The following is a 113,338-nucleotide window of genomic DNA, read 5'->3' as shown; positions in this document are numbered from 1 at the left end:
GATGCTGCCTTCTGAATTTACTGCAGGAGTGCTGACATGCGTATCTTTGTTACCGGAGCAAACGGCTTTATTGGTTCACGCGTGGTGGCGGACCTGCTTGCCAACGGGCATCAGGTTACAGGCCTGGTCCGTTCAGACGCCAGCGCCCAGGCATTGGAGGCCAAAGGTGCAACCGCCCAACGCGGGACCCTGGAACACCCGCAAGGCTGGGTGAACGCTCTCGAACGGTGCGATGGCGTGATTCACACCGCCTTCGATCATGATTTCAACCATTTCGTCGCCAACTGCGAAAAGGATCGCCGGGTGATCAGTGCCATGGGCGCGGTCCTGCAAGGCAGCCCGCGCCCTTTGATCATCACCTCCGGGACCGGCATGGGCCACCACGGCGGTGATGACCTGGCGCGGGAAGCGATCTTCAATCCAGCGCACCCCAACCCCCGTGTGGCCTCGGAACTGGAAGGTAATCGCCAGCTGGAGGCCGGCATCGATGTGCGCGTAGTGCGCCTGCCCCAGGTTCACGACACCGTACGCCAGGGGCTGATCACCTATTTGATTGCACTGGCCCGGGAAAAAGGCGTGGCGGCTTACCTCAACGAGGGTGCGAATTGCTTCTCGGCGGCCCATATCAAGGATGTCGCGCAGTTGTATGTGAGGGTGCTGGAGCACGGTGAGCGCGGCGCGCGCTATCACGCCGTTGCGGAGGAAGGCGTCAGTTCACGCCGCATTGCCGAGGTGGTGGCTCAAGGCCTTGGCATTTCCACAGCCTCGATCAAGCCCGAAGAATCGGCGGCCCACTTCGGCTGGTTTGCCCTGTTTGCCGGTGTGGACATGCGCGCCAGCAGCGAATGGACGCGCCATCAGTTGAACTGGCAACCCAACGGGCCGAGTTTGCTGGATGACTTGCGCACGATGGATTACTCGAGCGGGGGGCCACAGGGGTGATATAACAACGCTCCGCCACCGGGCGCCCAGGGCGCCCGAATCCAGGAGAACGTTGATGACCCCGCACGAACTCGCCGATTTCTACCGAGGCTATATCGACTGCCTGAACCGGCAGGCCTGGGATAACCTCGGCCTCTACGTCCACCCTGACGTGACCTACAACGCCGAATCCGTCGGGCTCGCGGGTTATCGGGCCATGCTCGAACGCGACTTCCGTGAAATCCCCGACCTGGTGTTTCGCATCCAGTTGCTGGTTGCCGACCCGCCCACCGTGGCCAGCCGTTTGAATTTCCGGGTCAGCCCGCGCGGTGAGTTTTTCGGCCTGCCGATCAACGGCAAGACCGTTACCTTTGATGAAAACGTATTCTACGAACTCGTCGACGGAAAATTCGCCCACGTCTGGTCAGTGATCGACAAGGCGGCGATCGAACAACAGCTTTAGCGCAGGGAGCCGCTTGTGGAGAATCCGCTTTTCACGTTTACCACCCAACCCTACCCGCCCCGCCAACGCTTCGAAGTGTGGCGCGAGGAAGTGAACGCGATCTTCGACATCACCATCAGCGAGCCGGAATCATCGGCGTTCAATTACCGTTTGGCCACCGGCTACCTGGGTTCGCTGTTGATGGGCAGCGGCGCCTGGGACGGTGCAGGCGAGCCAGTGCCCTATCGGGTCAAGCGTTCCACCCAGATGATTCGCCGCGACAGCCTGGACCACTATTACCTGTGCCTCGGCCTCTCCCACAGCATCAATGGCTCGGCAGGCCGCAGGGCGCTTGCCGCCGGCAATTCGCAGATTTACATCCTCGATCTCGCCCGTGAACTCGATTGCCTGATCACCGCCGGCGACACCGTGATCCTGACCATTCCCCGTGATCTGCTGGCGCCCAGCCTGAGCTACAAAGACGTGCATGGTCATGTGCTGCAAGGTGGCTTGAGCGAGTTGCTGGCCGACCATATGCGCGCATTGCAACATCGGTTGCCGAAGCTGACCCCGGACGAAATCCCCCACGCCCAACAGGCGACGCTGGCAATGGTGTCGGCGGCCCTGGCGCCGTCGGTGGCCAACCTGCAAAGCGCCGCGCCGGAGATCGACCACACGCTGTTCAACCGCGCGCGACAGTTGATCGAGCAGCATGTGCGCAACCCGGAGTTATCGCCGGTGTTCCTGTGCAAACACCTGGGCATTTCACGGGCGCAGCTCTATCGACTGTTCAGCCACGAGGCGGGCGTGTCGGCGTATATCCAGCAGCGGCGATTGAACCGCGCACGAATCATCATCCAGAGTGACCAGGGCGCGCGGCATCGCGTGTCGGGGCTGGCGTTTCAGTTCGGGTTCAAGAGCGATGCGCACTTCAGTCGCACGTTCAAGCAGGCGTTTGGCTACTCGCCACGGGAGGCTCGCGAGGTGAGCACCACCCACTTGCCGGGGCGTGTGAGTCGGCATACCGGCTTTTCGTTGCGTAATATTTTGGGGCAAATGAAACCGGTGTGAGACACCCGGGCAAGGAATTGAGACGCTGGGGCAGGAAGATTTTTTCTGCGTTTTTTTCGCCGTTTTATGATGGATGTCAGTTTTTGAGCCCTGACTAAACGGAGAAAATCATGGCCCGTCGTACCCTGACCGCAACCCTCGCCACCGCCCTTTTACTCACCGGTTGCGCCAATGGCGTCAACGGCCTGAGCAGTTTGAACAACCTGTCATTGCCGGGCATTCAAGGTAAGCCCGGGCCGGACATTTCGCTGTTCGACACCACCTATGTGCGCACCCACATCATTTCCGGCAAGACCACGTCGCAACAGCTCAAGGCAATGTACGGCGAGCCGCAGGACCAGACGATTTCGTCCGACGGCATCGAAACCTGGAGCTATACGCCCTCCACCACGCAGAACGCCTCCATGCGCCACCTGTTGGGTTTGGTGTCCAACCGTATTCCCGGCAACACCTACGATAACGCGATCGATACCCGGCGCACCGCCATCGACAACATTGCGCCGCAACAACAGAACCGGCACTTGAATATCCACCTCAACAATGGCGTGGTCAGGGATTACACCATCCTGTAAAGGCACCGCCCGGCAGCTGCGCCGGGCTTACTCCGGCACTCATCTAGACTTCACGTACCCCAACCCCGTGGAGACCCGAGATGACCAGCAAAAACACCCTGTGCCTCTGGTACAACGGCACCGCCCTGGACGCCGCCAACTTCTACGCCGAGACCTTTCCCGACAGCGCCGTAAAGGCCGTTCACCATGCGCCGGGCGACTTTCCTGCCGGCAAGCAGGGCGACGTGCTGACGGTTGAATTTACCGTGCTGGGTATTCCCTGTGTGGGACTGAACGGCGGCCCCGCGTTCACACACTCCGAGGCATTTTCCTTTCAGGTGGCAACCGACGATCAGGCCGAAACCGACCGCTACTGGAACGCGATCATCGACAACGGCGGCCAGGCCAGTGTCTGCGGCTGGTGCAAGGACCGCTGGGGGCTGTCCTGGCAGATCAGTCCGCGGGTATTGACCGACGCCGTGACCCACCCCGACCCGGCGATTGCCAAGCGTGCATTCGACGCCATGATGACCATGGGCAAAATCGACATCGCCGCCATCGAAGCCGCCGTGGCCGGGCGCTGAACGCTGGATTGACGCGGGCAGCCGGCTTGCCTGCGAAGACGCCGGCACGGCCAACAAAAATGCCGCCTGCCCCACCGCCTTCGCAGCCTCGCTAAAGCTCGACAGCTCCCAGAGGGCACCGCGTCCATCCATTGAAATGCGGTCAAATGTGGGAGCTGGCTTGCCTGCGATAGCGCCGGTACTGCCAACAAACATGCCGCCTGCCTCACCACCATCGCAGCCTCATGAATGCTCCCCCGGCTCCCACACAATCCCGTGTTCTGTCATCCTTGCCGCCCCGAGTTTTTGAACGCGAGCTGTCAGCCCATGAACCAAGGCGTCAAACTTGAACCGCGCACTGTCCCGGCCCCGCACTCGATCAGCCCCGAGGCCCAGGCCACGTTGAACCGCCTGGTCAACATCGAGGGCGTGCCTTACAACGCAGTGCACGCCATGCCCGCCAGCGAGGACCACGACGGCTGGCGTCGCCTGCAAGCGGCTGTCGACCAAAATTATGCCCAGGCCAACGCCGGGCAAGCGGCCCTGCTGCGCGCCAGCCTGCAGACCCTCAATGTGGAGGGCGCCACCGTGCACGTGGCCACGCCGCCGGAAGGCTCGGACTTTGCCTACATCGACCTGCACGGCGGCGCGCTGGTGTTTGGCGGCGGCGAAAACTGCCGGATTGCCGCCGGCAAACAGGCCGACCTGCACGACGCAATTACCTACGGCGTGGATTACCGCATGCCACCCGACCACCCTTACCCCGCCGCCCTGGATGACTGCCTGGCCGTCTACCGCCATCTACTCAAACATCACGCTCCGCAAAAAATAGCCATCGGCGGGCGTTCGGCAGGCGGCAACCTGGCCGCCGCAATGCTCCTGCGCGCCCGCGACGAAGGCTTGCCGCTGCCGGCAGCGCTGGTGCTGTTGTCGCCGGAAATTGACCTCACCGAATCAGGCGACAGCTTCCACGTCAATCGCACCGTTGATGTGGTGCTGCCCAACCCTTTGATGAGCGTCAACTTGCTGTATGCGGCGGGCGCGGACTTGTCCCATCCCTACCTGTCGCCATTGTTCGGCGATCTGGCGGGCTTCCCGCCGACCTTCCTGCAAAGCGGCACGCGGGATCTGTTTCTCTCCAACACCGTGCGCATGCACCGCGCCTTGCGCCAGGCAAAAGTGCCGGCGCAATTGCATGTATTCGAAGCCATGCCCCACGGCGGCTTCATGGGCGCACCGGAAGACGCCGAGCTGCTCGCCGAAGTGGCGGACTTTGTACGCGAGCACCTGAAACGGGGTTGACACATTAAGTCACATCCCCTGAAGATGGAGCCCTTCTTCAGGGTGTGACAACTCATGTCTTCCACGTCGCTCGCTCAACTTTCCGTCTTTGGCTTGATTGCCAAGGCGCAAGGCTGCGCAGCGCACGCCCTCAAATCGAAGAAACAGTCGCTCATGTGACCGGGGCGCGCTGTCCCGTCAGATGAGCTGACAGGACATTGAGCGCGAAGGCCCCCTCTCCCTTGCACAATTCCCTCTGCCCTTCTGACGGTGACTCAATCGGTCAACCATCAGGAGAAAGTGCATGTCCGCGTTTCAAGGTATCTGGGTTCCCGTGGTCACACCGTTTCACGACGGTGCCATCGACTTTATCGGCCTGCGCCGACTGGTCAGCCACCTGCTGGAAAAGCACGTGGCCGGGATCATGGTCTGCACCACCACCGGCGAAGCCGCCGCATTGAGCCGTCACGAACAGCTCGCCGTACTCGATGCCGTGCTGCAATTGGTGCCTGCACACCGCGTGGTGATGGGGCTGTCGGGCAACAACCAGATTGAGCTGCTGCAGTTCCAGCGTGAAATCCTCAAGCGCCCGGTAGCGGGTCTCCTGGTACCGGCACCGAGTTACATCCGCCCCTCCCAGGCCGGGCTTGAAGCGTTCTTTTGCAGCGTGGCCGACGCGTCCAGCGTGCCGATCATTCTGTATGACATTCCCTACCGCACTGGCGTGACGTTCGAACAGACCACGTTGCTGAATATTGTCGCCCATGAGCGAATCCAGGCGATCAAGGACTGCGGCGGCAACCTCGCCACGACCCTGGCGCTGATCGCCAGCGGCCAGGTGGACGTGCTGTGTGGCGAAGACATTCAGATCTTCAACGCGCTGTGCCTGGGCGCCACGGGTGCCATTGCTGCGTCGGCACACGTGCACACCGAACAGTTTGTGGCGCTGTACCAGCAAGTCAGGGACAACCAGTTGGCCGACGCCAGGGCCACGTTTTTTCAACTGCTGCCGCTGATTCATGCCATGTTCATGGAGCCCAACCCGGCGCCGGTGAAAGCCGCACTGGCGTTGGACGGCTTGATCGGCAGCGAACTTCGCGCGCCGATGCAGGCTGCCGGCGCCCGGGTCACCGCGCATTTGCACACGCTGCTGGGCCAGCGCGCATAAGCACCCATGCTCCAAAAAAAGACATCCAACGGACCGCCCGGTTGCGACCGGCGCGATCCCGGCCTATGTTCCAAGCCATGCTTTGCATTTTTGCTGTCCCCCCGCACTACGCCCATCCCGTAATCAGGTGACGACATGCCCACGCTTTCCCGCCCCGCCGTCCTCGAGCTGATCGGCAATACGCCGCTGGTTCGGGTCAGCCGTTTTGATACCGGCCCATGCACGCTGTTTCTCAAACTTGAATCGCAAAACCCCGGTGGTTCCATCAAGGACCGCATTGGCCTGGCGATGATCGACGCCGCCGAACGCGACGGTCGCCTGAGCCCCGGCGGCACCATTATCGAAGCCACCGCCGGTAATACCGGCCTGGGCCTGGCGCTGGTGGGCCGGGCCAAGGGTTACCGGGTGGTGCTGGTGGTGCCCGACAAGATGTCCACGGAAAAGGTACTGCACCTCAAGGCCATGGGTGCTGAAGTGCACATCACGCGCTCCGATGTAGGCAAAGGCCACCCCGAGTATTACCAGGACGTGGCCGCGCGCCTGGCCAAAGACATTCCCGGCTCGTTCTTCGCCGACCAGTTCAACAACCCGGCCAACCCCCTGGCCCATGAAACCAGTACCGCACCGGAAATCTGGGCGCAAACCCAGCATGATGTGGACGCGATTGTGGTGGGCGTCGGCTCGGCTGGCACGCTGACAGGCCTGACCCGCTTTTTCAAACGTGTGCAGCCTGAGCTGGACATGGTGCTGGCCGATCCAGTCGGTTCGGTCATGGCTGAATACAGCCGCAGTGGCAAGCTGGAAACGCCCGGCTCCTGGGCCGTGGAGGGCATCGGCGAGGATTTCATCCCGTCCATTGCCGACCTCTCCAGCGTGCGCCACGCCTATTCCATCAGCGATGAGGAAAGCTTCGACCACGCCCGTCAGTTGCTGAAAGCCGAGGGCATTCTCGGCGGTTCCTCCACCGGCACCCTGCTCGCCGCCGCCTTGCGTTATTGCCGCGAACAGACCGAGCCCAAACGCGTGGTCACGTTTGTGTGCGACACCGGCACGCGCTACCTGTCCAAGGTTTACAACGACCAGTGGATGAACGACGCCGGCCTGCTGCAATACAAACACTACGGCGACCTGCGCGACCTCATCGCGCGCCGCTTCGAAGACGGCCGCGTGATCAGCGTAAGCCCTGACGACACGCTGCTCACCGCTTTCCAGCGCATGCGCCTGGCGGACGTTTCGCAATTGCCGGTGCTGGTGGACGGCAAGGATCTGGTCGGAGTGATCGACGAATCCGACATCCTGCTGGGCCTGCATCAAGATGCCACGCACTTTTCCATGACCGTGGCCGGCGCCATGACCAAAACCCTTAAAACCCTGGCCCCCGGCGCCAGCCTGGCCGAACTGCAGGCGGAACTGGATCGCGGCCTGGTCGCCATCATTGCCGACGCCTCGGGCTTCCATGGCCTGATCACCCGCGTCGACCTGCTCAACCACCTACGGAGATCCCTTGCATGAGTCAGTCCGATAAAAGCGCGTTTGCCACCCGTGTGATCCACGCCGGGCAATCACCCGACCCGACCACGGGCGCGCTGATGCCGCCGATCTACGCCAACTCCACCTACCTGCAAGACAGCCCCGGCGTGCATAAGGGCTTTGATTATGGACGCTCCCATAACCCCACGCGTTTTGCCCTGGAGCGCTGCGTGGCTGACCTGGAAGGCGGCAGCGCGGCGTTTGCCTTTGCCTCCGGGTTGGCGGCTATTGCTACGGTGCTGGAACTGCTGGACGCCGGTTCGCACATTGTTTCGGGCAACGACCTGTACGGCGGCAGCTTCCGCCTGTTCGACAAGGTGCGCCAGCGCAGCGCCGGGCACAGCTTCAGTTATGTCGATTTGAGCGACTTGCAGGCCTTCGAAGCCTCGTTGCAGGACAACACGCGCATGGTCTGGGTCGAAACCCCGAGCAACCCGCTGCTGAGCCTGACCGACCTCGGCGCGATTGCGCGCCTGTGCCGCGACCGCGGCATCATCTGCGTGGCCGACAACACCTTCGCCAGCCCGTGGATCCAGCGCCCGCTGGAGCTGGGTTTCGACATCGTGGTGCACTCCACCACCAAATACCTCAATGGCCACTCCGACGTGATCGGCGGCATCGCTATCGTCGGCGACAACCCGGACCTCGCCGAGCGTTTGGGCTTCCTGCAAAACTCGGTGGGTGCGATTGCCGGGCCGTTCGACGCCTTCCTGACCCTGCGCGGCGTCAAAACCCTGGCCTTGCGCATGGAGCGTCATTGCAGCAACGCGCTGGAACTGGCGACCTGGCTGGAAAAACAGCCGCAAGTCGCGCGCGTGCACTACCCCGGCCTGGAATCCCACCCACAGCACGCCCTGGCGAAAAAGCAGATGCGCGGCTTTGGCGGGATGATTTCGGTGGACCTGAACACTGACCTGGCGGGCGCCACACGCTTCCTCGAAAACGTGAAGATCTTCGCCCTGGCGGAAAGCCTGGGCGGCGTGGAAAGCCTGATCGAACACCCGGCGATCATGACCCACGCGAGCATTCCGGCGGCAACCCGTGCTCAATTGGGCATTGGCGACGGGCTGGTGCGGTTGTCGGTGGGCGTTGAAGACGTGGAAGACCTGAGGGCAGACCTGGCGCAGGCATTGGCAGTCATCTAAGGCCGTATCCGGTCAAACTGTGGGAGCTGGCTTGCCTGCGATAGCGGTCTGTCAGTCAACAGAAGTGCAAGCTGACTTGCCGCCATCGCAGGCAAGCCAGCTCCCACAGGTATTGCGTCAGGCTGAGGTGATGTTGGCCCGTGCGCTGTGCAGCTTTTTGTAGCTGTCGATCAAGCGCAAGTGCCGGTCCAGGCCTTCGAGCTTCATGCTGGTCGGGGTCAGGCCATGGAAACGTACGCTGCCGTCGACCGAACCGATCACGGCGTCCATCCGCTCATTGCCGAACATACGGCGGAAGTTGGCCTCGTAGTCGTCCAGTTCCAAGTCGTCGTCCAGTTCCATCTCCAGCACCGCATTCATCGCCTGATAAAACAGGCCACGGTCGGCGGTGTTGTCGTTGTATTGCAGGAACATCTCCACGCATTCCTTGGCCTCTTCATATTGCTTCAAGGCCAGGAAAATCAGCAGCTTCAACTCCAGAATGGTCAACTGGCCCCACGCCGTGTTGTCGTCGAACTCGATGCCGATCAGGGTGGTGATGTCGGTGTAGTCGTCCAGTTCGCTCTCGATCAGGCGCTCAAGCAAGCCGTGCAGCGCTTCGTCGTCGAGGCTGTGCAGGTTGAGGATATCGGCACGGAAGAACAGCGCCTTGTTGGTGTTGTCCCAGATCAGGTCGTCCACCGGGTAGATTTCCGAGTAGTCGGGCACCAGGATGCGGCACGCCTTGGCGCCCAGGTGTTCGTACACGGCCATGTAGGATTCTTTACCCATTCCTTCAAGAATGCCGAACAGCGTCGCGGCCTCCTGAACGTTGGAGTCTGCACCCTCGCCCGAGAAATCCCACTCCACAAACTCATAATCCGACTGCGCACTGAAGAAGCGCCAGGACACCACGCCGCTGGAGTCGATGAAGTGCTCGACGAAGTTGTTCGGCTCGGTCACCGCCTGGCCTTCGAAGGTCGGCTGCGGAAGGTCGTTCAAGCCCTCGAAACTGCGGCCTTGCAGCAACTCGGTGAGGCTGCGCTCCAGCGCCACTTCCAGGCTCGGGTGTGCACCAAACGAGGCGAACACACCGCCGGTCCGCGGGTTCATCAGGGTCACGCACATCACCGGGAACTCGCCGCCCAGCGACGCATCCTTGACCAGTACCGGGAAACCCTGGGCTTCAAGGCCCTGGATGCCGGCCAGAATGCTCGGGTATTTGGCCAGCACGTGCGCCGGTACGTCCGGCAAGGCGAACTCGCCTTCGATGATTTCGCGTTTCACCGCACGCTCGAAAATCTCCGACAGGCACTGCACCTGGGCTTCGGCCAGGGTATTGCCCGCGCTCATGCCGTTGCTGAGGTAAAGATTTTCGATCAGGTTGGACGGGAAATACACCACCTCGCCGTCCGACTGGCGCACAAACGGCAGCGAAACAATGCCGCGTGCTTCATTGCCCGAGTTGGTGTCGTACAGGTGCGACCCGCGCAGCTCGCCCTCGCGGTCGTAGATTTTGCGGCAATAGGCGTCGAGGATTTCACTCGGCAGCTCATCGTCAGGGCCCGGCTGGAACCAGCGCTCGTCCGGGTAATGCACGAACGGCGCGTTGGCCAGTTCTTCGCCCCAGAACTGGTCGTTGTAGAAGAAGTTGCAGTTGAGGCGCTCGATAAACTCGCCGAGCGCCGAAGCCAACGCGCCTTCCTTGGTTGCGCCCTTGCCATTGGTGAAACACATCGGCGAATGGGCGTCGCGGATATGCAGCGACCACACGTTGGGCACGATATTGCGCCACGACGCGATCTCGATTTTCATGCCCAACCCGGCCAGGATCCCGGACATGTTGGCAATGGTCTGCTCCAGTGGCAGGTCCTTACCGGCAATGTAGGTGCCCGCCTGCGAACCGGCACTCGGCATCAGCAGGGCCTGGGCATCCGCGTCGAGGTTTTCGACTTCTTCAATGACGAATTCGGGGCCGGCCTGCACCACTTTTTTCACGGTGCAACGGTCGATGGAGCGCAGGATACCCTGGCGGTCCTTGTCGGAAATATCGGCAGGCAGCTCGACCTGGATCTTGAAGATCTGGTTGTAGCGGTTTTCCGGGTCGACGATGTTGTTCTGCGACAGGCGAATATTGTCGGTGGGGATATTGCGGGTGTCGCAGTACAGCTTTACGAAGTACGCCGCGCACAACGCCGATGAAGCCAGGAAGTAATCGAACGGCCCCGGCGCCGAACCGTCGCCCTTGTAGCGAATCGGCTGGTCGGCGATCACCGTGAAATCGTCGAACTTGGCTTCAAGTCGAAGGTTGTCGAGAAAGTTGACCTTAATTTCCATGCGGGCACACCAGAATAACGAGCTAAACAAATTGGCCGCCATTATGAAGATTTTCGCCGGGAAGTCTCAGGCTTTTCCGACCTGGCTGCCGATCGGTGTTAACTTTTACCCACCTTTACTTGCAGGCATCGGCCCATGTCCATCACCGACAACCTCCTCGCGTTTACCTTTGCCGCCACTCTGCTGACCCTGACGCCTGGGCTCGACACTGCGCTGGTGCTGCGCACCGCCACGGTGGAAGGCAAACGCCAGGCGCTGCAGGCGACCCTGGGCATCAACGCCGGCTGCCTGGTGTGGGGCGCTGCCGTGGCCTTTGGCCTGGGCGCATTGATCGCGGTGTCGGAGCTTGCGTACAACGCCTTGAAATACTGTGGCGCCGCTTACCTGGCCTGGCTCGGCCTGAACATGCTGCTGCGTCCGCGCCGCTCGTTGGCCGCAGCAGACGCCGAGGCCAAGCCCAGCAACAACTGGTTCCTCAAGGGCATGCTGGGCAACGTACTGAACCCCAAGGTGGGGATTTTCTACGTGTCGTTCCTGCCGCAGTTCATCCCCCACGGCCAATCACTGATCGCCTGGACCTTTGGCCTGGTCAGCATTCACGTGGTGCTGGGGCTGGTGTGGTCGCTGGTGTTGATCGGCGCCACGCAGCCTTTGTCCGGCTTCCTGCGCCGCGAAAATGTCGTCCAGTGGATGGACCGCACCACGGGCCTGATCTTCGTGTTGTTCGCCGCGCGGCTGGCATTCAGCAAGCGCTGAGCGCAGGCCGCCTGGCCAACAGCGCCCAGGCCACCCCGACAGAACACGCGACGGCGACGGCGCCCGCCAAATACACCGACGCCACACCCGCAGCACCGGCCAGCGCGCCCGCCAGCGGGCTGCTGATGCCCAGGGCGATATCCAGAAACGCCACATACGCGCCCATCGCCAGCCCGCGTGTTTGCGGCGGTGCGCGTTTGATCGCTTCCACGCCAAACCCCGGAAACGCCAGCGAGTAACCGAAACCGGTCAACGCCGCCCCCGCATAGGCCATCAACGGCGTGCCCGCGCCCCAGATCAGCAACTGCCCCGCCGCTTCAATCAGCACACAGACCAGCGCCACCCCGGCACCGCCGAGCTTGTCCGGCAGGTGACCGAAAAAGATCCGTGCCCCGATAAACGCCACGCCAAACGCCGTAAACGCGAACGACGCATTGCCCCAATCCTTGCTCGCGAACAACAGCGCGATAAACGCCGTGATTACCCCGAACCCGATGCTCGAAAACGCCAGCCCCAGGCCCGGCAGCCACACCGCGCCGAGCACCGTGTAAAACGAGGTGCGCCGCTGGCTGGTAGGCGCAACGCCCTTGGCCCCCGCCACCATCCCCAGGGCGAGCAATGGCAACAGCATCGTGCCGACAGCGATGCCGCTGAACCCCCATAGCTGGTTGATCGCCACGCCCAACGGCGCGCCCAGCGCAAACGCGGCGTAGATCGCAATGCCGATCCAGGCCATGACCTTGCCGGCATTCTGCGGCCCGACCCGGCCCATGCCCCAGCCCATGGAACCGGTGATGATCAGGCTCTCACCCAGGGCCAGCACCACACGCCCGGCAAGCAGGATCCAGACTGACACCCCCGGGGAGTCAACAAACCCCAAGGAAGCCAGGTACAGCAAGCCGGAGCTGGCGGCCACCAGCAGGCCCGTCAACAAGGCGCGTTTGGGCCCGCGCATATCGGCAAAGTTGCCGGCCCAGGCCCGCGACAGCAACGCCGCCGCGAACTGCGCGCCCACCACCACGCCCACCACCAGCGTGCTCATGCCCAGCGTGTGGTTCAGGTGCAGCGGCAGCACGGGCAATTGCATGCCGATAATCAGGAAAGCGACGAACACCGCCAGGGTGATCGGCAGCAGTTTGAGCAGGACGTTGCCACTGTGTTGTGTCATGAAGGTGATCCTGAAAATTTGATTCAGCCGAGGCGAATGGACAATTCGATGTCATCGGCAAAAGGCACCGACAAGTAGCCGTTCTGCGGCGAGCGCACATGTTCCAGGTATTCCGGACAGTAATTGGTGTTGTCGGCCACCACCAGGGCGCCGGGGCGCAGATGCTTTTCCACCAGGTTCAATACGTCGCCGTACAACGCCTTGGCGCCGTCGAGCAACAGCAAGTCAACGGATTCCGGCAGGCCTGACGCCAGAGACACCAGCGCGTCGCCTTCGCGGATTTCGATCAGGTCACTCACGCCGCCTTCGATGAAGTGTTCACGCGCCAGGGCGATTTTCGCGGGCTCGAACTCGCTGCCAATCACCACGCCACCGCCGTTGTCACGCAAGGCCGCAGCGAGGAACAACGTAGACAAGCCAAACGAGGTGCCGAACTCGACAATCGCCCGGGCCCTGGTGCTGCGCGCCAGCATGTAGAGCAGGTTGCCGGTGTCGCGGGAGACGGGCAGCCACAGGTCCTTGAGCAGTGTGTACAGCTCGATGTATTCGGTTTTGCTGTGCATCAGGCGGTCACGTTCTTCGCGCGAGACCGCGCCGAGGCTGTCGCTGGTGGCGACACCGGCTTTGGCGTAGAGGCGTTCGATCAGCGCGGCAAGTGGAGCAGTCGTCAGGGTGGTCATGATTGATTTCCGTAGGGTCTGGACTAAGATGCGACTAATTCGTCGCATTAAAAGTATGCGAGTGATTCGTCGCATTCGCTATTCGCGTTCCCCCCACGCGCTGGAGCCGCCCATGACACACCGCCAGACCACGCGTATTTCCTCACGCAAACAACCGCAACAGGCCCGCTCCACCGAGTTGGTGGCGGCCATATTGGAGGCGGCTATTCAGGTTTTGGCCAAGGAAGGCGCCACCCGTTTCACCACTGCGAGGGTCGCCGAGAAAGCTGGTGTGAGTGTGGGGTCGGTGTATCAGTACTTCCCCAACAAGGCGGCGATTCTGTTTCGCTTGCAGAGTAATGAGTGGCAACAAACCACGCAGATGCTGCGCAAGATCCTGGAAGAACAGCAGGTCGCGCCATTGACGCGTTTGCGCACACTGGTGCACGCCTTCATTCACTCGGAGTGCGAAGAAGCGCTGATGCGCGGCGCGCTGGATGACGCAGCGCCGCTGTATCGCAATGCGCCCGAAGCCCTGCAAGTGCGGGAGGCAGGGCGTCAGATATTTCGCGACTTCATGCTGCAATTGCTCCCCCACGCGTCCGACGCCACCCGCCATCTGGCCCACGATTTGATCCAGTCGACCCTCAGTTGCGCGGGCAAGGATTTTTCCAGCACACCGCGCAGCGTGCAGGAAGTTAGTGTTTACGCCGACGGCATGGCGGACATGTTTGGCGCCTATATCAATGTGCTCAATCAGCCCTCGATTGTTTAACGGCGCGATAACTTCAGGTTCAAAAAAGTCGATTGAACGCACCTGTTAGCGATGGGAGCATCCCTTCTCATGATTTCGCTCTTGCGCTCGATCCGTCGCCACCTGCTGCCTTCCTTCCCGAAGGCGCAGGCGCATCCCTGCGAAAACCCGCTGTTCAATATTATCCTGGCCTTCTGGGCGCTGTGGCACTGCCGCCATGCGCGCCCGCCCGATACAGCCTTCTGATCACGTCGAACCGCCCTCCCCGGCATTCATTTTCAGAAGGATTACCTCATGACCGTAGCCCTACGTACTGCCGAGCGCAGCGCTTCCTATTACACCGCGAGCCTTAACGACCCGACCCAATATCCGACCTTGCAAGGCCAGGTCAGTGTGGATGTGGTGATCATCGGCGGCGGTTTCACTGGCGTGGCCAGCGCCGTGGAGCTGGCCGAACGCGGGCTCAAAGTGGCCATCGTCGAGACTCACCGTATCGGCTGGGGCGCCAGCGGGCGCAACGGCGGGCAAGTCACCGGCAGCCTGTCCGGCGATGAAGCCATGCGCCAACAGATGCGCAAACGCCTGGGCGATGAGGTGGACGATTTCATCTGGCACCTGCGCTGGCGCGGCCACGACATCATCCAGCAGCGCGTCAACAAGTACGCGATTGACTGCGATCTCAAGCAGGGTCACTTGCATGCCGCCATGAAGCCCTCGCACCTTACCGAATTACGCGCCTTTCACGACGAAGCGCAACGGCGCGGCATGGGCGACCAGGTCAGCCTGCTTGATGAAGCCGGCGTGCGTCAGCACCTGGACAGCGAGCTGTACCTTGGCGCGCTGAAAAATACGCGCAACCTGCACCTGCACCCGCTCAACCTGTGCCTGGGCGAAGCGCGTGCAGCGCATAGCCTGGGCGCGTTGATTTTCGAGAATTCCGAGGTGCTGGAAATCATCCACGGCGATCGCCCGGCCGTGGTCACCGCCGCAGGCCGTATCGACGCGCGCCAGGTCATGCTGGCGGGCGACGTGTACCACAAGCTCGAGCCCAAACAGCTCAAAGGCAAGATCTTCCCGGCCATGGGCGGCATCGTCACCACAGAACCGCTGGGCGAACTGGCTCGCAAGATCAACCCGCAGGATTTGGCGGTGTACGACTGCCGCTTCGTGCTCGACTACTACCGCCTGACCGGCGACGGCCGCCTGCTGTTCGGCGGCGGCGCCAACTATTCCGGGCGCGACTCGCGGGACATCGCCGCCGAACTGCGCCCGTGCATCGAGCGCACCTTCCCGGCGCTCAAAGGCGTGGGCATCGCGTTCCAGTGGAGCTGCGCGATGGGCATCGTAATCAACCGTGTGCCGCAACTGGGCAAGCTGTCGGACAACGTCTGGTATTGCCAAGGCTACTCCGGGCATGGCATCGCCACCAGCCACATCATGGGCGAGATCATGGCTGAAGCGCTGACCGGCACCCTCGGCAAGTTCGACACCTTTGCGGGCTGCAAACACATCAAGGTGCCGCTGGGCGACGTGTTCGGCAACCCGATGCTCGCGGCGGGCATGTGGTACTACCAGATGCTCGAAAAACTGCGCTGAGATAGAGTGCATCACCCCATCGAAGGAACGAGCCATGACGCCGCCGGACACAAACGCAACGCTGCTGATCATCGACATGCAGGAAGGCATGAACCAGCCCGCACTCGGGCGCCGGAACAACCCGAATGCCGAGTTGCAGATACAGGCTTTGCTGAGCGCATGGCGCCAGTCCGGACGCCCTGTCGTGCATGTGCGGCATATTTCGCGCACCCCCGGCTCGGTGTTCTGGCCAGGCCAGCCGGGGTGCGAATTTCAGCAGGCTCTGGTGCCACTCAAGCATGAACATGTGGTTGAGAAAAACGTTCCGGATGCGTTCATTGCCAGCGGCCTTGAACGCTGGTTGCACGCGCGCGCGATCAAGCAATTGGTGATCGCCGGCGTCATCACCAATAACTCCGTCGAAGCCACCGCGCGCTCGGCCGGCAACCTGGGTTTTGATGTGATCGTCGCCGCCGACGCCTGCTACACCTTTGATCAAACCGATCTTTGCGGTCGGCTCTGGCCTGCAGAGGACGTGCATGCGCTGTCCCTGAGCAACCTGGCAATGGACTATGCCAGGGTGCTTGAGACTGCCGAAATACTCGGTTAGGCATCAATTTCACTGCGACTGTTTCATCGGCTGAAACAGTCTCTTGATCCCCCTGATTCTTCTCTGCCGCCGCGCCAAATCAGATGATTCCCTCGCTTTCAAACCTCACTGATCTGGATGAAACCCCATGAAATTCTCCCTGAGCACCCTCGCCCTTTGCACGGCCTTGATGGTTGGCGCGACACCGGTTTTTGCCGCGTCAACCGCCCCCGTCGCCACGGCGACATCGAACGAAACCAGCTTCCACACGGTAAACGTGGACGGCATCAACCTGTTCTACCGCGAAGCCGGGCCCAAAGATGCACCGGTCATTCTGTTGTTGCATGGCTTTCCAACGTCGTCGCACATGTTCCGCAACCTCATCCCGCAACTTGCCGACCGTTATCACGTGATCGCCCCCGACTACCCAGGCTATGGCCAGAGCGACATGCCGCCCGTGGGCCAGTTCGCCTACACCTTCGATCACGTGGCGCAATTGATGAATGGTCTTACCGAAAAACTGGGTCTGGCCCATTACACGATGTACGTGCAGGACTATGGCGCACCGGTAGGCTTTCGCCTGGCCCATGACCACCCTGAACGCATCAATGCCATCGTCGTTCAGAACGGCAACGCTTATGAGGAAGGCATCAAGGGCAAATTCTGGGACCCGCTCAAAGCTTTCTGGCGCGACAAGAGCGAAGCCAACGCGGCCAAACTGCGCCCCTTCCTGGAACTGGCGGGCACGCGCTGGCACTACACCGAGGGCGTGCGCGACATGGCGCACCTGAGCCCGGATGCCTGGACGCTGGACCAGGCCTATCTGGATCGCCCCGGCAACAAGGACATTCAGATCGAGATGTTCTACAGCTACGGCTCCAACGTGAAGCTCTACCCCCAATGGCAGGCGTATTTCCGTCAATACCAGCCACCGATGCTGATTGTGTGGGGCAAGAACGACAAGTCGTTTGATGTGGAGGGTGCGCTGGCCTACAAGCGCGACTTGCCGAACGCCGAGCTGCATCTGCTGGACACCGGGCACTTTGCGCTGGAAGAGGATGGCACGCAGATTGCGCAGCTGATGCGCGCGTTTCTGGCGCGTCACTAAACGCATCAAACCTGTGGCAGGCACTGCCGTTGTGGCGAGCCCGCTCGCCACAGGAACTTTGAATCACAAGCCCTCAAGGAACCGCGCAATGTCCTGGCGAAGGTCGCCATGGGCTTGCTCCGAATAAGCCACCGCGGTTTTCCAATCGTAAAACCAGGCCGGCATTTTGCGTTTGTCGTCCGGTTCCGAGGCGTATCGAGGGAAAATATGACAGTGCAGCTCCGGCTCGGAATTGCCCAGAATCTCATAGTTCATGCGCAGCGCGCCGGTAGCTTGCAGCACAGCATCCCCAAGCCGGGCCATGTCGAGCAAATACGCGGCCCGCGCCTGTGTGTCCAGATCATTGAGGCTGGCCACTACCGGGTCGGGCAGCAACAGGCAATAACCCGGCAAAAATTGCACATCGCCCATCACCGCCCAACCCGAGGCCATGCGGCAGATGACTTTATCGTTGGCGCCATTGCGGGCCAGTTCTACGCGTTCCGTGATCAGGGGCATGCTTGTCCTTAAACGTAAAGTTCAACTCAGTCGTTTTTTCCGATATTCATCCGGCGTCTCCCCGGTGAGCTTGCGAAACATACTGATAAACGCGGATGAACTGCCATAGCCCAGATCCAGCGCCACCGCCTCCACCGACGTTCCGGCCCTGAGCCGCGCCAGCGAAGTGGTCACCTTCAGCCGCTGTTTCCACTGCGCCAATGACATGCCCAAATCCCGCTGACAGCGCCGCAGCAACGTGCGCTCGGTGGCGTTAACCAAGCGTGCCCACTCAGCCAGCGAGCGTCCATCCGCCGGGTTCTGTTCCAGCGCAGCCAGGATCGGCGCCAGGACTGGATCGGTGGAGCCCGGCAGGTAACTGCCCACCCGCGAGGCGCGATTCAAGCGATCAAGCAAAACGGTTAACAGACGGGTTTCTTCCTCGGTCTGCACCGGGCCGGGTGGCGATGCGTGCAGTTCCTCCAGCAGCTCGCGGATCAACGGCGTGATGGTCAGCGCACACGGTTCAAGGGGCAAGCGCTCGCATAACGCCGGGGCGATATAGAGCGAACAGTGGCAGGCCTCCTGATGATTCATCGCGTTGTGCTCCACCTGCGGCGGCAGCCACACGCCGTACTGCGGTGGCGCGATGAAATGCACACCGTCGAGCTTGAGCTCCATCACGCCGCTGAACGAATACACAAACTCGCCCCACGGATGGTGATGGGTCGGGTATGCGGCGGATGCAGGCATGCGCGCGGCACGAAAGTAAATCGGTGCGGGCAGTTCGTCGGTAAAGGGCGCAAGGATCACATGTTCAGCGGGTTTGTTCATGGTGGTGCTGCTTCGGGTCGATGTATTGACCTTAACTCAACTGTCGATCACCCGGCACAAATTTGCCAGCGACACAAAAACCGCTGTGGGAGCTGGCTTGCCTGCGAAAGCGGTGGCACTGCCAACAGAGATTTCGCCAGTGCCACCGCTATCGCAGCCTCGCTGGAGCTCGGTTTCGAAGGGTGCCGTCCTATTAACGGCCCAACAAGCCTGCCAGCACCTCCTTGAACGTCACCCGCCCGGCGCGCGGCACGCCTTCAAAACAAATCCAGCCTTCGTTAAATCCGTCCAGCATTTGCATGCGCGGGTGCGGGTTGTGCATACCCTGGGAGTGAAACAACCCTTCCCAGGTATCCCGTGGCACCACCTGCATACGCACCGGGTGGCCCAGCAGTTCGGTGAAGGCCTGGGCGATGCTGTCGGGAGTCACGGTTTCGGTGGCCTGCAATTCCACAACGCGTTTACCCTGCCAGGTTTCGCGCAGCAATTCGGCAGCGGTGCGGCCCACGTCGAGGGTGGCGATCATCGGAACCGGTTTATCCAGGGGTTGCAGAAAGCTTGGAATGACTCCGCTTTTGGCCGCCTCGATGTCCCACTGATGGTTTTCCATAAACCACGCCGGGCGCAGGAAGGTGATGGGCAGGTCCAACTGGTGCAGGCTCTGCTCCAGCAATTGCAACTGGTTCAGCAAGTTCGGCTGGCTCGCCTGGGCGCCGATGGTGGAGATGCACACCACTTTGCCCGGCCGAGTCATGGCCAGCGCCTGATGAATATTGGCGATGATTTCGCGGGTTTGCGGGAAGCCTTCGACCGGGTCGAAGTTGGGCGGCAGCAGAATGAACACGCCTTGGCTGTTTTTGAACGCAGCGGCCAGCGATTGCAGGTCAGTGGCGTCCGCCACTGCCACTTCGCACCCTTGCGCAGCCCAGGCGGCGCCTTTTTGGGTATCACGCACCACCACGCGCACCTGTTCATTGGCCGCCAGCAACGTGTTGGCAACAGCGGCGCCGACTTGCCCGGTAACGCCCATGATCGTGTACATCGTCAAACTCCTGTGTGTTGGCAACCGGATGTCGCCGTGGAGAAATTATTGCGTTGCCGGGCATGGCCGAGCGATAGCGTGGTTAGCATTACGTTGGTGACGAAAAATCATCAATCGGGGCTTTGAGCACCTAAACCTCCTCTCAAACCAAATATTAGTGCCCCGCAGTCATCATCGCACTGACTGCCGCGATGCCTGAAATCGGCCTCGCACTGGGTATCCTCGCCGCGTCTTTAAGCCGTTGTGCGAGGTGCGTTTCATGTCGTCGTCTACCCGTTCCCTGTCGATGCCACTCACGCTGTTGCTGGCATTTGCCTGTGCGCTGATCACGGCGGGCAGCTACTTCGCCCAGCCGTTGGGTGGTGTGATCGCCCAATCCTTCGGTTTGCCTGCCTGGGCCACCGGCCTGCCGGTGACGCTGAGCCAGATCGGTTATTGCCTGGGCTTGTTGCTGGTCGCGCCACTCGGCGACCGCCTGGAAAACCGCCGCCTGTTGACGGCCACGCTGGCCGTAGCCGCGGTCGCCCTCACGGGTGCCGGCGTGGCACCGAATTCAGCCGTTTTTCTGCTGGCGTGCCTGTGCATCGGCGGCGCGGCGATTGCGGTGCAGGCGATTGTGGTGCTCGCCGCGTCGATGGTGTCGGCGGACCGGCGCGGGACCACCGTGGGCCGAATCACCGCAGGCCTGTTGCTGGGGATTCTGTTGGCGTGGCCGGTGGCCAACCTGGTGAATCAGGTGGCGGGTTGGCGCGCGCTGTTCGTGGTTGATGGCGTATTGATCGCCAGCCTGGCACTGGTACTGCGCGGCGTGTTGCCACCGTGCCAACCACCGCAGGGGCCCGGTTATCGGGCGTTGATCGCATCGTTGTGGCCGCTGTGGCGCACGCACCCTGAACTGCGTCGGCGCGCGCTGTGCCAGGCGTTGCTGTTCGGAGTGTTCAGCCTGTTCTGGGTCAGTGTTCCGCAGGTGCTGCAACAGCGCCATGGCCTGGGCGGCACGGCGTTGGCACTGTTCGGGCTGGTGGGCGTAGGCGGTGCCCTCGCCGCGCCATTGGCCGGCTGGCTGGCCGACCGCGGTGCGGCACGACCCACTGCGTTGGCGGGCAGCCTGGCCGTGGCCGCCAGTGGAATCGGCTGGGCGCTGCTGGACAGCGTGGGCATGCTGATGGCCTGCGCGTTTTGCATCAGCGCGGGCGTACAGGCCTGCCATGTCATCTCCCAGCGCCGAGTGATGGCGCTGGACAGCCTGGCGGCCAATCGTTTGAACAGCCTGTATATCGCCACGTTTTTTATCGGCGGTGCCCTGGGTTCTGCCAGCGCTGCGCCATTGCTGTTGAGCGCGAGCTACTGGCCGGGGCTGGTCAGTGCCGGGGCCGCCCTGCTCGCTTCAATCCGGCTTGCCCGTTAACCAGCCAAGCCGCGCCGCCTGGCCTTCCAGGCTGTGCCACAGCGCACGAACCTTATCGGTCATGTTTTCAGTGCTGATCGGCGACAGCGGCACCGGTGTCTTGAACAACTTCACGTAAATGATTTCGCTGACGTGGGTGACGGCGCCACCCGCGTTCAACTCGCGGTCCGAATACGGCACGATGCCCACCGGTTCATAGTCGGCGCGTTCGATCAAACGCTGCGCCGCCCTGGACTTGAGCGTGACGATATTCCACACCATGGCAAACCCCATATGCACCGCCAGGGCGTCCATGATGTAGAGCATGAAACCGCTGGCGCCGGTGCCGCGGTGCGCCGGGTCGCAGGCGCCCACACGGTTGTAGAGCACGTTGTTGTCAGGGTTCTTTTCCAGGGCGACGGCGGCCACCATCTCACCGGCATGGCGGGCGATGAAGACGATGACGTCACGGTCATCCTCGCCGGCCAGGCACACCCGGGTGGCGTAGAAGTGCTCATCACAGAAGTAGCGCGCCGACCCCACGGTAATGTCGGGGTACCAGCGGCGAAAATGGGCGCACACCTGAGCGATGTCCTCGCGGGCCAGGCGTTCCCACTGGTAAATCGGCGGTGTGAGGGTGTCGGGGGGCAGTTGGCTCAGCTCGGGCCAGGGCTTCATCAGGATTCCTCGTCAGCTGCCGTCCCTGGCCGTTTATGCGTCGGTTTACGGGGTTACCAGGGCAGCGTTGCGCCGAGCCGGTCGGTAAAGGTCAGGCCCGGTTTGCCGGCGTGGCTTTCCACGGTTTGCACCACCAGCGGGATGCTTTCGCTGATCTCGAGCAACGCATTGGGCCCGCCCATTTGCGTGCGCACCCAGCCGGGCGCGACCAGCAAGTAAGCCAGCGAGCCTTCCTGGTGACGCGCGTAAAACGCCTTCATCAACATGTTCAGCGCCGCCTTGCTGGCGCTGTACAACTCCCACACGCCACGGTTGGCGGCAACACTGCCCAGTTCGGAAGACATCACCGCGACCACGCCGTCAGGCTCCACATTGGCGTGCAACAGCTCCAGCGCGCGCATCGGGCTCAGGGCGTTGGTGAGCAGCATGTCGACAAAGTCCTGCTCGTCGACCTGCAAGGTATTGAGCTCATTGGCTTTGCAGATGCCGGCATTGATAAACAGTGTGTTCAAGCGCGTCGCCGCCAGCCGCGCCTGCAGGGCGCGCACCGAGGCGAGGTCGGTGATGTCGACCCGTTCAAGGGTCAGGCGCTCGGGGTAACAAACTTTGAGGTTTTCCAGCTGCGGACACTCACCGCGAGCAGTGGCGATCACACGGTAGCCGCGCGCGCAATACTCCTCGGCCAGGGCCAGGCCAAGGCCGCGGGACGCACCGATGATCAGACAGGTTTTGTGGGGCATGACAGAGGTTCCTTGACTCAGGTTAAACAGACCGGCAGTGAAGCACTGCGCTTCGGCAAGCTTCAATGCCATGGCGGTCACGGGACCTGTGACGCCGCGTCATGGAATAAATGACCATTCGCCGCTATCGCTTGTCGTTTTGGCACTACATCCCGCATTTGGGCCGCCCTCACACTGACGCCATTCAGTCAGAGGAGCCCAACTGTGAACACCCGCCAGCCCATCGATAAACTCGCCGCCCTGCTGATGATCGTGATCAGCGCCATTTGGGGCCTGCAACAGGTCGCGATCAAAGTGACCGCCGGGGACATTGCGCCCGTGCTGCAAATCGCCGTGCGCTCGGGGGTCGCCGCCGCGTTGGTCGGTGCCCTGTTGATGCTGCGCCGTTACCGCGTGCAATGCCGCCTGGACACCTGGCGCGGCGGCGTGATCGTCGGGCTGTTGTTTGGCGTGGAGTACATCGCGGTGTCGGTGGGCTTGAGCTACACCTCGGCGGCGCACATGGTGATTTTCCTGTACACCGCACCGATATTCGCCGCCATTGGCTTGCACCTGCGCTTTGCCAGCGAGCGCCTGAGCGGCGTGCAATGGCTGGGCATCGGCATTGCGTTTATCGGCATTGCCGTGGCGTTCTACGCACCCGCTGCGCCGGGCGAAGGCCTGATCACCCCGCAACGGATCGGCGATGCGCTGGGCGTGGTGGGTGCCATCGCCTGGGGCGCGACCACCTTGAGCATTCGCTGCTCGAAACTGGCTCAGGCGCCCGCGCCGCTCACGCTGTTTTACCAATTGGCCGGCGCCTGCGTAATCCTCGCCGGCGTGGCGGTGGTGACCGGGCAAACCGCCTTGCACCTCTCGGGCATCGCCGTTGCGAGCCTCGCGTTCCAGACGCTGGTGTTTTCGTTTCTCAGCCTGCTGGTGTGGTTCTGGTTGCTCGGGCGCTACCTGGCCTCTCGGCTGGGTGTGCTGTCATTCCTCACGCCGCTGTTTGGCGTGGTGTTCGGTGTGTGGCTGCTGGACGAACCGCTGGACACCTCTTTCGTGCTGGGATCGCTGTTAGTGCTCGTCGGCATTGTGGTGGTCAGCGGGCACGACCTGCTGCGCTCGCACGAGGCCGCCGTGAGGCAGCCGACGTGACGGGAGGAAGGATTTGAGGCGCCGAACGTCTCAACCGCAATGGCTGTGAAAGTCAGCGATCTGCTGCCACATGGCGACTGGGTTGGAATACATCGGGAAGTGCCCGCACTCGGCGATCGGTGCCAGACGCACGCCCCGGGCCTGGATATGCGCCAGGTAGGACAGCGTGGCGTTTTGCTCGCCATACATGAACATCTTCGGGAGAGGCAGGCCGAGGAATTTGCCCATCAGGTCGCCGTGGTCGGACAGCTCGACCATCGACTGGAAAATCCCGCGTACCGCCCCGGCCCGCACCTTGTGGCGCAGGCTCGCCGAATACAGCGCGCTGGCGTAGGCCGGCGCATGTCGGGTGCGCTCGATAAAGGCACTGAAAAACGCTTCGGGATCGTTCGCCGGAAAGTCGACAATCTGCCGGCTGAGAAAACAGTCCTCAGGGGCAATATTGCCTTCGATATCGGTAAAGCTCAGCACCCGGCCGGGGAAACGGTGGGCCAGCATCAGGGCCGTCAAACCGCCCATGGAATGGCCGACCAGATGGAAGCGCTGGAGATCGAAATGCTCCAGCACCTGCAGTGCGGTTTCCAGCAGGAAAGGGATGCCGATTTTCGACAGGTCGGCGCACTGGCTTTCGCCGCAACCGGGCGCGTCATAAGCGACGAAGGGGTGCCCGTCGAATGCCGGGTGCAGGACGATATCGGCGTAGTCCTCCTTGGTCGAGCCAAAGCCGTGCAGGAACACGATGGGCGCACGCTCGCCCTGGCGATGCAGGGCGGCGATGTTCAGCGCAACGCCTTCTACCGTCAGCGGCAAAACGGTGTGGACAAACGACATGGTGGGGCTCCTTGAACGGTCAGGCTGCCAATCTCAAGGGTTTTTGGCCAGGTGTAAATAACGGAAACCGGAACGCATTCATACGCCAATCGTATGAGCCTGGAATTGCGCCACCAGCTCGGTCACCAAGGGGTTCGGGCGCTCGCTGTTCCACGCCACGGCAGCGGTCACCACATTCAGTTTTTGCGTCAGCGGGCGCAGCACCACGTTGTCCGGCGCGAGCTTTTTCAGCGACGCCGGCACCAGCGCGATGCCCTGGCCACAGCTGACAAACGCGATCTGTGACGCCACCGAACGCACTTCGTGCAACACCCGCGGCGAAAACCCGCTGGCGCGGCACGTGGCAATCAGGTTATCGAAATACACCGGGCTGACCTTGCGCGAAAACATCACCAGCGGCTCGCTGGCCAGGCTTGCCAGGCTGACACGGCTGCGCGCCGCCAGCAGATGGGTGCTCGGCAAGGCCACCATCAGGCGGTCTTCCTGCAGCGGCAGCGACTGAATCGCCGGGCCGAGGTCGCCGTCGAGCCGGGCGAAAGCCAGGTCGATATCCCCTGCTTCCAGCGCGGGCACCGCCTCGACGCTGTCGATTTCCCGCACCGATACTGTCAAGTGCGGGTATTGCTGCTTGAGGTGGTCGATCAGGCCGGGCAACACGTCAAACATTGCCGTGGAAATCGCGCCGATGGTCAACATGCCCGACTGCCCCGCCACCGCCTCCTCCACCGCCAGCTCAAGGCGCTCCAACTGCTCGGCGAACTTGCGCACCGCCGGCAGGATCGCCGCGCCCACCGGCGTCAACTTGGCGCCACGCCGGGAACGGTCGAACAGCGTGACCTTGAGCGCCTGCTCGAGCACCTGGATCTGCTCGCTCAAAGGCGGTTGTGACATGCCCAGGCGCTTGGCGGCGCGGCCAAAGTTTTGCTCTTCGGCCACAGCGAGGAACAGCCACAAGTGGCGAATCAGTCGGAAGTTAATCATGGGCGGTCCATAGGCTGGGCGTATGTATCGAGAGGTTTGGCGCCAATATACCTATGTATTTATGCCTCAGGAACCGATGGCTTCTGTGGCAAGCGCGCTCGCCATACAAACGTTCAGCCGTGCAGTTGCTTCGCGGCGGTTAGCAAACCCTGGAATTTACGATAGCGACTCTCAAGCACCGTTTTGTGCGAGGCATCCGGGAAGTACCGTGCCTTGACCGGCATGCCCTCGCGCAACAACCCTTCCCCTTGCCCGATCGCCAGAAACCCCAGCTTCGCCGCGCCGATACACGCACTCAACTCGCTGCCGTGCAGCGTGAAAACCTCCCGTTGCAGGATGTTCGCCAGCAATTGCGCCCAATATTCGCTACGTGCGCCGCCACCCACCAGTGCGCAAGCCCCCACGCTGGCGCCTGCCGATTGCACGGCATGCAGTGCGTCGAGCAAACCAAAGCCCACGCCTTCCATCACCGCGTAACCGAGCATCGCCGGTGTGCAATCGTGGCCCAGGTTCATAAAGCCGCCGCGCAGCAAAGGGTCGTTGTGAGGCGTGCGCTCTCCGGCGAGGTACGGCAGGAACAGCGGCGTATCCAACGGCACAGGCTGTGCAATTGGCAATTGCGCCTGTACGTGGTCCAGCAAGGTTTGTTCATCGGCGGTGCCGGTCAGGCGAGTGACCCAGCGCAGGCAACTGGCACCGGCGAGCATGGCGCCCATGGTGTACCAGCGGTCCGGCAGCGCATGGCAGAAACTGTGGACCGCACTGGCCGGGTTGCCGGCGGCGTGATCGGTAATCGCGACAACGGCTGCACTGGTGCCGAGGGTGATGAAACCGTCTCCTGCGTTAATTGCGCCGATACCGACGGCGGCGACCGGGTTGTCGCCACCACCACCGGCAATCACCACGCCTTCAGGCAAGCCCAGCCCGCGCGCGGTGACAAAGCCGGCGGCCGCGCCACCTTCCACCAGCCTCGGCATGTGCGCAGGTGTCAGCCCCGTGGCGCGCAGCATCGGCGCAAACCATTCCCGGCGTGCCACCTCCAGCCACAACGTGCCGGCAGCGTCCGACATCTCGCTGATGCGCTCGCCACTCAGGCGCAGGCGCAGGTAATCCTTGGGCGACAGCACGCAATCAATCGCGTTGAACACGTCGGGCTCATGCCGTTGCAGCCATAGCAGTTTCGGCGCCGTAAGCCCGGCCATGGGCAGGCTGCCGGTCGCCTCGGCAAAGCCCGCGCCGAGCTGTTCAGCCTCGGCCACGGCACGCGAGTCGTCCCACAAAATCGCCGGGTACAGCACGCGGTTGTCATGCCCGAGCAACACCGCACCGTGCATCTGGCCGGACAAGCCGATGCACGCCACGTGTTGAAAGGCTTCGTGTTCGCGCAACACACTCAGCGCCTGCAAACAGGCTTGCCACCAGTCTTGCGGCGCCTGCTCGGACCAGCCGCTGTGACGGCGCGTGACGCTCAGGCGCACGCCCGTGCGGGCCAGCACGGCGCCGTCGGCATCCATCAAAATCGCCTTGAGTTCGGAAGTGCCCAGATCAATACCCAGGGAAACAGGACGGCTCATACGCAGGTCATTCCAGTCAGATACAGCCACATGAATTACGCACCTGCAGGCACGGCGCCAGGCGCACGCTTTGGGTGGGTGCGGCGGGTGCTGCCATGCGCTGCAACAGCAATTGCACCGCGCGGGCGCCGAGTTCCTTGACCGGCTGCGCGATCAGGGTCAGGCGCGGCACGAAAAAATCCGCCCAGTCAAAATCATCAAAACCGACCAGGGCCATCTGCCCCGGCACCTCGATACGCGCGTTGCGCAGCGCGTGCATGGCGCCCAGCGTCATCAGGTTATTGCCGGCCATGATCGCCGTCGGCGGCACTGCCAGGGCCAACAGCTGCGCCGTTGCAACCCGCGCCGGTTCGCTGTTGGAACCACCGTTGACCAGCAATTGTGCGTCGAAGGCCAAGCCCGCCGCCTGCAAGGCGGCGCGATAACCCGCCACGCGCTCATCCGTAGTCCCCAGCCCCGGGCGCCCGGCGATAAAGCCGATACGCCGGTGCCCATGCTCAATCAAATGCGTCACCAGTGCTTGAGTCGATTGGGTGTTCTCCACCCCGACCTGATCAAACCGCTCGCTCATCATGCGGTCCACCAGCACCGTCGGCATCTCGTTGGCCTGCAAATACTCCAGGGCCTGGGAACCGGTGGACGGTGCCAGCAGAATCCCGTCGACCCGCCGGTGATGCAACGCCGTGACCACCCGCAGCTCCTGCTCCGGGTCATCGTGGGTGTCGACGAACAGCATCATGTAGCCGTGCTTGGCACACTCGGTTTCAATCGCGTGCACCGTCTCGCTGAAGTAGTGGTTGGACAGCGCCGAAATCGCCACGCCAATCGTGCTGGTGCTGGAGCGGGCCAGCGAACGCGCCAGGGTGTTGGGGATGTAACCCAATGCCTGAATCGCTTGCTGCACCGCCTGCACCGTGGCCGGGCTGACCTTGCGCGTGCCGTTCAACACATGGGACACGGTCGACGTCGACACCCCTGCCCTGCTTGCCACGTCATCCATGGTGACCACAGCGGCGCTCTCCTTTTTTCAGTGAATCAATGTTTGCTCGACCAGCCGCTGTACGTGCCCACATTGTCACGGGTGATCAGTTTTGGCGTGAGCAGGGTAACCGCTTCGGCCGGGGCCTTGTCATTGAGAATGTCATTGCCCACATTGACCGCGGTTTGTGCCATGGCCCACGGGTCCTGGCTGGCGGACGCCTGGATTTGCGACTCGGTTTTCAGCGCGTTCTCGATGTCCGGCGCGCCGTCCACTGAGGTGATGATGATCCCGCTGCGCTTAAGCTGTTTGGCCGCCAGATCGCTGCCGATGGCTTGCGGGTCGTTGATCGCGAACAGGCCGTCGATTTTCGGGAAGCGCGTGAGGTAGCCCTGCATCACGTTCAAGCCGCCTTCACGCGAGCCCTTGCCGTCCTGGTCGTCAGACAGCACCTTGATATCCGGCGCAGCAGCCAGCGCGGCCTTGCAGCCTTTGACGCGGTCGGTCACGGCGGTCACCTGCGGGCCGTTCTGGATGATCACGTTGCCTTTGCCCGAGAGCTTGTCCACCAGGAACTGGCACGCCAGCTTGCCGGCTTCGACGTTGTCGGTTTGCACCGTGGCGTTCACGCCTTTGGCGTCCACATCCACTGCCACCACCACGATGCCAGCATCACGGGCTTTTTTGATCGCCGAGGCCATGGCCGAGGGATCAACCGCGTTGAGCAGGATCAGGTCGACCTTGGAGGAGATGAAGTTGTCGATCTGCGAAAACTGCTTGCTCAGGTCATAGTCCGCCGACACTGACGTCACCTTGACGTTGGGGTTCAGCTCTTTGGCGCGCGCCGCAGCGCCGTCGGCCAGGGTGACGAAATACGGGTTGCCCAGCGACCCCATGCTGATACCGAGGGCTTTGAGTTCACGGGCTTCGACGGCTTGAGACATCAGGGCAGCCAGGGCAATAACGGGAAACAGGCGTTTGAGGTTCATGCGGATCTCTCTTGTGATTGTTGTTGTGAGTGAATTCAGGTGCGGGCGCCGGACTGGCGATAGCGATCCAGCGCCACCGCGCCGATGATCACGATGCCCTTGATGATGTACTGCCAGATGTCCGACACCCCCAGCAGCACCAGGCCGTTGGTGAGGACCGCGATAATCAGTGCGCCGATCAGCGTGCCGCCGATGGTGCCGACGCCGCCGGTAAAACTGGTGCCGCCGAGGATCACCGCTGCAATCGCATCCAGCTCGTAGGATTGCCCCAGCTGCAGACCGTTGGCGGCGAACAGGCGTGACGCGCTCATCACCGCGCCCAAGCCGGCGAGTGCGCCGGACATGGCGTAGACAAACAGCAGCACCTTCCACACCTTGATCCCCGACAGCCGCGCCGCTTCCGGGTTGCCGCCCACCGAGTAGATCTGCACGCCCATCACGGTACGGCGCAGGATGAACCACGACAGCACCACCACCGCCACGGCGATGATCACCAGCCATGGCACGCCGAGTACCGAATCGTTGCCGATAAACGCAAACGGCAGGTCCGGGTTGAACACCGTTTTGTCATCCGCCAGTAACCGCGCCAGGCCACGCATGGCCGTAAGCGCGCCGAGGGTGACGATAAACGGCGGCAGGCGCATAAAGGCGATCAGCCCACCATTGACCAACCCCAGCAACAGCCCGAAACCGATACCGGCCGCAATCCCGAGCATGCCGAACTGCGGCGACAGCGAAACCTGCAACGCCACCACCGCCGACGCCGCCAGGATCGCGCCGACTGACAGGTCTATGCCCGCCGTGAGAATCACGAAGGTCATGCCCGCCGCCAGCACCACATTGACCGAAGCCTGCTGGGTGATGATCGACAGGTTCTGTACCGTCAGAAAATTCTCGCTGGCCAGGGCAAAGCCCACCAGCAGCAACACCAGCACCGGCAGCATGCCGACCGTGCGCATCAGTTCGCGAGCGCGTTCCGCCTTGCTCGTTGTTGCAACATTCAACTCAGCCATTGGCAGCCACCTGATCGCCACCGGTGGCGAGGTCAATAATGCGTTCCTGGGAGATGGCGTGGCCGGAAGCCCCGCCGACTTCGGCCACCAACTGGCCTTCGCGCATAATCAGCACGCGGTCGCAGGTGCCGATGATTTCCGGCAGCTCGCTGGAGATCACCACAATGCCGACACCGGCCAGCGCCAGTTGGTTGATGATGCGGTAAATCTCGGATTTGGAGCCGATGTCCACGCCCCGCGTGGGTTCATCGAGGATCAGCACGTGGGGCTTGACCTCCAGCAGCCGCGCCAGCAGCACTTTCTGCTGATTCCCCCCCGACAACGCGCCCACGTTGACCTTGCCCGACGCTACGCGAATCGACAGCGATTTGATCGCGTCCCTTGAGCGTTGGGCCGCGTGGCCACGGTCGAGCACGCCACCCGCGTGGGCATCGGGCACACAGGCGCAGACATTGATGTTGTCGGCCACGCTCATGTCGAGGAACAGGCCCTGGGCCTTGCGGTCTTCGGTGAGGTACACCACGCCGGCGCGAATCGCGTCCGCCGGGGTGCGCAGTTGGGTGACGGTTTTGCCGACCACTTCCAGGGTGCCGGAGGTGCGCGGGTCGGCCGCAAAAATCAGGCGCGCCAGCTCCGTGCGCCCTGCCCCGACCAGCCCGGCTATGCCCAGCACTTCACCGGCGTGCAGGTCGAAGCTGCACTGGCGCACGCGCTTGCCATCAGCCATGTCACGCACACGCATTACCACGTTTCCGGGGTTATACGCCGCGTGTTCCTTTTTGTAGAAGCCGGAAAGGTCGCGGCCCACCATCATTTTCACCAGCACTTCGGCCGACAGTGCCTCGCGGGTCAGCTCACCGATGTATTGGCCGTCGCGCAGCACCGAAACCCGGTCCGACAGTTCGTAGATTTCCGCCATGCGGTGGCTGATATAGATGATCGCCAGGCCCTGGCTGCGCAGCTGTTTGATCAACGCAAACAGGCGGTCGGTCTCGCGTGATGACAGCGGCGTGGTCGGCTCGTCCATCACCAGAATCCTGGCGTGGGCATGCAGGGCGCGGGCGATTTCCACCAGCTGGCGTTCGGCGATCGACAGGCTGCTGACCGGCGTCGAGGGCTTGAATTCGGCGCCCAGGCGCTGCAGCACTTCCACGCAGCCGGCTTGCATGCCTTTGCGGTCGATGGTCCAGCCGCGCCGCAGTTCGCGGCCCAGGTAGATATTCTCGGCCACGCTGAGGTTCGGGCACAGGCTCAGTTCCTGATAGATCACGGCGATGCCGAGGGCTTTGGCGGTGGCGGGGTCGAAGGTGGCGACGGGCTGGCCGCCGATGCGGATCTCACCGCCGGGGTCGGCCTGGTAGGCACCGGAAAGGATTTTCATGAGGGTGGATTTGCCGGCGCCGTTCTCCCCCATCAAGGCGTGAATTTCGCCGGGGTAAACCTTCAGGCCGACATTCTTGAGCACGCGCAAACCATTGAAGGTTTTGCTGATGCCCTGCATCTCAAGCAAGGGTTCAAGGCTCATGGATGAGCTCCTGGATTTATTATTTTTGTAATCGAGTGTTGCCGACTCTATGCCAGAAGCATTTTGCTGCGCAAGCGCTTGCGTACGCCGTTTATCGATTGATTAAACGTTTCATCAAGCGCAAAAGACCGGAACCCGTCAATGCGCCGGGCTAATGAAATGAATTTTATAAGTCTGCGGAATAAAACGACGCTCCGGCCCGTTCTGCCTGCATTCACTGGAAGAAATCAGGATGCGTCATGACTTCACCTGCAAGCGTCGTCGTTTACATCTGGTATCCCCATGGGGCGAATATCGGCCATGCAGCGATGTACATCGGCGACCCCGTGATCGGCAAAATGATCGAAGTGCGCTATGACCGGTATCGCAACGACGGCGAACGTGATCGCGACCGTGCCTTTATCGAGCAATACAACACGGCCTACGTGAGCTGGTGGCCCGAAGGCCGCGCGGCCAAGACCGGCAAGCAGTTGCAGGAGCGCAACCTGTTTCTGGAGTCGGACATCAGTGCCGAAGGCGGCAAGCCACATGTGGTTTACACGATCTCGGGGCTGAACATGCAGGCGATGCAGGCCGAGTGGTACAGCATCCGCAGCAAGCCCAACGCCAATTACCAGATGCTGCGCAAGAGCTGCTCAACCATCGTGCTGCGCGTGCTCAAGGCAGGCGGCGCGTTGGAGGAACTGCCGGCGATCAAGCGCGCATGGTTTTCCAACAACCTGTACGTCACCCCGAAAAACATCGCCCAGATTTGTAACGAACTGCGCGACCGAGGCCTGGCCACCAAAGCCAAAAGCGCGAATTGCCCGGAAAAAGGCGCGTTCATGTTTGGCCTTCGATAAGAGGCGCACGGCACTATCAACCCATCAAGGCTGCGAGATGGCCTCGCGCAGGCACTCGATCAAGCCGTAGTGTGTGTCGCTCAGGCGTTGCGTGCCGCTGATCAACGCCAACTCCGAAGGCGGCACCGGCGGCAGTTCCGTGCAAATGCGGTGGCTGGCCAACACGGCGCTTTTGGGCAGGATGCTGACGCCCAACCCCGATGCAACCGCCGCCTGAATGCCGGTCAGGCTGTGGCTGCCAAACGCCACGCGCCAACTGCGCCGAGCCTTGTCCAGCGTGCGAATGGCGCGCTGACGGTAGATGCAGCCTTGGGGAAATAACGCCAGCGGCAATGTTTCAACACTGAGGTCCTGGGTTGCGCCACACACCCACACCAATGGCTCCGGCCAGCTCGCGTGGCATTCGCCGCTGCCCGCTTCACGCTTGACCAGCGCAATGTCAATCTCACCGCTTTCCAATTGCCGCCGCAGCTCGGTGCTCATGCCGCTGACGGTTTCCAGCCGGGCTTCGGGCCTTGAACGCACGAAGCCGGATAGCACCGAGGCCATGCGCGTGGCGTCGAAATCCTCCGGCACCCCGAGGCGCACCGGAACCAGGCTGGCTTCGCTGTTCAAGGCGTCCCGGGCCTCGCGGGACAGGTTCAGCAAGCGGCGCGCGTATTGGGTCAACAGCTCACCGTGTTCGGTGGCGCTGACCTGCTGGCCCGAGCGGTCACGCACCAGCAACACCTGGCCCACGTTTTCTTCAAGCTTGCGAATCTGCTGGCTCACCGTGGATTGGGTGCGATGTACGCGCTCGGCAGCGCGGGTGAAACTGCCTTCATCCACCACACAGACCAGGGTTTGCAGCAGCTCAAGATCAAACATGGCGACGGCCTTCATATCGATTATTCAACTGTGCCGAAGAGATTAATTTAATTTCCAACTGACTGTCACCTTTCCTATGCTGCGAGCGTCGCGGTTTTTAAATCAAGAGGAACACCCATGTCGCTTGAACACACCCCTCGCCCGCAATGGCTGACATTTGATTGCTATGGCACGTTGATCCAGTGGGATGAAGGCCTGGGCGCTGCGGTCGATCGCATCCTGGCGCAAAAGGGCGAACACCGGGTGAGCCGCGAAACGCTGATCAGCGTCTACGACCACCACGAACATGCCCTTGAACAAACGCCGCCACACCGCAGCTTTCGCACCCTGGCGGGTTTGGGCCTGCAACTGGCATTACAAGCATTGGGTTTGCCCGCCAACGAGCATGACAGCGCGGTTCTGACCGACAGCATCAGTGCCATGCCGCCGTTTCCCGAGGTGGTGGAAACGCTGAAACAGTTAAAGGGTTTGGGTTACAAACTGTGCATCGTCTCCAACACGGACGATGACGTGATTGCCGGCAATGTCGCGCAGTTGGGCGGCTATATCGACCGCGTGATCACCGCGCAGCAGGCCGGTGCCTATAAACCCGACCGGCGTTTGTTTGACTACGCCCATGAACAGTTGGGCGTGAGCCTGGATCAGGTGGTGCATATTTGCGCCAGCCCGCACCTGGACCACGCCGCCGCGCGGGACATGGGCTTTCGCTGTGTATGGATCGACCGCGGTACCGGGCGCCAATTGCTGCCGGACTACACGCCGGATGCGATTTTGCCGACGCTGGAGGGTGTGCCGGGGTTGTTCAAGTCACAGGGTTGGTAAGTCTTACACAGTAAAATGTGGGAGCGGGCTTGCCCGCGATTGCGGTGAACCCGTCAATACATCAGTGGCAGATATTCCGTCATCGCGGGCAAGCCCGCTCCCACCTTTTTAGTCCGCGTCGGGCCGTTATTGCGCGTTGGCCTTGGCCGCATCGTTGATGATCGCCACCACCCGTGCCGGGTTGGACACCATCACCACATGGGACGCGCCTTTGATATCCACGGTTTCCTTCGAACCCGCCCGCTCGGCCATGAATTTAAGCGCCGCCTCGGGAATATTTTTGTCCGCTGAGCCGTATATGAAGTAGGACGGTACGGTTTTCCACGCCGGGTCGCCTGAGGCTTCCTTCAATGCGGCTTCAGTAATCGGGCGTTGCCCGGCAGCCATCAGTTGCGCGTCCTTGGCGGGCACGTCGGCGGCGAACTGGCTGTTGAACTTGTCTTGCTGGATATACAGGTCGGTCACGCCCTCTTTGGAGACCACAGGCTTGTCCAGGGTCGGGCCCAGGGTGCCGCCCGGGTAACGGCCGGAGAGTTCAAAGGCGGTTTCACCTTTTTCCGGGGCGAATGCGGCGACGTACACCAGCGCCTTCACCTGTTTATTGCCATGCACGGCGTTGGTGATCACCGAGCCCCCGTAGGAATGCCCCACCAGAATCACCGGACCTTGAGTGTGTTCAACGATGTCGGCGACGTAGTCCGAATCGGTCTTCACACTGCGCAGCGGGTTGGCCACGGCAATCACCGGGTAGCCTTCAGCCTTGAGGCCGGCGATCACACCGTTCCAGCTGGAGGCATCGGCGAACGCGCCGTGTACCAGTACCACGGTGGCTTTCTGCGGGGCGGCGCTGGCGGAGGTCACCGCGCCGAAGGCCAGTGCACCGGTGATCAGGGCGGCCGCAATGCGAGAGAATTTAAAGGTTTTCATCAACGATTACTCCATCAGGGTGGGCGTCCAGGGCGTTGAACGTGAGGCCATGATGCCGCAGCGAATTTTACAAATGGAGGCTAATAGTCGAGGATATGGCGCAGATCGTCTAAACAGCGTGAATTCAATCAGCAGGTGATTCATGGATCGTTTGTCCACATTGCTCGTGCACTTCGGCATCACCGCCGATACCTTCCACAGCGGGCCGTTGCTCGGAGCCCTCGACACCCGCGACCTGCAGCAACGCGGGCGGGTGTACCTGCTCAAGCAAGGCAAGGCCAGCCTGGAGATGCCGGACGGCGTGCTGCCGATTCCCGAGCCGAGCCTGATTCTGGTGCCGCGCCCCTTGCCCCACCGGCTTATCGCTGGCAAAGCCGATGGAGCCCAGGTGGTCGCGGCGTCGCTGTGTTTCGACGGCGGCCTGGACAACCCGCTGTCGGTGGCGCTCACCGACTCCATCGTCATGCCGCTCAAGCAGGTGCCAATGATCGCCGGCACGTTGGAGTGGCTGTTCAGCGAAGCCTTTGCCGAGCATTGCGGTCGCGAGGCGGTGATGAACCGGTTGTTTGAGCTGATCGTGATCCAGTTTTTGCGCCACATGATGGCCTATCACAGCATGACCACCGGCATGATGTCGGGGCTGGCCGACCTGCGCCTGGCCCGTGCCATGACGCTGGTGCATAACCAGCCGCGGCGGCCGTGGACCGTGCAGGAGATGGCCGTGGAATCGAACATGTCCCGCGCCAGTTTTGCCGCGCACTTTCACAAGGTAGTCGGCCAGACGCCCGCCGACTACGTGCTCAGCTGGCGCGTAAGCCTGGCGCAAAAGCGCCTGCGTGAAGGGCGGCCTATCGCCTTGATTGCCGATGAAGTGGGCTACGAAAGCCCCTCGGCGCTGGCCCGCGCGTTCCGGCGCAAGATCGGCACCAGCCCGCGCGAGTGGCTGCAGTTGCAGGCGCCGCTACGGGTCCAGCACACCGCCGCTGTAGCTGTCGGATAGCCGCGTGCCGGTGAATTTGGCCACCACGGAGCCCTGGGCGACCAGGCGTTCACGGTGGCCGGTGACCAGGCGCCCGTTTTGGGCGGCGTGCAGAAGGACCTCGGAGGACGGGTCGCCGGGGCGCGCGATGATTCTGGCAAAGCGCTGGCCTTCTTCGACGTAATCCCCCAGGCCTTTGTCGAATACCAGCACGCCGGCACAGGGCGCAAAAATCGTCTCCATGCAGCCCATGTCCACCACGTCGCCCTGCCATTCGCCGATCGCGGCCACTTCATCGATCACACCATTGACGCACAGCCACGCCCACAGGCCATCGGCGTCTTGTTGGGCGAGTGCGTCGCTGACGTCGGCCTGCCCGCGCAGTTCAACCGTTGCGGCTAGCCGTGGCGCGCCGTGGTTGATGAGGGTTTCTTCGAAGGAGCCGTCGCCGCCGTCGTCCCACACAATCACCACGTCCACCTGCAGTGCCGCCGCCAGGGCCAACCCCTGTTCAGGCCAGAAACTGCGGTGAATGTAGAGGTACGGCAAGGCTTCATCGTCGGTGTGCAGGTCCAGCACCAGGTCGGCGTCGGCGGCCAGTTGCACCAGGCTTTTTTGCCAGTGCGCGAGGTTGCTGGCCGGGCGCTGCAGGGCCAGAGACTGGTCGAACGCGCGGTTGAAGTTCTGCCCCGTGGCTTCATGGAAACGCCCGAGCAGCTTGCCCTGGCGGAACTGGCCGATGCCGAACGGGTTGGCTTGCGGCACCACGGTGACTCTGCCGCGCAACACGCCCTGAGCCTCGCAGGCCTGCAGGCGCGGCAGCAGGTGATGCAGCACCAGCATGCCGGCGATTTCGTCGGCGTGCACGCCGGCTTGCAGGTGCACCGAAGGCCCGCTGCCGTCGCCCTCAAAGCGCCACGCGCCGATGTGCAGCGCGTTGCCGGCGTCGCCGATCACCTGCCACGAAAGGTCTTTTGCCATGCCTTGCCCTCCTCTGTCGCGTTTAAAGTGTAGAGATTGAACACATGTTCAACTAACCTTGGTGCTCCGGTTTTCCAGCAAAGGCATTCCCGTGAGCATCGACCCTCCCAAATTGCGCCGCGCCGACCCCGATGAGCGCCGCGACCTGCTGATTGCCGCCACCCTCACCTGCCTGGCGCGCGACGGGCATGCGGGGATTTCCGTGCGGCGCATCGCTGCTGAAGCCGGCGTGTCGGTGGGCTTGCTCAACCACCACTTCGGCACCATCGACGCCTTGATCGCGGAGACCTATCACAAACTGGCCAACGAGCTCACCACGGCGCTGTGGGAGCACGTCGAACAGGTGGACGGTGCCGCCGAGCGCCTGGATGCCTTTCTCAGCGCCTCGTTTTCGCCACGGGTCATGGACCCCGACCTGCTCGGCGTGTGGGTGGTGTTCTGGAGCCTGATCCGCCATTCGCCCCACGTGAACCAGTCCCATGAAAACAGTTACCACGCTTATCTGGGGCTGATTCGGCAACTGCTCGACGACCTGGCCCGCAGCGAAAACCTGGTGATTCATGACAGCCACCTCGCGGCCATCGGTTTATCGGCGATGCTCGACGGGCTCTGGCTCGAGGGGTGCCTCAACCCCGGCACCTTCAGCCCCGCCAACGGGCTGCACATCTGCCGCTGCTGGGTACAGGGGTTGCGTCACGGAGCATTCGGCGCCGACCACGTCCTGTGATTCGGGATGGCGGGCGCTGAGCATCGCCAGCGTGCCGCTGACCGCGATCAGCACCGCGCCGATGATCAATGAACCGTCCATCAGCGTGCCCCAGACCACACTCGACAGGATGAACGCCCAGATCAACCCGGTGTATTCGAACGGCGCCAGCAAGGTCGCCGTGGCGCGGCGGAAACTGGCGAACAGCAGAAACTGGCCGATACCCCCTACCAGCCCCGCCGCGAGCATGCCCAGCCATGCCGGTGTCGGCGCCGGGGTGTGGGTCCAGGGCAAGGTCAGCGCCATGCAGATCACGAACACTACGTTGGTGATCAACATCTGCTCCAGCACCGAGGTGGCCGGGTCAACCTGGCGCAGCTGGATATAGGTGAACGCCCAGCACAGCGCGGCGGCCAGGGTCAGGGCGATAGGCAACGGGTCAAGCATGTGGCTTGGGCGGCAGGCGATCACCACGCCGACAAAGCCGATGATCAGCGACACCCACTGGCCACGGCTGGCGCGCTCCTTGAGGATCAGCGCCGCGAGCAGGGTCACCATGATCGGCGCGGAGAAATACAGGGTGGTCATTTCCGCCAGGGTCAGGTCCTTGGCGGCGGTGTAATACAGCAGCCACGCGAGCAACGACAGCAGCCCGCGAACGATCAGCAGCTTGCGGCTGAGCGACGTCCAGGCGCGGCGCAACAAGCCCATGCGCCCGGCGACCATACAGGCGCCGACCACCACCAGGCTGCGCCAGAACAGAATGGTAAACACCGAATAATCGGCCACCAGCCATTTGATCACGGCGTCCTGCAGCGCCAGGAACAGATAGGCCAGTGAGCACAAGCCAATGCCTTGCAGCGCGCGGTCCTGCTTCATCCGGCGGACCTGCGCAGCGGCGTGCCGCGTCGTTCGGCGATGGCGTAGACGCCTTCGATCAGGAAAGTCAGGCACAGGTACACGCCGGCTACCAACAGCAACGGCTGGTAAATCTGCAAGGTTTGCGCGCGCACCACGTTGGCGGCGCCGAGCAGGTCGACCACGGCAATGGTCGAGGCCAGCGCGGTGGACTTGAGCAGCATCACGGTTTCACCGGCAAGCGTGGGCAGCAACAGGCGCATGGCCCGTGGCAAACGCACCCGCAGCAGCGCCTGGCGCTGGGTCATGCCGAAGGCCGAAGCGGCTTCCATTTCGCCTTTGGGCACGGCGAGCAAGCCGCCACGAATCACCTCCCCCACATACGCGCCCACCGACAGCACCAGCGCAAACACGATGTACCAGTACCCGTCGCGCAGATAGGGCCAGAGGAAACTGCCGCGAATCATCGGGAACTGGGCAAACAGGCTGCCCAGGCCGTAGTAGAAAATGTAGATCTGGATCAACAGCGGCGTGCCGCGCAATACGCTGGTATATGCCAGGGCGCCGCGGGCCAGCCATTTGCGCCGCGACAGGCGCGCCAACGCCACCAGCACCGCCAGGGCAAAGCCCAGCACCGCCGAAATCACCAGCAGCGACAAGGTGGTCTGCAACCCCTTGGCGATCAGCCCGGCGTAGTCACTTATCCAATCAGGCATGGGGCCCTCACTCGACAACCGGCATCCAGCGACGAATACGTCGCTCCAGGCGCCCGGACAGGTAGTTGGAAGCCAGCGTCACCAGGTAATACAAGGCGGCGGCCGTGAGGTAGAACAGCAGGTATTGCCGGGTCGAACCCGCCGCCTGCTTGGCGGTGTACAGCAGTTCGTTGGTGCCGACCACGCTGATCAGCGCGCTGTCCTTGATCAGGTTGATCCACAGGTTGGCCATGCCCGCCAGCGCGTAGGGCGCCATGATCGGCAACGTCACGCGACGGAAAAGGCCAAACCCGCTCAGGCCAAACGCCCGTGCCGCTTCAATCTGACCGTGGGGAATGGCCAGGATCGCCGCGCGGAAGATTTCCGACGCATAGGCGCCCTGCACCAGCCCCAACACCAGAATCGCCACCAGCGGCCCGCTGATATTGACCTGCTCGAACCCCAGCCACAGCATCAGCGCATTGAGGCCCATGGAGCCTGCGTAATACAGCAGCAGAATCAGCAGCAGTTCCGGCACCGCGCGAAATACCGTGGTGTAGCCGCGCATCAACAGCGCAATCGGGCGTGGCGCACTGAGCTTGGCGCACGCCACCACCAGGCCGATCAGCAAGCCCACCGCGAAAGAACCGGCGGAGATCTGCAGGGTCATCCATAACCCTTTGAGCAGCGCGTTGCCCCACCCTTGTTCGCCGAAGCTCAAGAGGTCCAGCATTATTCGCTCTTCTGGGCGATTTGCTGATAAGGGCTGTCACAGGTCTTGCTGACAAACGCCGGGGTATCGCCGCGTTTGCAAGGGCTGACCGACAGGCCGAAGTAATGCTGGGACAGGTCGTCGTAGTCCTTGCTCACCAGCAGTTCGCCGATGGCCTTGTCCAGCCGGGCCTTGAGCGCGGTGTCTTCCTTGCGCAAGCCGGCGCCGACGCCACGGCCGATGATCGGGTCGTAGGGCACGCTGGCGATGTGCGCCAAGCCGCTGGCTTCGGGGGTTTTGACCATCATGGCGATGGCGGTGTCGTCGGCCATCATGTAGTCGATGCGACCGGCGATCAGGTCGGCGTTGGCCGATTCCTGGGTGTCGTAGTACTTAAGGTCGGCGATGTTTTCGTAGTATTTCTTCAGGTAATTGGCGCTGACGGTGGAGATTTGCACGCCGATCAACTTGCCTTTGAGGCCTTCAGGGGAAATCTCCACCGTTGCGCCCTTGGGCCCGGCCACGCCGAGCAGCGAATCGTAGTAGGCGCGGCTGAAGGCGATCTGTTTTTCACGCTCGTCGGTGACCGACATAGAGGAGAAAATCACGTCGATTTTCTTGGCCAGCAACGACGGGATAATGCCGTCCCACGCCACCTCCTTGATCTGGCACTCGGCTTTCATGCCTTCACAGAGTTTATGGATGAGGTCCACTTCAAAGCCGGACCACTGGCCGTTGCCACCTTTTACCGTAAACGGCGGGTAAGGTTCGGCCGCCACCGCAAACACGATGGGCTTTTCTGCGGCCTGCGCAATACCTGCGGCCAACATCAACACTGCACTGCTCAACCACGTTGCCATGCTTCTGGATTTCATGATTTGCCCCGTCTTTTTATGGAGTTAGCGAGTTTGATGCGCGTTGACGAACTGTCGGCAACGTTCACTGCGTGGGTCGATAAACACCGAGTCCGGCGAGCCGCTTTCCTCGATCATGCCTTGGTGCAAAAACGCCACTTTGGACGACACGTCCCGCGCGAAAGCCATTTCATGGGTCACCAGAATCATGGTGCGGCCTTCCTCGGCCAGCGAGCGGATCACCCGCAGTACTTCGCCCACCAGCTCAGGGTCGAGTGCCGAGGTGGGTTCGTCGAACAGCATGACTTTGGGACGCATGGCCAGCGCACGGGCAATTGCCACGCGCTGTTGCTGGCCACCGGACAGGAACGCCGGGTATTCGTTGCGCTTGGCCGCAAGGCCCACGCGGTCGAGCAAGGCTTCGGCACGTTCGATGGCTTCGGCTCGGCTTTCACGCAAAACCTGGGTGGGGGCTTCGATGAGGTTTTCCAGCACCGTGCGGTGCGGCCACAGGTTGAAGTTCTGGAACACCATGCCCAGGGTCGAGCGGATGCGCACCAGTTGCCTGGCATCGGCCACCAGCGGTGCGCCGGGGCGGCCGTAGTTGAGCTTGATGCTTTCGCCGTCCACATGAATGCTGCCCTGGTCGGGCACTTCGAGCATGTTGATGCAGCGCAGCAAGGTGCTTTTGCCCGAGCCGCTGGCGCCGATCAGGGAAATGACGTCGCCCTCGTGGGCGGTCAGGGAAATGCCCTTGAGTACTTCAATATTGCCGAAGCGCTTGTGCAGGTTGATGACCTCGATCATCTTCCGGGCTTCGACCGGTTGCAGCGTTTCAACGGTGGCCGCTGCGGCGACGCGGGGCTCACCGGCCAGCTTGGCGACGAAGGCCGCGATGCGCCGGCAGGCTTCGGCCAGGCGCTCTTCGCCAAGGGTGAAGGACAGCCGCACAAACCCCTGGGCCGGTTCGCCGAATGCGGCGGCGTCCAGCACCGAAACTCCGGCTTCGCGGAACAATCGCCAGGCGAAGTCCAGCGAGCCCAGCCCGGTGCCACGCACGTCCACCAGCACGAACATGCCAGCCTGCGGTGCCTGCACCTTGATGCCGGCGCAGGCGCCGAGGCCTGCCACCACCAGGTCACGGCGGCGGCGGTAGATCTCGCGCATGCCCACGGTCACCTCGTCATGGGCCAGCACCGCTGCCGTGGCGGCTTCCATCACAAAGCCGGGCAAGCCGTAGAGCATGCTCAACACCAGCGTTTCGGCGTGCACGATCATTGGCGGCGCGGCGACGATCCAGCCGATCCGCCAGCCCGTCATGGCGTGGGACTTTGAAAGGCTGCCGATCACAATGCAACGTTCGGCCATGCCCGGCAGCGCGGCCAGGCTGTGATATTCACCGTCGAACACCAGGCTTTCGTACACCTCATCCACCACCACCCACAGGTTATGGGCGATGGCCAGGTCGGCAATGGCTTGCAGTTCCTGCGGGTTGAGCACCACGCCGGTGGGGTTGTTCGGGTTGGAAAAAAAGATCGCTCGAGTGCGCGGCGTGATTGCAGCGGCGAGCAGGTGCGCATCCAGGCGAAAGCCCGATTCCGGCGAGCACGGTACGCGCACCAGTGTTGCGCCGCTGGCTTTGAGCGTGGCTTCGTAGGTGACGTACATCGGGTCGAGCACCAGCACTTCATCGCCGGCTTGCAGCAGGCACAGCGAACTGATGAACAACGCGTTTTGCGCACCGGGCACGATGATCACGTTTTCAGGTACGAGCGGGCGGCCCAGGGTTTTGCTGTAGCGTGCCGCGACGGCATCCCGCAGGGATGGGCGACCGGGTATTTCGGTGTAGTGGGTGTCACCGTCGCGCAAGGCGCTGACGGCGGCGTCGGTGATGAACGATGGTGTGGCGAAATCGGGATCGCCGACGCTGAGGATGATAATGTCTTCGCCCTGGCTGGCGGCCTGGAACGCGGCGTGGTGGATGTCCCAGGCGGCGACGCCCTGCCCTGCAATTCGTTCGACGAAGGGGGAAAACCGCATGCCAGAGCCTCTCGTTCAAGAAGAAAAAGCGCGAACCCGCTTGCGGACAAACGGGTGGATGCGGTCAACATAGTTCAAACTGAACAGTCGTTCAATGGCTAACTTTATGAGGGTGTCGTTTATGGCCCAAACAGGTCGTGAATGACATTCGGCTACCGCAAATGGTGTGTGGGAGCCAGCCCTGTTGTGTGGGAGCTGGCTTGCCTGCGATGCAGGCACCGCGGGGTATCAGTCACACGGCGGTGATCCTATCGCAGGCAAGCCAGCTCCCACAGTTGATCTCGGTTTCACATTGGAATCAGCGGGACTTCAAGCCGATCGTGCCCGCCGCCTGGTCATACAGCACGGCATTATCAAAATACGTCAGCAACCCCGCATTGATGCCGTGAAAGTTATGCTCGCCCTGGGCCGTGATGTAGCGCACGTAACGCCCGCCACCATTGTCGACCTTGAAGTGCTGCCCCAACTGGCTGCCGTCGGCCATCGCCAGGCTGTAATGCGCCGGGGTGCCTACCGGCCAGTTGGGCTGCAAGGCGTCGGCGTAGATATGAAAACCCGCCGCGCCGGTGTCCAGGATGCTGTTGCCGCAGACCTGCTGGTGAGTATCCAGACGTTGCAGGCAACCTTGCACGCCGTGGTCTTTCCAGTACGCGCCGGTATCCCCGGGTTTGGTCGCAAAGCGTTGCAGGCTGATGTTGCGAAAGCCCTGCGTCTCGGCCGCCGCGGGGTTGATGACCAACTGCCCGGTGCTCTGCCCTGGCCGTGGCAGTATCACCAGCCAACGCCCGCCCATGGCGACCAGCGGGTTGGGCGCATCGTTGCGCAACATGCCGACACCGACGATGGCCTTGAAACCCTCCCCGCGCTCAGGCTGGCCGCCCATCAGGAAGTCCTTCGGGCCGACTCTTGATGCCGGGCATTTGGGCCGGGCGTCACTGCAACTGATGCTGTCCACCAGCTGCAGGGGCACCTGCGCCGTCGCATTGCCCAGGCTTACGGTCGCCAGGGCCAGCTTGCCATTGAGGCGCACCCCGCTGCCGTATTGCACGGCTGCGGGGGTGTTTTGCGCAACCGCGTCGCCGGGTTTCAGCACGCCGGGCAAGACGCGCAAGCCTACGGAGCCGGTGTCGAACTGGGTTTCCACAGAAGTGCTGCCAATCTTCAAGGTGACGCTGTAGCGCAGGTCACCATTGGCCATGGTGGCGCTGTGGATCGGGACGACTTCGCGGGCAGCCGCCTGGGCAACACCGGCGAACAGGAACAGGGAGGCCAACACAGTCAAGCGCATGGAGAGAGTCCGGATCAGGTTGAGGGAGGCTTACAACTGATTCATCAGGTCGCAGCGATAGTCTTGCAATTCTCCGGCAGAGCCGAGGTTCATGCCGGTCAGCGACAGGTGGGTGGTCAGCAATACCAGGCTGCCGTCGGCGCGGGGTGTCATCAACAGACTGTAATAACTCATGACGTCGGCTTGAGCGTCGACGTATTCACGCAGCAGCTCCAGAGGGTCAAGTGTATCGGCGTCCGCTGCCGAGAGCGTGCGGGCTTCATAGACATGCCCGTTGAAGCGCATCGGCAACTCGCGCCACTGCTCATCAAGGGTATTGGCTTGGCTGAGGGTTTTGAACACGTCCGGGCGCAGGCAGGCGATGTGCACGTGCAGTTGGTTCTCGGAGCGGCCATAACGGGAGTTGATCGCCACCGAAATGAACTGATCCGGGATGGGCTTCTTCAAACCTTCGGACAGAATGCCGCGATGCCGCCACGCCTGGGCGAAATAATGCGGCAGCAGGTGCCGGCCCAGCGCCGGGTCTTCGATGCCGCTGACCTGGTCCACGGGAATCAGCAGGTCGTGCAGGGGGCCGTGCTGGTCCTTGAACAGGGTAAAGCCGCGGTCCATATCCACGGAAAGGCAGGGGCCGGGGTTTTGCCGTTCCTGCTGGGACGGCACGCATTGCCGGCTGACGATATGCCACAGGGCGTCCGGGTTACCTCGCCACTTCCAGGCCCCGGCAAACAACACGCCACAGAGCAAAACACCAGCAATTGTGAATACGGCACCGCGTTTCATGCAAAAACCTCAACATACGGGAATGTCAGTTATTTTTATGGCTGACATCCCTGTCGTTAGGGTTAACGTTTTGCGGGGGCCATAAATTCCGGCCCGATCGGATCTTTTATGGTGCTGGCCAAAATACGGTCGATATGTGACAGGTCATCAGCCGTCAGGTGCCAGCCAAAGGCCTCTTCATAACCTTTGAGTTGTTCCGGCCGACGCGCGCCCCACAGTGCAATGGTCGGCCCCTGGTCGAGCACCCAGCGCAGGGCCAGGGCCAGCACCGATTTGCCGTGACACTCGCGGGCGTACATATCCAGCGAGGCGACGGCCGCCAGGTATTGCTCAAACCGTGGTGCCCGGAACTTGGGGTCGAGCCTGCGCACGTCGTCACCGGCAAAGCTGGTGGCCGAATGCATACTGCCGGCCAGCAGCCCACGGCACAGCGGGCCGTAAGCCAGCACCACCAGGGAATGCTGGCGGGCGTACGGCAGGATGTCGCTGTCGATGGCGCGCTCGAACAGGTTGTACGGCGGTTGCACCGTGGCCAATGCGGTGTGGGCGCTGAACTCGTCCATTTGCGTGGTGGAGTAATTGCTCACGCCCACGGCGAGGATCTTGCCCTCACGGCGCAGGCGCTCCAATGTGTCGGCGGTTTCTTCCTGGGCCACCAGCGGGTCGGGCCAGTGCACCTGGTAGAGGTCGATGTAGTCGGTGTCCAGGCGCACCAGCGAATCCTCGACCTCCTTGCGAATGCGCTGGGCCGTGGCATTGCGCCGTGTGGTGCCGTCATCCCATTGCAGCCCCGCCTTGGTCGCAATCACGGCGCTGTGGCGCACGCCGCGCAAGGCTTTGCCGATCAGCTCTTCGGAAAGGCCCAAGCCATACACCGGCGCGGTGTCGATCAGGTTAATGCCACAGTTCAGCGCGTGGCGAATGGTGCGGATCGACTGCTCGTTATCCGCGCCACCCCACAAATGCCCGCCCATGGACCATGTACCGAGGGCAACCCGCGAAACGGCTTTCTGGATGCCGGCAATCCGGATTGTCTCGATACTCATAAAAAAAACCCTCTGCCCACAACATTGCTTAGAAAAGCAATTACTCTAGGTCATCTGAAGTTGAATAGGGCTCAACGCCCCATGCAACCGAACCCCTACAAAAGAGGCTTGATATGGCGGCGTTCAATCGTTCCGAATTGGCAGATTTGAATGTATTCATGGCGATCATCCGGCGCCGCAGCTTTCGCCACGCGGCCCACGAGCTGGGCGTCACCACTTCGGCGTTGAGCCACACCATGCGCAACCTGGAAACGCGCCTGGGCGTCAAACTGCTCTATCGCACCAGCCGCGCCGTGGAGCCTACCGACGCCGGCACCCTGCTGGCGGAAAAACTCACCCAGGGCTTCGCCACCATCCAGGACGGGCTCGACACCCTGGAGTTGTATCGCGAAGCGCCCATTGGCCGCCTGCGCCTGAATGTGCCGCGGGATGCGGCGGTGTTGCTGTTGGCGCCGATCCTCGGCGAGTTCACCCAGGCCTATCCGCAACTGCGCCTGGACCTGATCGTCGAAGACCGCATGATCGACATCATCGCCGAGGGCTACGACGCGGGCATCCGCTATGGCGCCACCGTGCCGCAGGATATGGTCGCGGTGCCGCTCACCGCCGAGTTGCGCTGGATCATGGTGGCCTCCCCCGCCTACCTCGCGCGCCGGGGCATGCCGCAGGAACCGAGGGATTTGCTGCAGCACGCCGGTATTCGCATGTACCTGGGCGATAAAACCACTTACAAGTGGGAGCTGGGCAACGGCGCACGCCAGCAACGCATCGACGTGCCGGGCAACTTCAGCGCCGCCGACACTGAAACCGTGGTCAATGCCGCTTTGCAGGGGGTGGGGATTGGTTATTGCCTTTCCAACCGCGTGGAACGGGAACTCAAGGAGGGTCGCCTGGTAGAAGTCATGCCGGACTGGGCGTGCCTCGGCGAACCACTGTGCATGTATTACCCGAGCCGTCGCCAGTCCCAACCGGGGTTGCGTCAGTTGATGGACATGATCCGCATGAAAACCATCGGCTTGCAGACGATGGAATCACATTGAACCTGCGCGCGGCGGCCGTCCTCCAACCTGCATAGACCCTGGCCGCGGTGCACGCACGATGACCTTTATTCTGTGGATGGCCGTGCTCGGCGCCGTGTTGCTGACCCTCGCCCTCACCTCGTCCTATCTGCGCTGGATGCCGGTGACCACCTCGGCGGTGTGCCTGCTGCTCGGCGTGGTCATCGGCCCGCTCGGGGTGGATTTGCTGCACCTGGACATGCAGGGCTCCGCACGCTGGATGGAGCACCTGACGGAAGTCGCCGTGTTGTTTTCGCTGTTCGTCAGCGGCCTGAAACTGCGCCTGCCACTGCGCCATCGCACCTGGCGGATTGCATTCGGCATGGCCGGGCCGGTGATGCTGGTGACCATCCTCGGCACCTGCCTGGCATTGCATTACCTGTTTGAACTGTCCTGGGGCGTGTCATTGCTGGTGGGGGCGATTCTTGCGCCAACCGACCCGGTGCTGGCCGGCCTGGTACAGGTCAACAACGCCCAGGACTATGACGCGCTGCGCTTTGGCCTGTCGGGTGAGGCAGGCCTCAACGACGGCACGGCCTTTCCCTTTGTGATCTTTGCGCTGCTGTTCATGCAGCACGGCGGCTTCGACGGTGACTGGTTTGGCGGCTGGGTGCTGGCCAACCTGCTGTGGGCAGTGCCCGCCGGGTTACTGATCGGTTACTGGATGGGCCGAGGCATTGGCCGCGTGACCTTGTGGATGCGCATCACCAATGCCGACAGCACCTTGTCACCCAATGATTACCTGACACTGGCGCTGATCGCCCTCGCCTACGTGGTGGCCGAAGCCGTGGGTGGTTATGGTTTTCTCTCGGTATTCGCGGCAGGCCTGGGCTTGCGCCAGGCAGAATTCAAATCCACCGGCAATGCTGAGACGCCCTCCGAACACCTGGCGCTGCCCGTGGTGGGCCACCTTGAAGTCGAGCCGGAAAACGCCTTGCAAGGCGACACCACACAGCTTGCGGACACGCAGATTGCCGCCGGGGTAATGATGGGTGACATGCTCGCCTTCGGCAGCCTGGTGGAACGATCAATGGAAGTGTTTCTGGTGACCGTGCTCGGCATTGTGCTGGTCAGTCATTGGGACTGGCGCGCCCTGGCGGTGGCAGCCTTGCTGTTCTGCGTGATCCGCCCGGCCAGCGTGTTCGCCATGCCTTGGGGCACCTTGATCAACCGCCGACAACGCGGCTTGATGGGGTGGTTCGGCATCCGCGGCATCGGCAGCATTTACTACCTGTTCTACGCCTTGAACCATGGCTTGATCGGCACCCACGGCGCGGTGGTCGTCAACCTCACACTGTCGGTGATCGCCTTGAGCATCGTCGTTCACGGCCTCAGCACCCAGCCGATGCTGGCGTGGTATGAACGACGAGCCAAGGCGCCGGGTCAGTCCTGAAGCTCGGTATTGCCCACATCCGCCGCTTCATCCAGATCATTGAGCGGCACTTCTGCGTCATCCATCAACGAGCCGGGGTCTTCATTGCCGGGGTCGTTGAGTTCTTCTTCAAGCTCTTCTTCCAGTTCTTCTGACATGACCGTCTCCTCTAACCACCTTGAGTGTCGATATCCGCATCGGTTTCAGGCTTGGGCTCGCGCTCGGGCTTGAAGTCTGGACTGTAGTCGTTTTCCCTGGCCTTTGGGTCAGCGGCGGGCTTCGGATCTTTTGGCGCATCCGCACCGGTCGCGGGTGCCGGCTCGCCGCCATCAATGGCCGGGTCGTTACGGCCGCTGACTTGGGGGTCGTTGTCTGTGCTCATGGTTCACCTCTTGGCAGTGTGTGAAAGCGCGTCTGCGTAACGTTAAGGTCCCGCCCGGGGCCATGAAGTTCAACTCTCTTAAGAGACCGGGTTGTCGACCTGAATGTAAAACGCATAGGCCCCCAGCAGTACCCAGAACACCATGAACAGCCACGGCGCCCGCATGGAAAACAGCAGCGACTTGCGGTAACCCTTGTGGGACGACTCGGTTTCGCAGAACAGCGGCGAATCGTCATAGGCCAGGCCCATCACCGGTTCACTGCGCAGCAGCTCGCTCTGTTTGTAGTGCCAGTGGTCGATGATTTCATAGGCCGCCCGAATGCCCGGCCAGGCATTCAGGGAGCTGAGAATGCCCAAAGACGCGAGGAACACCGGCACGATCAGGGTAAAAAACTTGCCCCATTCCGGGTTGAGGTTGCCCATGCCTGACACGAAGGCGATCACCAGAAACGACTGCGCGGTCAGGTAGGCGTCGGTGCGGTTGGCCAGGATGGTGGTCTCGTACTGAATTTCGCGGCGATAAAAATCCAGCCGATCCTTGGGTGAGCCGAAGATCTTCGCATTGTGCTCACTGTGATCGGTCAGCGCCGCTTCGGGCGTATCGGGTGAAATGATTCTGGGCACGGCGGTGCTCCACACGGGTTCGAATTCCGTTAGAAGAACCGGGCCTGAGTGAAGTTCAAGTTTGTTCATGCACCAACTTGGAACACGGCGCGCACTCGTGGCGAGCGAGCTTGCCAGGGCCAGCCGGCTTTTGTGGCGAGCGGGCTTGCCCCGCGTTGGGTTGCGCAGCGGCCCCAAAAAAGCGGGAGCGCTGCGCCCTCCAACGCGGGGCAAGCCCGCTCGCCACAGGGAATTGCGCCGCTGCACGCATTTCGGCACAAGCATTGCTTTATCCATTCATCTGCCCGCAAACAGGAGCATTCGTTACCCCCCGACCCAGAGCCGACCCCATAAGAAAGTAAGGACCAGGCCCATTGGCACTCAGCGCCACGGGCTCATAAAAAATTGCGTTTTTTTAAGCGGCAGTGCCACCCAAGCAAGCTGCCAACCAGGCAATGCAGGCACTGACAAGGTACTGGAATGGCTCGATCTTTCTTTGATGAGATGAATGACGCAGACGGCGCATGCCGTGCGCATTATCAGGATTTCTCCCGCTGGCTGGCCAACACGCCGCCGGAACTGCTGGCCCAACGGCGCCGCGAAGCCGATTTGCTGTTCCACCGCGCCGGGATCACCTTCACCCTCTATGGCGACGAACAGGACACCGAGCGCCTGATTCCCTTTGACATCATCCCGCGCAGCATCCCCGCCAGTGAGTGGGCCGTGATCGAGCGCGGCTGCATCCAGCGCGTGAACGCACTGAACATGTTTCTCGCCGATATCTACCACGACCAGCGCATCATCAAGGCCGGGATCATCCCCGCCGACCAGGTACTGGGCAACGAGGGTTACCAGAAGGCGATGGTCGGCCTGGACCTGCACCGCGACATCTACTCGCATATCTCGGGTGTGGACCTGGTGCGCGATGGCGACGGTACCTATTACGTGCTTGAAGACAACCTGCGCACCCCCAGCGGCGTGAGCTACATGCTCGAAGACCGCAAAATGATGATGCGCCTGTTCCCGGAAGTGTTCGCCAAACAGCGCATCGCCCCGGTGGACCACTACCCCAACCTGCTGCTCAAAACCCTGAAAAGCGCCAGCCGCCTCGATAACCCGAATGTGGTGGTGCTGACCCCGGGCCGCTTCAACAGCGCGTTCTTTGAACACGCGTTTCTGGCCCGGGAAATGGGCGTGGAGCTGGTTGAAGGTGCTGACCTGTTCGTGCACGACCTCAAGGTGTTCATGCGCACCACCGACGGCCCCAAGCCGGTGGACGTGATTTACCGGCGCATCGACGACGCCTTCCTCGACCCCAAAGCCTTCAACCCCGACTCCATGCTCGGCGTGCCTGGCCTGGTTGCCGCGTACTGCGCCGGCAATGTGGTACTGGCCAATGCCATCGGCACCGGCGTGGCGGATGACAAATCCATCTACCCTTACGTACCGGAAATGATCCGTTTCTACCTGGATGAAGAACCGGTGCTGCAGAACGTACCGACCTTCCAGTGCCGCAAGCCCGATGAGCTGTCCCACGTACTGGCCCACCTGCCGGAACTGGTGGTCAAGGAGACCCAGGGTTCCGGCGGCTACGGCATGCTGGTCGGCCCGGCCTCCACGGCGGCAGAGATCGAGGACTTCCGCCAGCGCATCAAGGCGCGACCACACGCCTACATTGCCCAGCCCACGTTGAGCCTGTCCACCTGCCCCACTTTTGTCGAAAACGGCATCGCGCCACGGCATATCGACCTGCGGCCCTTTGTGCTGTCCGGCAAGGAAACCCGCCTGGTCCCCGGCGGCCTGACCCGTGTGGCGCTGAAGGAAGGCTCGTTGATCGTCAACTCGTCGCAAGGCGGCGGAACCAAGGACACCTGGGTGGTGGAGGGCTGAGTATGTTGAGTAGAACCGCCGCAGATCTGTACTGGATGTCCCGTTACCTTGAGCGCGCCGAGAACCTGGCGCGCATGCTCGAAGTCAGTTACTCGCTGTCGTTGATGCCCCAGGCCGGGCGCAGTGACGGGCTGGACGAACTGGCCATGTCGTTGCTCAGCAGCGGCACCCTCGACAGCTACCTCGAACGCCACAAACAGCTGGACGCCGAACGCATGCTGCACTTCTTCGCCCTCGACGAAGAAAACCCCGCCAGCATCTACAACTGCCTGCGCGCCGCCCGCGGCAACGCCCACGCGGTACGCGGGCGCATCACCGCCGACATGTGGGAAAACCTCAACGCCACCTGGCTGGAAATGCGCAGCATCGCCGCCGGCGGCCTGGCGCGCCATGGCATCAGCCACTTCTGTGACTGGGTCAAGCAGCGTTCGCACCTGTTCCGGGGCGCGACCTCGGGCACCATCATGCGCAATGACGCGTACCGCTTCATTCGCCTGGGCACCTTTGTCGAGCGCGCGGACAACACCCTGCGCCTGCTGGATGCGCGTTACGAGATGTTTGGTGAAGAATCGGAAGAAGTCAGCGACCTGTCGGCACGGGGTTACTACCAATGGAGTGCCTTGCTGCGTGCGCTGTCGTCATTCGAGGCCTACACCGAGCTCTACCCGAATGCGCTGAATGCCCGCTCGGTCTCCGAATTACTGCTGTTGCGCAGTGACGTGCCGCGCTCCCTGCATGCCTGCATCGAGGAGTTGAGCCACATTCTCGCGGACTTGCCTGGCAGTTATGGCCGCACGGCGCAGCGCCTGGCTGCCGAGTTCGAAGCGCGCCTGCGCTACACGGGCATCGATGAAATCCTTGAAGACGGCCTGCACAGCCGCCTCACGGACTTTATCGACACCGTGCGCGAACTGGCACGGGCGATTCACAGCTCGTACCTGGAAGTGGTGTGAGTGCAGTGCAGTCACTTATCTGTCATTTCGGGTGATTGACCCGTGTTCTGTGCCGCTCTTATGTTGGGCAGGTGAAAGGCCTTCCCCTCATAAGAACAGGTACAGAGCATGTCCGAACTGACCCTCGCCCCCGCCGCCGCCCACACCCTGAAACGCTGGCACGCCATGCTGGCCGCCCGCGACCTCAAGGCCTTGCCAGAACTACTGGCCCCGGATGCCGTCTTCCGCTCGCCCATGGCTCACACGCCCTACCCCGGTGCGCCTGTGGTGTCGATGATCCTCAACACCGTAATCAACGTGTTCGAAGACTTTGCCTACCACCGCGAACTGGCCAGTGCCGACGGGCTTGACGTGGTCCTGGAATTCAGTGCGCGGGTGGGTGAAAAGCAACTCAAGGGCATTGACATGATCCGCTTCAATGAACAGGGGCAGATCATTGAGTTTGAAGTGATGGTTCGCCCCTTGAGCGGGTTGCAGGCTTTGGGCGAAGAAATGGGCCGACGCCTGGCGCCCTACTTGGCCAAAGCCAAATCCCAAGCCTAGTGAAGGACAAAATGTGGGAGCTGGCTTGCCGATCGTTCCCACGCTCCGCGTGGGAACGCATGGTGTGACGCTCTGCGTCACCTGGCGCAGGAGCTTGACTGCCCGCCGAGTTCGGGACGCGGAGCGTCCAAGGCGGCATTCCCACGCGGAGCGTGGGAACGATCAAACTGACAGAAAGCTATCGCAGGTAAGCCAGCTCCCACATTTGGTTTGGGGTGGTTACTGGTTTTTTACCAGCACAGGCTCTGCGCGGTATTGGTCGGGGAACAGTTGTTTCAGTTGCGCCACTTTCGGCAAATCATTGATCACGATGTACGGATAAGACGGATTCTCGGTCAAAAAGTCCTGGTGATAAGACTCTGCCGGGTAGAACGTCTTGCCCACCTCAACCTTGGTAACAATCGGCTTGTCGAACGCCTTGGCGGCATCCAGCTGGGCGATATAGGCCTGGGCGATTTTTTGCTGCTCGGCGTTCTGCGCAAAAATTTCCGAACGGTACTGGGTGCCGCTGTCCGGGCCCTGGCGGTTCAGCTCGGTGGGGTTGTGGGCCACGGAGAAGTAGATCTGCAAGAGCTTGCCGTAGCTGACTTTGCCCGGGTCGTAGGTCACCGACACCGACTCGGCGTGGCCCGTGTCGCCTTCGCTGACGGACTCGTATTGCGCAGTGCCCGCCGCACCGCCGTCATAGCCGGACACCGCGTTTTTCACCCCTTGAACGTGCTGAAAAACGCCCTGTACGCCCCAGAAGCAGCCGCCGGCAAAGACCGCAGTTTGCAGGTTGCCGGACTCGGCAGGCAGGTCGAGCGCCGGCGGCGCGATCATCACCGCGTCTTCAGCACCCCCGAAGGAGAATGCCGAGCTTTGGCCGACGAAGGCAGCGAAAGCGAGCACCGGTACATACTTGAGTAGTTTCATCACGATCACTCCAGAACACGGTCAACTGTGGGAGCTGGCTTGCCTGCTCCTACAGTGATTGGGTTTTCAATTCAGCCGAAGGTAAAGGCATACGCCGACACGTTCGGGTCCAGAAATTCGATGCTGAAGGTACGGTCCTGCACCGCGCCGCTCTGACGCACCAACTGGTACAAACGCTGCTCGGTCACGGCACCGCTGCCATCCGGCGCCACGTCAGTGCCGTGGGCATCGCCGGGGGCCTGGCCGTCAATCGTCACTTTGAACCGCACCGGCTTGCCGTCCGCACCTGGCCCAAGCACCAGGTGCAGGTCACGGGCGTGAAAGCGGTAGACGATGCGCCCGCCTGTCTGGTCGAGGGTGGCCTGCTGGCCGCCGACGTTCCATGAGCCTTCCAGGGTCCAGTTGTTCAGAGCCAGCTTGCCGGCGGCCGGGTAATTCACCACCTTGTCGGTGGCCAGGGTGCCGGTGGTGACGAAGTTCTCGGCGCGCTGAAAGCCCAGGTAGGTTTCCGGCGATTGCACTTCGTTCATGTCCGGCGCCTGTTGCACGCCCTTGGCATCGGCTTCGATCAAGCCGCCTGCGACGTTTTTCGCACCGGCTTCACGCAGTAATTGCTGGATCACCCGCTCCGACTCGGCGTAGTCGCCCTCGCCAAAGTGGTGATAACGGATCTGGCCCTTGGCGTCGGCAAAGTAATGCGCCGGCCAGTACTGGTTGTTGAAGGCGCGCCAGATTTTGTAGTTGTTGTCGATGGCCACCGGGTAGTTGATACCCAGATCCTTCATGGCCTTGGTGACGTTATTCACGTCGCGCTCAAAGGCGAACTCCGGAGCGTGCACGCCAATCACCACCAGACCCTGGTCGTGGTACTTCTCGGCCCAGGCCTTGACGTAAGGCAAGGTGCGCAGGCAGTTGATGCAGGAGTAGGTCCAGAAATCCACCAGTACCACTTTGCCCTTCAGGCCTTCGGCGGTCAGCGGCGGGCTGTTGAGCCATTGCACCGCGCCGTCCAGTGGCGGCAGCGCGCCTTCGATCGGCAGCGAGTTGCCGTGGTCGGCAGCCGCCATCATCGCGCCACCGGCCATCATCGCGCCGCTTTTCTGCTCGGGCTTGGCGCTTAGTTTGTCTACCAGGCTTTGCTCCAGGCCACCGGTGGAAGCCGTCGACAAACGCGACAGCACGCCGGTGTCCAGGCCCAACGCGATGGCCGCGACGCCGGCCAGCATCAGTGCACCCAGACCGCGACGCAGCCATTCGCCGGCGCCGAGGGATTTCTTCATGAAGCCGAAAACTTTACCGCCGACCAGCAATGCCAGCGCCAGGGATGTCGCAGCACCGGCGGCGTAGGCCAGCAACAGCAAGGTAGTGCCGATACTGGCGCCCTGCAGCGCGGCACCGGTGAGTACCAAACCGAGAATCGGCCCGGCGCACGGCGCCCACAGCAAACCGGTGGCCACGCCGATCAGGAATGAAGCGCCCGGACGGGGTTTGGCATCGGCCCCGGCGGCTTCCGACAGGCGACTGCCGGCCGCCACCAGCGGCCGCGTCAGGCGTTCCGACAGTTGCGGCAGCAACAGCGTGAGTCCGAACAGGGCAACGCACAGCAACGCGAGCCAACGCCCGTACTGATTGACTTGCACCACCCAACCGCCGCCCACCGCCGCCAGCGAGGCCACCAGGGCGAATGTCACCGCCATCCCCGCTAACAGCGGCAAGCCACTGCGCATAAACGGCTGCCCGGTGCGAGCGAAGACAAAAGGCAGAACAGGCAGGATGCACGGGCTGACAATTGTCAGCACGCCGCCCAGATACGCGAGAACCAAGAGCCACATGGGATCGTCCCTTATACGAATGGATAAACATCGGCTTAAGCCGCCGTGAACGTCATGGCCGTGCCATTCATGCAATAGCGCAAACCGGTGGGTGCCGGGCCGTCATCAAACACGTGCCCTTGGTGGCCGCCACAGCGGCGGCAGTGAATTTCCTTGCGCACCACGCCATACGAGGTGTCGGTGCGGCTGGCCACGGCGTTGTCCAGCGGCTGCCAAAAACTCGGCCAGCCGGTATGGCTGTCGAACTTGGTGGCCGAGGAAAACAGCGGCAAGGCGCAACCGGCACAGGCGAAGGTGCCGGTGCGGTGTTCGTCATTGTGCTTATTGCTGTATGGGCGCTCGGTGCCCTCCTCGCGCAGCACGTCGAATTGCTCGGCGGTCAGCAGGCTGCGCCACTCGGCCTCGGTGTGGTTGACCTCAAACGTCTCCGCGGCCTCGGCCTCGGTGATCATGTTGATTTGCTTCAACAGGCCACCGGCCAAAACGGCGACACCCAGGCCACCACCGGCCAGCAGCATTTGTCGACGTGAGTACATATGTTTCTCCTCAACCCAAAATTGAATGGCTGGCATAGACCTGCGGCAAGCGAGCTCTGTGTGGCGAGCGAGCTTGCTCGCGCTGGAGTGCGCAGCGCTCCCGCTTTTTTTTGGGGCCGCTTCGCAGCCCAGCGCGAGCAAGATCGCTCGCCACAAAAGCCCGCTCGCCGCAACCAGTGCGTCAGCGATGGGCTAATCCTGCACGCCGGGCGGTCGCGAAATCCTCACGCAGAGTTAAACAATTCGTGATAACTACACTGTTGCAAAAGCCGCACAATGCGCGGACTACAAGCAAAGGTTTTCTGCATGGAACAGCCCAAACGTGTCCTGGTGGTCGAGGACGATGCGCATATCGCCGACCTGATCTGCCTGCACCTGCGTGATGAACAGTTTGAGGTGGTGCACAGCGCCGACGGCAATGAAGGCCTGCGCCTGCTGGAGCAAGGCGGTTGGGACGCCCTGATTCTTGACCTGATGCTGCCCGGCGTCGACGGCCTGGAAATCTGTCGCCGCGCCCGGGCCATGACGCGCTACACGCCGATCATCATCACCAGCGCGCGCTCCAGCGAGCTGCACCGCATTCTCGGCCTGGAACTGGGTGCCGACGACTACCTAGCCAAACCGTTCTCGATGCCGGAGCTGGTGGCACGGGTCAAGGCACTGCTGCGCCGGGTCGATGCCATGGCACGGAATCTGAAAATGGACGCCGGCAGCCTTGAACTCGGCCACTTGTTCATCAACCCGCTGACCCGTGAAGCCACCTTGCAAGGCCAGCGCCTGGACCTCACGCCCCGCGAATTCGATTTGCTGTACTTCTTCGCGCGCCAGCCCGGCAAGGTGTTTTCGCGCATGGACCTGCTCAATGCCGTGTGGGGCTACAGCCACGAAGGTTATGAACACACGGTCAACACCCACATCAACCGCCTGCGCGCCAAGGTTGAGGCCGACCCGGCCAACCCGGCGCGCATCCTCACGGTGTGGGGCCGTGGCTACAAGTTTGCCGAGAGCCCGCCATGAAACTGACCCTGACCCAGCGCCTGTCGGTGGTGTTCGCCGTGTTGCTGGTGATCTGCAGCGGCACCTCGGCCTGGCTGCAAGTGCGCTCCAACCGCATGCACGAGCTTGAAGTGGTGCAAGGCCTGTCACGGGATTTGGCCGCGCACATTGCCCGCGACACTCAATTGATGGACGCCGACGGCCTCAAGCCCGATGCAGTGCGCAACCTGTTCGGCCAGTTGATGCTGGTCAACCCGAGTGTTGAGGTGTATCTGCTCGACATCAACGGTCGCGTGGTGGGCAATGCAGCGCCCAGCGGGCATTTGTTGCGTGATCAGGTAGACCTGGCGCCGGTACGGCGCTTCTTGAGCGGCGCCATGCTGCCGATCCTCGGCGACGACCCGCGCAGCGTCGACGGGCGCAAGGTGTTCAGCGCCGCACCGCTCAAGGCCAACGGCCAGCAAACCGGCTTTTTATACGTCGTGCTGCTGGGCGAAGCCCACGATGTGTACGACGCCAAGGACGCCACCGGCATGGCGCTGAAGATCGCGCTGTGGTCCATCGGCCTGGTGGCGTTGCTGTGCCTGCTGGCCGGTTTGATCGCCTTTGCCTGGATCACCCGTCCCCTGCGCCAATTGACCGACAAGGTCGGCCGGTTCGACATCAACGGCGCGCCAAAGCCTGCACAAACCCACACACCGGAGCTGGACAGCAGCGACGAAATCGCCGTGCTCGACCACGCGTTCGTGCAGATGGAAAACCGCTTGGGCGAACAATGGCGGGCCATCACCCATCAGGACCAGGAACGCCGGGAAATGGTCGCGAATATCTCCCACGACTTGCGCACGCCACTGGCCTCGCTGCATGGCTACCTGGAAACCCTGTCCCTCAAGGACGCCAGCCTGAGCCCCGACGAGCGCCGCCGTTACCTGGGCATTGCGCTGGACCAGAGCCGCAAGGTCGGGGGGTTGGCTCAGTCATTGCTGGAGCTGGTGCGCCTAGAACACGGTTTTGTACAACCGGTGATCGAAGGCTTTTCGCTGCCGGACCTGGTGCAAGACATCTTCCAGAAATTCGAACTGACCGCCGAAGCACGCGGCATCACCCTCACCGCCACTCTGCCGCCGCAAGTGCCGACCGTGCTGGCGGACCTGGGCCTGATCGAACGGGTGCTGACCAACCTGCTGGATAACGCCTTGCGCCATACGCCGGTCAACGGCGAGGTCGAAGTGATGCTGTCACCCGCGGCCAACTCGGTCAACGTTACCGTCAGCGACAGCGGCCCCGGCATCGACGCCGAACTGCGCGAAGGCCTGTTCCTGCGCGCCTTCACCATTGGCGGCGCACGCCGCGACGGTGGCCTGGGCCTGCGCATCGTGCACCGAATTCTGCAATTGCACGGGCGCAGCATCCAGTTGGTGGACCGCCCCGGCCATGGCGCAACCTTTACCTTTTCCCTAGAAACCCGAGCATCAGCGCGTTGACCTGCCGGCCTTGCTCGTTCTGGATCCAGTGACCGCAGTTGGCCAACACATGCTGCTCCAACTGCGGCACTGAATCGGGCATGCGCTTGAGGGTGTGAGCCTCGAACACGCCAACCGGGTCGCGGTCGCCAATCAGGAACAGTGTGGGCTGCAGCACTTGCCGGCCCGACAGGAACTCGGTGCGCTGCCAGTTGCGTTCGAAGTTGCGATACCAGTTCAACGGGCCACGAAAGCCGTTTTCGGTGAAAGTCTGCACATACACATTTAGATCTTGTTGACTGCACCAGCCCGGCAAGGTCGTTGGCGTGGCAACGCCCTCCAGCAAGGTGGCACTGGGTGGTTTCTGTTGCAGAAATACGTCCTGGTCTTGCATGAACAGCCGCAGCGTGCGTTCGATATCGGCATTCAATTCCTGCTCGGCCACCCCGGGTTCCTGGAAATACAGGATGTAATTGAAACGCTCGGCGTACAGCTCGCGCATGATCTCGATCACCGGCCGGCGGGCGCGCCCGGCGAAGGGCACCGACATTGTGATCAATCGTGTAACCCGCTCGGGTTCCAGCAACGCCAAATGCCAGGCCACCACCGCGCCCCAGTCATGGCCGACCATCACCACCTGCGTGTGCCCGAACACATCCATGGCCTGCTGGATGTCGGCGCACAGGGTCAGCAGGTCGTAATCGGCCACCTCTGCGGGTGAACCGGATCGGCCGTAGCCACGCATTTCGGGGGCGAACACGCGATACCCTTCGGCAGCCAGTGCAGGAATCTGCTCACGCCAGGAATGCCAGCACTCCGGAAAACCGTGCAACAGCCAGATGGGCTGGCCGTGTTCGGGACCGGCGATATGGACGCATAACTCGATACCGTTGACGGCGATTTTCTGCTCGGTCAGGGAACTCATGGGCATGGCCTTGCTGAGGGTTTCGCCCAGCGTGCAGGATTGCGCAGGTGGCGGCCAGCATCATTGATGGCCGGAATGACTCAGGTCAGCGCCCACCAGCGGGGCAATAACTGCCGCACCCGCGCCTCGCCAAAGCGGTCATCAATCAGCATCACCACGCCTTCGTCCTGCTGGCTGCGGATCACTCGGCCCGCGGCCTGCACCACTTTCTGAAGGCCGGGGTACAGGTAGGTGTAGTCGTAGCCGGAGCCGAAGATGGCCGCCATGCGCGCCTTCATTTGTTCATTGACCGGGTTCAGTTGCGGCAAACCCAGAGTGGCAATGAACGCTCCGATCAGACGCGCGCCAGGCAGGTCGATACCCTCGCCAAATGCCCCGCCCAGCACGGCAAAGCCGATGCCCTGGCTGTGCAGGGTGAACTGATCGAGAAAGGCCTGGCGCTGCGCCTCGGCCATGCCGCGCGATTGCAGCCACAGTGCCACGTGCGGATGCCGCTGGGCCATCAACTGCGCTACCTGTTGCAGGTAATCGAAGCTGCTGAAAAACGCCAGGTAGTTACCCGGCCGCTGCGCAAACTGGTGGGCGATGAGCTCGACAATAGGTTCCAGCGAGGCCTGGCGGTATACATAACGCGTGGAAATCTCGTCGACGATACGCACCTGCAACTGCTCGGCTTTGAACGGCGATTCCACATCCACCCACGCGGTGTCCGCCGGCAAGCCCAGCAGGTCGGCGTAATAGTGGCGCGGGCTGAGGGTGGCGGAAAACAGCACGCTGCTGCGCGCCGCCGTCAATCTGGGACGGATGAATTCGGCGGGCACCACGTTGCGCAGGCACAGGGTTGAGGCGCTGCGCTTGCCGCCAAGCTCACGCTTGCTGATATCGAAAATGAAGTGCTCGTCGAACAGCTCCGCCACCTTGGCAAATTGCAGGGCGTCGAAATAGAAGGCTTGCAGGTCACCGCTCAAGGCTTCGGGGTGGTCGTTGAAGTAGTCGCCCATGGCGCTGGCACACAGGCTCAGGGCCTGCAGCAGTTTCTCGGGTTTGCCGGCATAGGCCTGATACGGCGCGACCTGTTCTTTGTGCAGCGCATTCCATTCGCGGTTCAGCCGTTGCAGGGGTTTTTTCAGCGGCTCGGGCGCCGTGTCGCGCAGGGTCTTGAGGCTGTACTGGTCAAGGCTTGCGCTGTACATCGAGCGGGCGCGCTCGACCAGGTTATGCGCCTCGTCCACCAGCACGGCGGCGCGCCACTGATTGAGCTGGGCGAGGCCGAACAGCATGGCGCCAAAGTCGAAATAGTAGTTGTAGTCAGCGACCACCAGGTCGCTCCAGCGCGCCATTTCCTGGCTCAGGTAATACGGGCACACGTCATGGGCCAGCGCCACGTCGCGCAGGTTGCGCTGGTCGAGCAGGTGCACGCTGGACGCCGCCGTGCGCGCGGCAGGCAGGCGGTCATAAAAGCCCTTGGCCAAGGGGCAGGAGTCACCATGGCAGGCTTTGTCCAGGTGTTCGCAGGCTTTGTCCCGCGCCACCAGTTCAAGCACGCGCAGGGGCAGACCGGGGGTGCTGTCGAACAGCACCTGGGCGGCGTCGAGCGCGAGTTTTCGGCCGGGGGTTTTGGCGGTCAGGAAAAACACCTTGTCCAGTTGCTGGGGCGCCAGGGCCTTGAGCATCGGGAAAATCGTGCCGACGGTCTTGCCGATGCCGGTCGGCGCCTGCGCCATCAGGCAGCGCCCGGTGCTGACGGCCTTGTACACCGTTTCGGCCAACGCGCGCTGGCCGGCACGAAACGCGGCATGGGGAAATGCCAGGCTTTGCGCGGCGCTGTTGCGCGCGTCGCGATGCTGCATTTCCTGTTCGGCCCAGCCAAGGAACAGCGCGCATTGACGCTCGAAAAACAGCGCCAGGTCGGCGGCCTGAAAACGCTGGTTCAACAGGGTTTCACCTTCGCCGACGATATCGAAGTACACCAGCGCCAGGTCGATTTCATCCAGGCCCAGCTTCTGGCACATCAGCCAGCCATACACCTTGACCTGCGCCCAGTGCAATTGCCGGTGGTTGGCCGGTTGGGCGTCGAGATCGCCGCGATAGGTTTTCACTTCCTCCAGACGGTTGCTGTCCGGGTCGTAGCCGTCCGCCCTGCCCCGCACCTTGAGTTGGCGGTATTCGCCTTCCAGCGCCACTTCATGTTGGTAATGCGCGCTGCGCCGCGAGGCGACAGTGCGGTGGCCGACAATGCCTTCCTGGGCGCTGGGCGACGGCGTAAAGCGCAGGTCCAGGTCACCGACCTTGGCGGTGAACTCGCACAGCGCCCGCACGGCCACGCTGTAGCTCAAGCGGTTTGCGCCCAGCGCACGTAGCAGACGGTGACCGGCATCTGGTACTCGCCGCAGAACTCCAGCCAGCGCAACTGGTTGTCTTGCAGGCGGTCACCGGGGCCCTTGACCTCAATCATGCGGTAGGTTTTTTGCGCGGGCCAGAACTGGATCAGGTCGGGCATGCCGGCGCGGTTGGCGCGAATGTCCAGCAGCAACCGCTCAAACCAGTACCGCAGATGCTCGGCGGGCAAGCATTCCAGCGCTTGTTCCAGCAGTTCCTCACTGAGCAAATTCCAGAATACGAAGGGCGACTGAATGCCCCATTTGTCTGTGTAGCGTTGGCGGATGGTGAGCTTGTAGCGCTCGTCCTGCAGTTGCTCAAAGCAGGCGGCGAACAAGGCGGCGCGGCGAAGGTGAAAGTCTTCGCTGTGCAGGTCCACCGGCCCGCGCTGGAACGGGTGGAAAAAAGAGCCCGGCAGCGGCGCGAAAATCGCTTCCCAGCACAGCAGGCCGAACAGCGAGTTGATCAGGCCGTTCTCCACGTAATGCACCGGCGCGTCGGGCTCGCTCAGGTGGGCTTGCACAAGGTATTCCACCGACATCAACGGCTCGGGAATCGCCAGCGCCAGATCCAGGCGCGAGACCGGCCGGGGCTTGGGTTTCGGCAGCGCCGGCTGCCCCAGTTTGCGGCGCAGGCGTGGCATGACGCGCAGCAGGTGCTGGGCCTCGGCGGCACTTTCCGGTGCCTGTTGCGCGGCGCACGCCAGGGCCATGGCCTGGGTGTAGTCTTCCTGGCGCTCCAGCACACGAATCAGCCGCGAGCGCGCGCCGGGGTAGGCGCACTGGCGGTAAATCTGCTCGGCCAGCCTCAACTCGGCACTGCGCTCGCAGTATTGCCCGAGCTGAAACAGCAACTTGGCGCGACGTTTTTCCAGCCAGGGGTTATCGGTGTGCAATGTGGCGATCTGCGCCAGCACGTCTTCCAGTGCCTTGCCTGCTTCGAACGCCAATTGGCACTGGTGCAGAAACAGATAACCCAGCACGTCATCACGGTGCCGCAGGCCTCGGGACTCGGCGCAGAACTCGACTTTCTCGTAGGTGTAGATGCCAAGGTCCGCCAGCACGAATTCCGACCAGTCCTGGTGCAGGTTGCCGAAGAACATCAGGCGCAGGCGATCACACAATTCCATGACGGTGAGGCTGTAGAGCACATCACTGAGGGTCGGGCACCATTGCGCAAAGCTGCGGCTGTCGCTGAACTGCACGGCCAGCGGCGCCAGCCAGTCAGCTTTCTTACCCCTGGGCTGGTCAATCCAGGGGTTGAAGGCTTCGAGGATTTCGCCCTTTTGCAACAGTGCGAACAATTCCTCAAACGCCAACAGCCCCTGATCATCCACCCACCCCTGCTCTATCAGCGCCCGCGCAGCCGTGTGGGTACAGCCGATTTCGAGATAATTGAGCTTGCTCGCGCGAAAATGCGCGCCCTTGCGCATGACCATGCGCACCAAAAGTGCCTGGGAGGCCTGGGGCAACCTGTCAAATTGCTGAATAAACTGCAATTCGTCCGGGTCGAGCAAATCGGCATAACGCTGACCCAGCCACAGCAGGACCTGGCGGAAGTTATGCAGGTAATACAGGGGGTCGTCGAGGGGGTTGGCCATGTCGCGCAAGGTTCAAATACTGTTTATGCATACAGAGTGCCGCTGCGAACGTCTTGTTGCAATCGGTAATAGATAAATGGCGCACGCAACTTTCCGTATAAAAGTGATCAGATAAGGGTGTCGATCGCGTAACATTTGCTGCCCGCAGCCCATTGCGCGGGACTTTCCAGGGTAAAAGGTAAGGGTTATGAACATGAAGAATTTGGGTCTGCCGCTGGTTGCACTCACTTTTCTGGTTTTGGCCGGTTGCTCCACGCAAACGGTGGTGACGTTGCAAAACGGCACACAGTATTTGACCAAGGACTCGCCGAAGACCAAAACAGTGGACGGGTTCTACGAATTCACCGACATCGCCGGCAAGCACATACGTGTCAAGGCCGATGACGTGGCGACGGTACGCAGCGAAAAATGAGCATAAAAAAAGCCCCGCAAATGCGGGGCTTTTTCTTGGCGGCTCAGTAACGGTAATAAGGGTGGTAGTAATACGGGCGATAGTAAGGATGGTAATAGTAGGAATGGTAGTACGGCCGGTAGCAGCACGGCGCCGGATAGGCCGGGTACACCGCACACCCGCCGAGCCCCAGCAGCACCAGGGCACACAGCAACCATCGAATTCGGGACATGCTCGGCTCCTCACACATGACACGCGAAACATTTCGCAGGTAGTCATTGAACGTTTGAGCCCCTGCAATCCGTCGTTGTGTTCAGTGAAGAATTGTTCACCGAAGGATTCGCCCCGCTGCGCCGTTTAACCCGTAAGCCGCCTTCATTTTCGAGGGCGCAGAACGGAGGTACAACGGCCATGGCACGCATGCTCCGAGCACTACGCGCGCTTTTTCTGATTCCCCTGACCCTGACGGCCCTGGCAAGTGCGCCGGCATTCGCCGACACCCTCATCATTCGCCAGCCGCCACGGGTGGTCGTGGTGCAAGCCCCGCCGCCACCGGTGTATTACGGGCATTGGGGCTATGCGCCACGACCTTACTACTATCCGCATCATTATTACGGCTACGGGTATGGCTACCCGCGGCCCTATTGGCACCGCGGCTGGTAAGGGCCGCGCGTGGCGTCAGCTGATGGAGACACCGTCGGCCCACAGCCCGCCATGGCCGACGCCCACCAGCGTCACCGAGTCGGCGCCAAAGGTGAGCACCGTATCGGCGCCGACCACCTTCACGTGGTCACGCAGGTCGGTGCTTCCCGCCACGTCCTTGAACACCAGTTTGTCGCTGGTCTGGTAGCCAATCACGCGGTCATTGCCGAAGTGGCCACTGAACAGAAAGGTGTTATGCCCACTGTTGTCGCGGATGGTGTCGTTGCCCTTGCCACCTTCGATAAAGTCCGGGCCCTTGCCGCCCTGGATCAGGTCGTTACCGTTGCTGCCGATGATGAACGTATTGCCCTTGTGGGGCTCGGCATTGCGGTTCAGGTCCTGCACCCAGGTGTTGGCACGCGCCGGGTCGGACAGGTTGGCAACGATCACCGTGGAGTCGCGGGTCATCTGGTCATAGAAGCCGGATTCGAGGATGCGCGTCATGCCGTCGCCATAGCCGGTGGGCAGGTGCGACACCCAGGTCGGCAGGTTGACGATGGAAAACGGCAGCACGTTCCACAGCGACGAGGCGTAGTGGTCGTTGAAACTGACGATATTGTCGGTGGTCGATTCGTGGGGTTTGTCGTGCACGCCCAGGGACGACAGGTTGAAGGATGAACCGTCCAGCGCTCGGAATACCGGGTCGTTCTCGTAGCCGATATTGATCACTTTGTCGCCGCTGCTCTGGGTGGGCGAGGCATAGGCCACATAGTTGGCGTCCTTGTAGAACCCGGCCCATTTCTGGGTGCTCAGGTCCGCCATGCTGTTGACCGCCAGCCCGCCCAGGCTGTGGCCGCTGACCACCACATCCTTGCCGGTGAGGCCGTGGGCGCCGGCATAGTCGGCGACGTTTTTGAGCAAACCGCCAAAGGCTTCACCGGCGTAATTTTTTGCATAGTCCTTGGGCCCAAGCGCGGCGAGCAAATCACTGATGATGTCGCCGATGGAGTCGCTGATCAGGGTTTCCCGCGGCCCCGAGGTACCGCGAAAGCCGATGCCGATTTCGAGCAGTTTGCCTGCACCGTCGTATTTGCCGAGCACCTCGACCTGCGCCGTGGTGTAGCCGGCCTTTTCACCGAAAAACGTACCTCGCGCGTCCACCTTGCCGCTGTAGCCCAAAGCGCTCGCGCTGATCGGCGTCCACCCGGCTTTTTGCACGGCCTCAAGCGCGGCTTTTTCCGAGTCGGGGTTCCAGGGAATGCCGGGGATGACCCCTTGTGAGTCCTTGCTGCCCAGCAGCGCACTCACCAGCGTGGCCGGCAAGCCAAGCCCCAGGCCGTTGTGCTGGTAGCCCACGGCAAAGCCGTTATCCAGGTTGTGGTAGGAATACAGCGTGATCGCCATGGCATCGGCGAACAATGCTTTGGAGCCCTCGGTGCCGAGGTTTTTATAGTCAAAGATACCCATGGTAGTGCCTCTCTGTTGTTGGATTTGTAGAGAAAGCGGAAATACTCATTAGCCTGTTTAAACGCCGAGCTTGTGTGGGAGCTCCCACACAAGCCAGCTCCCACACAACCCTTGTCCCATTCAGGGGTTGCGTGAATTTTTAGAACGCCCAGTCGAGGCTCAACCCCACCCCATGCACCTTGTCCTTGCCGGCCAGCAGGCCGTTGTAGTCAAAGTTCACCCGTGCATCCCTGGTCAACGCCAGGCTGACCCGCGCGCCCACCAACGCCGCATCGCGCACCATCGGCGCACTTTCCACGGTGAATGAAGGGCCGCCCGAGGCAAACGCCAGATGCCGTTCGGAATCGGTGCTGCTCAGGTTGTGTTGCCAGCCCAGGGTGCCGGACACCTCGAGTTGCTGATGGTCATTCACATTGAAGGTTTTCAGGGCGCGCACGCCCAGGGTGCTCAGCACCACGTCACGGGTGTCGTCGTGGCCCTTGAGCGCGGCCGCATCGCCCTTCTCGGTGAAACCGTCGGTGTCCAGGTGCACGTAAGCCAGGTTCGCGAACGGTTCCAGGGCCAGCGGTTGCAGGTTGACGCGGTACGCGGCTTCGCCGAACACCTGGGTACTGGTGGCGTCCGCTTTGACTGTCTGCTTGCCGGCCACATCGCCGTATTGCAGGTCACGCTTGACGTCCGCGCGGTGCCAGCTGTAAGTGGCGCCGCCACTCAGGCGCAGTGCGCCGATTTCATGCCCGGCGTATGCGCCGAAGTGGTAGCTGTCCACCGAGGCGCGGCTGTGGGTGTCGCTGCCCATGTTCAGCGACGTGTCACTGTAGCCGGCGACCAGGCCGATACGCGTTGACTCGTCGAGCGCACCGTCCACACCGAGCAGCATGCCGCCGATGGCCGTGGTGTAGCCCGCCGTGTCACTGCGGCTATCGGTCTTGCCCCACGCGCCCAGCGCCTTGACCCACACGTTGCCACGGCTGTCGATCGTCTCGCTGGTGGCGCCCATCTCGCCATGGCGCAAGCGTTCACCCACGGCTTCTCGTACGTAGCGGCTGTCGTTGACCAGTGCGGTTTGCAGCGCTGGGTAGATTTCGCCGGACAGTTGACGGAACGCGCCCTGGGCCGAGGCCGCCGTAGGCGCCAGTAACAGGCTTTCATACACGGCATTGCCGGCGCCCAGTTGCTCGGCCGCCGCCGCCACCGCCCGCTGGTTTGGCGTGGTGGCCACACTGGCGAAGCTGTTGGTGCGCACCACGTCCAGTTGCACGCCGGTCGGGGCGTAGTTCAGGGTGCCGCCGACAAACAGGTAGTTGGGCACCACGGCACCAAAACTGCCGGTAATGCCGCCCGCCGCTTGCAGGATGTTGTACTGGCGACCGATCAGGCTTTGGGCCTGGGCGTTGGTCAGCAGCGTCGGGCTGTTTTCCAGGGCCAGGGTCACGGTGCCGCCATTGAGCGTGGCGGTACCACCGGCGACGATGCGGTCGCTGCTGGTTTGCGACAGTTCCACCGCGTAAGTGGAGCCGGCATCAAAGGTGACGTTGCCGGCCACATTCAGCGTGCCGATGGAATTGCCCGGTGCCACGGTACCGCCGCTTTTGGCGGTCAGCGAGCCGATACGCCCCGAGCCGCCGACCACACCGCTCTGGCTGACCGTCACGTCGGAGGTGACCGAGCCATTGATCGCCAGCAGGCCTTGATTGACCAGCGTCGGGCCGCTGTAGGTGTTGGCGCCGGTCAGCACCAGCGTGCCGATTCCCTGCTTGGTCAGGCCGCCATGCCCGGAAATGTCGTTGCTCCACACATCGCGGCCGCAATGGATGTCGTCGCACAGGCGCTGGGTGGGTTTACCGGCGTCCACCACGGCGCCCACGCCCGGCAAATCCGCCACGAACTGCCCGCTGCCATAGGCGCCGTCGATGCGAAATTCAGCCGGGATATCTTCAGCGGTGATGAACATCCCCGGGCCATTGACGGCCTTGCCCAGGTTGATCATGCCCCAGCCGTACAGCGAGTCGATGCCCGGCGCGCCGAGGTCAGTGGCGGTGGTTTTGAGCAGCGTGGAGATCTGGTCGCCGCTCATGTAAGGAAAGCGTTCCATCAGCACCGCCGCCGCGCCAGCCACGTGGGGCGCGGCCATGGATGTGCCGTTTTTGTTGGCCCAGTCGGTGGTGAGGTTGCTCAGGTCGGTGCCGTTGATGATCGAACTGAAGATCCTGGTACCCGGTGCCGACACGCAGAAGCTCGCCGCATAGCCGCAGCGCGACGAGAAGGTGCTGATCACATACGGATCAGGGCTCGCCGTGTTGGGGTTTTGCTGCAAGGCGGCGACCGACAGCCAGTTCGGCGCGATCTCCGGCACAAAGTACGCCAGGCCCGACATCGCGTCCGGGTTGTTGCGGTTGTAGTCGTTGCCCGCCGCAAAAATCGTCAGTACGCCGCTGCGCGCAGCATCGATTGCGCCTTGATAGGCGCCACCGGCGAGGGTGCCCAATATCGGCCGAATATGGTTGAACTGCGCCTGGGCCTCATTGACCGTGAAGTTGGGGAATGCCGGATCGCGGCCGCCCTTGGCGTACTGGTCGCCGATGCCTATGCCCCAGCTGTTGTTGATGATGCGCGCGCCGCTGGCAACCAGCCCGTCCCAACCGGCTTTGTACACCGCGCCGTCGTTGCCGAGAATGATCCCGTCTTCCGGCCCCGGGTCGCCGTTTTCCGCCGTGATGATTTGCGAATTGAACGCCACGCCATGCATCGGCCCACCGTCGCGGTTACCCGCGGCAATGCCGCCGACGTGGGTACCGTGGTTGCCCAGCTTGCCATTGGAGTCTTTGGACGGCGTGCCGTCATAGCGGAATGCATCGCCCGCCTTCACCGGAATGTAGGGGTCGGTGTATTGACGAATGCCCTCGGTGACCACTGTCACCACCTTGTTCGGGCTGGCAAATTCCGGGTGCTGGGCGTACACCGGCTGGTCGAAGATACCCAGTTTGACGCCCTTGCCGGTGTAGCCGGCGGCATAGGCGGCGTCAGCCTGGATGGCGCCCAGGCCCCAGTCGGCCTTGAACTCGTTGCTGCGCCAACTGGCGGCATCGCCCAGCTTGCCGGTTTCCACATAGGGTGCGGCCTGGGCGGTTCCCAGGCTTGCCAGGCAACACAGCAGCGCGCCGTATGGCACGCAGCTCAAGGCCTTGAGCGGGTAGCCCGGGCCTGTGTGAATGGCGGTAAATAACCCTGACTTGCGTTTTTTCACGGTGACCTTCCTTAGTTTTCTTATTGCACTTATTTGAAAATCATCTCCACCCAACACCGCCGAGCCCGTGTGGGAGCTGGCTTGCCTGCGATAGCGGTGTACCAGCCAGCACCTTCACCACTGACCGACCGCTATCGCAGGCAAGCCAGCTCCCACACTTTTTTGATCGGTAGTGTTGTTTAGAACTGCCAGTTCAGGCTCAGCCCCACGCCCTGGGTTTTCTCGCGGCCACCCAACTGGCCGTTGTAATCAAGGTTGACCCGCGTGGCCGGGCTCAGCGCCAGGCTGGCTTGCACGCCCACCAGCGCCGCATCACGCAGCAATGGCGTGCTGCGCACCGCGAAGGACGGGCCGCCCGCGACAAACCCCAACTGTTCTTCGGATTCCACGGCAGTCAGGCTGTGCTGCCAGCCCAACGAACCGGACAGCTCCAGTTGCTGGTGATCATTCAACGCCAGGGTTTTCAGGGCACGCAGGCCAAGGGTGCTGAGCACCGCGTCACGCCGGTCGCTGCCACGCTGCAGTGCAGCGGCATCGCCTTTTTCATGGAAGGAATCACTGTCCAGGTGCACGTAGGCCAAATTGGCGAATGGCTCCAGCGTCAAAGGCTGCAGGCGGATACGGTACGCCGCCTCGGTGAATACCTGGGCGGTGCGTGCATCCAGCTTGGTTTTTTGCTTGCCGCTGACGTCGCCGTATTGCAGGTCACGTTTCACATCGCCGCGATGCCAGCTGTAGGCGCCGCCGACGCTCACGCGCCAGTCGCCCAGCTCACGCCCGGCATAGGCGCCGAAGTGATAGCTGTCGATGGACGCCGACGAATGCGTGCCACTGCCCAGGTTCAGCGAGCTGTCGCTGTAACCGGCCACCACACCCACGCGGGTCTGCTCGTCCAGCGCACCGTCCACACCGGCCAGCAGGCCGCCGATGGACGTGGTGGAACCGGCGGTTTCGCTGCGGCTGTCGGCCTTGCCCCAGGCACCCAGGGCCTTGAGCCACAGATTGCTTTCACCGGTCACCGGCACATGGCGCAGGCGTTCGCCCACGGCGTCGCGCAGTTGCAGGCTGTCATTGATCAGCATCGCACCGATTGCCGGGTAGATTTCGCCGGACAGCTGTTGAAAGCCTTGTCGCGCGGCCGCTGCCGACTGCGATTGCAGCACGCTTTCATACACCGGGTTGCCTGCGCCGAGCTGCTCGGCGACGGCCGCCACATTGCGCTGGTTGCGATTGGCGGCAACGCTGGCGAAGCTTGCATCGTTGCGCCCTACTGCCAGTTGCACGCCATTGGCGGCGTAATCGAGGGTGCCGCCGAGGAACAAGTAACCTGGCAGCACTTGCCCGAACTGCCCCTGCACGCCACCCGCCGCCTGGAGAATGGAGTACTGACGGCCAATCAGGCTTTGCGCCTGGCTCTGGCTGAGAGAGGTGGGGCTGTTTTCCAGCGCCAGGGTCACAGTGCCGCCACCGAGAATGGCCTTGCCGCCCGCGACAATGCGGTCGCTGCTGGTGGGCGTCAGCTCCACCGCGTAGGTGGAGCCCGCGCCCAGGTTCACGTCGCCCGCCACCTGCAAGGTGCCGACGGAATTGCCTGGCGCTACGGTGCCGCCGCTGTTCACCGACAACGCGCCGATGCGCCCGGAGCCGCCGAGGGTGCCGCTGTTGTTAACGGTTACCGTCGAGGTCAGGGAGCCATTCACCGCCAGCAAGCCACCGTTGACGGTGGTGGCGCCGCGATAGGTGCTGTCACCGCTGAGCACCAGGCTGCCGGCACCGGACTTGATCAGGCTGCCCTCATACACCCGGCTTGCAGCGGCGGCGTCACGTGCGCTGCCGATGGCGTAATCGGTCTTGTCCTGTTGGCTGGCATTGGCCGCCACGCCGTTTTGCCAGCCCTTGTCGATCAGGGTTTGCTGCCAGGCGGCGTGTTCGGCACGGTCTTCACTCTGGCGCTGAATCAATGCCTGGTCCGTGATGCCATTGCTCCAGACATCGCCCTGCCCGGCCGCCAGGCTCACATTCATCGCACCGAGCAATTGCCCCGGCCCGTGCATTGCGCGGCCCAGGTCCGGCACGCCCCAGCCCACGACGGTGTTGGGCGCCTGGGTGATCGAGCCGTCGAGTTGGGTCGCGGTGGTCAACAGCACCTGCAACGCCTGCTCGTTGGTCATATATGGGTAGCGTTCCATCACCAGCGCCAGTGCGCCGGTGGCATGGGGCGCCGACATCGAAGTGCCGGATTTCACGCCGTAGCCGCCACCGGGCACCGTGCTGTTGATCAGCGCACCCGGCGTGGAGATACACCAGTATTTGGCGATGCCGCACTTGTTGTATTTCTGGTTATTGGTTTTATCCAGCCCCGACACCGCGAGCCAGTGGCCCTCCAGCTCCGGCTGAAAGTACGGCAAGGCCGAGCGCACGCTGGCGTTGGCGTAGCCGCTGTTGCCGGCGCTGAACACGTTGATCACGCCCGCCTTGGCCACGTCTGCCGCCGCGTCGAGCCAGGTGCCCTGGTTGTAGTGCTGGGCGTAGGCGGCGTGCAGGCCGGCAAGGGTCTGGTAACTGACATCCGGCGGCTGGCTGCCCCAGCTGTTGTTGATGGCGCGCACGCCGGAATCCACCAGCGCGGTGTACACCGCTTTGAAGTATTTCGGGTCGGGTGTGGGGCCGAACAGGAAGCTGTCGTTGGCGTTGGTATTGCCCACGTAGAGTTGCGCGTTGTAGGCCACGCCGTGCATGCCCACACCGTCACGGGCGGCGCCCATGGTGCCGGTGACGTGGGTGCCGTGGGAGTCGTTGTTGGGGTTGAGCGCGCCGGTGGTGCTGAACGGGCTGCCATCCACATAAGTGCCGGTGGCCGTGACGGCGTGATAGCGGTCTTTGGAGGCCTCCGGGTGAGCCGGATCAAAGCCCGAGTCCAGTGCGCCGATTTTCACGCCGTTGCCGGTGATGCCGGCGGCATAGGCTTCATCAGCTTTCATGCGCCCCAGGCCCCAGTCACTCTGGAATTCGGCGGTTCGCCAACTGGCGGGGTTACCCGGTTGGCCGGTCTCGGTGTAAGCCGCCTGTGCCGCAACGGACAACAGCAGCAACGAGCCTGCGGTAAAGGGTTTGAAGCGGGATGAGTCGGTGATCATTTAAACCATCCTTATTGTTTTTATGGGTGCTCATTTCACCGGGCCAAAGGCCTCGTCCACCTTGGCCAGGTCGGTGTCGCGCAAGTTGCCCGCGTAGTAGTGCAATTTGGTCCAGGCCATCAAATAGTCGTAACGCGCCTGGGCCAGGTCGCGACGGGTGCTGTACAGCTGCTGCTCGGCATTCAGCGCATCGAGGTTGACCCGCTCACCGCCGAGAATGCTTTGTTTGGTCGACACCACCAGCGCTTCAGCGGAGGTCAGGGCCTTCTGATAAGCACGCAACTTGCTCACGCCCGACAGGCAGGCACTGAACTGGCGGCGCAACTCGATCAGGGTTTCGCGGGTCTTGCCTTCCAGCTCGTACTCGGCCTGCTCCATGGCACGGCTGGCCTGGCGGGTGGACGCTGAAACGCCGCCACCGGCATACAGCGGCAAACTGACTTCGATGCCGATGGTGTTGGTGTCGTAGCGCTGGTTGTAGGTGTTGCCGCTGTCCGACTCCTGTTTGCGCGACGTGGCATAAGCGGTGACTTTCGGCAGGTGCCCGGAGCGATTGCGCTCCACCTCGTAACGCGCCACTTCCACGGCCTGGCGCTGAGAGGCCAGCGTCGGGTTGTTGCTGACCGCCAGTTCATGCCAGGTGTCGTAGTTGGCGGGCGTCAGCGCGAACGCCGCAAAGTTCTGGTTCAGCGGCGCCAGGTCATGGATGTTGACGCTCTGCACGCCAATCAACGCGCCCAGCTCGCGCAGCGATGCATCCTGCTCGTCCAGCGCCTGGATCTCTTCGGCGGTGGCCAGTTCATAACGCGACTCGGCTTCCAGAATGTCGGTGCGCGTGCCTTCCCCTTGCTGGAACAGGTGCTGGTTTTGCTGGAATTGCTGCTCGTAAGCCTTTTTCTTGGCGCGGGCGATGTCGATCTGGTCCTGGGCGAACAGCGCCTGGGTGTAGTAGCTCAGCACCCGCACCAGCAAGGCCTGGCTCTTGTCGCGAAAACTTTCATCGGCAAACAGTGACTGGGCGACGCCCTTGCGGTAGTTGGCATAGGCTTCGTAGTCAAACAACGGCTGTTGCAGGCTGAAGGTCGAGCCGTAGCTGTTGTAGTTGCGGTCGTCGCGGTAGGTGCCGCCGCGCCCGTCGGGCAAGTGCGCCTCGGAGTTGTTGCGGCCCTTGTTGTAGTTGTAGGACAGCTTGGGCAACAGACCGGCGCGGCCGATGGTGCGGTTTTCCAGGCCGGCGTCGCGCTCCTTGATGGCGCCCAGAAACACCGGATCGTTGCGTAAAGCCTGCTCGTACACGTCAAACGGGCCCATTGCCGCCTGGGCCCCGCCACACACCACCATCAAAGCAATGAACACTGACTTCATGCTCATTCCTCAGTCAACGCGGAGCCGGCGCGGTCGAGCAGCGGCTTGAACAGGTAATTGAGCAACGAGCGTTCACCGGTGCGCACGAACATTTCGGCGGGCATGCCCGGCTTGATCACCAGGCCGTGGAGTTTGGCCAGCGCGTCTTCGCTGACGCTGGTGCGCAGCACGTAATACGGCTGGCCGGTCTTTTCGTCGAGCATCTGGTCGGCGGAAATCAGGCTGACTTCCCCCGGCACGCGCGGGGTGCGGCTCTGGTTGAACGCAGTGAACAGAATGTCCACCGGCAAGTGCGTGCCGACCTTGTCCACCAAATGCACCGGCAAGTGCCCTTCCACCTCCAGGCGCGTGCCCTGGGGCACGATTTCCAGCAGGGTTTCACCGGCACGCACCACGGCGCCCTCGGTGTGCACGCCGAGGTTGACCGCAATGCCGTCAGCCGGAGCGTTGATTTCACTGTGCTGCAGGTCGAACCCGGCTGAGGTGAGTTGTTGTTCCAGGGTCAGGCTGCGCAACTGCGCGTCGGCCAGTTGGCTGCGCACTTCCTTTTGATATTCCTCGCTGTGCTGCTGCAGCTTCAGCCGCGATTCGAGGATGCCCTGCTCCACACGGCCACTTTCGCCTGCGTTCTGTGCCAGGTCCTGTTGCACCTGGGACAGTTGGCGCTGGTAGTCGAGCAAGCGGTTACGCGGGATATAGCCGTTGTCGGCCAGGGGTTGCAGGTTGGCCAACTGATCGCGCAGGGATTGGGCCTGAGCGGTCAGGTCGGTGCGCGCGCGGCGCATGCCGCCCAGTTGCGAAGTGGCCCCTTCGATATTGGCGCGAATCCCGGCCTGCTCTCGGGCAAACGCTTCGCGGCGGCTGCTGAACAGCTGGCGCTGGCCTTCGAGCACCAGTGCCAAAGCCGGATCAGGGTTGGCGCTCAGATCTGCGGGAAAGGTCACCGCCGCTTGATTGTCACGCTCACTCTGCCAACGCGCCACGCTGGCCCAGGCCATGCGGTACTGGGCTTGCAGGGATTGCACGTCGGCCTGGTTCCGGGTCTGGTCGAGACGGAACAGCGGCTGGCCTTGTTTCACCCACTCACCCTCCTTCACCAGAATCCGGCTGACCACGCCGGGGCTGAGGGTTTGCACCGCCTTGCGCTTGCCCGACACCACCACCGTGCCCTGCACCGGGATGCCTTGATCCAGCGGGGCCAGACTGGCCCAGAGGAAGAAGCCGCCGGCGCCGACGACCGTCAGCAGCCAGCCCATTTTCACGAAAAAACCGGCGTCACGTTCTTTAACACGAGGTTCAACAGTAAGGCTGCTCATGCGCCTGGGTTCCTTCCGGCTTGGTACTGACGACTGAAACTCACCCCGGCTTTTTCCTTGGGTGCCTCCTGCTGGCCCGACAAGGCGCGCAGCACTTCCTGGCTCGGGCCAAACGCCTGCAGACGCCCTTCGTTAAGCACCGCCAACTTGTCGGCCTGGGCCAGCGCCGAGGAACGGTGGGTGACCAGCACCACACTGCTGCCCTGGGCTTTCATCTGCACGATCGCGCTGGCCAGGGCGGCTTCGCCGACGGTGTCGAGGTTGGAATTGGGTTCATCCAGCACAATCAGACGCGGTGCACCGTAGAGGGCGCGAGCCAGCGCGACGCGCTGTTTCTGGCCCCCGGACAGGCCGCCGCCGTTGTCCCCCAGCACCGTGTCGTAGCCTTGGGGCAGGCGCAGGATCAGCTCATGCACACCCGCCTGCTGTGCCGCCTGCACCACCAGCGCCGGATCGGCGTCGCGAAAACGCGCGATGTTGTCGGCGATGCTGCCGCTGAACAGTTCGATGTCTTGCGGCAGGTAGCCGATGTGGGGGCCGAGGTCGTCTCGGTCCCAGCGATGGATGTCGGCGCCGTCCAGCCGAACGGTGCCGGCCAGGGTGGGCCAAACACCCACCAATACGCGGGCCAGGGTGGATTTGCCGGAGCCGGAGGCACCCAGCACGCCGAGTACTTCGCCTGCGCCAAGATGGAAACTGACCTGATGCAGCGTCGCCATCCGCCGCCCCGGCGGGCCCGCGCTGACTTGCTCGAAGCTCACCTGGCCGTGGGGCGCCGGCAACGCCATCTGCTCGGCCTCAGGCGGGAACTCACGCAGCAACTCGTCGAGGCGCTGATAGGCCAGCTTGGCCGAACTCCACTGCTTCCACACCGCGATCAACTGGTCGATGGGGCTGAGCACGCGGCCCATCAGGATGGAACCGGCGATCATCATCCCGGCGGTCATCTCGCCCTTGATCACCAGCAAGGCGCCCAGGCCCAGCACCAATGATTGCAGGCACAGGCGCAGGCTTTTGCTCAGTGAGGTGATCACCGAGCCGGTGTCACTGGCCTTGTTCTGCAAGCCCAGAAATTGCGAATGCACGGCAAACCAGCGTTTGCGCAGCGCGCCGAGCATGCCCATGGCCTGAATGGTTTCGGCATTGTGCAAATGGCTGGTGGCCAGCTGGGTCGACTGCTGGGAAAACCCGCTCGCCTCGCCCAACGGCTTTTTGGTCATGTATTCGTTGAGGCACGCCAGCGCGATCAGCAGCACCGCACCCGCCGTCGCGAGCACGCCCAGCCACACGTTGAACAGGAAAATCACGAACAGGTAGACGGGAAACCACGGCGCATCGAAAAACGCGAACAACGCCGGCCCGGTGAGGAATTGGCGAATATGGGTCAGGTCGCCCAGGGATTGACCGGCGTGGCCCTGCCCGCTTTTCAAGTTGCGTTCGAAGGCGGCCTTGTATACGCGCAAGTTGAAGCGTCGCTCCAACTGGCTGCCGATACGGATCACGATAAAACTGCGTACCACTTCCAGCGTGCCGATAAACGCGAAGAACCCCACGACCATCAGCGTCAACATCACCAGAGTCGTTTCATTCTGGGAGGACAGCACGCGGTCATACACTTGCAGCATGTAAATCGACGGCACCAGCATCAACACGTTAATCAAGGCGGTAAAACAACCGACGCTGATCAAAATACTCTTGTATTCACCCAACGCCCTGAATAAGGGCGCCACCGCATGGGACTTCGCCATAGTGTTAGATCTTCCCTGGAGCGAATAATGCGCAATAGTTGCCCTGCCCCCTGAATCGGGGACGGCCAACTAATCAATCAAGCTATATGTATATAACTTTTTATTAGTTAGTTCGTTGCAGTGTCACGTCTGCACCTGAGGGTGTGCGCCCGGTGTATTCGCCTTCCTTTTGGCGATTCAAATGGGTAATGCCGGTGCCTTCGGCATTCATCAGCCAGATGCCATCCGGGGTGGGCGACCAGCTCAGGGGTTTGTCGCCCAGCCATTGTTCGGCGCACGCCACATCACCGGCCAAGGCATTGGCCTGTTCCAGCAGGTCCAGCGCACAGACCTGATCCTGTTGCTTCAATTCCCAGTGCCCGGCCAGTTGGGCGGTGCTGGGTAGTACGAGACTGCTCGCCATTGCTTGGGCTCCTGCCGACACGAACAACACCTGCGAGACACAGGCGATCAAATGAGAAAAACGCGGCATTTCAGGCTCCGTCCTGGAACGCGGCGCCGGAGCGCCGCGCGTTTTACATCAGGCCACGATGTCGCTGGCGACGGCCTGGCCCACGGTGGTGACGAGGAAATCCGCCACGCCATGACCCGAGAAGTCGACAGCCAGAGTGCCCAGGTTGGTACCTGCGGCATAGCTCAGCACAGCATCGCCGGCATGCCCGGTGAACGCATTGACGAAGGTCAGGCCTGCACCTTTGGTGATACCCGACAGGTCGATCTTGTCGGAACCGGAGGTGAAGTCAAAGATCTTGTCGGCCGCGCCCGGACGCGAGTCGGAGCTGGCACCGTACACGAAGGTATCGTTGCCCGCGCCGCCCCACAGCTGGTCCGCCCCGCCGCCACCGTAGATGATGTCGTTGCCGGCACCGCCTTTGATGATGTTGACGGCGTTGTTGCCGATGATCAGGTCATTGCCCGAACCACCGAACGCATTTTCCACGGTCACGCCCTTGGCGATGGACACGTTGCCCACCAGGCCGCCAACGTCGGAGAACGAGCCTTCCGTCAGGTTGATCTTCTGGTTCTGGGTGAAACCGGAGAAGTCCAGGGTGTCGTTGCCGCCACCGTCCCATACCGAGAACACCAGCTTGTCGGCATTGGATGTGGCGCTGTAGAAATCACGCCCGGTGTTGGAGTTGAAACCGTAGGTGGTGTCGCCGGCGCGGGTGCTGTAGTTGGCACCGTAGAGCTTCTGGATCGCGGCAATGTCGTCGATCAGCGGGCCCGACGCGTAAGCCTCGACGCCGCCTTTGCTGAAGTTCTGGTTGGTGTTGCTTTCGCTCCAGTAACTCATGACGCTGTAGCCACGCGTGTCCTGTCCATAGTCCGCGTCTTTGTACGTTGGGTTGCCGGTCCCGGCGTTGTAGTCGCCAGGGTGCGCCAGGCCCAGGGTGTGGCCGATTTCGTGGGTCAGGGTCTGACGGCCGTAGTTGTTCACGTCCGGCGTCTTGTTGACCGTGTAGCTGCTGTTGGTCAGGTACCACGAAGTGCCGTCATAGCCTGCGCCGGTGCCGGGCAGGTAGGCGAAGGCTGCTGCACCGGCCTGGCCACCACTGTAGTTGGCGAAGGTCATGTGCGTATCGCCGCCCGACGCGCTTTCGGTAAAGCTTACGTTGGCGACATCCGCCCAGGATTGCATGGCCAGTACGGCCTGTGCTTTCTGCTGGGCGTTGAACTGGCTGAACCCGGAGATGCCATGTTTGTTCATGGTTGCCGTGGTGGCCGAGGTGAGGAAGGTGTAAGTCAGATCGATCTTGCCGTTGTGGTTCACATCTTTGTACGAGGCGCCATCACGCAGCAGGTGGTCCGCTGCCTGGTCCACCGTCCAGGACGGTTTGCCATTGACCGTGAGGTTGCCGCCACGGTCATACAGATGGCTAAAGCTATCGATTTGCGAGTAAGCAGTGCTGGCTTGCGCGGCAGATACAATAGCTTTGTCTTTTACTTTTGACATAAACGTACTTCCTTGTTTGCAAGTGCATCAGTCTTTGTTCGACAGGAACCTCGCGGGCGAGATAGTCCTATCACTCGCCTCTTTTGAAGGCGTATCGAAACTGACACAACTTCAAATCTTTCGTCTACAAATATTTCAGGGCCGAAAATGTGACGCAGATTCAATGTCAGGAAGTGCTGTACAGCATTTATTGGGGCGATTGCGTGTGTCCGACAAAATTCCCTGGCGTAGTATTTAAATATTAAATAGCAGTAAAGCCGGGCAACTCCGGGCGATCACTTGAATAATGGATCCAATATATTGTCATGGTGTCATTGGCAACATTAAAGAGCCACTACTTACTCTACTTGTAAGAGTTGGCCCCTAATACCGGGACATACCTGGAATGGATTTGAGAAAGTATTGGGATTAATGAGTTTGAGATAGGGCTTGTTGTGGCAAACGGACTGGTGGTGGCAAATGGGGTTCCTGTGGCGAGCGGGCTTGCCCCGCTCGCCACAGGAGGCGCGCTCCCATGCACGCCCTGCGTCAGACTTATTTGCCGGTTCGAATGGTGTTCCACACGCGCGTGCGGATCCGGTCGATGTTCAGTGGCATGGCCTCCAGCGCAAACAATTTGCCCATCATTTCCGGGCTCGGGTACACCTTGGTGTCGGCCTTGATCGCCGGGTCCACCAGGCTGTCTGCGGCGCTGTTGCCGTTGGCGTAGTGCACGTAGTTCGTGATGCTGGCCATCACTTCCGGGCGCAGCAGGTAGTTCATGAACGCGTAGCCGGCCTTTTCATCCGGGGCATCGGCGGGCATGGCGACCATGTCGAACCAGATCGCGGCGCCTTCCTTGGGAATGTTGTAGCCAATGTTCACGCCATTCCTGGCTTCTTTGGCGCGGCTTTCGGCCTGCAGGATGTCGCCGGAGAAACCGACGGCCACGCAAATATCGCCATTGGCCAGGTCGGCGGTGTATTTCGAAGAGTGGAAGTACGCCACGTAAGGCCGCACTTTCATCAGCAGGTCTTCAGCCTTTTTGTAGTCCTCGGCCTTCTTGCTGTGGTGCGGCAAGCCCAGGTAATTCAGGGCCGCCGGCAGCAGTTCCGGGCCGTTGTCGAGGATCGCCACGCCGCATTTTTGCAGTTTGGCCATATTTTCGGGTTTGAAGATCAGGTCCCAGGAATCCACCGGCGCGTTGTCGCCCAGCACCGCCTTGACCTTGTCGATGTTGTAGCCGATACCGGTGCTGCCCCACAGGTACGGGAAGCCATGCTCATTGCCCGGGTCGTTGTTTTCCAGGGCCTTGAGCAGCACCGGATTGAGGTTTTTCCAGTTCGGCAACTGGCTCTTGTCGAGTTTCTTCAAGGCGCCGCCCTGAATCTGCCGGGCCATGAAGTGGTTGGAGGGGAACACCACGTCGTAGCCGGATTTGCCGGTCATCAACTTGCCGTCGAGGGTTTCGTTGCTGTCGTACACGTCATAGGTAAAACCGATGCCGGTTTCTTTCTGGAAATTTTTGGTGGTGTCCGGCGCGATGTAATCGGACCAGTTGTAGATTTTCACCGTCTCGGCGGCCTGGCTGATAGAGGCCACCAACATCAAGGGCAACAGGGCAATGGCTTTCATGGTTCGATTTCCTGGCGGTTTTAAGGCTGTTTTTATGGCAGGCGATCAAGGATCAAAGCGTTACAGAATCAGGACATAGCTTTTGCGCACGGTTTCCTGGATATCCCAGATCCCGGTGCTGTTGGCCGGCAACATCAGTGCATCGCCGGCTTGTATGTGTACGGTTTCACCGTTGTCTGGGGTGAAGGTGCAGCGGCCCTGGATGAAGTGGCAAAACTCCCGGGATTTGATCTGCCGACGCCACACGCCCGGGGTACATTCCCAGATGCCGGTTTCGACGCCGTCGGTGCGCTCCACGCTCAAGGTCGAGGCCACGGCGACCAGGTCGCCCAAGGGCACGGCCACAGGTGACGAGTCAGGCAAGTGGGCATTCAGCGTATCTTTGAATTGAGTGATGCTCATGGGTTTTCCCGTGTGAATGAAACAGATTAATGCATGAAGCCTTCCATGAACCCCGCCACGCCGGTCGCCAGCTTGCGCCGCCAGGGCGCCGTGTTGGGGTTGGCCAACACCTGGTCTTCATGGACGAAACTGCGAATGATCGCGTTGTAACCCAACCAGCGGCACGGTTCGGGCTCCCAGGCCTTGAGCGCGTCCAGGCCACGCTCGCGAATCACCCAGGGCTGGGTGGTCAGCGGCGTGTCGAGGCCGAGAATCAGGTCGGCCAGCGTGCGCCCGCCAAGGTTGGTGGCGCCAACGCCCTCCCCGCCATAACCACCTGACAGCGCGATGCCGGTCTTGTGGTCGCACACCATGTGGGGCCGGAAGTTGCGCGACATGCCAAGGTTGCCACCCCAGGAGTGGGTAATCCTGACCTTCTTGAGCTGCGGGAACAGTTCGCCGAACAGGTAGCGACGCAACTCCACCTCGCTCACGGTCAAATCAAAGTCATGGCGCAATTTGCCGGCGAACTGGTAACCGCCGCGAGCACCGAACACCAGGCGATTGTCTGCCGAACGTTGCCCGTAGGTGACCTGGCGGCTGCTTTCGCCGAACGCCTGGCCATGGCTCAAGCCGATTTCGTCCCAAGTGCTGGCGGGCAACGGCTCGGTGGCGACAATCAGGCTCTGCACCGGTAACTGGTAGCGCCCCAACGGCGGCAGCGTATTGGCGTAACCCTCTACCGCCGGCACCACCCAGGCGGCGCGAACGCCGGCCCTGGCCGTGCGCAGGCTGCCGGATTGCCAGTGAGTGACCGGGCTGTTCTCGTAGATCCTGACGCCCATGCTCTCCACCACCCGTGCCAGGCCGCGCACCAGCTTGGCCGGGTTGATGGTCGCCACATGGGGTGCATAGATACCGCCATAGGGTTTGGCGATGCGGATCTGCTCGGCCAGTTGCTGCGGGGTCAGCCAGCGATAGTCATCTTCGGTGAGGCCCTGGGCGTGCAGCTTGTCCAGGTAGCGGCGCAGGCTGCCTTCCTGCTCGGGGTAACGCGCAGCGCAATAGAGGACGCCGCCCTTGCGGTAGTCGCAGTCGATGCCTTCGCGGGCCAGCACTTGCGCCACTTCTTCGGGGATGCCGTGCAACAGGTCATAAGAAGCGCGGCGTTGGTCAGGGTTGAGGCCCGCCAGCAAGCGGTCTTCGCCGAGCAGATTGCCCATCAGCCAGCCGCCGTTACGCCCGGAGGCGCCGAAACCGGCGGTTTGCGCCTCGATGATGGCAATTTTCAGCTCGGGCGCCTGGCGTTTGAGGTAGTAGGCGGTCCACAGGCCGGTGTAACCGGCGCCGACAATGGCCACGTTGACGTCCAGGTCATGCTCCAGGGACGGCCGCGCCTTCAGCGGGTCATCCAACTGGTCCATCCATAAACTGATGTTGCGCCATGCCGGCATGCCAAGCTCCCAACCCGATTTCGATAGGCTGGATCCTAGAGCGCCACGTCAGAGGCTGTCTTGCGCGCGTGCACGCAGAGAAATTTGTTTGACGTAGGCCTTGGGCGACTGCCCAGTGTGCTGGCGAAAGGCGCTGTAGAACGCCGACAGCGAATTGAAACCGGCGGCAAACGCCAGGTCATCGATTTTGATCGGCGGCACGGCCTTCTCCAGCGCCGCGAGCAAATGCTGGAGCCGAGCCTGGTTGACGTAACGATAGAAACTTTGCCCCAGCACCTGATTCAGCAGGTAGGAAATCTGGTTGCGGCTGTAGCCACATTCCTTCGCCACTCGCTGCAGGTCGAGTTCGGGGTCCAGATAGGGTTGCTTGAGCTGGAAATACTGCTGCAGATCGTTGGCCATATGCCCCAATTGCTGAGGCGACAGGCCCAGGCGGCTGACCGTGGGGCGCATCGCCTGGGCCGGCTGTTCGTGCACGAGGGAGGCATACTCATTGACCCGCCAGATCAGCCCGTCGCGCACCGTGATGGCTTCGCTGGTACGGAATGACACCAACCCCTGGCCGCCACGCAATGTGATGCGGTACTGGATAAACGCGGTGTCGCCGTCGGCGCGAATTCGGTCGGTATGCTCGATTGCCTCGTCGGCGCCCCGGGGCATGCTGGCTTGCAGGTATTCGCGCAGCTCGGCGTAACCCACTACTCGGTTCTGGAAGAAATCGTGGTATTGGATGTCGGGGTGATAATAGGACATCACCCCATCCAGATCCCTGTGCCGCCAGCACAGGTGATGACGCAAGACCAGTTCGCCGGTGGCTTGGGTGTTTTGGCAATCGTCGGCCGGGGCGATGTCGGGCATGGAAGGCTCTAAGACGGATAGGCGGTTGAGATTGCCGAATTTTACCGGTGCCTTCAATGGCGAATTGGCACTTCTGACTAATGGCCTTTTGCCTAAATTTTGGCAAGGCATGACTCACATCAAACTAACGGAAAAGAACCGCCGAACGGAGCGGAAAAACTTACCTTGAGCGGGCGATCGGATGCTATTTTGGACCCTTCGATGGCGCGACCAGTGAAGGTCAAGGCCCTGCCGCGAGCTAAAGGAAGCGCTCAATGAAACAGGTGGGCAACATGAACAAAGTGACGTTCCCCAATGCATGCCAGCTGATGCGCTGGCACTTTCATCCGATGGGCTTTGAGGGGAGCATGGACGCCCCCGGCAGTATGGTCGCCCGCCTGTTCGACCGTGCCAGCGGCGAGACACTGATTGCCATCGCCGGCATCCCTTGCGCCACGGTGATGAATGCCGCTGATGTGGAGCGGATCATCGAGGCGGTTGAAGATGAGCTGGAGAGCTTTGTGCCGCCGTTGTCGTTGCGGGCCTGAGCAAAGTCGAGCCCCCCATGTGTACCTGGCTCGTGTGGGAGCTGGCTTGCCTGCGATGCAGACACCTCGGCGTACCGGTTTGACCCAGGTGATGCCATCGCAGGCAAGCCAGCTCCCACAAAGGCCTGCGGGCACATGAATTCCTTGATTGGCCTTTAGCCTCGCTGATCGTCGAAAAACACTTTTTTCCCGTCGACCCGCTCCGACGCCCTCGGCACATTCACGCCCTGGCCCTCCGGCTTCTCCACATACCAATAGCAGTGGCTCACGGCCCGGGTGATGCCGACATAGGCCAAACGCAACACCTCGTCTTTCTGCGCAGTGTCATAAGGCTCGCTGTCGCCGCTGCTACCCAGCCCGGCCAGACGGTAGACCTGATTCTTGTAAGGGGAGTTGGTGACATGCTGGCAGTCTCCCAGCAAAAAAACCGCATCCGCCTGCAGTCCCTTGGCGCTGTGATAAGTCAGCTGTTTCAAACGGCGAGCCTGCGGCGGCAAGCTCGAATCCACATTAACTACGGCCTGAATATGCTCTTGAATCAATAACTTATCGCTACTTTTTCGATACAGCATCAAAATCGAATCGCCATGCTGATAGTGCTCTGCCAGCTTGCGCCCCAACCCCGCATCATCGCGGTCCAGCACCGTGACCGGTACCAACGCCCTTGAATCGCCACTTGCCTTGGCCTTTTTGCCGGGGATGGCCGGTGCCGCACGCACGACATGTTCGGCGGCGTCGATGATGTGTTGATGGCTGCGGTAGTTCTCGCCCAGCATCACGCGGGTGGTGCTCGGCGATACAAACTCCTTGTTGAACTCCATGAAGTACTTCGGCGAACTGCCGCGCCAGCCATAGATGGACTGCCAGTCATCGCCCACGCACAGCAAGGATGAACGCTGCGCGCCGCGGCCCACGTGCATCGCCGGTCCACGGCTGCGGATTTCGCGCAGGCTGGCGCGAATCCACGAGACGATCTGCGGTGAGACGTCCTGAAATTCATCAATCATCAAATGCGACATCGGCCGCAACAAAGGGTCGCTGAGCAGCTTGAGGTTTTCCGGAGTGTTTTCGCCAAACAGCGAGAACATGCGGTTGTAGGTCATGATCGGAGGCGACTGGTCGAGCAGATGGTCTTCCAGGGCTTTCCAGAAAATGCTCAGGGCCTCAAAGAAAAAGCGGTCCGGGTCATCCCTGGCGAAGGTCATTTGGCCTACAGCGGTGGGCACGTCCAGCCCAAGGTTCTCGATAAAGCCTGCGGCGGCGACAAAACAGTCCAGTAACGGCGCCGATGCCAGTTCACCTTTGACTTTGTAATCGAAGCCCGGGCCAGCGGACGCATCGCCTGCCAAACTGCTTAAAAGTTGTTTTGATGAGTCATAACTATCAAGCCATATCAGAGGCTTACGGCAGAAAGCTTGAAACAAGGTGCGCTTGACCGCCCATTCTGCGCGTACCGACAGTTTCGAATTCGGGCGACTGATCTGGGCATTTTCCCGCGCATCGAAGCCCAGCACCACCCAGGCATCCAGCTCCGGGATATAGCCGTGGCAATGGAACTGGGCCCCATTGATTTCAAAGGTTTGGCGGCTGGGCTCAATGCCTTTGATCGGCCAGGCGCCCGCGCGGAACCACAGGTCCTCGATCACATCGCAGAGCTCTTCATCGCGCTTGGCCGCCAACTCGATGACAGCCACGCGCTTTTGCACATCCGGGTGGTCACGCTCCAGCTCCCTGAGCTGCAGGCCATGGCGGGCCAGCGGCGCGATCAGTTCACGGAAACGCTCATGACGGCCGTGCAACCTGTGATAACAGGCGTTCATTTGCTCGCGTTGGGCGTCGCTGATGCGCAGGTCGAACGGGTTGCTGTCGGCGTCTTCAAAACCGCTGCTCAGGGCCTCAAACGCTTGCAGCCGCTCAAACCCCGGCAGGCTGCGCACCATCGGCAGAATGCGCGAGTGAAAGGTGCGCACCACGGCCTGGGCCTCTTTGATTCCAAGGGATTGACCCCACAGGCCGAGAATCTGCATGAGCTTGTTGATGAAGTCCTTGCGCGACTCGCGGGTGAAGGTCACCACAGTCATCGAGCTGAGTTCGAAGCCCAGGTAATGGGTCAGCAGCAAAATGCGCAACACCAGCGAAGTGGACTTGCCCGCGCCGGCACCGGCAATCACCGAGGTCGAGGGTGTATCACTGAAAATCATCTTCCACTGCGCGGTGCTCGGCTGCGCATGTGCCGGCAGCAGGCGCGCCACATCGGCTTTCATGCGTTTTTTCAGGTCGGCGGTCAGCGGCAGGCGCCAATCGTCAAACAAACTGTCGTCGACGCCGGGGGCGCGATGCTCGTCCGGGCGAAAGTCACGGATCAACAACACCTGCCGCCCCTCTTCAAGACCGTCAGCCTTGCCCTCGCGGTAGCCATACTCCACACCCGCCTCGTGACCGCTGCGAAAGCCATCAGCCTGCCCGTGCAGCCAGGAAAACCGGTGCTGCGCGCGCAGGCGCGTCAAGCCGTGGCCGAATAAACGCGCGGCGAGGCGTTTGAACAGCGGCATTTCTGCCAGTGGGCGCAGTTCAGGGGGCAAATCAGGCTTGTGTTGCGGCACGCGGACTCCAGCGATGAGGATGGTATTGGCGAATGCGCCATGGTCGCCGGAATCGGCGTTGAGTTCCAGCCAATTACTTTGGTGTCATACAGTTAGGCGATGAAGTGAAAGTCAAAGCGCCGCCGATCAATCGAAAAACCGGATAATAATCCGGCAGGTTTTGCGCTTTTTTTCGATCAAGCACTGCCGGATCATGACGCCATCCACAGGAGACGATCATGCTTGAACTTCGACCTTTCAATACGTTGGGCGGCGCCCACCATGGCTGGCTCGACGCCCATCACCATTTTTCCTTCGCCGAATACCACGACCCAAAGCGCATGCATTGGGGCAACCTGCGGGTGTGGAACGACGACATCATCGCCCCCGGCACCGGCTTTCCGCAGCACCCGCACCGTGACATGGAAATCATCACCTATGTGCGTGAAGGCGCCATCAGCCATGCCGACAACCTCGGCAACAAGGGCCGCACCGAAGCTGGCGACGTGCAGGTGATGAGCGCGGGCACCGGGATTGCCCACAGCGAATACAACCTGGAAGCCACGCCGACCAAGATTTTCCAGATCTGGATTATCCCCAATGAAGCCGGTTTGCCGCCTTCATGGGGGGCCAAGCCGTTCCCGAAAGGTGAGCGCGAGGGTTTTGTGACCTTGGCCAGCGGCAAGACAGGTGACAGCGAAAGCCTGCGTATCAGGGCCGATGCACGCCTGGTGGCGGCCAATCTTAAGGCCGGGGAAAGTGCCGAGTATCGACTCGACAGCGGGCGTCGCGCGTATCTGGTACCGGCGACGGGGGTGATTGAAGTCAATGGCTTACGTGCGCAAGCGCGGGACGGTGTAGCGGTTGAGGATGAAGGGGTGTTACGGGTCACGGCGGTTGAAGACAGCGAAATAGTCCTGGTCGACCTGGCCTGATGTAAAGCCAGCCCCTAATCAGACTGTGGGAGCTGGCTTGCCTGCGATGCGGACGCCTCGGTGTGTCAGCCATACCGGGGTGATGCTATAGCAGGCAAGCCAGCTCCCACAGTGACAGGCTTGTGTCAGTTATTCCGAGATTGCGCCGTCTACCAGTACCTGGGCTTCTTCTACCAACTGTTTGAGGTGATCCTCGCCAATAAAGCTCTCGGCGTAGATCTTGTAGATGTCCTCGGTACCCGACGGCCGCGCGGCGAACCAGCCGTTTTCGGTCATCACCTTCAAGCCGCCGATCGCCTGATTGTTGCCCGGCGCATGGCTGAGGATCTGCTGGATGCTTTCCCCGGCCAATTGCGTGCTGGTGACCTGCTCCGGCGACAGCTTGCCCAGCAGGGCTTTTTGCGCCGGCGTGGCCTTGGCATCCACGCGAATCGCGAACGGCTCGCCCAAGGCGTCGGTCAGGCCGCGGTAGATCTGGCTGGGGTCCTGACCTTTGCGCGAGGTCATTTCGGCGGCGAGCAAGGCCGGGATCAGGCCGTCCTTGTCGGTGCTCCAAACGCTGCCGTCCTTGCGCAGGAACGATGCCCCGGCGCTTTCCTCTCCACCAAAGCCCAGCGAGCCTTCGAACAGGCCGTCGGCAAACCACTTGAAGCCCACCGGCACTTCGTAGAGGCGGCGGCCAATGCGCGCGGCAACGCGGTCGATCAAGCCACTGCTGACCACGGTTTTGCCCACGGCCGCATCGGCGCGCCAGTCAGGACGGTTCTGGAACAGGTAGTCGATGGACACCGCCAGGTAGTTGTTCGGCGCCAGCAGGCCGCCGGACGGGGTGACGATGCCGTGGCGATCGTGGTCAGGGTCGCAGGCGAAGGCGACGTCGAAGCGCTCCTTGAGGCCGATCAAACCCTGCATGGCGTAGCTGGAAGACGGGTCCATGCGGATCTGGCCGTCCCAGTCGACGCTCATGAAGCGGAACGTGGAGTCGACCTCGGTGTTCACCACGTCCAGGTTCAAGCGGTAATGCTCGGCGATGGCAGACCAATAACGCACCCCTGCTCCGCCCAGCGGGTCAACGCCCAGGCGCAGGTCCGCGCTACGGATGGCATCCATGTCGATCACATTGACGAGGTCGGCCACATAGCTGTTGAGGTAATCGTGGCGATGGGTAGTGTCGGCCTTGAGCGCCTGCGCGTGGGTGATGCGCTTGACGCCAGCCAGTTTGTTGGCCAGCAGCTCATTGGCCTTGGCTTCGATCCACTTGGTCACGTGGGTATCGGCCGGGCCACCGTTGGGCGGGTTGTACTTGTAGCCGCCGCTTTGGGGCGGGTTGTGGGACGGCGTAATCACAATGCCGTCCGCCAGGCCGCTGGTGCGGCCGCGGTTGTAGCAAATAATGGCGTGGGAAATTGCCGGGGTCGGCGTGTACTCGTCGCCTTCGGCCAGCATGACGTGCACACCGTTGGCAGCCAGCACTTCCAGCGCGCTGGCACCGGCAGGCGTCGAGAGCGCGTGGGTGTCCAGGCCGACAAACAAGGGGCCATTGATGCCCTGGGCCTCACGGTACAGGCAGATGGCCTGGCTGATGGCAAGCACATGCCATTCGTTGAAGCTCAGCTCGAAAGAACTGCCGCGGTGCCCGGAAGTACCAAAGGCCACGCGCTGGGTGGAGATCGCTGCATCAGGCTGGCCGGTGTAATAGGCCGTGACCAGTCGCGGGATATCCACCAGCAATTGGGCTGGTGCCGGCTTGCCCGCAAAAGGACTGATTGTCATGCATGAACCTCGAAAAGAAGGGTGTGGAAAAAACGACAGTTTACTGAGAGTTGGACTTCTCCGCGACGGTATCTATCCCACGTCGCGAAGAGAATTTTCATACACTCAAGCTGTCTGCGCTTGCTGCAGCGCTTCGCTCAACGCCATCAGGGCAATCTCCAGATCAGGCTGCCCCTGACGGGGCAGGCTCACACGCACATGCTGATGGTACAGGCCGCCCACACTGAACAATTCCCCCGGCGCTATCGACACCTGGCGGACGAGTAACTGTTGGAATACCTGGCGCATGTCCACGTGGTATGCCGATTTCAGCCAAAAGGTCGCACCACCTGCCGGCATGTCGCAGCTCACCTGCCCGCCCAGGTGTTGCTCCAACTGCTGGTGCATTTGCGTTGCCTGTTCACACAGCAAACCGCGCAAAGAGCGCAAATGCCGGTCGATTCGTCCGCTGCGATACAGACGGGCAATCGCGCGCTGGCGTATGACCGACAAGCGGAACGAGCGCAGCAGGAACTGACGCTGCAATGGGATGCTCAAGTGCCGGCACAGCACATAACCGTAGGGCGCTTCGGGACCGAGCACTTTTTCGAACGAGGAAAAAACCATTACGCGCTCAGGGTTCACCAGGTCGCGCAACGCGGTCCCGGCCGGCTTGAAACTCAACTCCCCCCAAGTGTCGTTCTCAAGCAGCCAACACGCGTGCTGGTCCAACAGGTGTGCCACTTCCATGCGTTCAAGGGGCGTTAGCGCCCTTCCCGCGGGTTGGCTGACCGCCGAAGACAGCAGCGCCAATTGCACGGGTTCGTCGCGCAATATGCTTTCGAGTGCCGCCAGGTCCGCACTGCCATCCTTCGCCCAGGGCCATTCGATGATGCGCACCCCGGCATCCTGTAACAGCCGTAGAATCAGCCAGTCGCAAGGCGACTCGACGATTACCGTGGTGCCTCTGAGGCCCAGCGTCTCAATCAGAATATCCAGTACACCGCGCAGATCGGCGCCAATAAACACGTCATCGGCATGCCAGCAGCGATTCGGCGATGAGGTGTAGCGCGCGGCCACTGCCGCCCGCAATTCCCATACCCCGCACGGCTGCGACCACGGCTGCAACGGATACTGGCGCACCAGTTCGCGCTCCAGTCGCAGCAACGTTTCGTCCAGTGACGCCAGCAAAGCAGGCTCATCGCCGCTCAACACCACCATGCCCGGGCGCCGCGCCTCCCGATACACACGCTCGAGCAAGTCGCCGTCCGTGTGCCCCGACGGGCTGCACGCCAGTGGCCAAGCGTAATAGCCCGACTTGGCCACCGAATACACCTTGCCCTCCTTCTCCAAGAGCGAGTACGCATACTGGATCGTGGAAATCGAGACATTCAGGCGCAGGGACAGTTGACGCAAGGACGGCAACTTCACGCGAGTGTCGGTACTCACCTCGTTGATCAGGTTGACCATGTAGCGATACACCGCCTGATAAGCGAAGTCCGCCTGCCGCCCACCGCGCAGGGTCATCGCCCGGAAAGCTGCAATGCCATTTCGGGCCGGGCCGCGGGCCGTTCATAACGGCGCGTGCACACCGTATTGACAGTGCCATGCACCAGTGGACGTTTTTGATACAGCTGCTGGAGCAAGGGCAATGGCAACCCGCTGGTGTCGCTGACCCACTGTTGCAACATCTCGGAGGCGGGTTTGCCCTGCAATACCTTGTGCAATTCCGGCAGCGCCACCAGCATGCCCGGGTGGCATTGGCGCAAATAACCTTCAAGCCGTTCACCGTGGTGAATGAAGGGCGAAAACAGCAGACACAGGAGCTTGCTCTCCTCCACACCAAAAAACTGCCGGGCTTGCTCTGCCGCGGCCGCGCGACCTTCAGGGCTGATCGCCTGAGACAGCATGGTTGGCGGCGCCTGACGTTCCTGCAGATAGGTTTGCGCCTGCATGAAGAACTCCTCGACCCCGACTTCATACTCAAGCGCCCGCAGGCATTCGGCCTGCAAGCCTTGCAGGTGAGCCATCAACGGCGCGATGGCGTAAGCCGAGTGGCTTAATTGAAACCCCAGCGGGTCGGGGGCATGCGCCATGAACTCGCTCAAAAGCGGCGCGTGGCTGCCGCTGCCACCCTCCAAAAGATCGGCAACCCCGATGTAGGCCAGGTGACGATGGACGCCGGGGCTTGCGTCGGCTTTCGCAGCGTAGTGTTCGCCGTACAGGTCGCGGGCGATGTCGTCGCTCCATTGACACATGCGTGCAAACAACCCGTTGAGCGATGAGGGCTTGCCCGCCGGCATCTGTGCGCCAGTGGCCTGGGCGGTCTTCTTCAGCCAGCCCAGCAGCTGGCCTTGTTTGCGCGGTGAGTCGCCACTGACCACCGCATGCACCCCGTCATTCCAGGCGGTGACGCGCTGGAAAAAAACGCCCAGGGCAAGATAGGTGTCGTTGCACAGGGTCGCGCGAATATCCCCCGAAGTGAAATGCCCCATCATCAACCTGTCGCGCTGGCTCGCTTCACGCCCGCAGGCGGATGCCGGGCGCTGGTGGTTGAAAGGCAGCACTTCGTCGTTGTCCACCATCAGCAATTCGAGCCGGGGGTCATCATGAAAGAACAACCGACTGTAGCCGCGATGAATGTTATCCAGCATGCCTTGGGTCATACCGGCATGGCGCAGCGTAGCCACGCGAAGCCGAAACGTCCTGGGGGCCCGGCCGGCGATGGTCAACTGGGCTGCGCGCAATAATGCCAGGGTATAGCTGCTGACCCTCCCGCCACCATGGGCCACTAACAGTTTGTAATCTCCCACCTGATCCATGCCTCCGGCGGCGACGACAATGCGCTGGATCAGTAATTGAAGCGTGGTGCGCTCTGCGCGGTTGAAGTGCCCAATCAAGCGTTGCAGAACTTGCTGGTAAACATAATTCATGGCTTGTTCGTGAATAGCGCTCATTGTTCGACCACCTGAGTTGTAATATCAGTTTCAAGCAACTATTAAAAGTATTTGCTCGTTATAGGGTGTAGGCAGAATGTCCTGAGGGTCAGCATCCTTATAATTAAATGCTGACACCTTGCAACATACCGACACGGACTGCTTATCGGCGCGCGTTCGAAGCCTTCCTGGCCACGAGGGGCTCTGGAGCAAGCTTCAGGGAAACGGCCAAGCATGCTCCTAAGAGCATTCCGACAACTTCCTACAGCGCTTTAACTCCAAATTCAGCGAGTTATCAGACAGACAAAAACCAGTGCGCATTAATATCCGCGTTCGTGCCGTTTGAGTTGATACCGCATTGATGCGCCCTGAAAAAAACGCCAACAGCATGAGAGAGTCATTCATTACTCAGTCCTTGAGATGAAAGTGAAGTCTCAATTATCAGGACTGAATTTTTGATTAACAGACACAGAACCCGGTCGAAAACCAGTTCAGATAAATGAAGGGCTGCGGCTTGATACCGCACACACGAAGACGCCGCACTGGGATTCAGGGCGGCGCCGAGGGAAAAGGTAACTTTTATTGGCCGGAATACCCCTTGCACGCTTCACACAATGCGCGGGTTAAGCCCTGTCAAATGGCGCATTTGCCCCATGCGCCCGGAGTTTGGATTATCCGTTTACGAATACTCCTACACGTCAAACAGCTTCAACCTGCAAGGCAACACGCTCACGGCACGGGCATTCGTCCATATATCGGTGCGCTTCCACGAACTGATTGAACGGAAACACCGTGGTTTTCAAGGGTACCAACACGCGATCGGCTGTCAGCTGGTTGATATCCCGCAGGGCACGTTGCAAGGCCACCTGGTCCTGGATGATGCCCAGCTCCGGCTTGCCGGTGAAGTTGCCGATACAGTGCACAAAGAACTGAATGTTTTTCTGGAAAGCCGCACACGCCGGGAAAGGTGTCTGGTTGCCACCTTGCAGGCCGTACAGCACCAGGCTGCCACGTGGCGCCAGCACATCACCGAGCAATGACATCTGCGGGCCGCCCAGGCCGTCGAATACTACGTCGACACCCCGGTTGTCGGTGAACTTGTTGATCTGCATCAGCAGGTCCTGTTCTTCGGTGACGATGACCTTTTCCGCCCCAAGGGACAGCAGGTACTCGCGCTCGGCGCTGTCCTTGGTCGCCGCAATCACCCGAGCGCCCAGGGCCTTGCCCAACTGCACAAAGGAAGGGCCGGCACAATGGCTGGCGTCAGTCACCAGTGCAAACTGACCAGGTTTGACCCGCGCCAGGTCAACATACGCAAAATAGGCAATCAGCAGCGGCGTGTAATGCACGCTGGCTTCAATCGGGCTCAACACATCCGGGTAACGGGTCAGCGCCGAACGGGGCAGGACAATCTGCTCACCGTACACCGGGTAATCATTGGGGCTTTCGGCCGGAAAACTGGCCACTTTATCGCCTACTGCCAGGTCGTCCACGCCGTCGCCGAGAGCAACCACAACCCCCGCCATCTCATGGCCCAGGCCGGACGGGAGGCGAGCGTGGGAAGACGCCAGGTTCTGGCGCCACAGAATGTCGTACCAGCTGATGCCTATCGCGTCGACACGCACCTGCACTTCGCCCGGTGCGGGCTGCGCGGCTGCATGCTCTTCGCACTTGAGCACCTCGGCCGGACCAAACTTGTGAAAACGGATCGTGCGGGACATCGCAAACCTCGTCAAAGTAACCTCTAATGCCATGAACTCTATCTGGGCTTTCCCGGTAAGACCATCGGTCGCCGTTAATAGTCGACATGCCTGTCATTGATTCCGCAACTGAGGAATAGACCTCAAGTGTCGTAGGAAAACTCAATTATCCTGTGCAGAGTACCAGCCTTTCCCCGTAAGATTCAGCCTGGTCATCGTTTCTGCGTGGCCGCTCTCGTCAAGTTTGCTGACTCAACCAGGACACAAGATGAACCGTAACGACCTGCGTCGTGTCGACCTTAACCTCTTGATCGTATTCGAAACCTTGATGCATGAGCGCAGCGTGACCCGCGCGGCCGAGAAATTGTTTCTCGGCCAACCGGCCATCAGCGCAGCCTTGTCGCGCCTGCGCGGTTTGTTTGACGACCCGCTGTTCGTGCGCACCGGCCGCAGCATGGAGCCCTCCGCTCGCGCCGTGGAAATCTTCGCCCTGCTCTCTCCGGCCCTGGACTCGATCTCCACCGCCGTCAGCCGCGCCGCCGAGTTCGACCCGGCCACCAGCACCGCGGTCTTCCGCATCGGCCTGTCCGACGATGTCGAATTCGCCCTGTTGCCGCAATTGCTCAAACGCCTGCGCGCCGAAGCGCCGGGCATCGTGCTGGTGGTGCGACGCGTCAACTACATCCTGATGCCGGGTTTGCTGGCGTCCGGCGAAATCTCCATCGGCGTCAGCTACACCGCCGACCTGCCGGCCAACGCCAAGCGCAAGGTATTGCGTCGCAGCCTGCCAAAACTGCTGCGGGCCGACAGCATGCCGGGCTCCCTGAGCCTGGACGACTTCTGCGCACGGCCGCACGCGCTGGTCTCCTTCGCGGGCGACCTGAGCGGTTTTATCGATGAAGAGCTGGAAAAACTCGACCGCAAACGCCACGTGGTCCTGGCTGTGCCGCAGTTCAACGGTTTGGGCACACTGCTCGCGGGAACCGACATTCTGGCCACCGTACCGGACTACGCCGCCGAAGCGCTGACATCCGCCGGCGGTTTGCGCGCAGAAGACCCGCCGCTGCCGGTACGCACGTTTGAATTGCACATGGCGTGGCGCGGGTCGCAGGACAACGACCCGGGCGAGCGCTGGTTGCGGTCGCGGATTCAGATGTTTTTTGGCGATCCTGAGAGTCTTTAGGTTTCGTCGGGCGGGCTGTTCATCTGATCATTTCTGCCTTTCCACAAACCATGGAGCTCCATTCACTTCCAGTGGATTGCTACGTTGGGGCACATCTGAGGGCATGCTTGGGATTGTTTTAAAAGGCGACCGACTCAACCGCAGCGCCGCTTGCGCAAGACGCTATCTACCAACTGCGCATCTACGAAATTTTCGAAGACAATAAGGTTGCGTTTCATGAAAGATTTCGTGATCACGCCATGCGCATCATGGCCCGTCATGGGGTCGACATCATCGCACTGTGGCAAACCAAGACCGACCAGCGTACCGAGAGGATGCGCCAGGGTAGAGCAAACCTGATGGCTGACCAGGAATGGTCTGCCATCAAAGAAAAAAGCGCCGCGGGGCACGGCGCAATGGTGGGCCAGATTCAAGAAAAGGTGATGGCGTTGACCGACTATTCACGGATAGCTGCCGGCCTGCCACGGCCTTGATGCATATGCGACTACAGTTCCTTGAAACGGTGGCGCGGCCTCCCGGGCACCGGCAACCGGATGCTGTAGATATTGCCCGCCGCCGGATAGTCCGCGTGCTCGGCCGCCGACATGCCGAATTTGGCGGTGGTAATGAACAGGGTACGCATATCCGGTCCGCCAAAGCAGCAACTGGTGGGCCGTGGCACCGGCACCGGCAAAGTCTGCAGCAGGACCCCATTGCGGTCGTATTGCAGCAGGCAGCCTCCGTTGAATTGGCAAACCCACACGTTACCCTCGATATCCAGCGCCAGGCCGTCCGGTCGGCCCAGTTTCTCCGGTGTCCGGGCGAACACCGATACCTGTTGCAGGTGGTTGCCGTTCGCCAGGTAAGGAGCGCGGTAGAGCGTGCGGGCCACCGAGTCGACGAAAAACAACTCGTCCCCCTCACTTGCCCACGCCAGTCCATTGGGCAGGCTGATACTGTCCAGTATCACCGAGGCGTTCAGCCCGGCGTCGTAGCGAAAGAGCTTGCCCGTATTGCGGCTGTGACCTTCATCCATCAAGCCGGTGATGAAGCGGCCCTGCGGGTCGCATGCACCATCATTGAAGCGATAGGACGACAGCGTAATGGCCAGCTTTGAGTTCTGGGTGACCCGCAGACTGGTGCGGTCGAGGATGGCAACGCCTGCATTCCGGGTGAAAATCAGGTTGCCCTTTTCAGTCAATGCCAGGGCGCCAATGCGCGCAGGCGACTCATACAGTCGCGTCAGGTGCCCGTGCAGGTCCAGGGCATTGATCTGGCCGCCACTGATGTCGACAAAGAGCAGGCACTGATGGGTTTCATCCCAGACCGGGCTTTCACCCAGATCGGCCTGGCACGGTGAAAGCAATTTGAGCTCTTCCTGAGCAGGCATATTCAACGCTCCTTGATGTGGTCCCAAAGCCGGGCAACTTGTTCGGCACTGGTGGCCGTCACTCGGGCCAGATCGACCGGGTAGTCGACACCTGGGTTTTCGACAAACCGCGTCGCCGTAAACTGGCCATTGCTGGCACGCAGGACATAACCAGAGTCCTGGCACTGCTGCGACGCCAGGAACACCACGCCAGGCGTCACCCATTCAGGCTTGAGGTTCTCCGGTTCGCCCGTCACGCCCCACATGCGGGTCTTGGCCACTGGGGATACCGCATTGACGAGAATGCCGGCTTCCGCGCCTTCCATGCTTAGCGCATTCATGATGCCCAGTTGTGCCATCTTGCCGGCGGCATACGCCACCAGGCCCGGTTGGGCATATTGCTGGTACATCGCGCGGTCGGATGACGTCAGCACGACCCGTGCGGCAGCAGACTGTTTGAGGTGTTTCCAGGCATGTTTGCATAACCACACGGGGGTATAAATATTGATATCCACCGCGCGGCCGATGAATGTTGCATCAGCCTCTTCAATCGATTGATAACCGACCCAGCCGGCGTTGTGAATCAAGATATCGAGTTGGCCAAATGCCTCGATGGCCGTTGCCACCAATTGCTCGCAACCCTGTTCGCTGGACAAGTCCCCATGATGCCCTGCCACGTTGAACCCCTTGTCCCTGAGGGCATTCGCAGCCTCCATGGCGATGGAGCCATCGCCCCCGGCGCCCAGCTTATCTGCGCCGATATCACTGATCACCACATTGGCGCCCAGCGTGGCCAGCGCGTGCGCATAACTAAAACCGAGCCCTCTGCCAGCGCCCGTTACAACTGCGGTCTTTCCTGTAAAGTTCATTGACTGTTTCCTCTTGAGTGCCACCTCACCTTAACAATGAATATTCACGCTGTTTAATACTAACGACGGCGCAAGTTGATATCTGGTTCATATCAAGTTGATGTTCAACCCGAATAATCCCTTGATAATTATTCGTCTGACAGCCCATCCGGAAACCACTCCACGGCATTCGGATCTGCTCGATAGCGCTTGCAAGTTTTGGATCCAAAGTTCAACTTAGCCATGTTTATTCTTTAGTCGAGCGCCTGTTTGCCGGTAACATTGCCGCACCCAGTCCACAGATCAGTTCAAATGAAGGAACAGAAGAAATGATCGAAACCCGCCTGCTACGCCAATTCATCGCGGTGGCTGAAGAGCTGCATTTCCACAACGCCGCCATTCGCCTGCACATGGCCCAGCCCCCGTTGAGCCAAGCCATCAATCGGCTGGAAGACAAACTGGGGTTCAGTCTGTTCACGCGCAATAAACGCGGGGTCAAGCTGACCCCCGCTGGCGGTGCATTTCTGAATGCGGCTTACGGCACGTTGAAGGAGTTGGAGCTGGGCATCGAACACGCACGCCAGGTGTCCGAGGGCATTGCTGGCAAACTCACGGTGACGGCGGTGTCCATCGCCTACTACGAGTCACTGCTCAGTACCCTGCGCCAGTTCCGCGAGACCTACCCCAAAGTCCAGTTGATCATCAAGGAGATGCCCTCTTCCAGCCAGGCCAAGGCCATTCTGTCGGGAGAAGCGGATATTGCCTTCATGCGCAAGTTGCCGATCTCGGCGGAAAACGTCGAGTCACGCCTGTTGCTGGACGAAGAGATCGTGATGGCGCTGCCCGCCCATCACCTGAAGGCAAAGGAAAGTCAGATCGACTTGAGGGACTTCGCCGGGGAAGACTTCGTATTCACCCCCGAAGCCCTGGGCACCGGCTATCACAGTCAGCTGATCGCCTTGTGTGAAGCCGCCGGTTTTTACCCCAAGGTGGTGCAGGAGCCCGCGCAGATCCATACCTTGATCGGCTTGGTGGCCTGCGGTTTCGGCGTTGCCCTGGTGCCTGAGTCGATTGCCAACTCAATCATGCGCGACAAGGTCCTGTTCCGCCGGATCTACCCCGTGACCGCCTCCCCCAACCCGGCCATCGGCCTGTATATGAGCTGGAACACCCACAACGAATCACCGTTGATGGACAGCTTCATTTCCATGCTCGACTTCAATGCCGCTCCCCGGGTCTAGGGGATGTTGGCTGCTCAGGTCACTTAGAGCGCCCAGCGAGAATTGGCGAGCCGACCGATAAAGTAAAATACTTTCGCGGTCATTAGTAAGAGCCTGCAGATATCAGAAAGAAAACCCGATACTTGACGACTCGAGCCTCTTTTTTAGTTAGGGTCGCGCCCCCCCCGCTATACGCCAACTGCCGAAAATTACAACCAAACAAACAGCTCATCATGGATTAATACGGGCGCCATCAAAAAGCAACTAAGCCTCGTCAATAGTATTAAACAGAGATTTTTATAGTATTTCTCATCTGACTCTTCGCGCCGCACTATCACCGCCACCTTTGCAAGAACGCGTTCCGGGCATCGCCACGGCAGCCGGTGTAACAAGACGCCAACTTAGTGCACCCGCGCCGGCTGGATCCCCGATTCACGCACAGACAAAGAGACGCTGAATGCTGACGACACACCCACATTTCCAGGCCATGGTCACTGACTGGACACCCTATACCTGGCGCTCACGCCCAGCCTTGCATCAGCCCACCTATCCCTGCACCGCCGAGCTGGAGGGCGCTCATGTGGAGTACTTCCGGGGCATTCGCAATCCATTGGGCGTCAAGGTCGGTCCCGATGTGAGCCCCCGATGCCTTGCTGGCGTTGATGGATCGGCTCAATCCCCGCAACGAACCCGGTCGTCTGACACTGCTCCACCGCATGGGCACTGACCAACTCCGGGAAACACTGCCTGCCTTACTCAACGCCGTCACGCACTCAGGCAGCAACGTGCTATGGCTGCGCGACCCCATGCATGGCAATACCGAAACCCTGACGTGCGGCACCAAAACCCGACGCTTTGAGCAGATCATGCGCGAGATTGAAGCGGCCTCCAGCGCCCATCGCAAACAAGGCACTCGCCTGGGCGGCGCGCGCAACCTGCAACCCGAGGACCTGTCCCGACGTTACCTGAGCAAGGTCGACCCACGCCTCACCATGAATAAGCCCTCGATCTAGCTCTACGCGTTGCACACCTGGCCCGCTGAGACGACCCCGCCCTTCCCCGCAGCCGAGTTTTTATGCCCGCCGTCATCTACATTTTTTCGCTCTGTACTTTTACATTCGGCTTGTCCGAATTCGTCGTTGCCGGGTAAGCGGATGGCGAACACATCTTTACTTCGCCCACACATCGATCCGCTTTCAACTGCTATATAAGACTCCGCCTCGCTAAGAGGTGTAAGTAGGTCGTGGGAGCGATGCGATCATTTGATCAAAGGCCACCACCGCATATCTTCCATCAAGGCTTTTCAAGGTTGGCATTTCTGAAGGAAACCCGAATCGCACTCTGCCGGGAAGCACTTCATCCATAGCTGAGTACCAGGTCAGCAGAGCTTGTTGGAGACGCACGTGTAGCTCGAATCCACTCCGTCGGCGGGTGGTGTCTGCTTTGGCTCGCTCTCGCGCCAGCCGAGGATCTATGCGGCCAACAATGTAACAGTCAGCAAAGCCAATACGTCCTTGTGCGATTGTTTCTCTTGTGGCGTCCCACTCTATTCGCCAGTTGTGTTCGCTCGTCTCGCCGATCTGCCAAAGGCTCCAAATGTAGTGGAGCTTGAGAGGGTCACTGTCACACAAAGCCCACGAAGAAATGTCTTCCATGGCCAACGCTTTTTGCCAGCGATCCACGTTCCGCTCTGCCCAAAAAGTTGCTGCTCCGACTGGATCTTTTATCCGATCCGGCTCGTTTTCAAAACGGCCGTTTTCAGGAATGACATGTTGCCCTCCATGCTTGGCGCACCAAGTCGTTTTCCCGCTGGCGCTGATTCCTTCAACAACCAAAATCATCGTTATGGCTCCTCCGTTAATTGCGCCATCCTTGCAAGTCCCAAATCATCAGGGCTTGCGTGGTTTTTGCCGCCAACCACTGATGCGGCAGCAGTTGCTCGATCTCGCTCTCCCGCTGCGTCGGCAATGGAGCCACATCACGTACACCGGGCAAATGCCAAGCGCAAGGCCGCACCGATATCAGCAGGGGCGCTCTCACAGGGAACAGCGATATGCAGACTTTCGCTGATACCCTTACCGCTCCAAAACTCCAGTTTTTCATGATGACTGGGACGAATGGTTATCTGGCCTCCCCTACGCTCGATACTGCACTTTTTCATGTCTTTGAACAGTGCGCGTCGCGTCTTGTAGCCAAAGCGCTCCAACTTACTGTCCACCCACTGCTTATACCGGTGAAGGGTCAATGTGTTGTCGTACAGGTCTCGATCAAACGTAGCTTCAGGATGCATCCACACATCCTTACGCGGCTCGGGAAGCACAAAACGGCTATGAGCCAATGCGCCCAATACAGCCTCACCCAGTGCCCGATCACTGATATCCGGAGTGGCGTGATGCTCGACCCCCAGCGGGTCTGCTCGGCTGGATCGATAGCCGGAGTAAGTTTTGACATACACAAGCTCGTTGTTCATGCCTGCATCCGCCCAAGCTGTTTTCACCACATCATCCATCTTGATGCGCCTCGGTGATTTTTACAGTAACCAGGCTAGTACCGACCAAAGAGGTTACGCTGGACCTGAATCAGGTGCGCTTCGATCAGCTCGCGTGAGAGCTTCTCGTCGCGGTCACGCAGGGCATCGACAATCGCGCGATGCTGCTCTTCATATTGGCTGCGGCGCTCAGGGGTCAACGAGTTTTTCTTCAGGCGACCCCACTCGCCCTCTTCCCGAATCTGCGTGGTGAGTTCAAGTATTTTAAGGAAAAAGCTGTTGTGAGTTGCTTCCGCGAACGCCTGATGCAGGGCCCCATCCCAGTGCTCGAACTCCTCAATGGTAGAAGCGGCTTCCGAGCGGATGATGCACTCGTCCATCTTCTCGAAATCTGCCGCCGTGGCGTAGCGCACGATCAGACTCGGCATCTGGGTTTCGATCAACAGGCGCGCTTCCATCAGTTCGGCAGGACTGGTCTGCACAGCTGAGGTGCGGTGTTCAATCGCTGGCACCACCAGGCGCACATTGTCGGCAACAAAAGTGCCACTGCCCACAGTTTGAGTGATCAGCCCCATTCCCTTGAGGTTGGACAGAACACGCCGGACTGAGCCCCTGGAGGCCTGAAAGGATTCGCTCAATTCTCTTTCGGCAGGCAACTTTTGCCCCGCCGCAAGCCGGCCGCTTTCGATCTCTTCGACCAGGTACTTGGCCAAGCTCCGTGCGCCATCGGCACGAACGGATTTTTGAGCCACTGCTTCACTCACGCTGAAAGCCTTATGTCAGGAGGGTTGGGTGTGCATGAGCGTTAAAGGTATACCAATGGGTCTAACGCTGCAAAAAGATGGTTGCATTGGTTCTTTTTTTGGTCCTATATCCAGCCACAACCGAACCACAAATAGACCGCAAGAGGACCAATAACGATGAAACTTGCCACCCTTGAAAACGCTGCCGGCGAACGCATTATTGCCATCGTGAATAGCGAAACCGAACGCTTCTGGCCTGTATCCGAGCTTGTCTCAGGCTTTACCGGCGACATGAACCAATTGGTACTACAATGGGACCAACTTAAATCTGACCTGGTACCGCGTGGTGAAGGACAGTCACTGGAAAATGTCACACTGAAAGCGCCGCTGCTACCGCGCCGCAACCTATTCTGTGTCGGCAAGAACTATCACGAACATGCAGCCGAGTTCAGCAAGTCCGGTTTCGATCACAGCGCCAAAGACGGCGAAATTGCACCTGAATTCCCGGTGGTCTTCACCAAGACTCCAGACACTGTTATTGCCACAGGCGACAAAATCCCGCGTCACGCCGATGTAACGAACCAGCTCGACTATGAAGCTGAATTTGCCGTGATCATCGGTAAAGGCGGCCGTGGCATCAGCAAGGTAGACGCCTACGCTCACGTGTTTGGTTACACCATCGTCAACGACATGACCGCCCGCGACCTGCAGAAGAACCACCGCCAATGGTTCCTCGGCAAGTCGCTCGATGGTTTTGCGCCGATGGGCCCTTGGATCTCCACGCCTGACGAAGTCAACGTCGCGGATGCCACCATCCAGTGCTGGGTCAATGGCGAGCTGCGTCAGAACGCCAACATTGGCCAGTTGATATTCGACATCCCTCACTTGATCGAAACCATTTCCGCCGGCATCGAGCTCAAGCCGGGTGATGTCATTGTGACCGGCACTCCGGTGGGCGTGGGTATCGGCTTTACGCCGCCGCGCTTCTTGCAGTCGGGTGATGTCGTTCGCATCGAAATTGCCGGCATCGGCGCTTTGGAGAATGAGGTGGCAGAGTGACTAGCCAGATCCTGGACGGCATTGCCTTCGAGGTTTCAGGGGAAGACGAGCCACTTCGAATACCGGGTATGCAGGGCACCTAAACCGTGCCCTTTCCTCGCGCTAGAGCGGCCCAGCGTCAGGCGACGGATTGCAGCGGATCACAAAACAGCTTCAAGGAAACTCCACCTTGCAATCTGACAAGGCAATCGAACGCCCGTCGGACACAACAAACCGGTCACCGTCAATTCGGGCAAGGAGCAAGCCACGGGCCTTTGCTCCAGCCTCAACAGCTTCGCGCCAGCCCTCTCTATCACCATGGTAAGAGAGTGCATGGAACTGAAGCCCATCCGGCAGATGAATGTTGCAACTGTCGGAAACAACCCCGCCGCTGGTGGCTCTTATCACTCCGGCCGCGTCCAGGAGCGCGTTGAACTGCTTCTTTGCCTTACTCTTTCCATCATCCTCGTAGTAAACGAACTCAACGCCCTCAACAGGACTCAAGCCTGGTACAGCACGCTGCCCACGCTGCTCGATGGCGCCGCCCAGGATTTTCTCCAATGCATCCCGATCACTGCTCATTACCTGTCTCACTTGGCTGCCTACGTTTTGAGCTGTGAAAAAGTAACCACTGGACCATATTCCTGATCAGATATTATCGCTTGCACACAAAATTGCTTGTCTGGGAACTGACTCAACAACACCATCCTCCATGACTGAGCAACAATCCTGCACAGCTGTTCATAAACAGCATCATCCACCCTGTCCCGGCAGCCGCCAAACACATCGTACAGATGCACGTGATTCAAAAGCTTCTCAACCGCTGCCACATCATTATCACAACCCTCCATCCACTCGGAGAATGCCTCAGGGGTAAATCTGCTCTCCAGAAACACACCCGACTCATGACAAACAAAGTCCGGAAACAAGACTTTGGAAAACAACAAGACATCTTCAGGATGTACAACATCACTGATAAAAGAACTCTCATCCAACTCGGACTGATCCGACCATTGAGACTTCCAGCGCTCGTATTTTGTAGACCTGACCGGCTCTGTCGTCCTAATTGTTTTCATGGCACTTCTTCATTGATGCCTCGTGGAGATGTTGTGTTCGTGGGAGAGTTGATCGCTCTCCAGCGTGGAGCGATCAATCAGCCGATGGCTCATTTTCATTAAAGAAAAAATCTGCTCGAAACAGACTCTTAAGCTCGGCCCGGCGCTGTGAGAACAGCGAAAAGTCGCTTGCCACATCCTGAATATTTTCTGTGACCCTTACAAGATACCCATTATTCAGTTTTTCAATGGGAAAGCCTGATGCAGCAATCCGCTCAACATCGACCTCTTCAGCAAATTCATCGCCGTAGACCATGGCCCACCCCATATCCGGCACGACCGGATTCAAAGCCGCTCTGAATGAGCCGATTTGAAAACTATTATTTTTCGTATCAGGGCCGAGTTCGGGGTTACTGAAAAGGTGCAGCATTCCAAGCTGAGGGGGAAAAACTTCACTCCATGCCTTGAAGAGCGAATACCAATCGACTCTTTCGCTAATGGCCGAGCGTAAGTGGACTGAGCCTGGAACCAATCGCCCCCTGGCATTTCGCATCGTGTGAACAACGCTCCCGGTGCTTTTGATCGTTGTCTTTCTCCGCCAGGCGAAGTGGTCGTTAAACTCCGACAATGCGCCATTTACCCGCATGGTTCCCTTGGATGCCCACCACGCCTCAGTCTCGGCCACGCCCATGAACGACTCGACGAATTTATCCGCGTTGTGCGACACCTGCTCTGGAACAAGTAACCCCCCATCCCGGCTTAACGTCGCAAGGAGCGCCTCTCCAACGCCCCAACCACCGGTTTCAGACTTCGTCCTGATTGCGATCTGCACATAGGGCTTCATATATTTTTAAAATCTCGTCGATTCAAGCATGGCAGTATGCCATCTAACAAGTCACCTTTCGTTCAGCGATCCGTCATAGGCAGCCAATGGTGATACGCGAGGCGTGATTGAGCGTATCGGTAGGTTTTTTGATTGGGTGAGTCAAAATGCACACGGGCCCTCACCCTAGAATAACCGCTCACTCCCCCACCAGGCTCGACCATGAAACTGAGCAGCCACGCCTTCGCCGACAACACGGCCATCCCGGGCGAATACGCCTTCGCCGTTCCCGATGCCGCCCATCACTACGCGCTCTCGAGCAACCGCAACCCGCACCTGGCCTGGGTCGACGTGCCGCCAGGCACCCAGTCATTTGCGCTGGTGTGCCACGACCCGGACGTGCCCAGCGTCGGCGACGACGTCAATCAGGAAGGCAAACGCGTGGCCCTCAACCTGCCGCGCGTGGACTTTTACCACTGGCTGCTGCTGGACATCCCCGCCGGAGCCCGTGAAATCAGCGCCGGCAGCCATAGCGCAAGCATCACCGCCCATGGCAAAAGCGGCCCGCAAATCGTCGGCGGCCTGCGCCATGGTTTGAACGACTACAGCCTGTGGTTTGCCGGCGACCCACAGATGGCCGGTGACTATTTCGGCTACGACGGCCCCTGCCCACCGTGGAACGACGAACGTCTGCACCATTACATTTTCACCTTGTACGCACTGGACGTTGCGCACCTGGAGGTACAAGGTGCACTCAATGGCGCCGCCGTGCTGGCTGCGTTGCAAGGTCATGTTCTTGCCCAGGCCAGCCTGACCGGCACTTACACCCTGGCCCCTGACGAGCTGCTCAGCGTTGACTAAACCGCTCCCCGACCTGCGCGCCCAATGGCGCTTGCCCTCCGGCGCGCTGCTGCAACCCCAAGACGTGTGCACCCTCGCGCGGCCGCAGTTGGCGCGCGGGCACTACGCGCGGGACTTCCGCTTTTTCGAAGCCACATTGCTGGTGGTCACCTGTGGCGCATTGGTCGTGGAAAATGCCACCGGGCGCTGGGCGGTGGAAGACGCCGGAAGCCTGCTGGCCGTGGCCAAAAACACCCAGGTCAACGTGCAAAAGACCCTCGCCGATGACGGCGCGCCCTACACCGCGCAGTTCCTGACGTTTGCCCCGGCGCTGCTCACTGAATTTCATCAGCGTTACGGCCATGTGCTCACGCCGGCCTCTACAGTCGAGGTCTGCCGGCAAATTTCGCTGGATGAAGGGCTGAACGATTCGCTGCAGTTCTGCATTCGCGGCATTGAGTCACCAGACGTCTCGGGCCTCCAGCGCACCCACCGCGCATTGGGCCTGCTCCTGGCGCTGCAGGAGCGCGGCATTATCTACTCACGCCCCTCTGCACCAGGCCTTGCGGAGCGCTTGACCCACCTCTTGGCCAAGTCACCCGAACAGCCCTGGACCGCCGCGCTGGCTGGCCGTGAATTAGCGGTGAGTGAAGCGACCTTGCGCCGTCGGCTGGCAGATGAAGGGGTTAGCTTCAGTACGTTGCTGACGGAGATTCGCATGCACCACGCGATGATGTTGCTGCAGACGACGCACCTGGGCGTGTCGCAGATTGCGGATGCGTGCGGGTATCGGGCGCTGTCGCGGTTTTCGATGCGGTTCAGGAGCCGGTTTGGGTTTTCGGTGCAGGATATTCGGTAGGCAGGAAGGCGGCTCTCAAGGCCCGCCCCCTTTTTCGTGTTACTTAATCTTCTTAATCAATGTAGCCACCATCAGCTTAACAGTCCGTGTTGAAGCCTCAACCTCCTCGCTTAATGCGTGCACTACCCGCGCCGAATCAAAAAAATGTCCGGCAGAAAAAATAGATTCAATTGACTCAATGGCATGAATGGTGACCGACTCATCTTCAGACTTAGCCAACTCCAACAAAATATTGATAGCCCTCTCATCATTTGAGTCACTAAGAGATTCCGCGCATCGAACCTGCCAATCATCAGATTTCGCCTTAAGTACGGTCTCAAGCTTGAGCCAATCCGAACTATCAAACTCCGTAACTTTGGCGCGGGCGATATTCATGCCCAAGTCCGACCAATAGTCCTCTGAACCAATAGAGTCCAAAAAAAGCTCATACTCTTTAAACATTTTTCACCTGTCAGAACTTTGTCGGGTCAGTGCAACCCCGACCACAAGGATAGCCGGCGGTAACACGATCGCCCACCTTAATAACTTCAACATTTACCCCGTTTACCGTCGTTTGATGCAACGAGGCACCATCAGCTCTAGTCGCGAGCGCTGGCCCATTCCCGGTAGCCCGAACGGCACTCATCGTCTGCGCATCCGTCCACGACGCAGGAAACAAGGTACTGGTTTTAATCTTCGAAATATTCCTGTCATCGAACTGAGCTACCAATTTTGCATTTCGTGTTCCGTCCGGGTTGCTCGATAAGATCTCCACCGCATAATCGGGATGGGCATTACTAGCCTCACCCGAGCGCCAGAGAAGGAGGGAATTTATTTCCCATACCCTCGTCCGTCTAGTGGAGCCGGTCGCAGGATTGCCCTCAGTAGCAAACGAAGCGCCATTGGTAAGAGCCTCAATTCAAGCAGGGACCTCCCGGGTAATGCCGAATCCTTTCATTAGGGAGTGCTCTCGTAACAGCTGCGCTCTTCTGTGCTTTCTGCAAGTCTGAAAATTTTTTGTCAAAGCAGCTTGAGCGCTAATACTTATTACCTCATTAAAAGCTGTCGCGATGCCTTTTGCACCATTTTCAACTCAATAATTTTTCCATGGCTTCTGGTGACCCAATAGATATAAAACCCCACTCACGATCATCAAACTCACCAATCTGCTTAAACAGCAATCCACTTTCTTCACAGACGTGACAACAAAGACTAAAATCCTCAGCCACACTTCCAGACCACCCCGCATCAAGGATACGCTTAATATTAAAGTTTTTGGGTGTCGCAGCAACATATGAGCAACGCTCATTAACAATTACATCAATTACAGTTGCAATGGAACGTCCTGAAAGACGTAAGGCACCGAAAAACTTTAACTTCTCACAAGCCTCTACGGCAGATTCTTGTAAGTCACTACCACCTAAAATCTCACCCCCTCGAAACTTCAGTGCCCCCCACAACTTTCGATAGCGTACGATTCGAGTATCTGGCTGCCAAGCAGAGTTACCTAGAAATAACCAAACATCATACCCGGGCAGACCTTTATCAATCAGGCCATAAATAAAACTCAATACGCCCGCAAGTGAAACACTTGACCTATCAGTTACTAAAAAACTAGCCCCTGACAGTACTGAGCTCAAACTCTCTCTAGCCCAACGTGGGTTAATCACATCGTTAGTTATAGAAATATCAGGTGTACTCACGACTTGAAGATCAATAGTCATAATGATTTCCGGCTTCATCATTAAAGTGGGACCCACGATTTTGTGAGTTACCTGAACCGAAATCGTGACCTCCTGCATCATCACGAATCCTTACCGTTTTGAGCCCCCCACCTGATGCTGGAACCTCGAACTCATAGATTTTCCCCGGCTGAGGATTACCCCTTTTATCAACATTTGGTAGGACACGGCTAGGTTGCTGGCTTGTGGGGATGTCTGATTGGCGTTTAGCTTCATTGAAAGCTCCACTTCGTCCCGCATCTATAGGGCTCATATTCTCAGGAGCTGTGCCCTTTACACCAGCCTTGCCCGCGCCAAATGCAATTGCAGCCCACTTCGCAACTTCACTAACCTTATCAGGCTCAATATTGAAACCCAACCCCGCCGCAAAACTCCCCGCAGCCTCCACCACCCCAGACGCAATCCCAGCCTCCACAATCTGAAGCTGAGCCGTCATATTGGTTAGCTGTACCACCGTGAGTACCCGTTTCATATCATCCGGGATGGTGGCGTCGACTCGAGCTTGAGAGATGAGCTCGTGAGTCTTGTTGTAGTTCGCTACGTATTCCTGTGACGCCGCAAAGCAATCCTTGGGGCTGCGTTCGCAAAATGATTTCAGCGCTTTGTCATTGGCATCACTCAAGGATGCAAACTTATCTCTCACTTCATCGCAGTTGTTATTCTCGGTACACGTTCTAGCCTCCTTAATTAACGCCTCTACCTCTTGGTGGCCAAGGTGATTGAACGCTGTCGCTTGCTGCGAAACCCAGCCTGCAACTTGCTGATCTTTTTCACTCCCCCCGGCCACAGCTGCGGCGGTCATGCCCAGCAGCTGAGAAGTCATAGCCAGGACTTGATCATGGGCGATGCCAGGAAAAATCACGTCTCCATATTGTTCAATCAGCGCCTTGTTCGCACCTGCAGCCAGTGCTGATGTCGCGAAGTCACCTCCTGCTGCTTCGCCAATCAGCCCGCCGACAATGGCATGAACTGCAACCTTCGTAGGCAAGCCGGTACCAAGCAGGCGATCACCAACCTTGTCATAAATTGCGCCGGTGAGAGCGTCAGATGCCAAGCCAATTGCCGCTTGCCCAAGGTTGTCGACAAAATTACCACCATTCGACACGGTTTTAAGCGCTGCGCTTACAGCGAGTCGTGAGCCCACATTGAGATCAAAACCACCCATGCCACCGCTGACCCCCGCGACCACATATCCTTTCAAACTGTCGGCGGATGTCACATCTTTTAGAACGGCACCTAAATTTCCTCTGTTGTTGATTGTGCTTATCGCTGCGCCACTGGCCGCAGAAGTGATTACTGAAGTAATAGCAACGTTGGCCCAACCGGCAGCAGTCGCAGCGGTTGCGGCGGTAGCAGCCGTTGTTGCGGTCGCTGCAGTTGCCGCGGTAGCAGCAGTTCCCGCCGCCATCGCAGAACCAGATCCAGCAGTTGCTCCTGCAAGCGAGCCAACCCCAGCGCTAGCTGCACCCGCCGTTAACACAGTCACGATGATAATGATCGCCAGCATCGCCCCTTGCCCGAGGCTGGAGTTGCTGTACTTATACGAGTCGTGTGTTTCTTTGATCAGCTTCCAGTCAACATCGCCACGCTTTTCGGCATCCTTCAACCAGGCCATCTGCGGGTCGGCCTTGACCATCGCATCAATCGCCTGGCTAACCGTCTGTTGGTTAACCTGTTTGACATCGATGTGCAAACCATCAACGGCTTTGATGACGATATCGCCCTTGGCTGCCATTTGTGTCTGCCTGAGGGTCTCGTCGGTATTGCCCTTGCCACTCATGCTGTTCCAGGCAAGGCTGCTTTTGCTTTTAGCGTGGTTTTCCTGATGAAGGTCTTTCATACCCTCGAAGGTCACAGCACCGCCACTGACGATGGTCAGATCCTCACCACTGTCCAGTTTGGCAACCTGGAACTTCTGATCTCCCTGGCTCTGAATCGTGAGGTCACCACCGGTTTTTATTTCGCTGCCTATATTGGTGACCTTGGTCACTTCATCACGCTGGGTTTTCTTGCTGCCGAAACCACCCTTTTTCTTCATGTCATACAGTGAGTAATCACTGTCTTCTGCCGAGAACAATCCAAGGTTATTGCCCGCGACCAGATAAGCCTCATCCCCAGCGCTGATACGGCTTGCAATTAACGCCAGGTCCTTACCCGCACTTAAAGTCACGTCACCACCAGCACTCACCGTCGTAGCCACTTGGCTGACGTGATCTTCCTGGCGCTTGGTACTGGATGTCTTGCTATAGGAGTGCTGTTCATCAGCACCAGACGCCAAGAACAAGTCGCTGACTGCACTCATTGTGATGTCACGCTTGGCGTCTATTTCGCTGGCGATTGCATTCAGGTCGCGTCCTGCGCTGACTTTCAAGTCACGCCCGACCTCTACCTCGGAACCGCTCTGGGTGATGTCCTCGGTACGATTACGCTTCCCAGTACTCATCGTGTCGTGCTGTTGCGCGGCCACCAGATTAACGTCACGCCCTGCAACAATCGTGGTGTCATTACCACTTTCCAGCACGCCGCCTTTGCTGGTGACATCGCGACCCGCCCCGAGGCTGAGGTCGTTCGCAGCCTCTATGCGTGCCGCACTGTCGATGTAATCGGTCTGTTTTGAAAAGCCGACGTCATAACCCGCTCGGGTCACGCTGCGTTCGTTGATCACGTCGCCGTTGACGGCCGTCAACGACACATCGCGCCCGGTGATAATGCCGCCGGATTTATTGACGATGTTGTTGCCCGCCAGCAGGTCCAGGCGGTTGCCTGCTTCAATCAGGCCGCTGTTGATCAGATCGTTGCCCGCGACAGCTGACAGGTTGTTGCTGGCCCGCAAAGTACCCGCGTTCTCAAGGTTTTTACCGGCGATAAGGCTGACGTCCTGGCCCACAATCAACGCACCGTTAGGCGCCAATCGGTTATCGGCCTGGGCCAGGTAGACCACGGGCACCAGGACTTTTTCACCGTTGACCACCTGCTCTTCGAGCCACACGATATCGTGGGTTAACGCGGCTACTTGCTGGCCTGTCAACGACACGCCTACCGACAGGTCCAGTGACTGTTTGCTGCGGATGGCGTTGTCCATCAAGTAACGGAATACCGCTTCGTCCGAGGTCTTACCGTCGATGAAGCGTTGGCCGGTGCGGTCGACAATGGCTTGCTGGATCAGTCGTTGTTCGTAGAGGCCATCTCCCAGACGCTTGGCACTGTCGTCCGGGTTATAGCCCAACCCTGCGAGCAGGTAATCCGAGCTCATGAACTGTTTGAGGTCGGTCAGTACCGGGTTTGTTTCGATCAGGTATTTATGCGGCTGCGAGACCGCCTTGCTATCCGGCAAGCCCTGCACGCGATTGAGGGGTTGCCCGCTGACGGCCCCGGAAGCGCCCGCCGTTGTGGCCGCCAGAGGGGTGATGCCGGGCAAGTTGAAATCACCGGCCTGATTGGCGCTGACGCGGGTGTTTCGGTCCACGGTGGACACGCCCGGCACAACCAGGGTTGGCGTGCCTGCTGGTGTGGTCACGGCAGTGCTAGGATCGCGGTCGGAAGGGTTTAGACCGGCAAGATCAATACCGCTGACGGCGGGTGTACCCGCTGGATTGGCGGCAGAGATGCCGTCCAGCCGCGTGATATCGGCGCCGGAAGTGCGGCCCGGAAGACCGGTCACGGTGTCGGCGCTGGCGGTGCCTGAAGCATTGATTGCGCGGGCCTCGGCGGTGATGCCGCCAGCTTCACGCGACGCGACCGAGACTTGACGGGTGCTGGTCGTGACCTGAGTCGCGCCGTCGAGCTGGAGCGTACGCGCTTGGCCTTCAGCAAGCGCCTGCTGACGCTGGGCCAGGCTTACATCGGCGCCGCCCATGGTCCAGCTTTGCGAGCCAGTGCCCGACTGAGCGGTTTGCTGGGTGGCGGTGCCTTGCCCGCTCACGCGGAACAGGCCGTTTTGGCCGCTGGGAAGGCTAAAGCCGGGCAGCGTCAGTGGGTCGACTTTGCGTTGGGCAAGGTCAGGCGGCAATTGGCGGTTGAGGTTGATGACCGTGGTATTGCCGGTGCCTGCCGCTTGGGTATTGGTGCTGCGTGGTGCGCCGGTGGCCGTGGTAACGAACGAGCGTTCGACGCCGTTAGTGATTTTGTTGGTGGCGTTGATGGAAACGTTGCCGCCGGCTTGAATGGTCGCGGGTAAAAAAGTCGCCCCGGCGGCGGCAATCCTCGTTGATGTGCGGTTATCAGCTCAGGTTTAAGGCCCGCGCGGCAGCCGACACTCGGAACACGACGTGGGTTCCTTGCAGACTGCGCAATAGAGTGTTGCCATCACGCCCATTGATAGCCCCCTAACGAACCCCCCATGCTAGAGGGCTAACCTCGCGCTTATATCATTCCGAATGATAGTTACCTTTGTTTCATTCGATTCGTGACATAGCACATCGCCGCGCATGATCCGCCCATCTCAAATACATTGGCGGATGCACCTCATGGAACAGTCACTCAAACATTTGCGCTTCCCCTTGGCGATTTTGGCCGTGGTGGTGATGAGCGCATGCGGCAAAGCCCCGGAACAAGCGGCCGCCATGCCCCCTGCAAAAGTCAGCGTGGCCAAGGTGCTTGAACAACCGGTCAACGAATGGGACGAATTCACCGGTCGCCTGGAAGCCCCGGAAACCGTGCAGATTCGCCCGCGTGTGTCGGGCCAGATCGATCAAGTGGCCTTCACCGAAGGCGCGCTGGTGAAGAAAGGCGACCTGCTGTTCCAGATCGACCCGCGTCCGTTCCAGGCTGAAGTGCGCCGCCTTGAAGCCCAACTTGCCCAAACCAAAGCCGCCGCCACCCGTAGCGATAACGAAGCGCAACGCGGTGAACGCCTGCGCCAGAGCAATGCGATCTCCGCCGAACTGGCCGACTCGCGTACCACCGCTGCCCAGGAAGCCCGTGCTGCAGTCGCCGGGATCCAGGCGCAGTTGGACCTGGCCAAGTTGAACCTGAGTTTTACCCGCGTGACCTCACCGATCAGCGGCCGCGTCAGCCGTGCCGAAATCACCGCCGGCAACCTGGTGACCGCCGACGTCACTGCGCTGACCAGCGTGGTGTCCACCGACAAGGTCTACGCCTACTTCGACGCCGACGAGCGCGTGTACCTCAAGTACACCGAGCTGGCGCGCGAAGGCCGCCGTGGCGCTACCACCCCGGTGTACCTGGGCCTGTCCAACGAAACCGGCAACCCGCACCTGGGCCAGATGAACTTTGTCGACAACCAGGTCAACCCGGCCACCGGCACCATCCGTGGTCGCGCCGTGTTCGATAACAGCAAGGGCGAATACACCCCGGGCCTGTACGCACGCCTGAAACTGGTCGGCAGCGGCACCTACTCCGCCGTGCTGATCAACGACGAAGCGGTCGGCACCGACCTGGGCAAGAAGTTCGTGCTGGTGATGGACGGCGACAAGCCGGCTTATCGCGCGGTGGAACTGGGGCCGAAGATCGAAGGCCTGCGCATCGTGCGCAGCGGCTTGAACAAGGACGACACCATCGTCGTGAAGGGCTTGC

The 113,338-nt window shown here is 60.9% G+C and carries 106 protein-coding genes and 1 pseudogene (1 of these 107 only partly in view); 42 read left to right on the top strand and 65 right to left on the bottom strand.

Features of this window, described 5'->3' with window-relative positions; translation table 11 throughout:
- The first annotated feature begins 36 nt into the window (after positions 1-36).
- The 9 genes from ATI14_RS22010 (at position 37) to ATI14_RS21970 (ending at position 8,672) form a co-directional block, all read left to right on the top strand.
- Positions 37-942, top strand: coding sequence for an SDR family oxidoreductase (locus ATI14_RS22010; RefSeq protein ID WP_016971812.1), 906 nt, complete (start codon positions 37-39; stop codon positions 940-942).
- A gap of 55 nt (positions 943-997) precedes the next feature.
- Positions 998-1,384: an ester cyclase gene (locus ATI14_RS22005; protein WP_016971813.1), complete on the top strand. Its 387-nt coding sequence runs from the start codon at positions 998-1,000 to the stop codon at positions 1,382-1,384.
- 15 nt (positions 1,385-1,399) lie between these two features.
- Positions 1,400-2,434: a helix-turn-helix domain-containing protein gene (locus tag ATI14_RS22000; RefSeq protein WP_080520561.1), complete on the top strand. Its 1,035-nt coding sequence runs from the start codon at positions 1,400-1,402 to the stop codon at positions 2,432-2,434.
- A 110-nt stretch (positions 2,435-2,544) separates the two neighbouring features.
- Positions 2,545-3,006: a hypothetical protein gene (locus ATI14_RS21995; protein ID WP_016970160.1), complete on the top strand. Its 462-nt coding sequence runs from the start codon at positions 2,545-2,547 to the stop codon at positions 3,004-3,006.
- A gap of 80 nt (positions 3,007-3,086) precedes the next feature.
- Positions 3,087-3,569 carry a VOC family protein gene (locus tag ATI14_RS21990; RefSeq protein WP_016970161.1) on the top strand — a complete coding sequence of 161 codons (483 nt, stop codon included), beginning with the start codon at positions 3,087-3,089 and terminating at the stop codon, positions 3,567-3,569.
- 306 nt (positions 3,570-3,875) lie between these two features.
- Positions 3,876-4,850: an alpha/beta hydrolase gene (locus tag ATI14_RS21985; protein WP_080520560.1), complete on the top strand. Its 975-nt coding sequence runs from the start codon at positions 3,876-3,878 to the stop codon at positions 4,848-4,850.
- A gap of 283 nt (positions 4,851-5,133) precedes the next feature.
- Entirely contained in the window at positions 5,134-5,997 is an 864-nt protein-coding gene (gene dapA / locus ATI14_RS21980; protein ID WP_016970163.1) for a 4-hydroxy-tetrahydrodipicolinate synthase, read from the top strand.
- A gap of 135 nt (positions 5,998-6,132) precedes the next feature.
- Positions 6,133-7,509, top strand: a complete 1,377-nt coding sequence (locus tag ATI14_RS21975; RefSeq protein WP_016970164.1) for a pyridoxal-phosphate dependent enzyme — start codon at positions 6,133-6,135, stop codon at positions 7,507-7,509.
- Complete coding sequence (locus ATI14_RS21970; protein ID WP_016970165.1) at positions 7,506-8,672, top strand: cystathionine gamma-synthase; 1,167 nt, start codon at positions 7,506-7,508, stop codon at positions 8,670-8,672. Before ATI14_RS21975 ends, ATI14_RS21970 begins: the two co-directional genes overlap by 4 nt.
- A 117-nt stretch (positions 8,673-8,789) precedes the next feature.
- Here the strand turns inward: ATI14_RS21970 and ATI14_RS21965 are convergent, their stop codons facing one another.
- A complete protein-coding gene (locus tag ATI14_RS21965; protein ID WP_016970166.1) occupies positions 8,790-10,988 on the bottom strand; it encodes an OsmC domain/YcaO domain-containing protein in 2,199 nt (732 codons plus the stop codon).
- Between the two features lie 135 nt (positions 10,989-11,123).
- On the opposite strand from ATI14_RS21965, the gene ATI14_RS21960 reads away from it, so the two are divergent.
- Positions 11,124-11,744 carry a LysE family translocator gene (locus ATI14_RS21960; RefSeq protein ID WP_016970167.1) on the top strand — a complete coding sequence of 207 codons (621 nt, stop codon included), beginning with the start codon at positions 11,124-11,126 and terminating at the stop codon, positions 11,742-11,744.
- Here the strand turns inward: ATI14_RS21960 and ATI14_RS21955 are convergent.
- On the bottom strand, positions 11,731-12,912 hold the full coding sequence (locus tag ATI14_RS21955; RefSeq protein ID WP_080520197.1) for an arabinose transporter: 1,182 nt from the start codon (positions 12,910-12,912) through the stop codon (positions 11,731-11,733). The genes ATI14_RS21960 and ATI14_RS21955 overlap by 14 nt on opposite strands.
- Positions 12,913-12,935: 23 nt before the next feature.
- Complete coding sequence (locus ATI14_RS21950) at positions 12,936-13,592, bottom strand: O-methyltransferase (protein WP_016970169.1); 657 nt, start codon at positions 13,590-13,592, stop codon at positions 12,936-12,938.
- 112 nt (positions 13,593-13,704) lie between these two features.
- Between ATI14_RS21950 and ATI14_RS21945 the strand changes: the two genes are divergently transcribed.
- From ATI14_RS21945 to ATI14_RS21930, 5 genes are all read left to right on the top strand, one after another.
- On the top strand, positions 13,705-14,346 hold the full coding sequence (locus ATI14_RS21945; protein ID WP_016970170.1) for a TetR/AcrR family transcriptional regulator: 642 nt from the start codon (positions 13,705-13,707) through the stop codon (positions 14,344-14,346).
- A 69-nt stretch (positions 14,347-14,415) separates the two neighbouring features.
- Positions 14,416-14,571, top strand: a complete 156-nt coding sequence (locus tag ATI14_RS31465) for a hypothetical protein (RefSeq protein WP_016970171.1) — start codon at positions 14,416-14,418, stop codon at positions 14,569-14,571.
- 48 nt (positions 14,572-14,619) lie between these two features.
- Positions 14,620-15,921, top strand: coding sequence for an NAD(P)/FAD-dependent oxidoreductase (locus ATI14_RS21940; protein ID WP_016970172.1), 1,302 nt, complete (start codon positions 14,620-14,622; stop codon positions 15,919-15,921).
- A 34-nt stretch (positions 15,922-15,955) separates the two neighbouring features.
- Complete coding sequence (locus tag ATI14_RS21935) at positions 15,956-16,510, top strand: cysteine hydrolase family protein (RefSeq protein ID WP_016970173.1); 555 nt, start codon at positions 15,956-15,958, stop codon at positions 16,508-16,510.
- Positions 16,511-16,637: 127 nt separating this feature from the next.
- Positions 16,638-17,597 (top strand): alpha/beta fold hydrolase, encoded by a 960-nt coding sequence (locus ATI14_RS21930; protein WP_016970174.1) that lies wholly within the window; start codon positions 16,638-16,640, stop codon positions 17,595-17,597.
- A gap of 63 nt (positions 17,598-17,660) precedes the next feature.
- On the opposite strand, the gene ATI14_RS21925 is transcribed toward ATI14_RS21930, so the two are convergent.
- From ATI14_RS21925 to ATI14_RS21915, 3 genes are all read right to left on the bottom strand, one after another.
- The gene (locus ATI14_RS21925; protein WP_016970175.1) at positions 17,661-18,095 is read right to left on the bottom strand and encodes an HIT family protein; all 435 of its coding nucleotides are present in this window, start codon (positions 18,093-18,095) and stop codon (positions 17,661-17,663) included.
- Positions 18,096-18,116: 21 nt separating this feature from the next.
- Entirely contained in the window at positions 18,117-18,908 is a 792-nt protein-coding gene (locus ATI14_RS21920; protein WP_016970176.1) for an AraC family transcriptional regulator, read from the bottom strand.
- A gap of 193 nt (positions 18,909-19,101) precedes the next feature.
- Complete coding sequence (locus ATI14_RS21915; protein WP_016970177.1) at positions 19,102-19,950, bottom strand: NmrA family NAD(P)-binding protein; 849 nt, start codon at positions 19,948-19,950, stop codon at positions 19,102-19,104.
- Positions 19,951-20,209: 259 nt separating this feature from the next.
- On the opposite strand from ATI14_RS21915, the gene ATI14_RS21910 reads away from it, so the two are divergent.
- Entirely contained in the window at positions 20,210-21,358 is a 1,149-nt protein-coding gene (locus tag ATI14_RS21910; RefSeq protein ID WP_080520198.1) for an MFS transporter, read from the top strand.
- Here ATI14_RS21910 and ATI14_RS21905 read toward each other — a convergent pair.
- Both ATI14_RS21905 and ATI14_RS21900 read right to left on the bottom strand, forming a co-directional pair.
- Complete coding sequence (locus tag ATI14_RS21905; RefSeq protein ID WP_016970179.1) at positions 21,338-22,015, bottom strand: GNAT family N-acetyltransferase; 678 nt, start codon at positions 22,013-22,015, stop codon at positions 21,338-21,340. The genes ATI14_RS21910 and ATI14_RS21905 overlap by 21 nt on opposite strands.
- Positions 22,016-22,068: 53 nt before the next feature.
- Entirely contained in the window at positions 22,069-22,755 is a 687-nt protein-coding gene (locus tag ATI14_RS21900; protein WP_016970181.1) for an SDR family NAD(P)-dependent oxidoreductase, read from the bottom strand.
- A 204-nt stretch (positions 22,756-22,959) separates the two neighbouring features.
- Here ATI14_RS21900 and ATI14_RS21895 point away from each other — a divergent pair, with 204 nt between their 5' ends.
- Positions 22,960-23,892 (top strand): DMT family transporter, encoded by a 933-nt coding sequence (locus tag ATI14_RS21895; RefSeq protein ID WP_016970182.1) that lies wholly within the window; start codon positions 22,960-22,962, stop codon positions 23,890-23,892.
- Positions 23,893-23,922: 30 nt separating this feature from the next.
- On the opposite strand, the gene ATI14_RS21890 is transcribed toward ATI14_RS21895, so the two are convergent.
- The 7 genes from ATI14_RS21890 to ATI14_RS21860 form a co-directional block, all read right to left on the bottom strand.
- A complete protein-coding gene (locus tag ATI14_RS21890) occupies positions 23,923-24,723 on the bottom strand; it encodes an alpha/beta fold hydrolase (protein ID WP_016970184.1) in 801 nt (266 codons plus the stop codon).
- A 78-nt stretch (positions 24,724-24,801) separates the two neighbouring features.
- Positions 24,802-25,704 carry a LysR family transcriptional regulator gene (locus tag ATI14_RS21885; RefSeq protein ID WP_016970185.1) on the bottom strand — a complete coding sequence of 301 codons (903 nt, stop codon included), beginning with the start codon at positions 25,702-25,704 and terminating at the stop codon, positions 24,802-24,804.
- A 113-nt stretch (positions 25,705-25,817) separates the two neighbouring features.
- On the bottom strand, positions 25,818-27,278 hold the full coding sequence (gene xylB, locus ATI14_RS21880; protein WP_016970186.1) for a xylulokinase: 1,461 nt from the start codon (positions 27,276-27,278) through the stop codon (positions 25,818-25,820).
- Between the two features lie 16 nt (positions 27,279-27,294).
- Complete coding sequence (locus tag ATI14_RS21875; protein ID WP_016970187.1) at positions 27,295-28,287, bottom strand: LacI family DNA-binding transcriptional regulator; 993 nt, start codon at positions 28,285-28,287, stop codon at positions 27,295-27,297.
- A gap of 26 nt (positions 28,288-28,313) precedes the next feature.
- Entirely contained in the window at positions 28,314-29,246 is a 933-nt protein-coding gene (locus tag ATI14_RS21870) for an ABC transporter substrate-binding protein (RefSeq protein WP_016970188.1), read from the bottom strand.
- Positions 29,247-29,281: 35 nt separating this feature from the next.
- Positions 29,282-30,259, bottom strand: coding sequence for an ABC transporter permease subunit (locus ATI14_RS21865; RefSeq protein WP_016970189.1), 978 nt, complete (start codon positions 30,257-30,259; stop codon positions 29,282-29,284).
- Positions 30,252-31,784 (bottom strand): sugar ABC transporter ATP-binding protein, encoded by a 1,533-nt coding sequence (locus ATI14_RS21860; RefSeq protein ID WP_080520199.1) that lies wholly within the window; start codon positions 31,782-31,784, stop codon positions 30,252-30,254. Before ATI14_RS21860 ends, ATI14_RS21865 begins: the two co-directional genes overlap by 8 nt.
- Before the next feature lie 239 nt (positions 31,785-32,023).
- On the opposite strand from ATI14_RS21860, the gene ATI14_RS21855 reads away from it, so the two are divergent.
- On the top strand, positions 32,024-32,626 hold the full coding sequence (locus tag ATI14_RS21855) for a hypothetical protein (RefSeq protein WP_231124344.1): 603 nt from the start codon (positions 32,024-32,026) through the stop codon (positions 32,624-32,626).
- Positions 32,627-32,650: 24 nt separating this feature from the next.
- On the opposite strand, the gene ATI14_RS21850 is transcribed toward ATI14_RS21855, so the two are convergent.
- Positions 32,651-33,493 carry a LysR family transcriptional regulator gene (locus tag ATI14_RS21850; RefSeq protein ID WP_031319629.1) on the bottom strand — a complete coding sequence of 281 codons (843 nt, stop codon included), beginning with the start codon at positions 33,491-33,493 and terminating at the stop codon, positions 32,651-32,653.
- Between the two features lie 117 nt (positions 33,494-33,610).
- On the opposite strand from ATI14_RS21850, the gene ATI14_RS21845 reads away from it, so the two are divergent.
- Positions 33,611-34,315 (top strand): haloacid dehalogenase type II, encoded by a 705-nt coding sequence (locus ATI14_RS21845; RefSeq protein ID WP_016970193.1) that lies wholly within the window; start codon positions 33,611-33,613, stop codon positions 34,313-34,315.
- Between the two features lie 126 nt (positions 34,316-34,441).
- Here the strand turns inward: ATI14_RS21845 and ATI14_RS21840 are convergent, their stop codons facing one another.
- Positions 34,442-35,242, bottom strand: a complete 801-nt coding sequence (locus ATI14_RS21840; RefSeq protein ID WP_016970194.1) for an alpha/beta fold hydrolase — start codon at positions 35,240-35,242, stop codon at positions 34,442-34,444.
- 142 nt (positions 35,243-35,384) lie between these two features.
- Here ATI14_RS21840 and ATI14_RS21835 point away from each other — a divergent pair, with 142 nt between their 5' ends.
- Complete coding sequence (locus tag ATI14_RS21835; RefSeq protein ID WP_016970195.1) at positions 35,385-36,242, top strand: AraC family transcriptional regulator; 858 nt, start codon at positions 35,385-35,387, stop codon at positions 36,240-36,242.
- Here the strand turns inward: ATI14_RS21835 and ATI14_RS21830 are convergent.
- A complete protein-coding gene (locus ATI14_RS21830) occupies positions 36,204-37,202 on the bottom strand; it encodes a M14 family metallopeptidase (RefSeq protein WP_016970196.1) in 999 nt (332 codons plus the stop codon). The two genes, ATI14_RS21835 and ATI14_RS21830, sit on opposite strands and share 39 nt — an antisense overlap.
- A gap of 61 nt (positions 37,203-37,263) precedes the next feature.
- Here ATI14_RS21830 and ATI14_RS31705 point away from each other — a divergent pair.
- Positions 37,264-37,833 (top strand): annotated as a pseudogene (locus ATI14_RS31705) (TetR/AcrR family transcriptional regulator); the annotation flags it as partial.
- Here the strand turns inward: ATI14_RS31705 and ATI14_RS21820 are convergent.
- The 8 genes from ATI14_RS21820 to ATI14_RS21780 all read right to left on the bottom strand — a co-directional run bounded on the left by ATI14_RS21820 (position 37,789) and on the right by ATI14_RS21780 (position 46,184).
- On the bottom strand, positions 37,789-38,787 hold the full coding sequence (locus ATI14_RS21820; protein WP_016970198.1) for a DMT family transporter: 999 nt from the start codon (positions 38,785-38,787) through the stop codon (positions 37,789-37,791). The pseudogene ATI14_RS31705 and the gene ATI14_RS21820 overlap by 45 nt on opposite strands.
- Positions 38,784-39,482 (bottom strand): ABC transporter permease, encoded by a 699-nt coding sequence (locus tag ATI14_RS21815; RefSeq protein ID WP_016970199.1) that lies wholly within the window; start codon positions 39,480-39,482, stop codon positions 38,784-38,786. The genes ATI14_RS21820 and ATI14_RS21815 overlap by 4 nt, the downstream gene beginning before the upstream one ends.
- Positions 39,483-39,489: 7 nt before the next feature.
- Positions 39,490-40,194 carry an ABC transporter permease gene (locus tag ATI14_RS21810; protein ID WP_016970200.1) on the bottom strand — a complete coding sequence of 235 codons (705 nt, stop codon included), beginning with the start codon at positions 40,192-40,194 and terminating at the stop codon, positions 39,490-39,492.
- The gene (locus ATI14_RS21805) at positions 40,194-41,048 is read right to left on the bottom strand and encodes a transporter substrate-binding domain-containing protein (protein ID WP_026082937.1); all 855 of its coding nucleotides are present in this window, start codon (positions 41,046-41,048) and stop codon (positions 40,194-40,196) included. Before ATI14_RS21805 ends, ATI14_RS21810 begins: the two co-directional genes overlap by 1 nt.
- 24 nt (positions 41,049-41,072) lie before the next feature.
- Complete coding sequence (locus ATI14_RS31865) at positions 41,073-43,067, bottom strand: aminotransferase class I/II-fold pyridoxal phosphate-dependent enzyme (protein WP_080520201.1); 1,995 nt, start codon at positions 43,065-43,067, stop codon at positions 41,073-41,075.
- Between the two features lie 298 nt (positions 43,068-43,365).
- On the bottom strand, positions 43,366-44,355 hold the full coding sequence (locus tag ATI14_RS21790) for a hypothetical protein (RefSeq protein ID WP_080520202.1): 990 nt from the start codon (positions 44,353-44,355) through the stop codon (positions 43,366-43,368).
- A gap of 30 nt (positions 44,356-44,385) precedes the next feature.
- Positions 44,386-45,138 carry a CDP-diacylglycerol diphosphatase gene (locus tag ATI14_RS21785; RefSeq protein WP_016971856.1) on the bottom strand — a complete coding sequence of 251 codons (753 nt, stop codon included), beginning with the start codon at positions 45,136-45,138 and terminating at the stop codon, positions 44,386-44,388.
- Positions 45,139-45,200: 62 nt separating this feature from the next.
- On the bottom strand, positions 45,201-46,184 hold the full coding sequence (locus ATI14_RS21780; RefSeq protein WP_031319875.1) for an aldo/keto reductase: 984 nt from the start codon (positions 46,182-46,184) through the stop codon (positions 45,201-45,203).
- A 113-nt stretch (positions 46,185-46,297) separates the two neighbouring features.
- Between ATI14_RS21780 and ATI14_RS21775 the strand changes: the two genes are divergently transcribed.
- Both ATI14_RS21775 and ATI14_RS21770 read left to right on the top strand, forming a co-directional pair.
- Positions 46,298-47,224, top strand: a complete 927-nt coding sequence (locus tag ATI14_RS21775; protein ID WP_016971858.1) for a LysR family transcriptional regulator — start codon at positions 46,298-46,300, stop codon at positions 47,222-47,224.
- Between the two features lie 58 nt (positions 47,225-47,282).
- A complete protein-coding gene (locus ATI14_RS21770; RefSeq protein ID WP_017253780.1) occupies positions 47,283-48,635 on the top strand; it encodes a cation:proton antiporter in 1,353 nt (450 codons plus the stop codon).
- Here the strand turns inward: ATI14_RS21770 and ATI14_RS31460 are convergent.
- The 3 genes from ATI14_RS31460 to ATI14_RS21760 form a co-directional block, all read right to left on the bottom strand.
- Positions 48,626-48,772: a hypothetical protein gene (locus ATI14_RS31460; RefSeq protein WP_016973575.1), complete on the bottom strand. Its 147-nt coding sequence runs from the start codon at positions 48,770-48,772 to the stop codon at positions 48,626-48,628. The two genes, ATI14_RS21770 and ATI14_RS31460, sit on opposite strands and share 10 nt — an antisense overlap.
- A gap of 11 nt (positions 48,773-48,783) precedes the next feature.
- Positions 48,784-48,996, bottom strand: a complete 213-nt coding sequence (locus tag ATI14_RS21765) for a hypothetical protein (RefSeq protein WP_016973574.1) — start codon at positions 48,994-48,996, stop codon at positions 48,784-48,786.
- A 78-nt stretch (positions 48,997-49,074) separates the two neighbouring features.
- Positions 49,075-49,620 carry a hypothetical protein gene (locus ATI14_RS21760; protein WP_026082939.1) on the bottom strand — a complete coding sequence of 182 codons (546 nt, stop codon included), beginning with the start codon at positions 49,618-49,620 and terminating at the stop codon, positions 49,075-49,077.
- A gap of 459 nt (positions 49,621-50,079) precedes the next feature.
- Between ATI14_RS21760 and ATI14_RS21750 the strand changes: the two genes are divergently transcribed.
- From ATI14_RS21750 to ATI14_RS21740, 3 genes are all read left to right on the top strand, one after another.
- Positions 50,080-51,489, top strand: coding sequence for a circularly permuted type 2 ATP-grasp protein (locus tag ATI14_RS21750; RefSeq protein ID WP_016973572.1), 1,410 nt, complete (start codon positions 50,080-50,082; stop codon positions 51,487-51,489).
- A gap of 2 nt (positions 51,490-51,491) precedes the next feature.
- A complete protein-coding gene (locus ATI14_RS21745; RefSeq protein ID WP_017253783.1) occupies positions 51,492-52,442 on the top strand; it encodes an alpha-E domain-containing protein in 951 nt (316 codons plus the stop codon).
- Positions 52,443-52,550: 108 nt separating this feature from the next.
- Positions 52,551-52,985 carry a nuclear transport factor 2 family protein gene (locus tag ATI14_RS21740; RefSeq protein WP_016971797.1) on the top strand — a complete coding sequence of 145 codons (435 nt, stop codon included), beginning with the start codon at positions 52,551-52,553 and terminating at the stop codon, positions 52,983-52,985.
- A gap of 219 nt (positions 52,986-53,204) precedes the next feature.
- On the opposite strand, the gene msrA is transcribed toward ATI14_RS21740, so the two are convergent.
- The 3 genes from msrA to msrB all read right to left on the bottom strand — a co-directional run bounded on the left by msrA (position 53,205) and on the right by msrB (position 56,268).
- Positions 53,205-53,900: a peptide-methionine (S)-S-oxide reductase MsrA gene (gene msrA / locus ATI14_RS21730; protein ID WP_080520203.1), complete on the bottom strand. Its 696-nt coding sequence runs from the start codon at positions 53,898-53,900 to the stop codon at positions 53,205-53,207.
- Between the two features lie 71 nt (positions 53,901-53,971).
- Positions 53,972-55,732: a cytochrome c biogenesis protein DipZ gene (locus ATI14_RS21725; RefSeq protein ID WP_016971795.1), complete on the bottom strand. Its 1,761-nt coding sequence runs from the start codon at positions 55,730-55,732 to the stop codon at positions 53,972-53,974.
- Positions 55,733-55,767: 35 nt separating this feature from the next.
- Positions 55,768-56,268 (bottom strand): peptide-methionine (R)-S-oxide reductase MsrB, encoded by a 501-nt coding sequence (gene msrB / locus ATI14_RS21720; protein ID WP_031319856.1) that lies wholly within the window; start codon positions 56,266-56,268, stop codon positions 55,768-55,770.
- Positions 56,269-56,574: 306 nt separating this feature from the next.
- On the opposite strand from msrB, the gene ATI14_RS21715 reads away from it, so the two are divergent.
- Together ATI14_RS21715 and ATI14_RS21710 are read left to right on the top strand one after the other, a co-directional pair.
- On the top strand, positions 56,575-57,285 hold the full coding sequence (locus tag ATI14_RS21715; RefSeq protein WP_016971793.1) for a response regulator transcription factor: 711 nt from the start codon (positions 56,575-56,577) through the stop codon (positions 57,283-57,285).
- Complete coding sequence (locus tag ATI14_RS21710) at positions 57,282-58,748, top strand: sensor histidine kinase (RefSeq protein ID WP_016971792.1); 1,467 nt, start codon at positions 57,282-57,284, stop codon at positions 58,746-58,748. The genes ATI14_RS21715 and ATI14_RS21710 overlap by 4 nt, the downstream gene beginning before the upstream one ends.
- Here the strand turns inward: ATI14_RS21710 and ATI14_RS21705 are convergent.
- From ATI14_RS21705 to ATI14_RS21695, 3 genes are all read right to left on the bottom strand, one after another.
- Entirely contained in the window at positions 58,711-59,652 is a 942-nt protein-coding gene (locus ATI14_RS21705) for an alpha/beta fold hydrolase (protein ID WP_016971791.1), read from the bottom strand. The genes ATI14_RS21710 and ATI14_RS21705 overlap by 38 nt on opposite strands.
- Positions 59,653-59,732: 80 nt before the next feature.
- Positions 59,733-61,988, bottom strand: a complete 2,256-nt coding sequence (locus tag ATI14_RS21700; RefSeq protein ID WP_016971790.1) for an ATP-dependent DNA helicase — start codon at positions 61,986-61,988, stop codon at positions 59,733-59,735.
- The gene (locus ATI14_RS21695) at positions 61,985-63,631 is read right to left on the bottom strand and encodes a VRR-NUC domain-containing protein (protein ID WP_016971789.1); all 1,647 of its coding nucleotides are present in this window, start codon (positions 63,629-63,631) and stop codon (positions 61,985-61,987) included. The genes ATI14_RS21700 and ATI14_RS21695 overlap by 4 nt, the downstream gene beginning before the upstream one ends.
- 187 nt (positions 63,632-63,818) lie before the next feature.
- On the opposite strand from ATI14_RS21695, the gene ATI14_RS21690 reads away from it, so the two are divergent.
- Positions 63,819-64,043: a YgdI/YgdR family lipoprotein gene (locus ATI14_RS21690; protein ID WP_016971788.1), complete on the top strand. Its 225-nt coding sequence runs from the start codon at positions 63,819-63,821 to the stop codon at positions 64,041-64,043.
- A gap of 43 nt (positions 64,044-64,086) precedes the next feature.
- On the opposite strand, the gene ATI14_RS31455 is transcribed toward ATI14_RS21690, so the two are convergent.
- On the bottom strand, positions 64,087-64,254 hold the full coding sequence (locus tag ATI14_RS31455; protein WP_016971787.1) for a hypothetical protein: 168 nt from the start codon (positions 64,252-64,254) through the stop codon (positions 64,087-64,089).
- Positions 64,255-64,433: 179 nt separating this feature from the next.
- On the opposite strand from ATI14_RS31455, the gene ATI14_RS21685 reads away from it, so the two are divergent.
- Positions 64,434-64,685 carry a hypothetical protein gene (locus tag ATI14_RS21685; RefSeq protein WP_016971786.1) on the top strand — a complete coding sequence of 84 codons (252 nt, stop codon included), beginning with the start codon at positions 64,434-64,436 and terminating at the stop codon, positions 64,683-64,685.
- A 15-nt stretch (positions 64,686-64,700) separates the two neighbouring features.
- Here ATI14_RS21685 and ATI14_RS21680 read toward each other — a convergent pair whose 3' ends face one another.
- The 12 genes from ATI14_RS21680 to ATI14_RS21625 all read right to left on the bottom strand — a co-directional run bounded on the left by ATI14_RS21680 (position 64,701) and on the right by ATI14_RS21625 (position 83,205).
- Positions 64,701-66,131 carry a polyurethane esterase gene (locus tag ATI14_RS21680; RefSeq protein WP_016971785.1) on the bottom strand — a complete coding sequence of 477 codons (1,431 nt, stop codon included), beginning with the start codon at positions 66,129-66,131 and terminating at the stop codon, positions 64,701-64,703.
- A 139-nt stretch (positions 66,132-66,270) separates the two neighbouring features.
- Positions 66,271-69,378 carry an autotransporter outer membrane beta-barrel domain-containing protein gene (locus tag ATI14_RS21675; RefSeq protein WP_016971784.1) on the bottom strand — a complete coding sequence of 1,036 codons (3,108 nt, stop codon included), beginning with the start codon at positions 69,376-69,378 and terminating at the stop codon, positions 66,271-66,273.
- A 179-nt stretch (positions 69,379-69,557) separates the two neighbouring features.
- Positions 69,558-72,515: an autotransporter serine peptidase EprS gene (eprS, locus tag ATI14_RS21670; RefSeq protein WP_016971783.1), complete on the bottom strand. Its 2,958-nt coding sequence runs from the start codon at positions 72,513-72,515 to the stop codon at positions 69,558-69,560.
- A gap of 30 nt (positions 72,516-72,545) precedes the next feature.
- Positions 72,546-73,880, bottom strand: coding sequence for a TolC family outer membrane protein (locus tag ATI14_RS21665; RefSeq protein ID WP_016971782.1), 1,335 nt, complete (start codon positions 73,878-73,880; stop codon positions 72,546-72,548).
- Between the two features lie 2 nt (positions 73,881-73,882).
- Positions 73,883-75,196: an HlyD family type I secretion periplasmic adaptor subunit gene (locus ATI14_RS21660; RefSeq protein ID WP_016971781.1), complete on the bottom strand. Its 1,314-nt coding sequence runs from the start codon at positions 75,194-75,196 to the stop codon at positions 73,883-73,885.
- A complete protein-coding gene (locus ATI14_RS21655; RefSeq protein WP_016971780.1) occupies positions 75,193-76,944 on the bottom strand; it encodes a type I secretion system permease/ATPase in 1,752 nt (583 codons plus the stop codon). Before ATI14_RS21655 ends, ATI14_RS21660 begins: the two co-directional genes overlap by 4 nt.
- Before the next feature lie 103 nt (positions 76,945-77,047).
- Entirely contained in the window at positions 77,048-77,416 is a 369-nt protein-coding gene (locus tag ATI14_RS21650; protein ID WP_016971779.1) for a protease inhibitor Inh/omp19 family protein, read from the bottom strand.
- A gap of 48 nt (positions 77,417-77,464) precedes the next feature.
- Positions 77,465-78,898, bottom strand: a complete 1,434-nt coding sequence (locus tag ATI14_RS21645) for a serralysin family metalloprotease (protein ID WP_016971778.1) — start codon at positions 78,896-78,898, stop codon at positions 77,465-77,467.
- Positions 78,899-79,432: 534 nt separating this feature from the next.
- Complete coding sequence (locus tag ATI14_RS21640) at positions 79,433-80,512, bottom strand: polyamine ABC transporter substrate-binding protein (RefSeq protein ID WP_016971777.1); 1,080 nt, start codon at positions 80,510-80,512, stop codon at positions 79,433-79,435.
- Positions 80,513-80,572: 60 nt separating this feature from the next.
- On the bottom strand, positions 80,573-80,914 hold the full coding sequence (locus ATI14_RS21635) for a cupin domain-containing protein (RefSeq protein WP_016971776.1): 342 nt from the start codon (positions 80,912-80,914) through the stop codon (positions 80,573-80,575).
- 26 nt (positions 80,915-80,940) lie between these two features.
- Entirely contained in the window at positions 80,941-82,347 is a 1,407-nt protein-coding gene (locus ATI14_RS21630; RefSeq protein WP_016971775.1) for an NAD(P)/FAD-dependent oxidoreductase, read from the bottom strand.
- Between the two features lie 48 nt (positions 82,348-82,395).
- The gene (locus ATI14_RS21625) at positions 82,396-83,205 is read right to left on the bottom strand and encodes a helix-turn-helix transcriptional regulator (protein WP_016971774.1); all 810 of its coding nucleotides are present in this window, start codon (positions 83,203-83,205) and stop codon (positions 82,396-82,398) included.
- A 254-nt stretch (positions 83,206-83,459) separates the two neighbouring features.
- On the opposite strand from ATI14_RS21625, the gene ATI14_RS21620 reads away from it, so the two are divergent.
- On the top strand, positions 83,460-83,732 hold the full coding sequence (locus ATI14_RS21620; protein WP_016971773.1) for a DUF1652 domain-containing protein: 273 nt from the start codon (positions 83,460-83,462) through the stop codon (positions 83,730-83,732).
- A 155-nt stretch (positions 83,733-83,887) separates the two neighbouring features.
- Here ATI14_RS21620 and ATI14_RS21615 read toward each other — a convergent pair whose 3' ends face one another.
- Positions 83,888-86,335: a UvrD-helicase domain-containing protein gene (locus ATI14_RS21615; RefSeq protein WP_080520131.1), complete on the bottom strand. Its 2,448-nt coding sequence runs from the start codon at positions 86,333-86,335 to the stop codon at positions 83,888-83,890.
- A 218-nt stretch (positions 86,336-86,553) separates the two neighbouring features.
- On the opposite strand from ATI14_RS21615, the gene ATI14_RS21610 reads away from it, so the two are divergent.
- Positions 86,554-87,249 (top strand): pirin family protein, encoded by a 696-nt coding sequence (locus tag ATI14_RS21610; RefSeq protein WP_016971772.1) that lies wholly within the window; start codon positions 86,554-86,556, stop codon positions 87,247-87,249.
- Positions 87,250-87,378: 129 nt separating this feature from the next.
- Here ATI14_RS21610 and pgm read toward each other — a convergent pair whose 3' ends face one another.
- From pgm to ATI14_RS21590, 4 genes are all read right to left on the bottom strand, one after another.
- Positions 87,379-89,022 carry a phosphoglucomutase (alpha-D-glucose-1,6-bisphosphate-dependent) gene (gene pgm / locus ATI14_RS21605; protein WP_016971771.1) on the bottom strand — a complete coding sequence of 548 codons (1,644 nt, stop codon included), beginning with the start codon at positions 89,020-89,022 and terminating at the stop codon, positions 87,379-87,381.
- Between the two features lie 105 nt (positions 89,023-89,127).
- On the bottom strand, positions 89,128-90,528 hold the full coding sequence (locus tag ATI14_RS21600; protein WP_016971770.1) for an aminotransferase-like domain-containing protein: 1,401 nt from the start codon (positions 90,526-90,528) through the stop codon (positions 89,128-89,130).
- Positions 90,525-91,958: a hypothetical protein gene (locus ATI14_RS21595; RefSeq protein WP_080520130.1), complete on the bottom strand. Its 1,434-nt coding sequence runs from the start codon at positions 91,956-91,958 to the stop codon at positions 90,525-90,527. Before ATI14_RS21595 ends, ATI14_RS21600 begins: the two co-directional genes overlap by 4 nt.
- 677 nt (positions 91,959-92,635) lie before the next feature.
- Complete coding sequence (locus ATI14_RS21590) at positions 92,636-93,658, bottom strand: zinc-dependent alcohol dehydrogenase family protein (RefSeq protein WP_016971768.1); 1,023 nt, start codon at positions 93,656-93,658, stop codon at positions 92,636-92,638.
- 247 nt (positions 93,659-93,905) lie between these two features.
- On the opposite strand from ATI14_RS21590, the gene ATI14_RS21585 reads away from it, so the two are divergent.
- Positions 93,906-94,820 (top strand): LysR family transcriptional regulator, encoded by a 915-nt coding sequence (locus ATI14_RS21585; RefSeq protein WP_016971767.1) that lies wholly within the window; start codon positions 93,906-93,908, stop codon positions 94,818-94,820.
- Between the two features lie 239 nt (positions 94,821-95,059).
- Positions 95,060-95,293 (top strand): hypothetical protein, encoded by a 234-nt coding sequence (locus tag ATI14_RS21580; RefSeq protein ID WP_016971766.1) that lies wholly within the window; start codon positions 95,060-95,062, stop codon positions 95,291-95,293.
- An 11-nt stretch (positions 95,294-95,304) separates the two neighbouring features.
- Here the strand turns inward: ATI14_RS21580 and ATI14_RS21575 are convergent, their stop codons facing one another.
- Positions 95,305-96,189 (bottom strand): SMP-30/gluconolactonase/LRE family protein, encoded by an 885-nt coding sequence (locus ATI14_RS21575; RefSeq protein ID WP_080520129.1) that lies wholly within the window; start codon positions 96,187-96,189, stop codon positions 95,305-95,307.
- 2 nt (positions 96,190-96,191) lie between these two features.
- Positions 96,192-97,037, bottom strand: a complete 846-nt coding sequence (locus tag ATI14_RS21570) for an SDR family NAD(P)-dependent oxidoreductase (RefSeq protein WP_016969242.1) — start codon at positions 97,035-97,037, stop codon at positions 96,192-96,194.
- Positions 97,038-97,345: 308 nt separating this feature from the next.
- Between ATI14_RS21570 and ATI14_RS21565 the strand changes: the two genes are divergently transcribed.
- From ATI14_RS21565 to ATI14_RS21560, 3 genes are all read left to right on the top strand, one after another.
- Positions 97,346-98,257, top strand: a complete 912-nt coding sequence (locus ATI14_RS21565; RefSeq protein WP_080520128.1) for a LysR family transcriptional regulator — start codon at positions 97,346-97,348, stop codon at positions 98,255-98,257.
- A gap of 436 nt (positions 98,258-98,693) precedes the next feature.
- Positions 98,694-98,963: a 3-deoxy-7-phosphoheptulonate synthase gene (locus ATI14_RS32015; protein ID WP_130886723.1), complete on the top strand. Its 270-nt coding sequence runs from the start codon at positions 98,694-98,696 to the stop codon at positions 98,961-98,963.
- A complete protein-coding gene (locus ATI14_RS21560) occupies positions 98,899-99,249 on the top strand; it encodes a 3-deoxy-7-phosphoheptulonate synthase (protein ID WP_231124419.1) in 351 nt (116 codons plus the stop codon). The genes ATI14_RS32015 and ATI14_RS21560 overlap by 65 nt, the downstream gene beginning before the upstream one ends.
- 210 nt (positions 99,250-99,459) lie before the next feature.
- On the opposite strand, the gene ATI14_RS21555 is transcribed toward ATI14_RS21560, so the two are convergent.
- From ATI14_RS21555 to ATI14_RS21545, 3 genes are all read right to left on the bottom strand, one after another.
- Entirely contained in the window at positions 99,460-100,077 is a 618-nt protein-coding gene (locus ATI14_RS21555; protein ID WP_016969238.1) for a hypothetical protein, read from the bottom strand.
- Between the two features lie 137 nt (positions 100,078-100,214).
- On the bottom strand, positions 100,215-100,745 hold the full coding sequence (locus ATI14_RS21550) for a contact-dependent growth inhibition system immunity protein (protein WP_016969237.1): 531 nt from the start codon (positions 100,743-100,745) through the stop codon (positions 100,215-100,217).
- Positions 100,746-100,780: 35 nt separating this feature from the next.
- A complete protein-coding gene (locus ATI14_RS21545) occupies positions 100,781-101,488 on the bottom strand; it encodes a FadR/GntR family transcriptional regulator (protein ID WP_165448253.1) in 708 nt (235 codons plus the stop codon).
- Between the two features lie 156 nt (positions 101,489-101,644).
- On the opposite strand from ATI14_RS21545, the gene ATI14_RS21540 reads away from it, so the two are divergent.
- Positions 101,645-102,526, top strand: coding sequence for a fumarylacetoacetate hydrolase family protein (locus tag ATI14_RS21540; RefSeq protein ID WP_016969235.1), 882 nt, complete (start codon positions 101,645-101,647; stop codon positions 102,524-102,526).
- Between the two features lie 153 nt (positions 102,527-102,679).
- On the opposite strand, the gene ATI14_RS21535 is transcribed toward ATI14_RS21540, so the two are convergent.
- The 3 genes from ATI14_RS21535 to ATI14_RS21525 all read right to left on the bottom strand — a co-directional run bounded on the left by ATI14_RS21535 (position 102,680) and on the right by ATI14_RS21525 (position 104,392).
- Entirely contained in the window at positions 102,680-103,087 is a 408-nt protein-coding gene (locus ATI14_RS21535; protein WP_016969234.1) for a hypothetical protein, read from the bottom strand.
- A gap of 20 nt (positions 103,088-103,107) precedes the next feature.
- A complete protein-coding gene (locus ATI14_RS21530) occupies positions 103,108-103,581 on the bottom strand; it encodes a hypothetical protein (RefSeq protein WP_016969233.1) in 474 nt (157 codons plus the stop codon).
- A 73-nt stretch (positions 103,582-103,654) separates the two neighbouring features.
- Entirely contained in the window at positions 103,655-104,392 is a 738-nt protein-coding gene (locus ATI14_RS21525) for a hypothetical protein (RefSeq protein WP_232620217.1), read from the bottom strand.
- A 213-nt stretch (positions 104,393-104,605) separates the two neighbouring features.
- On the opposite strand from ATI14_RS21525, the gene ATI14_RS21520 reads away from it, so the two are divergent.
- Together ATI14_RS21520 and ATI14_RS21515 are read left to right on the top strand one after the other, a co-directional pair.
- Positions 104,606-105,244: a YbhB/YbcL family Raf kinase inhibitor-like protein gene (locus tag ATI14_RS21520; protein WP_016969231.1), complete on the top strand. Its 639-nt coding sequence runs from the start codon at positions 104,606-104,608 to the stop codon at positions 105,242-105,244.
- Positions 105,237-106,082 (top strand): helix-turn-helix transcriptional regulator, encoded by an 846-nt coding sequence (locus ATI14_RS21515; RefSeq protein WP_016969230.1) that lies wholly within the window; start codon positions 105,237-105,239, stop codon positions 106,080-106,082. Before ATI14_RS21520 ends, ATI14_RS21515 begins: the two co-directional genes overlap by 8 nt.
- Before the next feature lie 39 nt (positions 106,083-106,121).
- Here ATI14_RS21515 and ATI14_RS21510 read toward each other — a convergent pair whose 3' ends face one another.
- The 4 genes from ATI14_RS21510 to ATI14_RS21495 all read right to left on the bottom strand — a co-directional run bounded on the left by ATI14_RS21510 (position 106,122) and on the right by ATI14_RS21495 (position 111,056).
- Positions 106,122-106,457: a HEAT repeat domain-containing protein gene (locus ATI14_RS21510; protein WP_231124418.1), complete on the bottom strand. Its 336-nt coding sequence runs from the start codon at positions 106,455-106,457 to the stop codon at positions 106,122-106,124.
- Between the two features lie 76 nt (positions 106,458-106,533).
- The gene (locus tag ATI14_RS32010; RefSeq protein WP_196775083.1) at positions 106,534-106,836 is read right to left on the bottom strand and encodes an EndoU domain-containing protein; all 303 of its coding nucleotides are present in this window, start codon (positions 106,834-106,836) and stop codon (positions 106,534-106,536) included.
- 313 nt (positions 106,837-107,149) lie between these two features.
- Positions 107,150-107,785, bottom strand: a complete 636-nt coding sequence (locus ATI14_RS21500) for a hypothetical protein (RefSeq protein WP_231124417.1) — start codon at positions 107,783-107,785, stop codon at positions 107,150-107,152.
- Positions 107,775-111,056: a DUF637 domain-containing protein gene (locus ATI14_RS21495; protein ID WP_457328125.1), complete on the bottom strand. Its 3,282-nt coding sequence runs from the start codon at positions 111,054-111,056 to the stop codon at positions 107,775-107,777. The genes ATI14_RS21500 and ATI14_RS21495 overlap by 11 nt, the downstream gene beginning before the upstream one ends.
- A 772-nt stretch (positions 111,057-111,828) precedes the next feature.
- Here ATI14_RS21495 and ATI14_RS31690 point away from each other — a divergent pair.
- Both ATI14_RS31690 and mexE read left to right on the top strand, forming a co-directional pair.
- On the top strand, positions 111,829-111,966 hold the full coding sequence (locus ATI14_RS31690) for a hypothetical protein (protein ID WP_016969227.1): 138 nt from the start codon (positions 111,829-111,831) through the stop codon (positions 111,964-111,966).
- 303 nt (positions 111,967-112,269) lie between these two features.
- Positions 112,270-113,338 carry the 5' portion of a multidrug efflux RND transporter periplasmic adaptor subunit MexE gene (gene mexE, locus ATI14_RS21490; protein ID WP_026083183.1) on the top strand. Its footprint extends 173 nt past the window's final position, so only the first 1,069 of its 1,242 coding nucleotides appear in the window; its start codon is at positions 112,270-112,272; the stop codon falls past the right edge of the window.

This window comes from Pseudomonas tolaasii NCPPB 2192, from assembly GCF_002813445.1.
In the GTDB taxonomy this organism is placed as follows: Bacteria; Pseudomonadota; Gammaproteobacteria; order Pseudomonadales; family Pseudomonadaceae; genus Aquipseudomonas; species Aquipseudomonas tolaasii.
Note: the sequence above shows the minus strand (reverse complement) of the source record. Positions and strands in the feature narration are given on the sequence as shown.

What these genes read in the sequence shown, in the direction of transcription:
- ATI14_RS22010 (WP_016971812.1), top strand. Translation starts at nt 37, where the DNA reads ATGCGTATCTTTGTTACCGGAGCAAACGGCTTTATTGGTTCACGCGTG.
- ATI14_RS22005 (WP_016971813.1), top strand. Translation starts at nt 998, where the DNA reads ATGACCCCGCACGAACTCGCCGATTTCTACCGAGGCTATATCGACTGC.
- ATI14_RS21995 (WP_016970160.1), top strand. Translation starts at nt 2,545, where the DNA reads ATGGCCCGTCGTACCCTGACCGCAACCCTCGCCACCGCCCTTTTACTC.
- ATI14_RS21990 (WP_016970161.1), top strand. Translation starts at nt 3,087, where the DNA reads ATGACCAGCAAAAACACCCTGTGCCTCTGGTACAACGGCACCGCCCTG.
- ATI14_RS21985 (WP_080520560.1), top strand. Translation starts at nt 3,876, where the DNA reads ATGAACCAAGGCGTCAAACTTGAACCGCGCACTGTCCCGGCCCCGCAC.
- dapA (WP_016970163.1), top strand. Translation starts at nt 5,134, where the DNA reads ATGTCCGCGTTTCAAGGTATCTGGGTTCCCGTGGTCACACCGTTTCAC.
- ATI14_RS21975 (WP_016970164.1), top strand. Translation starts at nt 6,133, where the DNA reads ATGCCCACGCTTTCCCGCCCCGCCGTCCTCGAGCTGATCGGCAATACG.
- ATI14_RS21970 (WP_016970165.1), top strand. Translation starts at nt 7,506, where the DNA reads ATGAGTCAGTCCGATAAAAGCGCGTTTGCCACCCGTGTGATCCACGCC.
- ATI14_RS21965 (WP_016970166.1), bottom strand. Translation starts at nt 10,988, where the DNA reads ATGGAAATTAAGGTCAACTTTCTCGACAACCTTCGACTTGAAGCCAAG.
- ATI14_RS21960 (WP_016970167.1), top strand. Translation starts at nt 11,124, where the DNA reads ATGTCCATCACCGACAACCTCCTCGCGTTTACCTTTGCCGCCACTCTG.
- ATI14_RS21955 (WP_080520197.1), bottom strand. Translation starts at nt 12,912, where the DNA reads ATGACACAACACAGTGGCAACGTCCTGCTCAAACTGCTGCCGATCACC.
- ATI14_RS21950 (WP_016970169.1), bottom strand. Translation starts at nt 13,592, where the DNA reads ATGACCACCCTGACGACTGCTCCACTTGCCGCGCTGATCGAACGCCTC.
- ATI14_RS21945 (WP_016970170.1), top strand. Translation starts at nt 13,705, where the DNA reads ATGACACACCGCCAGACCACGCGTATTTCCTCACGCAAACAACCGCAA.
- ATI14_RS31465 (WP_016970171.1), top strand. Translation starts at nt 14,416, where the DNA reads ATGATTTCGCTCTTGCGCTCGATCCGTCGCCACCTGCTGCCTTCCTTC.
- ATI14_RS21940 (WP_016970172.1), top strand. Translation starts at nt 14,620, where the DNA reads ATGACCGTAGCCCTACGTACTGCCGAGCGCAGCGCTTCCTATTACACC.
- ATI14_RS21935 (WP_016970173.1), top strand. Translation starts at nt 15,956, where the DNA reads ATGACGCCGCCGGACACAAACGCAACGCTGCTGATCATCGACATGCAG.
- ATI14_RS21930 (WP_016970174.1), top strand. Translation starts at nt 16,638, where the DNA reads ATGAAATTCTCCCTGAGCACCCTCGCCCTTTGCACGGCCTTGATGGTT.
- ATI14_RS21925 (WP_016970175.1), bottom strand. Translation starts at nt 18,095, where the DNA reads ATGCCCCTGATCACGGAACGCGTAGAACTGGCCCGCAATGGCGCCAAC.
- ATI14_RS21920 (WP_016970176.1), bottom strand. Translation starts at nt 18,908, where the DNA reads ATGAACAAACCCGCTGAACATGTGATCCTTGCGCCCTTTACCGACGAA.
- ATI14_RS21915 (WP_016970177.1), bottom strand. Translation starts at nt 19,950, where the DNA reads ATGTACACGATCATGGGCGTTACCGGGCAAGTCGGCGCCGCTGTTGCC.
- ATI14_RS21910 (WP_080520198.1), top strand. Translation starts at nt 20,210, where the DNA reads ATGTCGTCGTCTACCCGTTCCCTGTCGATGCCACTCACGCTGTTGCTG.
- ATI14_RS21905 (WP_016970179.1), bottom strand. Translation starts at nt 22,015, where the DNA reads ATGAAGCCCTGGCCCGAGCTGAGCCAACTGCCCCCCGACACCCTCACA.
- ATI14_RS21900 (WP_016970181.1), bottom strand. Translation starts at nt 22,755, where the DNA reads ATGCCCCACAAAACCTGTCTGATCATCGGTGCGTCCCGCGGCCTTGGC.
- ATI14_RS21890 (WP_016970184.1), bottom strand. Translation starts at nt 24,723, where the DNA reads ATGTCGTTTGTCCACACCGTTTTGCCGCTGACGGTAGAAGGCGTTGCG.
- ATI14_RS21885 (WP_016970185.1), bottom strand. Translation starts at nt 25,704, where the DNA reads ATGATTAACTTCCGACTGATTCGCCACTTGTGGCTGTTCCTCGCTGTG.
- xylB (WP_016970186.1), bottom strand. Translation starts at nt 27,278, where the DNA reads ATGAGCCGTCCTGTTTCCCTGGGTATTGATCTGGGCACTTCCGAACTC.
- ATI14_RS21870 (WP_016970188.1), bottom strand. Translation starts at nt 29,246, where the DNA reads ATGAACCTCAAACGCCTGTTTCCCGTTATTGCCCTGGCTGCCCTGATG.
- ATI14_RS21865 (WP_016970189.1), bottom strand. Translation starts at nt 30,259, where the DNA reads ATGGCTGAGTTGAATGTTGCAACAACGAGCAAGGCGGAACGCGCTCGC.
- ATI14_RS21860 (WP_080520199.1), bottom strand. Translation starts at nt 31,784, where the DNA reads ATGAGCCTTGAACCCTTGCTTGAGATGCAGGGCATCAGCAAAACCTTC.
- ATI14_RS21855 (WP_231124344.1), top strand. Translation starts at nt 32,024, where the DNA reads ATGACTTCACCTGCAAGCGTCGTCGTTTACATCTGGTATCCCCATGGG.
- ATI14_RS21850 (WP_031319629.1), bottom strand. Translation starts at nt 33,493, where the DNA reads ATGTTTGATCTTGAGCTGCTGCAAACCCTGGTCTGTGTGGTGGATGAA.
- ATI14_RS21845 (WP_016970193.1), top strand. Translation starts at nt 33,611, where the DNA reads ATGTCGCTTGAACACACCCCTCGCCCGCAATGGCTGACATTTGATTGC.
- ATI14_RS21840 (WP_016970194.1), bottom strand. Translation starts at nt 35,242, where the DNA reads ATGAAAACCTTTAAATTCTCTCGCATTGCGGCCGCCCTGATCACCGGT.
- ATI14_RS21835 (WP_016970195.1), top strand. Translation starts at nt 35,385, where the DNA reads ATGGATCGTTTGTCCACATTGCTCGTGCACTTCGGCATCACCGCCGAT.
- ATI14_RS21830 (WP_016970196.1), bottom strand. Translation starts at nt 37,202, where the DNA reads ATGGCAAAAGACCTTTCGTGGCAGGTGATCGGCGACGCCGGCAACGCG.
- ATI14_RS21820 (WP_016970198.1), bottom strand. Translation starts at nt 38,787, where the DNA reads ATGAAGCAGGACCGCGCGCTGCAAGGCATTGGCTTGTGCTCACTGGCC.
- ATI14_RS21815 (WP_016970199.1), bottom strand. Translation starts at nt 39,482, where the DNA reads ATGCCTGATTGGATAAGTGACTACGCCGGGCTGATCGCCAAGGGGTTG.
- ATI14_RS21810 (WP_016970200.1), bottom strand. Translation starts at nt 40,194, where the DNA reads ATGCTGGACCTCTTGAGCTTCGGCGAACAAGGGTGGGGCAACGCGCTG.
- ATI14_RS21805 (WP_026082937.1), bottom strand. Translation starts at nt 41,048, where the DNA reads ATGAAATCCAGAAGCATGGCAACGTGGTTGAGCAGTGCAGTGTTGATG.
- ATI14_RS31865 (WP_080520201.1), bottom strand. Translation starts at nt 43,067, where the DNA reads ATGCGGTTTTCCCCCTTCGTCGAACGAATTGCAGGGCAGGGCGTCGCC.
- ATI14_RS21790 (WP_080520202.1), bottom strand. Translation starts at nt 44,355, where the DNA reads ATGCGCTTGACTGTGTTGGCCTCCCTGTTCCTGTTCGCCGGTGTTGCC.
- ATI14_RS21785 (WP_016971856.1), bottom strand. Translation starts at nt 45,138, where the DNA reads ATGAAACGCGGTGCCGTATTCACAATTGCTGGTGTTTTGCTCTGTGGC.
- ATI14_RS21780 (WP_031319875.1), bottom strand. Translation starts at nt 46,184, where the DNA reads ATGAGTATCGAGACAATCCGGATTGCCGGCATCCAGAAAGCCGTTTCG.
- ATI14_RS21775 (WP_016971858.1), top strand. Translation starts at nt 46,298, where the DNA reads ATGGCGGCGTTCAATCGTTCCGAATTGGCAGATTTGAATGTATTCATG.
- ATI14_RS21770 (WP_017253780.1), top strand. Translation starts at nt 47,283, where the DNA reads ATGACCTTTATTCTGTGGATGGCCGTGCTCGGCGCCGTGTTGCTGACC.
- ATI14_RS31460 (WP_016973575.1), bottom strand. Translation starts at nt 48,772, where the DNA reads ATGTCAGAAGAACTGGAAGAAGAGCTTGAAGAAGAACTCAACGACCCC.
- ATI14_RS21765 (WP_016973574.1), bottom strand. Translation starts at nt 48,996, where the DNA reads ATGAGCACAGACAACGACCCCCAAGTCAGCGGCCGTAACGACCCGGCC.
- ATI14_RS21750 (WP_016973572.1), top strand. Translation starts at nt 50,080, where the DNA reads ATGGCTCGATCTTTCTTTGATGAGATGAATGACGCAGACGGCGCATGC.
- ATI14_RS21745 (WP_017253783.1), top strand. Translation starts at nt 51,492, where the DNA reads ATGTTGAGTAGAACCGCCGCAGATCTGTACTGGATGTCCCGTTACCTT.
- ATI14_RS21740 (WP_016971797.1), top strand. Translation starts at nt 52,551, where the DNA reads ATGTCCGAACTGACCCTCGCCCCCGCCGCCGCCCACACCCTGAAACGC.
- msrA (WP_080520203.1), bottom strand. Translation starts at nt 53,900, where the DNA reads ATGAAACTACTCAAGTATGTACCGGTGCTCGCTTTCGCTGCCTTCGTC.
- ATI14_RS21725 (WP_016971795.1), bottom strand. Translation starts at nt 55,732, where the DNA reads ATGTGGCTCTTGGTTCTCGCGTATCTGGGCGGCGTGCTGACAATTGTC.
- msrB (WP_031319856.1), bottom strand. Translation starts at nt 56,268, where the DNA reads ATGTACTCACGTCGACAAATGCTGCTGGCCGGTGGTGGCCTGGGTGTC.
- ATI14_RS21715 (WP_016971793.1), top strand. Translation starts at nt 56,575, where the DNA reads ATGGAACAGCCCAAACGTGTCCTGGTGGTCGAGGACGATGCGCATATC.
- ATI14_RS21710 (WP_016971792.1), top strand. Translation starts at nt 57,282, where the DNA reads ATGAAACTGACCCTGACCCAGCGCCTGTCGGTGGTGTTCGCCGTGTTG.
- ATI14_RS21705 (WP_016971791.1), bottom strand. Translation starts at nt 59,652, where the DNA reads ATGAGTTCCCTGACCGAGCAGAAAATCGCCGTCAACGGTATCGAGTTA.
- ATI14_RS21695 (WP_016971789.1), bottom strand. Translation starts at nt 63,631, where the DNA reads ATGGCCAACCCCCTCGACGACCCCCTGTATTACCTGCATAACTTCCGC.
- ATI14_RS21690 (WP_016971788.1), top strand. Translation starts at nt 63,819, where the DNA reads ATGAACATGAAGAATTTGGGTCTGCCGCTGGTTGCACTCACTTTTCTG.
- ATI14_RS31455 (WP_016971787.1), bottom strand. Translation starts at nt 64,254, where the DNA reads ATGTCCCGAATTCGATGGTTGCTGTGTGCCCTGGTGCTGCTGGGGCTC.
- ATI14_RS21685 (WP_016971786.1), top strand. Translation starts at nt 64,434, where the DNA reads ATGGCACGCATGCTCCGAGCACTACGCGCGCTTTTTCTGATTCCCCTG.
- ATI14_RS21680 (WP_016971785.1), bottom strand. Translation starts at nt 66,131, where the DNA reads ATGGGTATCTTTGACTATAAAAACCTCGGCACCGAGGGCTCCAAAGCA.
- eprS (WP_016971783.1), bottom strand. Translation starts at nt 72,515, where the DNA reads ATGATCACCGACTCATCCCGCTTCAAACCCTTTACCGCAGGCTCGTTG.
- ATI14_RS21665 (WP_016971782.1), bottom strand. Translation starts at nt 73,880, where the DNA reads ATGAAGTCAGTGTTCATTGCTTTGATGGTGGTGTGTGGCGGGGCCCAG.
- ATI14_RS21660 (WP_016971781.1), bottom strand. Translation starts at nt 75,196, where the DNA reads ATGAGCAGCCTTACTGTTGAACCTCGTGTTAAAGAACGTGACGCCGGT.
- ATI14_RS21655 (WP_016971780.1), bottom strand. Translation starts at nt 76,944, where the DNA reads ATGGCGAAGTCCCATGCGGTGGCGCCCTTATTCAGGGCGTTGGGTGAA.
- ATI14_RS21650 (WP_016971779.1), bottom strand. Translation starts at nt 77,416, where the DNA reads ATGCCGCGTTTTTCTCATTTGATCGCCTGTGTCTCGCAGGTGTTGTTC.
- ATI14_RS21645 (WP_016971778.1), bottom strand. Translation starts at nt 78,898, where the DNA reads ATGTCAAAAGTAAAAGACAAAGCTATTGTATCTGCCGCGCAAGCCAGC.
- ATI14_RS21640 (WP_016971777.1), bottom strand. Translation starts at nt 80,512, where the DNA reads ATGAAAGCCATTGCCCTGTTGCCCTTGATGTTGGTGGCCTCTATCAGC.
- ATI14_RS21635 (WP_016971776.1), bottom strand. Translation starts at nt 80,914, where the DNA reads ATGAGCATCACTCAATTCAAAGATACGCTGAATGCCCACTTGCCTGAC.
- ATI14_RS21630 (WP_016971775.1), bottom strand. Translation starts at nt 82,347, where the DNA reads ATGCCGGCATGGCGCAACATCAGTTTATGGATGGACCAGTTGGATGAC.
- ATI14_RS21625 (WP_016971774.1), bottom strand. Translation starts at nt 83,205, where the DNA reads ATGCCCGACATCGCCCCGGCCGACGATTGCCAAAACACCCAAGCCACC.
- ATI14_RS21620 (WP_016971773.1), top strand. Translation starts at nt 83,460, where the DNA reads ATGAAACAGGTGGGCAACATGAACAAAGTGACGTTCCCCAATGCATGC.
- ATI14_RS21610 (WP_016971772.1), top strand. Translation starts at nt 86,554, where the DNA reads ATGCTTGAACTTCGACCTTTCAATACGTTGGGCGGCGCCCACCATGGC.
- pgm (WP_016971771.1), bottom strand. Translation starts at nt 89,022, where the DNA reads ATGACAATCAGTCCTTTTGCGGGCAAGCCGGCACCAGCCCAATTGCTG.
- ATI14_RS21600 (WP_016971770.1), bottom strand. Translation starts at nt 90,528, where the DNA reads ATGACCCTGCGCGGTGGGCGGCAGGCGGACTTCGCTTATCAGGCGGTG.
- ATI14_RS21595 (WP_080520130.1), bottom strand. Translation starts at nt 91,958, where the DNA reads ATGAGCGCTATTCACGAACAAGCCATGAATTATGTTTACCAGCAAGTT.
- ATI14_RS21590 (WP_016971768.1), bottom strand. Translation starts at nt 93,658, where the DNA reads ATGTCCCGCACGATCCGTTTTCACAAGTTTGGTCCGGCCGAGGTGCTC.
- ATI14_RS21585 (WP_016971767.1), top strand. Translation starts at nt 93,906, where the DNA reads ATGAACCGTAACGACCTGCGTCGTGTCGACCTTAACCTCTTGATCGTA.
- ATI14_RS21580 (WP_016971766.1), top strand. Translation starts at nt 95,060, where the DNA reads ATGCGCATCATGGCCCGTCATGGGGTCGACATCATCGCACTGTGGCAA.
- ATI14_RS21575 (WP_080520129.1), bottom strand. Translation starts at nt 96,189, where the DNA reads ATGCCTGCTCAGGAAGAGCTCAAATTGCTTTCACCGTGCCAGGCCGAT.
- ATI14_RS21570 (WP_016969242.1), bottom strand. Translation starts at nt 97,037, where the DNA reads ATGAACTTTACAGGAAAGACCGCAGTTGTAACGGGCGCTGGCAGAGGG.
- ATI14_RS21565 (WP_080520128.1), top strand. Translation starts at nt 97,346, where the DNA reads ATGATCGAAACCCGCCTGCTACGCCAATTCATCGCGGTGGCTGAAGAG.
- ATI14_RS32015 (WP_130886723.1), top strand. Translation starts at nt 98,694, where the DNA reads ATGCTGACGACACACCCACATTTCCAGGCCATGGTCACTGACTGGACA.
- ATI14_RS21560 (WP_231124419.1), top strand. Translation starts at nt 98,899, where the DNA reads ATGGATCGGCTCAATCCCCGCAACGAACCCGGTCGTCTGACACTGCTC.
- ATI14_RS21555 (WP_016969238.1), bottom strand. Translation starts at nt 100,077, where the DNA reads ATGATTTTGGTTGTTGAAGGAATCAGCGCCAGCGGGAAAACGACTTGG.
- ATI14_RS21550 (WP_016969237.1), bottom strand. Translation starts at nt 100,745, where the DNA reads ATGGATGATGTGGTGAAAACAGCTTGGGCGGATGCAGGCATGAACAAC.
- ATI14_RS21540 (WP_016969235.1), top strand. Translation starts at nt 101,645, where the DNA reads ATGAAACTTGCCACCCTTGAAAACGCTGCCGGCGAACGCATTATTGCC.
- ATI14_RS21535 (WP_016969234.1), bottom strand. Translation starts at nt 103,087, where the DNA reads ATGAGCAGTGATCGGGATGCATTGGAGAAAATCCTGGGCGGCGCCATC.
- ATI14_RS21530 (WP_016969233.1), bottom strand. Translation starts at nt 103,581, where the DNA reads ATGAAAACAATTAGGACGACAGAGCCGGTCAGGTCTACAAAATACGAG.
- ATI14_RS21520 (WP_016969231.1), top strand. Translation starts at nt 104,606, where the DNA reads ATGAAACTGAGCAGCCACGCCTTCGCCGACAACACGGCCATCCCGGGC.
- ATI14_RS21510 (WP_231124418.1), bottom strand. Translation starts at nt 106,457, where the DNA reads ATGAATATCGCCCGCGCCAAAGTTACGGAGTTTGATAGTTCGGATTGG.
- ATI14_RS21500 (WP_231124417.1), bottom strand. Translation starts at nt 107,785, where the DNA reads ATGACTATTGATCTTCAAGTCGTGAGTACACCTGATATTTCTATAACT.
- ATI14_RS21495 (WP_457328125.1), bottom strand. Translation starts at nt 111,056, where the DNA reads ATGAGCTCGGATTACCTGCTCGCAGGGTTGGGCTATAACCCGGACGAC.
- ATI14_RS31690 (WP_016969227.1), top strand. Translation starts at nt 111,829, where the DNA reads ATGACCGTGGTATTGCCGGTGCCTGCCGCTTGGGTATTGGTGCTGCGT.